Here is a 113,949-nt window from a genome sequence, read left to right as displayed (position 1 = left end):
CAGGCGCGGATCGAGCGGCGAGCCGCCGAGCGCATCATGATTGGCGGAGACCGGCGCGGTCGCGGTCGAACGCAGCTCCGGCGCAGGCGAGCGGCGCGTTTCGACCGGCGCGGGCGCTTCCTTCTGCTGCATCACGGGGCGCACGGCCGTGCGAACGGTGAGATCGATGCGATGCACTTCGGGCATCTCGGCCTGCCAGCACGACAGCACGCGCTCGGCATAATGGGCCTGGATCCAGCTCTTCAGGAAGCGGGTCGGCACCGACAGACGCACGCTCTCGTCCTGGACGCCTTCCAGATCCATGCGCGCAAACCAGCTCGTATAGACGTCCTCGCCAACGTTCGAGCGCAGCCGACTCTTCACGCGTGACCAGCGATCCTGTTCCGGGGTTGTCATCATTTGAGAACTTTTCTTGAGAGATAAGGTTGCGTGGTGAGCGCCATGCAGAGTTCCTGCCAGGGATACCTGCCGGGATATTTGCAATGGCGGGACCTCAAGCGATTTCACCTGCAGGCATGGCTCGACCGTTCGGCGGAAACGCCGCATCCGATCAGCAATGTCTAGAGATGGAGGGGTCGCGAGGTCAGCGCGTACTCGGCGCTCCGTGACACGCGGGAGGCTTGGTGTCCGACGAATCTAAAACGGCGTCGCTGGAAGTCGAAATGCTGGAAGTCGAAATGTGTTTCAATACCGCGTTGAGTTCGTAAGACATGATACCTCCCCATCCTGCCGTGATTGCTCGCGACAAGGTCCTGCGTGTCCAAACGACACCCGCGTCTTCATCGGATGCCCGCCCGTGTACTCGTCGTCCGCTCGGCCTCGCCATCATGCCTGTCGGGGCAGCTTTCAAGATGTCTCTTAAGCGCGAGAGAAAGATCCCGCTTGGAGACATTCAGACAAAGAGCTACCGTTCCCACATTGCTGTGGGTTTTGATCCGACAATCGCTTGTTGAAGCGCCGCCTACGTGCACATCGCCGCCGATTTGCACGCTCGCCCCGTTTCCGATACCGCGCTGGTCTCAAGATCGTGGGCGCCGCTGACGCCTTAAGGAATACACTATGCGGAAAGACTCGCAACGGAATTGATTCAGACTTGAGGCATCAAAAATCTTGATCTGCGTTAACGCCACGCGGACTTGTGCACAGGCTTCAGAGCAAGTTTTTGGATTCGTGCACAGAATCGAAGATGCCGCGTTTGATGTGACAATTCTCCGTCACCGCCAAAAATTTTTTACAAAAGCGTCACGCGCGCGACGCGCGGGCGAGTTTTCCAAATGCTTGGCGTCACTATGTCGATAAGTTGTTAGCGAGACATCGTTTTTTGAGTCTCGTTTCACAGGGTAACTCCATTGCGTCTCGCGATCCGGGGAAACTACGGTGTGCAGAACTCGCAGGCGCGCGAATTCAACTTGTGCCCACCTCGCAAGGACTTTTTGCACCGCGGTGGAAGTTTCCGCTGTTGCAAAACCATTCGCAGGTAAAACTACGGGCGCATCATGGTGCAAACGTCGCAATCCTCCGATCGAAGGTCGCTCGCAGCGTGACTACTTGCGTGAATATGACAGGCAACAAAAAAGCCCGGCGCGATGCCGGGCTGTTTGACGTGTGCGATGTGCGGCCGGATCGTCCGATCGAACGACGCGATCGGACGGCGTGCCAGAACGCTCGCGAGCTTACTTGGCGAGCTTGGCGATCTGCGCGGTAAGCCGCGAGACTTTGCGGCTGGCATTGTTCTTATGAATGATGTTTCGCTGCGCGGCGCGCATCAAGGCGGGCTCGGCATTCGCCAGCGCCGTCACGGCAGCGGCGCGGTCGCCGGTCTTGATGGCTTCTTCGACGTTACGCACGGCACCGCGCATCTGGGTGCGGCGCGACTTGTTGACGGCGGTGCGGCGGGCGATCTTGCGCGTCGCTTTCTTGGCGGAAGTGGTATTGGCCATGGTCTCAATGTCCTTTGCGGGTACCGGTCGCGTCTTGGTCGGGTAGCGCCGGCTTGCTTGACCGCGTAATCGACGCTCGGAATTAGGGTGTTCGGTTGCTAGGCTGTTCCCGGAACGTGAGCGACAGCCTTGCGGGCCGTCTCTGAGGCCCAGGGAGCCTCTCAGCCCAAGGAGCCTGCATCTGCTCAAAGAACAGCGGCGGCAGGATTGCGCCCGCCGCCAGTTGGCGCCCTTATAGAGAGGGTCTTTGGCACCGTCAACGCTTTCCCGGGCTGGACAAGCAGCCCCTCAGGCCAGGGATGAGTGCCGTAACGCCCTGAAGAGGTTGAATTTCTGCCGTCTCCCTTGTATTGGCTGGCGGCGTTCCGAGGGTCGTCCGATCGGACGACTATAGAGGGTGAGGCATGATCCGCGGCTTTTTCCGACTGATTGGGCTGTTGCTGCTCGCCGGCGGGTTCATCTTCATGGTCTATGACGGCGCCCGCTGGGTGGCCGACCAGACCCTGCGGTTCACCCGCTTCGGCCAGTTCTGGAACGACATCAATCAGGCCAGCCAGACGGCGTTCCGGACCTGGGTCGAGGCCAAGGCGCCCTGGATCTGGACCTCGGTGATCCGCCTGGTGCTGGATCAGCCGGTTTTCGCCGTCCTCGGCATTCTCGGTATCCTCCTGATGATCCTGTTCCGCCCGCGCAAGCCGTTGATCGGCTATTCCCGGGATTGAGCTTTCAATTCCCGGGATTGAGCTTTCAATTCGCGCGACTGAAGCGGCCGCGCGCGGCGTAACAGGGCTGCCCCTTTGCGCGTAAAGACCTATATTCCCACCTGATCGCGAGCACGTCGCCTGAGCGCTTGGTTCATCGCCTTGGCTCAATAGCTTGTCCTCGGCGACGGACAGCTCGTTCCCGGAGATCCGTCCATGCTGTTCATGCGCAAGACCACCGCATTGCCGAGCGCCAATGAAGCGCTGCCGGGCCGTGCGCAAGCCATTCCGACCGCGACCACCCATTTCGTCAACGGCACGAAGTTGCAGCCGCCTTATCCCGCCGGCCTCGAGCAGGCGGTGTTCGGGCTCGGCTGCTTCTGGGGCGCCGAGCGCAAGTTCTGGGAGCTTGGCGACGGCGTTTACACCACCGCCGTCGGCTATGCCGGCGGCCACACGCCGAACCCGACCTATGAAGAGACCTGCTCGGGCCGCACCGGTCACACCGAAGTGGTGCTGGTCGTGTTCGATCCGACCAAGGTGTCCTACGAGAAGCTGTTGAAGACGTTCTGGGAGAGCCACAACCCGACGCAGGGCATGCGTCAGGGCAACGACGTCGGCACGCAGTACCGAAGCGCGATCTACACCTATTCAGACGCGCAGAAAAAAGCGGCCGATCAATCGAAGGCGCTCTATCAGAAAGCGCTTGCTGCAAAAGGTCTCGGCACCATCACCACCGAGATCGCACCCGCCGGCCAATTCTACTTTGCCGAGGACTATCATCAGCAATATCTGGCCAAGAATCCCGCCGGTTATTGCGGCCTTGGCGGCACCGGCGTGTCCTGCCCGATCGGCGTCGGTGTGAGCGCGTAAGCCAGCCGCGAAGGTGGTGCACCTCTCCCGCTTGCGGGAGAGGTCGGCGCATTTGAGAGCAGTTTCCTGTGGCCCATCCTTCGAGATGCCCGCTTTAGGCGGGCTCCTCAGGATGAGGACGGCGTCTGCGGCAATAGTGCCAGCAGGCACCGATGCCGATTAGCCTCATCCTGAGGAGACCGCGGAGCGGTCGTCTCGAAGGACGAGGCGCTTGTTCAGCTTGGCCCAAAAGGCCATATGCGCTAGCCGCGCCCGCAAGCGAGAGGGAGCGCACTGCGCCGCAGCCGCATCGTCGCGCCGCCCGCCCCTCAACGCTTTATTAACCATAACCGGTGCATCACTGGATCTGTCTCGTTTCGAGGGATAAGTCCGGTGCCGGTTGCACGCGCGTTTCGATGGTCGATCTTGGCAGCGTCCCTGGCAGCGTCCGCCGCGCTTGGCCTTGGCGGCTGCATGCAGACCGCCGGCCCCGTCGCGGTGATGCAGCCGCGCGCCGATCTCGACTCCATGGCCTATGGCCAGCCCTATTACGCGCCTCAGCCGGTCGTCGTCGGCGACGGTGGCGGCGCCATCGGGGCGTTGCGCAATTCCTTTGCCTCTTCGCCCGCGCCCATGCCGGTCGGTTATGCCGCGCCGATGGCGGCGCCGGTCCGCTACGATTCCTCCTACCATCTCGACGCCGGCGACAGGCTGCGCGTCGTGGTCTACGGCCAGGAAGGTCTCACCAACAGCTACGCGATCGACGCCGGCGGTTCCATCACGATGCCGCTGATCGGCGGCGTGCCGGCACGCGGCCGCACGCCGGCGGGTCTGGCCGGCGAGATCGCCGCACGGCTGCGCAACGGCTACATCCGCGAGCCCTCGGTCGCCGTCGAGATCGAGGCCTATCGCCCGTTCTTCATTCTCGGCGAAGTCTCCGCGCCCGGCCAGTATCCGTACGTGCCGAACATGACGGTCGAAAGCGCCGTGGCAATCGCGGGCGGCTTCTCGCCACGCGCCAAGCGCGATGTGGTCACCGTCACGCATACCGAAGCCGGCGGCGCCATGCGCGCCGTGGTGCCGCTCGGCACCCCACTGGCGCCGGGCGACACCGTATTTGTCGGCGAGCGCTGGTTCTAGAGCGTTTTCGAGCGAAGTGGATACCGGTTCGCGTGAAGAAAACGCGTCAAAAAAGAATCTAGAGCCTCGGTTCTGATGCAATCAGAACCGAAGCTCTAGCTCACCTTCTGAAATCCAGCCGCCCGTTCGGAAAACATCCATCGATGCGCGCGGCATCGACCACGCGCCCGATCCATGGCCGCGTGATCGCTGGATTGGTTAGGTTGATGTATTTCCCGACCAGGCGCGCGCCCTCGCGCGCAGCATCGATCAGCCCGTGCCGTCGGCCGTGATCCCAATCGAAGCGCAGATAGATGCGTCCGCCTGCGACCCGCACCTCCGCGCGCCCGTCTTTCCACGTCTCCGGCGTATCGCCGGCGATGGTCGGATCGGCGCCGCCATTCCAGCGGCTGGCCCACGGGCCTTCCAGAGGATCGGACGGCGCCTGAATGTCTGCCCAATGCGCCGCGTTGACGTCGGCCGCATCGCCCGAAAGTAAGGCGGTTGCGGCATAGTCCATGACCTCGCGATCGTCAGGACCGGGAACGTCCATGGTGCCGAACGGATTGCGGATGACGATGTTCGTATTGGCCTGCTGCATCACGATCTCCCGGCGTGAGTTGGCTTGATCAGCCAGCTCTATCGCCGCCCGGCAGGATGCAGCCACCCGATTCCTGCTCTCCGCCCTCGTCATTCCGGAGCGCGAGCCCGGAATGACGGTGGAGAGATCAGCCGCGCTATCGCAAATGCTTCGCGAAAAATTCCATGCTGCGCGGCCAGGCGATGTCGGCGCTGGCCTTGTCGTAGCTCGCCCGCTCGTCGCAATGGAAGCCGTGCTGCGCGCCCGGATAGACGAAGATTTCCACGTCCGGCCGCTTCGTCTTGATGGTCTCGACGTCGGTCAGGGGAATGCCGGCATCCTTTTCGCCAAAATGCAGCTGTGTCGGAACTTTTGGTGTTTCGTCGGCAAAGCGCACGACGGCGCCGCCGTAATAGCCGATCGCGGCCTTCAGGCCCGACAGCCGCGTCGCCGCGACGAAGGCGACGCTGCCGCCCAGGCAAAAGCCGATGATGCCGACCGGGCCGACGCTCTTCACCGCATCGATCGCGGCTTGCGTGTCGCGCAGCATCGCGTCCCAGTCGGGATTGGCGACGAATTTGCGCGCTTCGGCGATCTCGTCAGGCGTGTAGCCCGACTGGAAGCCCGGCGAGGTCCGGTCGAAGATCGACGGCGCGATCGCGACATAGCCTTCCCCGGCGAGGCGATCGCAGACCGAGCGGATGTGATGGTTGACCCCAAAAATCTCCTGGATCACCACCACCGCGCCCTTCGGGGGGCCTGCGGGATCAGCGCGATAGGCGCCGAGCTGGAAATTATCGGAGGCGGTCAGTCTGATGTCTTGTCCCACGCGGGTTGTCCTTCTTGTTGATCGTCGATCACGAACTCCGCTCTCTCTCCTCATCCTGAGGAGCGCGCTCTTCGCGCGCGTCTCGAAGGATAGAGGCCGAGATGCAGCAGCGGGGCCTTCATCCTTCGAGACGCTTGCTTTGCAAGCTCCTCAGGATGAGGGGAGGCGGTTGCGCGCCCACCTCACTCCCACATCCAGTTCTCGCCGTAATCCTCCTTCCATCCCGCCAGCCGGCCATGACGGAACTGCAGGAACAGGCGGTGACGGTTGGAGATCAGTCCGCTGCCGCCGATGTTGCGAAGCGCGAGATAGATCTCGTTGCCGGGGCGTCCGCGCACATATTGCAGAGGCTGGCCGAGGGCGCGCGCGGTTTGCCCTGCATCCATGCCGAAGGCGAGCGGCGTGTTGTTCGACAACGTCGCGACGAAGGGCAGGCGGGGCGGTGTCCCGCCGAATTGCTCGGCCTGCGCGGATACCGACAGCAACACCGCGCCCGCAGCCAACATCGCTCGCTTCATTGCCGTGTTCCCGTCCGATCGTCCTATTCCGGCAAGTTCTTCAGGAAAGGCAGCACCGCGTCAATAAAAGCCTTGGGCTGGTCGATGTTGACGGCGTGTCCGGCGGCGGGGATCACGACCTTTTGTGCGCCGGGAATTTTCGCGGCCATGTAGTCCGACGCGGCGAGGAACGGTGTGTCGTCGGCGCCGACCACGACCAGACTGGGCACCTTGATCTCCGGCAGCAGCTCGATCACCTTCGCATCGCGCTGGGTCAGCATGCCGCGTGCGGCGAGCGCCAATCCCTTGGCATTGCGATGGCTCGCGGTGGCGCGCTCGCGCGTTGCGGCCTTCAGCACGTCGAGCCCTTCGCGATCGAGCTTGTCGGCAGTGGCGAGCGCCCGCGCGTTCCAGGCCTCGCGTGCATCGTCCTTCTTGAATCCCGGTCCGGTGTCGATGATCAGCAGCGCGCGAACGCGCATTGGATGCGCGCGAGCGAAGGCAAGCGACATATAGCCGCCGAGCGACAGCCCGCCGATGATGGCGCGCTCAGTGCCGACCGCATCCAGGATCGCCGCGATGTCGCCGACCGTGAGCGCTTCGCTATAAGCGGCGGGATCGTCGGGATAATCGGACTGGCCGTGACCGCGCATGTCCCACAAGATCAGCTTGTGGTCCCTGGCAAGCGCCTCGACCTGCCAATGCCACATCGCCGAGGTCGATGAGTAACCGTGAGTCAGCAGCAGCGGCGGGCCTTCGCCATGGATCTCGTAATAGATTCCGACGCCGTCTCGATCGATCCTCGGCATTGTTTCCACCCTTTTTGTTTTCTTATTCTCTCTCACGACGCCGAAGCCGTGAAGGGCGTGATGAAGACGTAAGGCTAGCGTGCTGAACAAGATGATCCGCCGGAGGTCAACCTCCGGCGGATTAGTTTGCATTTTCAGGCGGCCATGACGGAGAAATTCCCCTTTGTCATCAATGGCCCGCCTACTGTGCATGGGGTTGTTTTCGCCCTTTTTGCGCCATTCCTGCCATGGAACCCGAGATCCCTAAAATTGCACTCAATTCCGGAAGGCTCCATTGAGCACGCCTCTTAAGGGCCGGAGAACCTGATCCGGCTTAGGCTTCTGCCCGAAACACGCCCGTGCTCTTGGGGAAGCCATGAACGCCTCAGCCAAACCCGCCGCCAAACGCCGGCTCCTGCTCGCCTCCGACCGGAGCGACGAGAGCAGCGAACTCGCCAGCATCCTCAAGGCCGTCGGCGACGTTGCGACAGTGACGACGCAGGAACTCCCCGAGCAGCCCTCGCGCGATCTCTCCGGCCTCGTGGTCGACATCAATCTGCGCTCGCCCGAGAGCGTGCAACGGGTGCGCAACAAGCTGCGCGGCGATGCCTATCGTTCGATGCCTCGTCTGTTCGTGCTTGCGGACGCCCTGCATCACGGCACCATGCAGGCCTGGGCGCTGGGCGCCACCGACACCATCTCGCGGCCGCTTCAGCCCGAGGACATCCTGCAGCGCATCCGCGCAGCCTTCCCCGACACCGCCGTCTATGACGCCACCGATCGCGGCAAGACGCTCAACCGCGGCGTCGAGGCCGCGCATGCGGTGCTGAAGAAGATGTTCGAGAAGCTGCCGCTCGGCGTGCCCCTGACCTTCGACGACGTCATCGCCGCCGAGAGCAAGATCCTGAAGGCGATCAAGCACTCCTCGCTGCGCGAGTGGCTCACCACGGTGGGCTGCCACCATGTCGGCAGCTATCGGCACTGCCTGTTCGTGACCGGATTTGCGGTCTCCTTTGCCCAGCATCTCGGCATGCGCGAGGACGACCAGCGCCGGCTGACTCGTGCCGCGCTGCTGCACGACGTCGGCAAGGCCTTCGTTCCCTCCGCGCTGCTCGACAAGCCCGGCAAGCTCACCGACGAGGAGATGGCCGAAGTCCGCCAGCATCCGCGCCGCGGCTATGACGCGCTCGCAGCTCAAGGCGGCTTCCCGCCGGAGATGCTGGACGTTGTGCTGCATCACCACGAATTCCTCGACGGCTCCGGCTATCCCAACAATCTCTCGTCGAACCAGATCAGCGATATCGTGCGGGTCACGACCATCGTCGACATCTACGCGGCACTCGTGGAGAAGCGCGCCTATCGCATGCCCTTCACCCACTCGCGCGCGTTCACGATGATGGAAGGCATGAGCGGCAAGCTGGACCAGCAGCTATTGCAGGCGTTCCGCCCGGTGGCGCTGGGGTCGTTCTGAGCTCCCGTGTCGTAGCCGTAGGGTGGGTTAGCGTAGCGTAACCCACCATGCTTCCACATTTGCCGGACGAAGTTGGTGGGTTACGCCTTCGGCTAACCCACCCTACTTTACGCCTCACCCCACCATCTTCCTCAGCTCCGCCTTCGCCACCTTCTCCAGCGTCGAGCGCGGCATGTCGTCGACAAAGCGGATCTCGCGCGGCACCTTGAAGTCGGCGAGGCTCTTGCGGCAGGCAGCCATCACGTTGTCATGCAGATCGGGCCGCGCAGCGGTGACGCCGCCCTGCGGGATGATGAAGACGACCGGCACCTCGTCCAGCATCGGATGCGTCTTCGCCACCACGGCGGCCTCGCGCACGCCGGGGACCATTGCGATCACCTGCTCGATCTCGGACGCCGCGACGTTCTCGCCGCCGACCTTGAGCATGTCCTTGCTGCGATCCCCGAAGCGAATATAGCCGTTCTCCAGCCGCACCACGCGATCACCGGTGAGGAAGAAGCCGTGCTCGTCAAAGCACTCGCGCGTCGCCTTCTCGTTGTGCAGATATTCGGCGAACAACGACAGGCCGACAATGCCCTTGATCGAGAGGTTGCCGGTGTCGCCGACCTCGGTCGCCCGTCCGTCATCGTCGGTGATGCGGATCTGGTATTCGCTCGCGGCGCGGCCGATCGACATCGGGATGTTGGGCTGGTCGATCTCGCCGACGATGCCGTGGGTGATGGTCTCTGTCATGCCCCACCAGCCGATGATCTTGACGCCGAAGGCGGCGAAGGCCGGCGGTTCGTTGATCGCGGTGCCCCACAGGCGGAATTTGTGATCCCTCGGGATCTCCTGCTCGAGCAGCGCCTTCATGCAGAACGGAATCGTCGAGGTCCAGGTCGACCCGTGCTCGCGCGCGGCGCCCCAGAACCGGCTGGCGGAAAAGCGCGGCTGGATCACGCAGGTGGCACCGACCCATAGCGTCGCCAACATCGAATAGGCCAGCGCGTTGGTGTGGAACAGCGGCAGATAGGCCTGGTGCACGTCGCCGGCGTGCAGGTCCTCATGCGCGGCGTTGATCTTGGCGCCCCACAGCGCGTTGGCGTGGGTCCACAGCACCGCCTTGGGGCGCGATGTCGTGCCCGAGGTGTATTGCACGCTGCACGGCGCGAGCGGATCGGTCGCACGCCTGGGACGGTCGGCGCTGTCGGCGAACAGCGATTCGAAACTATCGCCGCGCGAGACCGGTTTTGCGGGCGCCGTGCCGGAATCATGCGAGGTCACCGCCATCCAGCGGATGTTGCGGCAGTTCTGCGCGACGATCTCGGCATAGGCCGGCTGCGTGATCGCGGCGACCGCGCCGCAATGATCGGCAAAATAGTCGAGCTCGGCCGGTGCCGAGCGCGTGTTGGTGGTCACCGCGATCGCGCCCAACTCGACACAGGCGAACCAGGCCAGCAGCGCCTCGATGCAATTGTCGAGATGGATGAGCACATATTCGCCCGGCTTCACGCCGCGCTTCGCCAGTCCCGCCGCGAGCGCGCCGACCCGCTCGTGAAACTCGCCATAGCTCCAGCGCCGCGCGGGCGCGTCGAACGGCGCCCAGATCAGGAACGGATGTGAGCTGCGCACCTCGGCCCGCATCTTCAGCAGCCAGGGCACGTCGAGCCCGTCGAATGGGCCGACGATTCCGGCGGCGGCTTGCGAATTCGGCATATGTCCTCCCGTGCAGCCTGCATCTTGCTCGCGGCTGCGTTTTGATGATTGCGTCTTCCTGCTCTTTCGGCCGTCTTGCGAGCGTAGCGAAGCAATCCAGAATCCCTCCCCGGAGAGAGTCTGGATTGCTTCGTCGCAGGGCTCCTTGCAATGACGGTGCGTGGGGCAGGCGGCTTGGCCTTACCGGCCGCCGTCCTCGTATGACGAAATTTCGATCAGGCTGCCATCCGGATCCCTGCAATAGACCGAGCGCAGCGTGCCGCGGGCGCCCTGCTTGAGAACCGGGCCTTGTTCGATCGCGACGCCATGTGCCTTCAAATGCGCCACCACCTCGTCGGGGCTTGCTGAGGTGAGGAAGCACAGATCCTCGCTGCCGGCGGTCTGGTGGTCCGCGGTGAACCACTCCACCTTGTCGGCATCGCGCGGCCGGACGTTGATCTTCTGGTTACCGAATTGAAGAGAAGTCCGCGGCGCTTTGCCGCCGCCGGGGTCGAACACCTTGACTTCCATGCCGAGAATCTTGCCGTACCACTCGGCGGTCACTGCGACGTCCGCGACATTGATCACGAGATGATCGAGGGCTTCGACCTTGATCGCCATGCCTTATCCTTTCGTCGTGATGCGCCCCGTGCACTTTCCGCCTGCGGCAAGCTTTGTTACAACCGCGCCGACGCCATTTTCAAGCTGTCTGGCTTCAAGAACAACACGTTGGGAGAACCCTTGAAATGATCACTCGCCGTACCGCGCTGAGCCTGCTCGCCGCCAGTCCGCTTGCAGCCAGCCCGCTGTCGAAGGCCCTTGCCGCCGATTACCCGACCCACCCGGTGAAATGGGTGGTCGGCTATCCGCCGGGCGGGGCGACCGACATCCTGGCGCGGCTGATCGGTCAGCGGCTGTCGGAGAAGTTCGGCCAGCAATTCGTGATCGAGAACAAGCCGGGTGCCGGCAACAATATCGCCACCGAATCGGTCGTCAACGCCGAGCCCGACGGCTACACGTTGCAACTGGTCAATCCGGCCAATTACATCAACGCCTCGCTCTACACCAACCTGAAGTTCAACTTCGTGCGCGACATCGCGCCGGTCGCCTCGTTCCAGCGCGTGCCGAACGTGATGACCGTCAACAAGGACGTGCCGGCCAAGACCGTCGCCGAGTTCATCGACTACGTGAAGGCCAATCCCGGCAAGGTCAACATGGCCTCCTCGGGCAACGGCACCTCGGTGCATCTGTCCGGCGAGATGTTCATGGCGCTGACGGGCTGCAAGATGCAGCACGTGCCCTATCGCGGCGCCGCGCCCGCGATCACCGACATGCTCGGCGGCCAGGTGCAGGTGATCTTCGACAACATGCCCTCGATCATCCAGCACATCCGGTCCGGCTCGCTCCGTGCCATCGGCGTCACCACGGCGGAGCGCTCGCCGCAGCTGCCCGACGTGCCGGCGATCGGCGAGACCGTGAAGGATTACGAGGCGAGCGCGCTGTTCGGCATGGGGGCACCGAAGAACACGCCCAAGGAGATCATTGCCAAGCTCAACAGCGAGATCAACACGCTGATAAAGGAGCCGGACATGGCCAAACGCCTGGTCGAGCTCGGCGGCGAGCCGCGGGCACAGACGCCCGAGGCGTTCGGCGAGGAGATCAAGGCCGAGACCGAGAAATGGAAGAAGGTCGTCGAGTTCGCCGGCCTGAAGGTCGAGTAGCGATCTTGTGATGTCCGTGATTGGAGCCCTGCCCGTTCGGCAGGGCTTTTTTCTTGCGTATCAAGGTTTCTTGCGTGTCAGCGCCAGTCGATCTGGAATAAAACGGCGTGGCGAAACCTGATGTTATATGGCGCGTATCTCGCGCTGTGAGGATAGGAGTTGGGATCATGCGCAAGACGCAATTGGCACTGCTGGGCCTCGGCGCGACACTCCTTGCCGGCTTCTCCGCCGTCACGCCGGCAGCGGCGCACGACTATCCCTGGTGTGCCCAGGGCGGCGGGTACGAGTATCCCGGCGATTGCACCTACAGCACCTATGGACAATGTCAGGCCAGTGTGTCGGGCCGGCTCATGGCCTGCGGGCCCAACCCGCTCGTCGCCTACGGTCAATCGTCCCTGCCGCAACCGCGGCAGTCGCGGCGCACGCGGCCCGTGGCGCCGTATTAAGGAACCCTCGGTTTGACTGGTAGCCCGGATCGCGTTCGCGCCATCCGCGGCCGCGCAGACGCCGCCTGCCTTGCCGCTACCGCTTCGCCTCAGCCTGCTCCGTGCCGTTGCACGAGATCAGCATCGTATAGGGCCGCGCATTGCCGGCGATGTCGGTGGTCTTGATCTCGCCCTTCGGTTCGGCAGTCTGGTAGGGCACCACGGAGTTGTCGAGGAAGTCGCGCAGCGCGCCGGTCTTGATCGCGAAGTTGATGTTCTCGGGGATGTTGCCGGTCGCAGCGGCGACCCGTAACCCGTCCAGCTTTCCTGTAACGACGCCGACGATCTGCCCGGCGGTGTCGAACAGCGGGCCGCCGCTATTGCCGGGCTGCACCGGCGCACTGATTTGCAGGAAACGCGAATCGTTGCGCATGCCGCTGAGCGAGCTGACGATGCCAGTCGTCACGGTGAAATCCGAAGTCAGCAGCCCATGGAACGGAAAGCCGATCGCGACGACGGAATCGCCGGAGCGGATCGAGCGGTCGCGGATTCGAGCGAACTCCTTGAACGTGGTCGTCGACGGCGCCTGCAACAGAGCGAGATCGTTGTTGGCATCGCTCGACACGACGCGCAGCACCATCGAGGCGTCGCCGGTGAGATTGCCCTTGATGTCGCCGACGCAGCCATCGATGACATGGTTGTTGGTGACGATGTGTCCGCCGGCGCTCACGACAAAGCCGGTGCCGCTCTTGGCTCTGGCAGGTTTGCTGCCGTTGGCTGGCGGTGCCTGCTTGTCCGGCGTGGCCTGCGGCTTGGCGGCAACCTTTGTGAAATCGCCGGCCTTGCTCAGCCCGTCGGCTTTGACCTTGGTGACGCAATTGGCCAATGCCGCAATCACGGGCCCGGCCGAGGTCAGGTCGAAATTCAGCACGGTGCGGCCGCTCGTCGCGACCATCAGGCTCGCCTTCTGAAACGTTCGGACCACGTTCGCAGGCATGACGGAGCTGAGCATGTTCGTCTGGTTGGCCGTGGCGAACAGTCTGGCCTGCTCCTGTCCGTCAAAGATGACGTCGATCGCGGTGTTCTCGCCCTTGGTGAAGCGGTAGCTGGGACTCGCAAAGCTCAATATCCACGAGCCCCCAGAATTCTGGCCGACGACGAGAATGACTCCGTTGGCATAAGGCGCCGTCGCGGCACAATGCGAGAAGGCTCCCGTTTCGTCGTTGCTGAACGCACCGCCGACCCAGTTGCCGATTTTGACGCTGCCGAACGGCCCGGCCGCATGCGCTGCGATGACGACGCTCAGCTGCAATAAAGACGCAACGATGAATGACTTAAGCCACATACTTTTCCCCCCAGAACGCATTCGCGCGCATCTTATCTGCGGGAGGAGGTGTCGCGCAACCGGCAGTTGTCTGGCGAGGACAGGTCTTCTCGGGCGACGTTCGGGGCTTGCCTTTACTTTGCGATTCGATATACTTTGCGGTACAAAGTAACCGGACCGATAGTCCCGGCAAGCATGGGCGGAACGAGGTTTTGGCGTTGCCAATGCGCGATCTCGACAAGGCACTGGCCGACATCGTGGCGATCCGCAGCCAGATTGCGGCCGGCACGGCGTTCCGCGGCTACGGCCCGGCGACGATGGCTGCGACCGGCGCGGTCGCGCTTCTCACCGCGATCCTGCAATTCTGGCTGCTCGGCGATCCCACCGGCGAGCCGCTCGGTTTCTTCTTCGGCTGGTTCATTGCCGCCGCGCTCTCCGGCCTGATCATCGGTATCGAGATGCGCGCACGTTCGCGCCGCCATCATTCGGGCCTCGCCGATGCGATGATCCACCAGGCCGTCGAGCAGTTCCTGCCTGCAGGCGTTGCCGGTGTGCTGCTTGCGGTGGTGATGTGGAAGTTTGCGGGCGAAACGCTGTGGCTGCTGCCAGGCTTGTGGCAGATCCTGGTGTCGCTCGGCATTTTCGCCTCCGTCCGTTCGCTGCCACGCACCGTGGCGCTCGCCGGCGCATGGTATTTCATGTCCGGTTTTGCGGTGGTGGTGCTCGCGAGCCAAACCCACACGCTGTCGCCCTGGACCATGGGCGTGCCCTTCGTAATCGGGCAGTCGGTGATGGCGGGCATTCTGCATTTCGCATCCGGAGACCATGATGTCGAAGACTGACAGCGCACCCTTCTCTTATGAAGGACTGGACCGCGTGATCCACGAGAAGGCGAGGCTCGGACTTCTGACCTCGCTGATGGCGCATCCGAAGGGTCTGGCGTTCGCCGATCTCAAGCAGCTCTGCGGCCTCACCGACGGCAATCTCAGCCGGCATCTCGCCGTGCTCCAGGAAGCCGGCCTCGTCGAGGTGACCAAGGGCTATGAGGGCAATCGCCCGCACACGACCTGCCGCCTGACCAAGGCCGGCCGCCGCCGCTTCCTCGACTATCTCGCCGTGCTCGAACGCCTGGTGCGCGACGCCGCCAAGGCTGCCGGCCGCGAAGCGGCGCCGCTCGGCCGCCTCGGTATCGTCTCGACCTGATCCTCCCCCTTTTTTGACCGGAGACTTTGCAATGCAAAGTGACCTTGTGTCCCGCAACGAGAAGCTTCACGTCGGCATCATCATGGACGGCAACGGCAGATGGGCGACGCGGCGCGGCCTGTCGCGTGTGCGCGGCCATGAGGCCGGTGTCGAGACGATCCGCCGCATCGTCGAAGCCGCGCCCAAGCAGGGCATCGGCACGCTGACGCTCTACGCCTTCTCCACCGACAATTGGCGAAGGCCGAAGGCCGAGGTCGCCGCGCTGATGACGCTTCTGCGCTTCTATCTCGCCAACGAGGTGCAGAGCCTGGTCAAGAACGGCGTTCGCCTCACCGTGATCGGCCGTCGCGACCGCTTGCCCGACGGCATTGCCAATGCGATTTCGCGTGCGGAAGATGCCACCGCGCACGGAAGCTCGCTTCATTTGCGCATCGCCGTCGACTATTCCGCGCGCGATGCCATCCTCAACGCGGCGGCAAAGGCGGCGGCGCTGACCAGTCTCACCCGCGAGGCGTTTTCGCAGCTCGTCACGGGCGAGGCCGGTTTGCGCGATGTCGATCTCATCATCCGCACCTCGGGTGAGAAGCGGCTGTCGGACTTCCTGCTCTGGGAAGGTGCCTATGCCGAGCTGCACTTCACCGAGCGGATGTGGCCCGAATTCGACGCGGGCGATCTCGCCGCGGCCCTGGCCTCCTTCCACGGCCGCGAGCGTCGCTTCGGCGGCCTGCAGGCGATCGTGCCGGAGGAGGTGCCTTCACTCTCTCGCGTGTGACGCTCGGCACCGAGGAACGAACTGTTCGTTTTCGGCCGCAAGATTGGCAGCACCGTCCAAGCGGTCAGCGCGTGGTCTCGGCTAGGTCTGCATTCGATGCAACCTGCCGAGAGCCTCGCGCATGTTACGCTTATTGCTGGATGCCATTGTCGAGTCCGCCGAAGCGAACGCCACGGTCCGTATCAGGCCGGCCAGCGCGTTCGATGTCGAGGGCCTCTCGATCTATTTCACGAGCCTCTCCACGACATCGCGCAACAAGCGCTTCATGGGCGCGCGGGCGGACTTTGCAATGGTCGCGGCCGAATGCGTCGCCAGGATCAGCCATCCCGGTCACTTCACCCTGCTCGCCGAGATCAGGCACGAAGGGCAAGGCACGATCATCGGCGAAACCAGATACGCCTACGATGCGGCTGCACGGCATGGTGATTTCGCCATCTCCGTTGCCGATGTCTTTCAGCGCAAGGGCGTCGGCCTCCGCATGATGACAGCCATGGAGAAGCACGCGAGCGATCTCGGTCACGAGATGATTGCAGCCGAGACCGCGCGCGTGAACGCCGAGATGCGCGGCCTTGCAAAGAAGGCGGGGTTCGAGGATACCGGTCTAGGAGACTGGCAGTCGGTCCATCTCGCGAAGCGTCTGCGGCGGGTGCGGGGCTTGCCACAAATTTGAGCAAGCGCACGACGCCGATCGTGCCCTAGTATCTCCCTGCGACGGGAGCTTTGGTCGGATGCGCGCAGTTCTGGATTATTGCACCGGTGGGACTGAGCGGCAGGTTGCGGCCGGCACGCTTATCGTCGCCGAGGGCGGCACCACCGGTCATCTCTATGTGCTGATGCAGGGCAAGCTCGAAGTGCTCAAGGGCGAGATGGTGGTCGCCACGGTGGCCGAGCCCGGCGCCGTGCTGGGCGAAATGTCGGTGCTGCTGGGGCAGCCGCACACTGCGACCGTACGGGCCTGCTCTGATTCCGTCGTCTACGAATTCGAGGATGCCGCCTCGTTCCTCAAGCAGGAGGCGGGCGTGGCGCTTCTGATCGCCAAGATGCTGGCGCAGCGGCTCAATGTCGCCAACACCTATCTCGCCGATCTGAAGCAGCAATATGCCGGCCACGGCACGCATCTGGCCATGGTCGGCGAGGTGCTCCAGAGCATGATCAACCTGCCGCCGCTCGAGGTCTCGCCAGGCTCGGATCGGCAATCCGATCCAAGAATGTGAGCCAGTCGGGCGGCGTCTCGATCGGAGCGGCGGGCCGCTGCAGCGGCGCGCCAAGATCGATCCATTGCGCCTCGCCGGCCGCAAGCCAGAACGCCCTGTCCGCATCGAGGTCCAGCACGATATACGTTGGCGGTCGGCCCGGCTGCAGGCCCGCGTTGAACACCCAGGTCTGGCCGAGCCGGTCGAACCACGAACCATCGGTAATGAACGGCGATTGATGCACATGCCCCGAGATCACCATCGAGGGCTGATACTGCATGATCCATTGCACCAGCTCGACGTCGCCGAAGAAGCGTTTGCCGCCCCAGCTCGTCGGTGAATCCGCCGGCGGCGCATGATGGATCCAGATCCAGCGCCGTGGCCGGCCGGCCGCGGCCGCGCCGAGCTGCGCGACGAGGCGTTGCTTGACTAGAGGCCCATCCCACCATGGGCACACCGTGAACAGCGTGTCGCCGACGGTGAGGCCGTCGCCGTCGCAGGCAATGCCCAACTCGCGCACCTCCGAAATCCAGCGCGAGATCTTTTCGCCTTCCGCATTGCGCTCGTCGAGATCGTGATTGCCGGAGCAGAGGATCACGCGGGTCTTCGCTGCGAGCAGCGCGAGGTACTTCTTCACCACCACGATCTGCGCGCGAAAATCCACCATCGAGCCGATGTCGAGCGCATCGCCGGCGAAGATCACGAGGTCGAATTGCGGAGCGGCGCTGACGAGCCAGTCGAGCTGAGGCAGCGAATAGTGCAGGTCGGCCACGACCAGACAGCGCATTGGAAATCCAGGGGCGAGACGTCAAGAATGCTCGGAATTGCAAAATATCTGAACGCAAGAAGCAGACCAGCCGCGTCTCTCGCCAATTCAACGCGGGCAGTATGCTGCGGCGCATCCGCGGCTGCAAGTATCGAAGCGTCGCCGGGCTGGACCGGATCATCGAATTCTGATGTCGTGGCGTATCCTCAACAGCTCGTGTCCCCAACAGCTCGTCTCCCCATGACCTCCTTCAAGACCATTCGTGCGCGCGCCGAAAAACGCAAGGGCGGGGCCAAGGCGCTGGAAAAGCTGATGCCCGAAAAGCCCGACCTGAAGGGCCTCGCCAAACGCGGTGACGATCGCATCCTCGCCGAGATGACGAAGCGTGTGTTTTGCGCGGGCTTTGCCTGGAGCGTGATCGAGACGAAATGGGACGGGTTTGAAGAGGCCTTCCTGCGTTTCCAGCCGGCCAAGCTCACCTTCCAGCCGGAGGATTATTGGGAGGGCCTGCTGCGCGACGCGCGCATCGTGCGCAACGGTGCCAAGATCATGTCGGTGCGCGACAACGCGGCCTTCGTCCAGGAGATCGCAAGAGAGCACGGCAGCTTCGGCAGGTTTCTGGCGAAGTGGCCGCCATCCGACCAGATCGGCCTGCTCGATCTCCTGAGCAAGCGCGGCAGCCGGTTGGGTGGCAATACCGGCCAGATGCTGCTGCGGTTCGTCGGCTGGGACGGCTTTGTGACGTCCAGGGACGTCGTGGCCTGCCTGCGCGATGCCGGTCTCGACATCGCCGAAGTGGTCAAGTCGAAAGGCGATCTGGCAAAAGTGCAGGCGCAGTTCAATGCCTGGGCCGAGGAGACCGGGCTCCCCTACACATATCTGTCACGCATCTGCGCGCTGTCCGTCGGCGAGAACAGAAGCGAGTAGCGAATTCGGCTCTTGGAATTTGGCTCTTGGATTCGGCTCTGGGGATGCCGAATCATGTGCGTCCTGTGGCGATCTCGTGCCGCAAGCGCGGCAGGGCGCAACCCGTGATCACGAAATGTATTTTTCGGGAACATTTGTGCGGAGCACCTGTTCGGGAGATAGGCCAGGCGAACATCGGCGCAGGGAACGCCCGGTCTGGCTCAGCTCAATGAAACCGACGTGACAGAAACGGAGCAGCTCATGAAGCTCACATCCGAACAGGTGAAGCAGACCGTCAACCAGCTCGGCGCTCAGGTGCTGCCCGACGAGCATCCCGCCATGCCGCAGCTCAACAGCATGTTCGGCGAACACACTTTCTTCGTCGATGAGACAGGGCTGAAGGTCGTCGAGCCCACGGCGCCCCCCGGCACCGAGCGCCAGAGCGGCGAAGTCGTCAGCCTCGCCGATTGGGGCGATTCCGAGCTGACACGCCTGATGGCGCACGAGCCCGAGCCGACCGGCGTGATCGTCGTGTTCGAGCACGTGAGGCATTGATCGGGCCCAGGGGATCGACCTTCGGTGGCGAGTCTGAAAACCCGCCACCGTAGATTCGCGTGGCGAGCGCGCTCTACGTGGCTGTCTGCGTCCGCGGAAAGCCCGTCAGTTTGGTTCAGATGCCGAGAGTCAGTTGCGGCGGCTCCGCATCGTCCCCGGCCTGGAGGGAAGACAGCGAGACTCCTAGGAGCCTGACGCTCTTCGGCAGCGGCATCTCGCCTTCGAGCAGACCGCAAGCCAGCCGCTCAAGATCGTCCCGGCCTGCAACCGGCGAAAGAGCGGACCTGCTGCGCGTGATGATCTCGAAATCGGCAAACTTGATCTTCAAGGTGACGGTGCGGCCGCGGCTGCCCGTCGCCTCGCAATGGCGCCACACCTTGTCGACGAGCGGCTTGAGCTCGGCGACCAGCGTGTCGAATTCGGTGAGATCGCTTGAGAACGTGGTCTCCGCGCCGATGGACTTGCGGACCCGGTTGGCCCGGACCGGCCGTTCGTCGACACCGCGCGAGATCCAGTAGTAATAGGCGCCCGACTTGCCGAAATTCGCATTCATGAACTCCAGCGTCTGACGACGAATATCGAGACCGGTGAACATGCCGAGCGCGTTCATCTTCGCGCCCGTGGCCGGGCCTATCCCATGGAATTTGCCGACGGGCAGCGTCTCGACGAAGGCGGGTCCCATCTCCGGTGAGATCACGAACTGACCGTTGGGCTTGCGATGATCGGAGGCGAGCTTGGCCAGGAACTTGTTGTAGGAGATGCCGGCCGACGCGTTGAGACCCGTCTCGGCCTTGATCCTCTCGCGGATCTTGAGTGCAATGTCGCGTGCCAGCGGAATGCCTTGCAGGTTTTCGGTCACGTCGAGATAGGCCTCGTCGAGCGACAACGGCTCGATGATGGCGGTATGCTCCGCGAAGATGTCGCGGATCTGCCTGGAGATCGCCTTGTAGACCTCGAAGCGCGGCTTGACGAAGATCAGATCGGGACATTGTCGCTTCGCCGTCACGGACGGCATGGCGGAGCGAACGCCGAACTCGCGGGCCTCATAGCTGGCGGCGGCGACGACGCCACGTTCCGCGGAGCCTCCGACCGCGACCGGCTTTCCGCGCAGCTCCGGATGATCGCGTTGTTCCACGGACGCGTAGAAGGCATCCATGTCGATATGGATGATCTTGCGGACGGGCGAGGTCTCGCCGGTCACCGTGTCGGATTCGCTCATGGCAAGATGATACAATTGAGCGATGAGAAGCGCGAGGTGATGTGATTCAGCGGTCGACACAGGCTGGCCGCCGCTGCGGGATGTACCAGTCCATCAAAAAGCAATCTCAGGCTTGTGAGTGGCAAGCATGGGCATGCGCTCTAATATGAGCCGCCGGAGGACAGTCCATGCAATACAGCTCCGAACTCATTCGAACCATGCGTCAGGCGCTGGAGGCCGTGATGGCGAGCGTGCCGCCCGATCAGTCGGTCTTCGGTCTGAAAGCGGCCGTAGCCGAATGCATCCTGAAGGCGGCCGCACACGGCCAGACGTCGTACGACGGACTGGTCACGTCGGCTTCCGACCAGGTCCAGGCGATCATCTCGATGCTGAATTGAGCTTGCGCTGAGCCGGCGATGACTTGAGCGCGGGCGGTAACAAGGCCACTCGGGTGGGGGCTCCAGCGCGGACTGGAAGAGACTGGCGCACCCGACACGATTCGAACGTGTGACCTTTGCCTTCGGAGGGCAACGCTCTATCCAGCTGAGCTACGGGTGCTAGTCGAGGTTCATTTAGCCGATTGGCGGGGGCCGGGCAACCGCTTCCGCCGTCTCCTGCCAGGCTGATTCGGGCTAGGCTGATTTTCTGGCGACGCGGCCCGGAACCGGCACGCCGTCCCGCCCGAGCTTGGCGAACTCGGCGAGCAGCCGTTCGGCGCAGATGATCCGGTTGCGGCCGAGCCGTTTGGCCGCATAGAGCGCCTCGTCGGCCGCGGCCAGCAGACGGTCGGGGCTGCCGTCGGTTTCGCCGGGAATGTGGCTGGCGACGCCGACGCTGAGGGTGACGTGGTCACCGGCCCCGGTGGCGCCATGGGTGATCCGCAAGGCCATCACAGCGCAGCGGATTTCGTCGGCGATGGCGCAGGCGGCGTCGCAATCCATGTCCGGGAGGATCAGCGCGAATTCCTCGCCGCCATAACGGCTGGCGAGATCGAGCGGGCGCACGGCATGCCGGCTGACGACGGACGCGACCGCGCGCAGGCACTCGTCGCCGCTCTGGTGGCCGTGGCGATCGTTGAACAGCTTGAAATGATCGACATCGACGAACAGCAGCGCCACCGGCTTCTGCGTCCGCTGGGCGCGGGCCCATTCGCTCATCAGCATCTGGTCGAACGCGCGGCGGTTCGACAGGCCGGTCAGCCCGTCCTTGCTGGCAAGCTCCTTCAGGGCCATCTCGGCGCGCTTCTGGTCGGTAAGGTCGCGCAAAGTCTCCACCACCGCGATCAGATGGCCGGCCTCGTCGTGGATGGGGCCGGCGTCGATGGCGAGATAGAGCTGGCTGCCGAGCTTCGGCATCACGCACCAGTTCTCGGCGCTGAAGCCGAGCCCGTTATGGCCGCGCGCGGCATATTCCGAATAGAACTCCGGCAGCTGTTCCGGGCGGTCGAGCGCGACGAGGTCGGCGAGGCAAGGGCGCCTGGTCTCGTAGAAGGCCTGCCAGTGTTTATTGGTGCCGATCACCTCGGAGGCGGCAACGCCGGTCAGCCGCTCGCAGGCTCTGTTCCAGATCACGACGCGGCGTTTCGGGTCGACCACGAAGGTCGGCACCACCAGATGCTGCATCAGCCGCACGGCGTAGGAATCCGCAACGTCGACCGTCTTGGCTGACGTTTTCCCCGGCTTCGCCATGTCAGGCCACCGCCGCCACCGGCAAGGCATGGTTTGGGCCGAACAGCTTTCGCACTTCGCTGGCCGGCTTCGGTCTGCTGAAGAGATAGCCCTGCATCTCCGTGCAGCCGAGCGCGCGCAGCATCTCGCGCTGCGCCTCGGTTTCGACGCCCTCCGCGACCGTGGTCATGTTGCTGGCGGCGGCGATGTTCACCACCGCCTGCACGATCACGGGCGCGCCGCTCGTCTCGGCGATATCAGCGACGAAGCAGCGGTCGATCTTGATCTTGTCGAACGGGAAGCGCTTGAGATAGCTGAGCGAGGAGTAGCCGGTGCCGAAATCGTCGAGCGCGATGCGCACCCCGATGGCGCGGAGCTGGTGCAGGATCGAGAGCGCCGCCTCGTCGTCGCGGATCAGCACGGCCTCGGTGATCTCGAGCTCGAGCCGGCACGGGGCAAGTCCGGAATCCGCGAGCGCGCCGGCGATCCGCAGTGCCAGCGTCTCGCATTTGAGCTGCACCGGCGAGACGTTGACCGCGACACGCACATGCGCCGGCCAGGTCGCGGCCTCGTTGCAGGCCATGCGCAGCACCCAGTCGCCGAGCTCGTTGATCAAGCCGGTGTCCTCGGCAATCGGGATGAACTCCGCCGGCGACACCATGCCGCGCTCGGGATGCCGCCAGCGCAGCAGCGCCTCGCATCCCGAGACTTCGTTGGTGCGCAGGTCGACCAGCGGCTGATAGTGGATCTCGAAACCGCCGTTCACCAGGGCTTGGCGCAGATCCTGCTCCAGGCTCAGGCGCGCCTTGGCGCTCGCATCCATCTCCGGCTCGAAGAAACGGTGAGTGCGGCGTCCTTCGGCCTTGGCGCCGTACATCGCGAGATCGGCATTCTTGATGAGCTGGTCGAGATCGGTGCCGTCCTGCGGTGCCATGGCGATGCCGATGCTGGCGTCGGTGGAGAGCTGATGGCCGAAGCAATGATAGGGCCGGCGGATCGCCTCGAAGATCCGCGTCACGAATGACACCACGTCGGCGGATGATTTGATCCCGGTCTGGATCACCGCGAATTCGTCGCCGCCGAGCCGCGCGATCAGGTCGCCCGGTCCGAGGCAGCTGCGGATGCGGGCCGCGATTCCCTTCAACAGCTCGTCGCCGACGTGATGACCGAGCGAATCGTTGATGCCCTTGAACTCGTCGACGTCGATATAGAGCAGCGCAAACTGGCTGCCGCCGCCGACCTTCTCCAGTTCGCGCTCGATCTGCTCGCGGAACAGCGCCCGGTTGGGCAGGTCGGTCAGCGCATCGTAATGCGCCATATGCGCGATCTTCTCGTCGGCGCGCCGCCGTTCGGTGACATCTTCGACGACGTTGATGAGGTAACGCGGCTCGCCGGATTCGTCGCGGATTCCGATCCGGGTCGAGGTGATGTAGCGCATCCCCTTGGCCTGGCTCTGCCAGGCATGCTCGTCCTTGAACAATCTCTCGCCCGACTTCAGCGCCTTGCTGTCATCGTCGGTGACGACTCGGGCGGAGGCATCCGGGTATATGTCGAAGGGAGTCTTGCCAACGATGTTTTCACTCGATTGGCCGAATTGCTCTTCGGCGGTCCGGTTGACCAGCAGATATTGCCGCGTTTGAGCATCCTTCACGGTGATCTGCGACGGGATGTGGTCGATGATCTCGCGCAGGAACATGTAGTTGCGGTCGCGTTCCTGCTCCAGCTTGCGCCGCTCGGTGATGTCTTCGATCGTGGCCACCCATCCGCCCTGCGCGAGCGGAGTGTTGATGACCTGGAAAGCTCGGCCACTCGGCAAGTGATGGCTTCTCGTGGAGACCGTGCCCTCCGCGACGATCCTCATGACGTCGGCGCAAAATGCCTCGACATCGCCTTCGAACGCGCCGCGCTCCTTGCGATGATACATCGCCTCGCGGATGTGACAGCCGGGCTTGATGACATCGTGAGAGAGGCCGAACATATCGGCGTAGCGGCGGTTGCAGGTGACGATGTATCCGGCGGCATCGTACAGGATCAACCCTTGCGACATGTTGTTCAAGGCGGTGTCGAGCCGCCCGCGCTCCGCTTCCAGCCGTTGCTGCGCCTCACGGTTCTGCCGGTTGATCTGGCGAACGATCAGGAACAGGATCAGCGCAATCACGGTGGCCGAAAGCGCAGCGGTGGTGACCATGAAACCGGTCTGCTGCCGCCAGTCGGCCAGCGCGGCTCTCGTGGTGTTGGTCGCGACGATGACCAGCGGGAAGTGCGACAGCGAGGCCCCGGAGCCGAGGCGCTCGTCGCCGTCGATCGGGCCCCTGACGCGCAGGGTGTGCCGGCCACCTTCGGCCAGCATCTTGCGCATCAGCGGTGCGTCCTTGAAGTCCCTGCCGATCAGCTCTTCGACATGCGGGTAACGCGACAGCATCTTGCCATTGCGGTCGAACAGCGAGATCGCCGTGCCCTCCGCAAGCGCAACGGACGCGAAATAGTTCTGGTAGCTGTCCGGATCGATCCGGCGGACCATCGTGCCGAAGAAGCTGCCGTCCGCGCCGCTCAGCCGACGCGCGACAATCGTGGTCCATTTTCCGATGATGAAGCTGCGGACCGACTCCAGCGCCACCGGTTCGGCCATCGGATTCGATTTGAAGGTCTGAAAATAGGCGCGTGAGGAGATGTTGATCTTGGGCAGCGGCTGGGGCCGCGACCAGTTGATCAGTTCGCCGTCGGCATCGTAGATCGCGATGTCGCCGAGGTAGGACACCGGGCCGATCTTGCTCCGCAGCATCTGGTTCGTCGCGGGTCCGGACATGCGCTCGCGGAACATCGCGGCCGAACTGATCTCCGGCAGATTCATCTGCCCGATCACATCGGCGGCGACGATGTCGGAATCTTCAAATTGCTGATCGAAGTGCCGCGCGATCAGCTGCACCGTATTTTCCAGCTCGCGTTCGCGGTTGGTCAGGGTACGTTCGCGAAATTCGCCGACGGCCATGGCGGTCACCGCGAAGATCCCCGCGACCAGCAACACGCCGCACAAAGTGAGCCACAGCACCGGTCCGCGCCGAATGGCTGCCTCCCAGCCGTGCTTCGCGGCTAGGAACATTCCGGCTGCAATTCCTGCAAAGACCTGGCGCATTCCCCCTCCCTGGAGGGACAGGAATACAGCACACAAATGGCGTAAAGCTTAGGAAAGCCAGTTACCTGAGCGTTAATCTCGTTGCGTGATCGCAGTCGTGTCCAGCGAGCCGCCGCGCTGCATCATGAATCGCGCGTTAATGCGAGCTGCCCGCGCTCTTGTCGCTGCCGAGATTACGCAGCCGCCCGACCACGCCCGTCGGAAAGAAGTAGACGCTGGCGATGAAGAGCAGCCCGAGCCACAGCAGCCATCGGTCGGGATGCAACAGTCCGGGCAGCAGCGGCAGGCCGGCTTCCGACGCCGCCTTGGAGGCGACGCCCATCAGCGACTGCAGATAGTTCTGGGCGAGGATGAAGATGGTGGCGCCGATGATCGCGCCGTAGATCGTGCCCATGCCGCCGATCACGACCATCAGCAGGATGTCCAGCATGATCGAGAAGCTGAGCGAGGTATCGGGGCCGGCATAGCGCAGCCACAGTGCATTAAGAATGCCGGCGCCGGCGGCGACCAGTGCGGCGATGCAGTTGGCGTAGCTCAGGTGGAAGACGGTGCGGAAGCCGAGCGCCTCGGCGCGGAAGCGATTTTCGCGGATCGCCTGCAGCACGCGCCCGAACGGCGAGTTCACCACCCGCAGCAAAGCGAGGATCATCAGGGCCGAGACGGCGAACACCAGATAGTACGTCAGGATGCGGCCGTTGAACTCGAATCCGAGCACGTTCTTGGAGATCAGCACCGTGCCGGGCCTGAGCAGCTCGGGCAGCTGAAAGCTGCGTCCGTCCTCGCCGCCTGTCAGCCAGGACAGCTGCGAGGCCAGCACCTGGAAGGCGGATGCGACCGCGAGCGTGATCATGGCAAAGAAGATCGCAGCCACCCGCAGCGAGAACAGCCCGATCGCAAGCGCAAGCAGCGCGGCAAGCGGCAGGCCGACCACGATGCCGGTTGCAACCGCACCCCAATTCGGGCCCATCCCGTACAGCGCGATCGCGATCGCGTAGCTGCCGATCCCGTAGAACATGGTGTGTGCGAACGACACCGAGCCGGTATAGCCGAGCAGCAAATCGTAGGAGGCGACCAGCGCGGCGAAGACGCAGATCTTGGCCGCGACGTTCAGCGCCTTCGCCCCGGGAAACAGGAACGGCATCGCCACCAGCGCCAGGATGATGACGAGGAGAACGAGCGTGAGCACGCGGCTGCGCGGCGGATCGCCTGACAGGATCATCATCGGCTGGTCACCGCATAGAGGCCGCGCGGCCGCCACATCAGAATGGCGACCATCAGCAGGATGTTGGAGACGAGGGCGAGCTTCGGCACCAGGAAGCCGCCGTAATTGGCAATCATCGCCACCAGGATCGCGCCGATGAAGCAGCCGCCGATCGAGCCGAGGCCGCCGATGATGACGACGATGAAGATCAAGACGGTGAGGTCGTCGCTCATGGAGGCGTGGACCTGCTCGCGATACAGCGCCCACATCACGCCGCCGAGGCCGGCCAACGCTGATCCCGTCATGAACACGCCGAGGAACAGGCGGCGAATGCGATAGCCGAGCGCCTCGACCATCTCGCGGTTCTCGACGCCGGCGCGGATCAGAAGCCCGAGCTTGGTTCGGTTGAGCACGAGCTGAATCGCGATGAAGACGGCAAGGCCGATCAGCGTCGCCAGCACGCGGTATTTCGCGATCGCGACGTCGCCGAGGATGAAGGAACCGCGCAGCGACGTCGGCAGCGGCGTCGGGATGATCTGCGGCCCCCACACCGCATAGAGCGTCTGCTCGGCGACGATCAGGCCGCCCGTCGTCATCAGGATCTGCTTCAGATGCTGGCCGTAGACGGGCAGGATCAGCACCCGCTCGACGATCAGGCCGAGCGCGCCGGACACCGCCATCGACAGCAATGCCGCCGGCGCCAGCACCGCGAGATTCATCCACAGCGAATCCGCCTGAAGGGAGGCCGCGAACGGCGCCAGCACCAGGGTCGCGACATAGGCCCCGACCGCGATGAAGGCGCCATGCCCGAAATTGAGCACGTCCATCAGGCCGAACACGAGCGTGAGGCCGGAGGCCATGATGAAGATCATCATGCCCATCGCGAGGCTCGCGGCCGTCAGCGTCAGCCAGGTGCTGGGCGAGCCGATCAGCGGAATCATCACCAGGGCGACCGCGATCGGCAGCAGGATCGGCGCGATGTCACGCTTGGGCTTCGGCAGCGGATCGGTTGCGGCGAGCTCGGTCATTGATGCGTCTCCAGGCTCAGGCCGAGCAGTCGCTCCTGCAGCGGCACGTCGGCCGCCAAGGCCGCCATCTCGCCGCGATGGACGATGGTGCCGTTGTCCATCACCAGCACGTCGTCGCCGAGCTCGCGGGCCGCAAAGAAATTCTGCTCGACCATCAGGATGGTAGCGCCCTTGCGCTTGATCTCCTTCAGACACTCGATCAGCGCCATCACGATCGCGGGCGCCAGCCCCTTGGTCGGCTCGTCGATCAGCAGGAGCTTGCGCGGTTCGATGATGGCGCGGGCAATCGACAACATCTGCTTCTGTCCGCCCGAGAGACTTCCCGCGCGCGACAGCCAGAACCGGCGCAGCGCGGGGAAGAAGCCGAAGATCCAGTCGAGCTGGGTGTCCTCGAGCGGCCCGTCGCGCGCCGCCAGCACCAGATTTTCCTTCACCGTGAGATCCGAAAACACCGCCATGCTCTCCGGCACGTAGCCGACGCCGAGCCGCGCGATGTCGGGCGTCGCGCGGCTCTCGATGCGCTCGCCGGCGAGTCTGATCTCGCCGGAGGAGGCCTGCCAGAGGCCCATGATGGTGCGCAACGTCGTGGTCTTGCCGGCGCCGTTGCGGCCGAGCAGCATCGTTGTCTGCCCCTGCGCGACAGCGAGATCGATGCCCTGGAGGATGTGATAGCGGCCGATATGAGTGTGCACACCGGAGAGCTTCAACAGATCGGTCATGCTGCGCTCCCTCCAACTTTATTGGGCGCGACGCCGAGATAGGCTTCCTGCACGATCGGTGATGCGATCACCTCGGCCGGAGGGCCGTCCGCAACAAGCTGCCCGTTATGCAGCACGATGATGCGGTCGGCGAGCGATCGCACCACGTCCATCTTGTGCTCGACGAGGAGGATGATCCTGCTCTTGTCCTGCTTGAGCTGCGCGATCAGGTTCAGCACGACCGGCACCTCGTCGATGCTCATGCCTGCGGTCGGCTCGTCGAACATGAACACCTTTGGTTCGAGCGCCATCATCAGCGCGACCTCGAGCTTGCGTTGGTCGCCATGCGACAGTGCGGTGGCGGCGACGCCGCGGCGGCCGCCGAGCGCGACCTGATCCAGGATCGTATCGGCGCGCGCAATCAGATCACGGCGGACCATCCAGGGCCGCAGCATGTCGTAGTGAGTGCCGTCAGCGGCCTGCACGGCGAGGCGGACGTTTTCCTCCACCGATAGATTCGGAAAGAGGTTGGTGAGCTGGAAGGCGCGCCCCAGGCCCGCGCGCGTCCGCATCGGCGCGGAATGCTGGGTGATGTCGGTGCCGTCGAATAGAATGCTGCCGCTCGATGCGCGGAGCTGGCCAGAGATCAGGTTGAAATAAGTGGTCTTGCCGGCGCCGTTCGGGCCGACGATGGCGGTGAGCTCGCCCGGCCGGAAGCTGCAGGTGACGTTGTTGACCGCGACATGGCCGCCGAAGCGGATGGTGAGGTCGCGGGTTTCGAGGGAGAGCGTCATCGAAACTTTCGATCGGGTTTGGTTGGAAGTGTATCCGCGATCACGCTGCGCCCCCTCCCTCGCTTGCGGGGGAGGGCTGGGGAGAGGGTGCCTCCTCAGGCGAGAACCCCCAAGAGGACAGCGCCCTCTCCCGGCCTCCCCCGCAAGCGGGGGAGGTGAAGGAAGAAAGATCAGCGCTTGTTCTTGATCGGAACGTCCATGTCCTCGATCTTCAGCTCGCGCACCGGCTCGAGCACGGCCCAGGCGACATTCGGATCGACCCTGACCTTGAAGTGATACATGCTCTGGAGCGCCTGATGGTCTTCCTTGCGGAACATCATCTTGCCCTTCGGCGTGTCGAACTCCAGGCCTTCCATGGCCGTGATCAGCTTCTCGGTGTCGGTCGACTTCGCCTTGGTGACGGCGGCCACGACAGACATCGCGGCGGCGAAACCGCCCGCGGTGAAGAAGTCCGGCGGCGCGTTGAAGCGCTTCTGGTGTTCGGCGACCAGCCAGTCGTTCACCGGGTTCTTCGGGATCGAATAGAAATAATAGGTCGCGCCTTCCATGCCGGGCAGGCCCTTATAGGCGGCGAGCGCCGGCAGGATGTTGCCGCCGGTGGACAGCTCGATGCCGTAGCGCTTCGGATCCATGTCCTGGAGTTTCGCCAGCGGATTGCCGGCGCCGGCCCAGATCACCCAGATCACCTTGCGGCCCGGCTTGTCCTTTAGCGCGTCGAACAGGCGCTGGCCGACCGCGGTGAAGTCGGTGGTCGAGGTCGGGGCATATTCTTCGGCGGCGAGCGTCGCGCCGGTCTTGCCGAGCGCCTCCTTGAAGGCGGCGACGCCGTCGCGGCCGAAGGCGTAGTCCTGCGCCAGCGTTGCGACGGTGACGCCCTGCTTGCCGATCGCGACCGCGTTCGAGATCGCGTCTTGCGACGAGTTGCGCGCCGTGCGGAAGATGTAGCGATTCCACTTCTCGCCGGTAATCTGATCCGCGACCGCGGGCTCCACGATCAGGATCTTCTTGTTCTCCTCGGCGACCGGCAGGATCGCGAGTGCCGCGGCCGACGAGGTCGTGCCGATCGCGATGTCGGCCTTGTCGTCCTGATAGGCTTCCGCGAGCGCGGCCTTGGAGAGATCGGGCTTGCCCTGGTCGTCCTTGGTGATGATGACGATCTTGCGCCCGTCGAGCGTCATGGTGCCCTTGGTGGCGTATTCAAAACCCATCTGCAGGCCGGTCTCGGTCTGCTTGGCATAGGCTTCGAGCGGGCCGGTCTTGCCATAGATCAGCGCGACCTTGAGATCGTCGGCCTGTGCGGAGGTGCCCGCGGCGAGGGCGAGGATGGTGGTTGCCATGACGAGTGATCGACGCACGGTGGTCCCTCCTGATGAAATGCTTTGGTCATAGCGATTTGCACAACCGTGCGGACATTGCAATTCCACCTTCCGGCGGACCACGCGACCGGCATGTGTGACATTGTCCCGGCCCGGCCGCGCCGGATCGCTTCCGCCGAAGAAATCGGCAGATGCAATTGTTGACCTCACCCCCGGAACGGGCTGCTCAGGCTTTGCAAAGTAACCAAAGGCGCGGGGTTACCGCCGGTATCCGTTCGCCCGGGAATAGCCCTGCCGGTTCTGTTGCGTCGAGCGGTTTGTGACACTGGCGCGTGCTTCGCTGGAGATCGGCGTTGCGAGCTTCAGCTCCTCCAGGAAGATCGGCCGGGAGAAATAATAGCCCTGCGCGTAGCGGATCTTGGTCGCAGCCTGCAGGTAGGCGAGCTCCTCGTAGGATTCGATGCCTTCGGCGATCACGGTCATGCCGAGCGCTTCGCTCAGGGATTCGATCGCGCGCAGGATTCCCTGGTTGCGTGGGCGCTTATGGATATCGGTAATGAAGGAGCGGTCGATCTTGATCTCGTCCGCGGTGATGTCGGCCAGCGCCGACAGTGAGGAATAGCCGGTGCCGAAATCGTCGATCGAGATGGCGACGCCGAGCTTGCGGAACATCGGCAGGATCTCGGCCTGGAAATGATTCTTGGCGACGAAGGCGTCTTCCGTAACCTCGATCATGAAGCGCTGCGGAAAGCTGGTGTCGTCGAGCGCCTGGGCAAAGCTGCGCATGAATTCGGGGTTGCCGGCCTGCTTGGCCGCGACGTTGATGCTGATGGTCGCTTCCGCACCGAACGTCTCGTTGATCAGGTCGATTGACTTGACGATCTCGGCGAGCACGAGATGGGTCAGCTCGTCGATCAGCCCGAGTTCGGTGGCAAGATTGATGAACGAGCCCGGCGCCTGGATCACGCCCTCGTCGTCGCGCAGCCGAACCAGGGCCTCGATGCCCTTCACCTCCTGCGTGCGGATGTCGACCTTGGACTGGAAGGCGCAGCAGAAGCGCTTCTCCAGGATGGCCTGCCGCAGCGACTGCTCGATTTTCATCCGCGCCAGCGCCTCGCGCTCCATGCTGGAGTCGAAGAAGGCCGCCGATCCCTTGCCGTCGTTCTTGATGCGGTACATCGCGATGTCGGCGTTCTGGCGCAGTGTCTCGAAGCTGCTTCCGTGATCGGGGTACAGGCTGATGCCGACGGAGGTTGAGGCGAACACTTCCGAATTGTCGATGAAGAACGGCGCCGTCAGCCGCTCCAGCGTCGATTGCATGAATTCGGCGACTTCCTCCTGATTCTTGATCGGCGACAGCAGCAGCAGAAATTCGTCGCCGGAGATGCGCGACAGCATGTCCGAATCGCGCAGGCCGCGTCCAAGCCGCTTCGACAGTTCGACCAGCAGGGCATCGCCCACGGTGTGACCGTAATAGTCGTTGATGTGCTTGAAATTGTCGACGTCGAGAAAGGCGAGCGCAAAGCGCTCGCCGGCGCGACCCTGCGCGAGCAGGCTGGTGGCGCGATGTTCGATCACCCGCCGCGAGGGCAGGCCGGTCAGCTCGTCGAAATAGGCCGAGCGGAACAGCTGGTCCTCGAAATTCTTCTGCTCGGTGATGTCGGAGGAGGCCGAGATCAGCAGCTCACGTCCGTCAAGGCGGATCGGACGATGGGTGGTCAGCAGCACCTGGCGTGCGGCTCCGTCGTGGAGCGCTTCCTCGGCGACCACCGCCTGACCGGAGCTCAGGGCCTGCCGGCAGGCTTTCTGGCGCGGCGCGAGATCGCGCGAGGGGCGGCTGCCGTCCATGCCGAGCTGGGCGGCCGCGACATCGTTGACCAGGAGAAGTTCGCCTTGCGCATCCTGCACGGTCAGGCCGGCAGGCAGCATTCTAACGATTTCCTTGAGGAATCCGAGTTCGGCTTCGCTCGCGCCGGAATATTTGTTGTCGTTCATAGAAGTCATGAATCTTGTTGTTTCAGCGCGCCTTTGCAATGGGCGCGATCTTGCGCGGTTCCCTCTTAAGTTTGGTTAAGGGGCCCGGAGAATTACGGTGGTGTTTTGCGGCGATGCGACGCGCGCAGCCCATCGTCATTAACGGGGCGTCAACGCGTCCGGCGAAACCGCGAACGACGCACGCGAACGGATTTCGTTTGCGCCGTGTCTAACCGTCCTTGGGGATACGGCATTGCATGGTGCAATGAAGTCCGGTCCTGAGATAGGAGACCTCCGTCTTGCCGTCGAAGGCCGACAGCGCCGACTTCAACAGCTTGGTGCCGAAACCCGGCTCGGAGATCTTGTCGACACTCGGGCCCTCGGTTTCATCCCAGGTCACGGTCAGACGGTCGTCGCTGACGGTCCATGACACCTGCAACAACCCGCGCGGCGCGGAGAACGCGCCATATTTCCCCGCGTTGGTGGCGAGCTCGTGAAACATCAGGGACAGCGTGACCGCAAGCTTCGGCGGCAGGAACAGCCGGTCGCCGTTGAGCGTGAAGCGGACATGGCCGTAAGGGCCGAGCTCGGAGATCAGCAGGTCGCGGATGTCGCAGCCGGCCTTGTCGATCCGCGAAATCAAATCGTCGGTCGCTGCAAGCGACCGCAGCCGCGGATCGATCCGGGCCCAGATTTGCGGCTGATCGTGCAGCACCTGATGCAGCACGGCATGCACTGTCGACAGCTTGTTCTTCAGCCGGTGCTGGAGTTCGTCGACCAGCAGCTTGCGGTAGTCTTCTTCCTCGATCAGGCGCCTGGAAATCCGGCGCTGCTCGACGAGTAGCGAGCGATAGTGCTCGACGCCCCAGATGGTGAGCGCGCAGACCGCCCAATAGAGTGCCAGCAGGGCGAATCGCGCGTTATCGGCAAGCGCATCGCCAAAGTTCACGACGACGCCGAGCACACCGCCGACCAGCGCCGTGATGATGCCGATGCGGAAGCCGCCGAACGCGGCCGCAAAGAACACGGCCGGGAAATACGGCGTGAAATAGACGTCGGGCCGCACATGGGCGAGAGCCCAGCGCGCCAGCGTCGCAACCAGCAGGCAGGCGACCGCAAACGCAAGGCTGAGGCCGAGCGATGGCGGTGCCACGCCCTGCCAGCCCTTGCGGAATTCGTCGATCAGCTTCGCCATGCGCAGTCCGGTCGCGATATGCGTTCGACAATCGAGCGGTCGCCAGGAATGTTACGCATGTCGCCGGCCCCAAGCAAAGCTTGCCTTGTCGGAAGCCGGCAGGAATAGTGCCTGCTGCGGCGCCGACCGTCGCGGCGCCGTCGTCGATCGGTGTCCGCCATTTGGCGTCAAGGGGTTCGAAAACAGGGACATTCCATGGGCAGGCTGGATGGCAAGGTCGCGGTGATCACGGGCGCGACGAGCGGGATCGGGTTGCGGACTGCAGAAGTCTTCGTTGCCGAAGGTGCCAAAATTGTGATCGCGGGGCGGCGTGTACCGGAAGGCGAGGCGCTGGCGAAGCAGCTCGGGTCGAATTGCGTCTTCCGCCAGACGGATGTGACGGCGGAAGCGCAGATGCAGGCGCTGATCGCGCTCGCGATCGAAAAATTCGGCCGCATCGACTGCCTGTTCAACAATGCCGGCGGCCCGGCGCAGACCGGCGGCATCGAAGGCCTCGAGGTCGAGCGCTTCGATGCGGCGATGGCGACCCTGCTGCGCAGCGTCATGCTCGGCATGAAACACGCCGCACCCCACATGAAGAAGCAGGGATTTGGCAGCATCATCAACAATGGCAGCATCGCCGGCCGTCTCGCCGGCTTCTCGTCCTCGATGGTCTATGGTGCGGCCAAGGCGGCGGTGATCCATCTCACCAAATGCGTGGCGATGGAGCTCGGCGAATCCAATGTCCGCGTCAACTCGATCTCGCCCGGCGCCATCGCGACCGGCATTTTCGGCAAGGCGCTCGGGCTTTCGACCGAGGCGGCGGAGAAGACGCAGGCGGTGATGCGCGAGATCTACAAGACCGCGCAGCCAATCCCGCGCGCCGGGCTTCCCGATGACATCGCCCATGCAGCGGTGTTCCTGGCCAGCGACGAATCCAGCTTCATCAACGGCCATGACCTCGTCATCGACGGCGCGATGACCGGCGGCCGCAACTGGAGCCAGCAGCAGCAGGGCTACGTGGCTTTGCGCAAGGCGTTCGATGAGGGGGCCGGATAGTTTCGTCATTGCGAGGAGCGAAGCGACGAAGCAATCCAGGCTGCTTCCGCGGACGCAGTCTGGATTGCTTCGCTTCGCTCGCAATGACGACTGCAATGCTCACACCGCCTTCACCCGCACCCGCAATCCGTCGCGCGGCTTCGGGATCGGCCACATCTGCCAGTCCGGCTTGTAGCCGGGCTCCAGCGATACCTCGATGTTCTGCAAGAAGTGCCGCGCGAAGCATTTGGCCTGCATGTAGGCGAAGTGCAGGCCGAGGCACATATGCGCGCCGCCGCCGAACGGCACCCAGGCGAAGCGGTGGCGGTTGCGCTGGGCCTCCTCGGTGAAACGCAGCGGATCGAAGCGGTCCGGCTCCGGCCAGATGTCCTTCATGTGGTGCGTGTAGAGCGGATTGACGCCGATCGCGGTGCCGGCGGGAATCGAAAAACCCTTGAAGGTGAAATCGCGCATGGCGCGGCGCGGCATCGAGGGCACCGGCGGCTTGATCCGCAGCGCTTCCTTGAACGCCATCTCTGACAGCGGCATCTTTTCGAGATCGTCGAAACTGCTCGGCGCGTCAGGGGCGAGCCCCAGTGCCATGACTTCCGCGCGAAGCTTGTCCTGCCAGCCGGGATTTGCCGCGAGCTCGCCGATGAACGACGTCAGCGACGAGGTCAGCGTGTCGTGCGCCGCCATCATCAGAAAGCTCATGTGGTCGATGATGTCCTGTTCCGAGAGCAGGGCGCCGTCCTCGTGGGTTGCGCGGCAGAGCTGCGAGAACAGGTCATCGCCGCCGTGATTGCCGCGTCGCAGCGGAATCTGCTCGCGGAAATAAGCGACGATGCGCTTGCGCCCCCTGACGCCGGCCGCCATCTGCGTGCCGGGCAGCGGTCGGCGGATCGGGGCGACGGCCGCGGCGACCATATCGATGAAGGCGCGGTTGATCTCGTCGACCTCCGGCCCGATATCGGCGCCGAGAAAGGATGCGGCGGCGAGATCGAGCGTGAGCTGCTTCATCGCCGGATAAAGCTGCATCTCGCCGGGTTTCGCCTTCCACTGCGTGACGCGGGCGGCGATGCCGCGGTCGAGATCGCTCAGATACGACTTCATCGGGCCGGACTTGAACGCGACCGACAGCGCCTTGCGATGCAGCCGGTGCTCCTCGAAATCCAGCAGCATCAATCCGCGCGGGAACAACAGGCCGAGCACCTTGTTCCAGCCATGGGTCGAGGAGAACAGCTTTTGCTGGTCGAACAGCACGAGCTCGTTGGCCTCGGGGCCGAGCAGCACGACATTGGTCTCGCCGAAGAAATGCGTGCGATAGACCAGGCCGTATTTGGCGCCGTTCGACTCGATGTGCCCCTTGGGGTCGGCGAGGACCTGAAAGGTCTTGCCGATGATCGGCCAGCCTTCGTCGCCGGGGATATGTGTCAGCTCGTTGCGCCTGGGCGGAGTGAAGCCGAGCGCAGGGGCGGCCACATTCTGCATCGACATGACGATTGCTCCGGTTGGCTGGACCCGGCCAACATAGCACAATTCGGTGACGATGATTCCGCGCTTACCGCTTCGCCGCTTCCTTCTGCAAATCCGGGGCATTGACGGCCGGAATCGCAACGCGGCCCGCGCCGGTCACCTTCAAAGCCTCGGCGGCCTTCTCGTTTTCCATGATCTTGGCCATCACGGCCTGTCCCGCACGCTCGAAGATCGCGCGGTTCTCGATCACGAATTTTTGCGACTTGCGCAAGCCGTCGATGTAGCCGTTGATCTCGGGCACGACATAGCGCGCGACAAGGTCCCAGCTCCGACGCGTGTTCTCCGGGTTAGCCCAGTCGTGCACGAAGCCGATGACGGCGCCGACGCCGCCGGAGACCTGCATCACGTTCTTGATCATCTTGACGAGGTCGTCGGGCGTGCCGATGACGGAGGCCGCGCCGTCGACGAACGCGGTCTTGTCCACGGCCTCGTCGGGTGAGGCGAACGCGGTGAGGCCCGGCCGCTGCAACGTGCCGACATTATATTCGTTGTGCCAGCGCATCAGCCCGGCGCCGGCCTCGCGACGCGCCTGCTCGCGGGTCTCGGCGATGTGCCAGGTCAGCAGCACGCGCCAATTCGCACGATCGACTTTGGTGCCGTGCTTTTTCGCCGCGTCCTCGGCGAACTGCCATTGCTGCTGCAGCGACATCAGCCCCTGCGTCGTCATCGAACCAAGCGAGATGATGCCAATGCCATATTTGCCGGCGAGCGTCATGCCAGAGGGCGAGATCTGCGAGGCCACCACAAACGGCATCTCTTCCTGCAGCGGCAGGAGCTGCAGCGCGGCGTCGTTCATGGTGAACCAGTCGCTCTTCGCCGTGACGCGCTCGCCATTGAAGAGGCGGCGGATCACGCCGATCGCCTCGTCCTGGCGGTCGCGCTGCGTCATCGGATCGATGCCGAGCGTATGCGCATCGGAGGCGAGCGCGCCGGGACCGGAGCCGAAGATGGCGCGGCCGCCGGTCATGTGGTCGAGCTGCACCATGCGCTGCGCGACGTTGTAGGGATGGTGATAGGGCAGCGACACCACGCCGGTGCCGAGTTTGATCCGCTTGGTGCGCTCGCCGGCCGCAGCCAGGAACATCTCCGGCGAGGCGATCATTTCCCAGCCGGAGGAATGATGCTCGCCGCACCAGAACTCGTCATAGCCGAGTGCATCGAGCTGCTCGACCAGATCGAGATCGCGCCGGAACTGGAGCATCGGATGCTCCCCGATCGGATGATGCGGGGCAAGGAAGGCTCCGAACTTCAGGCGCGCCATGGCGTTCTCTCCAGCTTACATTTTTTGTTTGTTTGTGGCGCGAAGCTACGTGCTGGAGGCAGCGAACGCAATCGCGCGATGTCCCGCACGGCGGAATGCAGCCATGCATGTGTCGTCTCCCTCTCGCGGGCACGCGGAGAGAGGCGGAGCGCGCGAGGATCCTACCTTCGAGGTAATCGCAGCGCCGCATTGGGCCTGCGATGATCGGCAAGGACATCCGAAGGGTCGCGCGCCGATGCACCAAACCGTCACAAAGCAGGTCGATACGTCCCGTCGCTGGTGGGTGCTGGCGATCGTCGTGGCCGCCCAGTTCATGTTCGGCGTCGATGCCTTCGTGGTCAACGTCGCCATTCCGACCATCGCGGTCGAGTTGAAGGCGTCGCCGGCGCAGATCGAATCCGTCATCGCGATCTACCTGATCGCCTATGCCACGCTGGTCGTCACCGGCGGCCGGCTTGGCGACATTCACGGCACCAGGAACGTATTCCTGGCTGGCCTGCTCGGCTTCACCCTGACGTCGCTGTGGTGCGGACTAGCGCGATCCGGTGCGGAGTTGATCGTGGCGCGGTTGACGCAGGGTGCCTCCGCCGCGCTGATGGTGCCGCAGGTGCTGGCGACGCTGCATCTCCTGTTCACCGATGAACAGCGCAGCCGCGCCTTCGCCATCTACGGCATCGTGCTGGGGCTCGCGGGTGCCGCGGGCTTTCTGCTCGGCGGTCTCCTGGTCACGATTGATCTCGCCGGCACCGGCTGGCGCTCGGTGTTCTTCGTCAATGTGCCGTGCGGTCTCGTCATCGCGGTGGCGGCTTGGCGCATCATGCCCTCAGTGCCGCACCGCGCCGGCACGCGGCTGGATATCACGGGCAGCATCGTCCTGTTTGCCGGATTGCTGTGCATGATCGGTCCGCTGCTGCTCGGTCACGATGTCGGCTGGGCACCGTGGTTGTGGCTGGTGATGGCGATCGGCGCCGTGATCCTCCTGGCGTTCCCGAAACTGGAGCATGCGGTGGCACGCGCCGGCGGCATGCCGCTGATTGATCTCTCCCTGCTGGCGGACGCCGCTTTCCTGCGCGGTCTCGGCGCCGCGTTCTTTTTCTTCTTCGCCAATCTCTCGTTCTATCTGGTCATGACGCTGTTCATGCAGCGAGGGCTGAAAATCCCGCCGCTCGCGGCCGGCATGGCCTTCATTCCGCTCGCGCTCGCTTTCGTCGTGGCCTCGCGCCATAGCGGCGCACGGGCGCGCCATCGCGGCACCAGGGTCTTGATCGAAGGTTGCGCGCTTCAGATCGCGGGCCTCGCGGCGCTTGCGCTTGTCGCGTTCTCTGTCGATGCGCCGTCCGCGCTCCTGCTCGCGCTCACCATGATCGTGTTCGGCTACGGTCAGGGGCTGGTGATGGCGCCGCTCTCCGGCGCGGTGCTCTCGACGGTGAAGCCCGTGGCCGCAGGTTCTGCCTCCGGCATTTACGGCACCACGGCGCAGATTGGAAATGCGGCCGGAGTGGCCGCAATCGGCGCGGTGTTCTTCGCCGTCGAAGCCGTGCAATCAGCGCGCGCAGGATTTCTCGTCTCGCTCGCGCTGTTTGTGACGTTAATCATGATCTGCGCCGCATTCCTGGCGTGGATGCGCCGTGTATCTGCACGAAGTTGAGGCATTGCGGTTAATACGTGCGGATTTCTGCAGGTTTTCCCGCGATTTACTCGTCATTGACAGCACACGGTCTTTTTATTTTGCGCTGCAGCAACTATTTGGTTTGGGTGGACGTTGGGACGTCGCCTGCCAGGAGCTGCCGTGTCGTTAACCAGAAATGTCGACCTCTTGAGACGTCTGCCAAAGCTGGACGGATTGCGCTTCGCCGACTTTGGCCGGAGCGCCGATGCCTCCAGTCCGTTGCAGGAGGTTACGGGCTTCGGCGACAATCCCGGCAATCTGCGCCTGTTCGCGTTCGTGCCGCCGCAACTGCAGAAGCCGCGCGCGCTCGTCGTCGTGCTGCACGGCTGCGGCCAGACGGCGGCAAGCTACGATCTCGGTGCCGGATGGTCGACGCTCGCCGAGCACTACGGCTTCGCGCTGTTGATGCCCGAGCAGCAGCGCGTCAACAACAGCAACACCTGCTTCAACTGGTTCAATCCGGAAGACACGGCACGGGACAGCGGCGAGGCGTGCTCGATTCGCGAGATGATCGCGCACATGATCGAAACGCATCGCGTCGATCCCAAGCGCATCTTCATCACGGGCCTGTCGGCCGGCGGCGGCATGACATCGGTGATGCTCGCGACCTACCCTGAAGTCTTCGCGGCCGGGGCGGTCATCGCGGGACTTCCCTACGGCATTGCGACGAATCTGCGCGAGGCGCTCGACGGCATGTTTCATTCCCCGGAGCGGCCGGCCCGCGAACTTGGCGATCTGGTGCGGCGGGCCTCGAATCATCGCGGGCCCTGGCCCAGGATCTCGGTGTGGCACGGCAGCGCCGATCGCACCGTCAATCCCGGCAATGCCAACGAGATCGTCAAGCAATGGCTCGACCTGCACGATCTGCCTGACGCGCCGATGGCAGAAACCAACATCGACGGCTATCCGCGCCAGGCCTGGTGGAACAAGGACGGCGAGACTCTCGTCGAATCCTACGCCATCACCGACATGGCCCACGGCACGCCGCTCGGCCTTGCCGACAACGACCAGCGCTATGGCGTGGAAGGCGCGTTCCTGATCGAGGCCGGCATCTCCTCGTCCTATCACATCGCCAAATTCTTCGGCCTCACCGGCTGGATTCCCGACGCGGCGAAGAAGGCCGAACCAAAGCCGACGCCGGCCCGCTCGCCCGCGCCGCATCTGGCACGCTCGATCCGCGCCGCGGTCGCCGAAGAGACGGCCGAGTCGAAGCGCGAGGAGGCCCGCGGCTTCGATCTCGGCCAGATCATCACGCGCGCGCTCACGGCCGCGGGATTGATGAAGTAACTCAGGCCGTCGCGCCGATAAGGCAAGAGTTTTGTGCCCGTCGTCGCTGCGATCCGCGAATGGGGCGACCGCAACCTGAACCAGCCCGCGGCGTTCGCAGACGCCGCGGAATAGAGCATGATCCGGAAAAGTGTGAAGCGGTTTTCCGAACAGATCATGCTCAAACAAAAGCTACATCTCGCCGGTGATGAACGGATTGGTCATCCGCTCCTGGCCGATGCTCGAGCCGGCGCCGTGGCCGCAGATGAAGCCGACATCGTCGCCAAGCGGCAGCAGCTTGGTCTTGATCGAGTCGATCAGGGTCGCGTGACTGCCGCCGGGCAGATCGGTGCGACCGACCGAGCCCGCGAACAGGACGTCGCCGACATGGGCGAAGCGCAGATCCTTGTTGAAGAACACCACGCTGCCGGGCGAGTGGCCGGGGCAATGATAGATCTCGAACTGGAGATCGCCGATCGCCACGCTGTCGCCTTCGTCGAGCCAGCGGTCCGGTTCGAAATTGCGCACCCCCGTCATGCCGAACCGCGCGCCGCTCTCGACCACGTTGTCGAGCAGGAATTTGTCCGCGACATGCGGGCCCTCGATCGGCACCTTCAGCGCGTCGCGCAGTTCAGCCGCGCCGCCGACATGGTCGATATGGCCGTGAGTCAGCCAGATCTTCTCCACGGTGACGCCGGTCTGTTTGATGGCGTCGAGGATCTTCGGCACGTCGCCGCCGGGATCGATCACCACGGCCTTCTTGGAAGGCTCGTCCCAGATGATAGTGCAATTCTGCTCGAACAGCGTCACGGGGACGATGATCGCGCCCGCTTTCGCGCCTGCCTCGGCTTGTGTCTCGTTTTGCTCTGTCATGGTGTCACAATGCCGATTTTTGCCATGCCGCCAAGCAAAAGATTTGTCCCCGGGGCACGGGAACGGCCGCGGACATCGTCACACGGCGGTCTCAATTCGCCTGCTGTTTTGAACCGGGGCGCTCCTTCCGCGTTCTCCCGCGCGAGAAGCAGTTTTTGGATGGATTTCCCGCATGACTCAGGGCGGCAGCAATTGGTGGCGCGACGGCATCTTCTATCAGGTCTACCCGCGCTCCTTTCAGGATTCAAACAGTGACGGTGTCGGCGATCTCGCCGGCATTTTGCAGCGGCTGCCCTATGTGAAATCGCTCGGCGTCGACGCGATCTGGCTGTCGCCGATCTTCCCCTCGCCAATGGCCGATTTCGGCTACGACATCTCCGACTACACCGGCATCGAGCCGCTGTTCGGCACGATGGCGGATTTCGATGCGCTTCTCGCCGCCGCGCATGACAACGGCCTCAAGCTGATCCTCGACCTCGTGCCGAACCACACCTCGGACCAGCATCCCTGGTTCGTCGAGAGCCGCTCCTCGCGCGACAATCCCAAACGCGACTGGTACATCTGGCGCGACCCGGGCGAGGGTGGCGGCGTGCCGAACAATTGGCTGTCCGAGTTCGGCGGCAGTGCGTGGCAGTTCGACGAGACCACCGGTCAATACTACTATCACGCCTTCCTCGCTCAACAGCCGGATCTCAACTGGCGCAATCCCGATGTCCGCGCCGCGATCTATGACGTGATGCGGTTCTGGCTGGAAAAGGGCGTCGACGGCTTTCGCGTCGACGTGATCTGGCACCTGATCAAGGACGCCGAGTTCCGCGACAATCCGCCGAACCCGCATTATGTCGAGAGCCGGCCGCCGAACGAAAAGATCCTCACGCAATATTCCACCGACCAGCCCGAGGTGCACGACGTCATCGCCGAGATGCGCCGCGTCACGGATGCTTATGATGCCCGCGTCCTGATCGGCGAGATCTATCTGCCGCTGCATCGCCTGATGGCCTATTACGGCAACGACCTCACCGGCGCGCAGATGCCGTTCAATTTCGCGCTGCTCTCGACCTTCTGGAGCGCGCGCTCGATCGAGAAAATCGTCGAGGACTACGAGAAGGCGCTGCCGAAAGGCGCCTGGCCGAACTGGGTGCTCGGCAACCACGATCGCCCGCGCGTCGCAAGCCGCGTCGGGCCGGAGCAGGCCCGCATCGCCGCCATGCTTCTGCTGACGCTGCGCGGCACGCCGACGCTGTATTACGGCGACGAGATCGGCATGCATCAGCTCGCGATCGCGCCTGAGGACGTGCGTGACCCCTTCGAGAAGAACGTGCCCGGCATCGGTGTCGGCCGCGACGGCTGCCGCACGCCGATGCAGTGGGATTCGTCCAACTTCGCCGATTTCTCGGAGGTCAGGCCATGGCTGCCGCTGCCGGAGGATCACATCCGCAACAATGTCGTCGATCTCGAGGCCGATTCACGTTCGATCCTGACGCTCTACAGGCGCCTGATCGCGTTGCGGAAGGGGTGTCCGCCGCTGGTCGCAGGCGACTATCATCCGATCGCGGCGCAAGGCGATCTCCTGATCTATCGCCGCGAGGCCGAGGGCAGGGCGGTGATCGTGGTGCTCAATCTCGGCCCCGAGCCGATCGCGGTCACCACCAGCGCGATCAAGTTCGGCAGCGAGATTCTGCTGTCGACATTCCTGGATCGCGAGGGGGAGCGGATCGAAGGCGTGCTGGATTTGCGCGGCAATGAGGGCGTGATCATCACGCCGCCCTGACCGTCGTCCTGGACAAGCGAAGCGCAGATCCAGGACCCATTACCCCAAGGAGTAGTTTGGCGAAGATCGTGGTTATCACTTCGTACGACAATCACCTATTGGGGCAATGGGTCCTGGCTTTCGCCAGGACGACAACGGAGTGTGTGGTCGCACCTCCTATCCCGGATGCTTGTTACGCCGCAACGTCTTGTCGATATCACTCCTCTTCAACAGATAATCCAATCCACCGACGCGATACCAGCGATACCCATAAGGCTCCAGCACGACCCGATGCTGGCCGCGCTTGTCGGCGTGGCTGTGGTCCTCCGCGAGCAGATTGATGAGGTGCGCGCCGGCCTCGCCCGGCAGCCCCACCGAGAACGCAGTCTCGCGCGGCTTCTCGTCGAGATTGTGCACGAACAGCACGGAATTGTTGCGCCAGTCGTAGCGCATGATGAACACGGCGGGATCGCGCGTCGCGATGATCGAAAAATCGCCCCAGCCGATCTCCGGCACCTCCTTGCGCATCCGGACGATGCGCTCGGTCCAGTTCAGCATCGAGTTGGGATCGCGCCGCTGCTTGGCGACGTTGACGTGCGGATAGCCGTACGGTCCTTCGTCGATGACGGGCAAGGCCGGCTTGTCGCTGGTGGTGAAGCCGCCATGCGGCTCGGTCGACCATTGCATCGGCGTGCGCGCGCAATTGCGTTCCGGCAGCGACAGATCATCGCCCATCGCGATCTCGTCGCCGTAGCGGATCACGGGCGTCCCCGGCAGCGTGCACATCAGGCTGTAGGCGAGCTCGAGCCGCCGGCGGTCGCCACCCAGCATCGGTGCCAGGCGACGGCGAATGCCGCGGTCGTAGAGCTGCATGTCCTTGTCAGAACCGAAGCTTTTGAACACGGTGTCGCGCTGCGCCTTGGTCAATCGCCCGAGATCGAGCTCGTCATGATTGCGCAGGAACAGGCCCCATTGCGCCGAGGCGGGCCGCGGCCTGGTCGCCTTCAGCGCTTTCCCCAGCGGGCGGGAATCGGACGAGGCCAGCGCATAGAACAGATGCTGGTTGACCTGGAAATTGAACATCATATGCATGCGGTCGGCATCGCGGCCGAAATATTCCATGTCCGTCTTTGGCAGCACGTTAGCCTCGGCGAGGATGATGGCATCGCCCTGCCGCCATTGCAGGAATTCACGAAACGTCCGCAGCATGTCGTACTGCTCGGCCGGCTTCTTCACCTTGGCGCCTTTGGTCGCGATGACGAAAGGCACGGCATCCATGCGAAAACCCGAGACCCCGAGCTGGATCCAGAAGCCCATGATCTTCAAGATCTCGGTCTGCACACGCGGGTTCGAGGTGTTGAGATCGGGCTGGAAATCGTAGAAGCGGTGGAAGTACCAGGCGCCGGTTTCCTTGTCGCGCGTCCATGTCGATTTCTGAACGCCGGGAAACACCATGCCCTGATTGGCGTTGGCCGGCTTCTTGTCGGACCAGACATACCAGTCGCGGTAGGGCGAATTCCTGTCGCTCCGCGCCGCCTTGAACCAGGGATGCTGGTCGGAGGTGTGGTTGACGACGAGATCGATGATGACGCGAATGCCGCGCTGCTTGCAGCCATGGGTGAACTCGACGAAATCGCCGAGCGTGCCGTAGCGGGCATCGACACTGTAGTAGTCGGCGACATCGTAGCCATCGTCGCGGCCGGGCGAGGTCTGGAACGGCATCAGCCAGATCGTGGTGATGCCGAGGCCGTGCAGATAATCGAGCCGGCGCAACAGGCCCTTGAAATCGCCGATGCCATCGCCGTTGGCGTCCATATAGGTGCCGACGGACAGGCAATAGATGATGGCGTTCTTGTACCAGAGATCGTCGATCATGCGCGCGCAGCCTCGGTGGTTCCGCCGAGGTGCGGCGGCTGCGTGATAAGTGCGTAGGGGAGGGGAGGTTCCGCGCCACTGTCGTCCTGGACAAGCGAAGCGCAGATCCAGGACCCATTGCCACAGGCCAAAATTTGACGAGGACTGGTGGTTATTAGCTCGTGCACCAACGAACTCTTGGGGTAATGGGTCCTGGCTTTCGCCAGGACGACGACGGAGGAATCGGTTATCCTCTCCCCATGGACAATCCCGCCCGCATTGCCCTCGTGCCACCACCCGACCGCCGTCAATCCGAGACGGCGCTGGCGATCGCGCGCGGCACGGCGCGGTTGCTGCGCTCGCTCGGCTTCACCTGCATCAGCGAATTGCCGCTGCCCTCGGGGCGGCGCGCCGATCTCGTCGCGTTGAATGAGCGCGGCGAGATCTGGATCGTCGAGATCAAATCGTCGGTGGAGGATTTGCGCGCCGATCAGAAATGGCACGAATACCGGGCGCATTGCGACCGGCTGTTCTTCGCCTTCACGCAGGACCTGCCTTGCGAGATCTTTCCGCAAGACACGGGTCTGATCATCGCGGATGCCTATGGCGCGCACCTGCACTGCGAGGCGCCCGAGCACAAGCTCGCTGCGGCCACGCGCAAGCAGATGACGTTGCGATTTGGCATGGCTGCGGCGTTGCGGATCAACCGGCTGGTCGATCCGCAGGGGCATGCGGAGTTTTGGGAGTAGCGGCGCCGCGCGCGGGATGTCGTAGGGTGGGCAAAGCGTAGCGTGCCCACCATCCACGTCAAAGATTGAAGCAGGCACGGTGGGCACGGCGCATTGCGCCTTTGCCCACCCTACGACACCGTTATCGCGGCGCGCGCTTGGCCAAAATCCGCTGCAACGTGCGCCGGTGCATGTTGAGCCTGCGTGCCGTCTCGGAGACGTTGCGGTTGCACATCTCGTAGATGCGCTGGATGTGTTCCCAGCGCACGCGGTCGGCCGACATCGGGTTCGCCGGCAATTCGGACTTGTCCGAGCCGGTCGACAGCAGCGCCGCGACGACGTCGTCGGCGTCCGCGGGCTTCGAGAGATAATCGACCGCGCCCATCTTCACCGCGGTGACGGCGGTGGCGATGTTGCCATAGCCGGTCAGCACGATTGCGCGGGCGTCGGGGCGCTTCTTCTTCAGCGCCGAGACCACGTCGAGACCGTTGCCGTCACCGAGCCGGAGATCGACCACGGCAAATGCCGGCGCCGCCTTGCCGATCTGCGCCAGGCCGTCCGAGACGGTGTCGCATGACGTCACCGCAAAACCGCGCGTTTCCATGGCGCGCGACAGCCGCTCCAGGAACGGCTTGTCGTCCTCCACGATCAGAAGCGAGCGGTCGGTCTGTTCGTTCAGTTCGGCGATGGCGTTCAAGGTTTTGTCCTCTCTCCAGCGCGTCTACATATGGCGGCGCAATCGGGCGGTGCCAAGGGCGCCAATAGTCGATCGACCCCGTCGTGCGACGCAAGGTCGCGGTCTATCCTATTGTTTCTTCAAAGGTCTCGATAGCCTCAAAACGCTCTCTCGGCCACGTGATCTGGACCACTGCGCCGTGGTCGGGAAAGGTCCGGTTGGTAAACGAGACCTTGGCGCCGGTGCGCTCCAGCAAGGTGCGCGCGATGAACACGCCGAGCCCGAGGCCGCCGCCTTCGTCCTGGTTGCGCCGCCGCGACAAATAGGGCTCGCCGATCCGGTTCAGGATGTCAGGCGGAATGCCGGGACCGTCATCGGAGATCACGAGCTCGATCGTATCCTTGTTCCACCACGCATTCACTTCAACAGTGGTGCGGGCGAAATCGACCGCGTTCTCGACGATATTGCCGACGCCGTAGAGGATCGCCGGATTGCGCGAGCCGACCGGCTCGGCCACGATGGCGACGGCGATGCGCACCTTGATGTCGACGCCGAAATCGCGATGCGGCGCCACCACCTCCTCGATCAGCTCCGACAGTTTCATGCGGTCGAACGGCGCGCCGGTGGAGGAGAGCTGGGTGATCTTGCTCAATATGTCGCGGCAACGCTGCGTCTGCTCGCGCAGGGTCTTCAGGTCGGCGGCAAAGTTCGGTTCCTTCACCGTCTTCTCGAGCTCGCGCGAGATCAGGAAGATCGTCGCGAGCGGCGTGCCGAGCTCGTGCGCCGCGGCCGCCGCCAGGCCGTCGAGCTGGGTCAGATGCTGCTCGCGCGTCAGCACTAGCTCGGTCGCGGCCAGTGCGTCGGCGAGTTTGCGCGCCTCCTCGGTGACCTGGAACGAGTAGAGGCTGGTGACGCCGATCGCGAGCGCGATCGAGAGCCAGACGCCGACGAGATAGATCGGCGGCAGCACCAGCGGATCGTCGGAATCCCAGGGCAGCGGCAGATGGAAGAAGAACAGGATCGAGGCGCAGGCGACAGCCAGCACGCCGAGGCCGAAGGTGAAGCGGGCCGGCAGCGCGGTCGCCGAGATCAGCACGGGCGCGAGGAACAGGAACGAGAACGGGTTCTGGAGTCCGCCGGTGAAGAACAGGAGACCCGCCAGCTCCACGATGTTGAGCGCGAGCAGTCCGGCCGCCTGCATGGGCTCCAGCCGCTGCAGCGGATTTGACACGGTCTGGAGCGCCAGATTGAGCGCCGCCGACAGGGCGATGATGCTGACGCAGGGGACGATCTCGACGTTGAATTCCAGCCCCTGCGCCACGATGAAGATCGCGGCGAGCTGGCCCAGTACCGCGAGCCAGCGCAGCCGCAGGATCGTATCCAGGCGGATATGCCGCTGCGCGGGGCGAAAGTCGGAAGCGGCAAGTTCGGTCATTTCGGCCAAGGGGGCGGTGCCTTCTCGATCACAAGCGCGCGGCTCACGGAACCACCGGATTACAAGCCTTGCGCTCTCCGCTGCAATAGCAGAAGAACGCCCAGCATGACCGAGAATGACCAGGGTTCAAGCTGGCCGACTGTCGCGGATCGCAGCCTCTCCGCGGCCATCGCGGTCGATCACCTCGTCAAGGTGTACAAGCAGACCCGCGCTGTCGACGACATCTCCTTTTCGCTGCCGCGCGGCAGCATCACCGGACTGCTGGGCGGCAACGGCGCAGGCAAGACCACGACCATCGCGACGATCATGGGCCTCGTGCTGCCGACCTCCGGCCGCGTGCAGGTGCTCGGGCATCGGATGCCGGAGGACAGCGCTTCCGTGCTGGGGCGGATGAATTTCGAGAGCCCCTATGTCGACATGCCGATGCGGCTCACGGTGCGTCAGAACCTCACCGTGTTCGGCAAGCTCTATGCGGTGAAGAACCTCTCCGACCGCATCGCTGAGCTGGCCTGCGATCTCGATCTCACCGAGTTCATCGACCGCGCCAACGGCAAGCTCTCCGCAGGACAAAAGACGCGCGTTGCGCTTGCCAAGGCGCTGATCAACCAGCCCGAGCTGCTGCTGCTGGACGAGCCGACCGCCTCGCTCGATCCCGACACCGCCGACTGGGTCCGGGGTCATCTGGAGCGTTATCGCAAGGCGAACAACGCCACCATCCTGCTGGCCTCGCACAACATGCTCGAGGTCGAGCGGCTCTGCGACCGGGTCATCATCATGAAGCGCGGCCGTATCGAGGACGACGATACGCCCGAAGCCATCATGGCCCGCTACAACCGCACCACGCTGGAAGAGGTGTTTCTGGACGTCGCGCGCGGAAGGGTGAACGGCGCGCAGGAGGCGGCGCGATGAGAAGGCCGTATGTTGCGAACGTAGCCCGGGTGAGCGAAGCGATACCCGGGAACGCCGCCAGCAAGGTCCCGGATGTCGCTTCGCTCATCCGGGCTACGGGAGTGCGCGATGAGTGAGGCCTCCCTCCACCGCGGCATCTCCCTCCATCGCATCGGCGCGATGATCCTGCGCTATTGGTACCTCCTGCTGTCGTCCTGGCCGCGGCTGCTCGAGCTGCTCTACTGGCCGGCGCTGCAGGTCATCACCTGGGGCTTTCTTCAGCTTTATATCGCGCAGAATGCAAACTTCTTCGCACGTGCCGGCGGCACCCTGATCGGCGCCGTCATCCTCTGGGACATCCTGTTTCGCGGGCAGCTTGGCTTTTCGATCTCGTTTCTGGAAGAGATGTGGGCGCGCAACCTCGGCAATCTCATGATGAGCCCGTTGAAGCCGATCGAATTTCTGCTGTCGCTGATGATCATGAGCCTGATCAGGCTTGCGATCGGGGTCATCCCGATGACGCTGCTTGCGCTGTTCCTGTTTCACTTCAACGTTTATGCGCTCGGCGTGCCGCTGATCGCGTTCTTCTGCAATCTAATCTTCACGAGCTGGTCGGTCGGCATCTTCGTCTCCGGCCTGGTGCTGCGAAACGGCCTCGGCGCCGAGAGCATCGTCTGGACCTTGATGTTCGGAATCATGCCGCTCGCCTGCGTCTACTATCCCGTCAGCGTGCTGCCGGTCTGGCTGCAATATGTTGCCTGGACGCTGCCGCCGACCTACGTGTTCGAAGGGATGCGCGCGCTGCTGATCGAAAACACCTTCAGGACCGATCTGATGCTGAGCGCGTTGGCCATCAACGCGGTGCTTTTGATTGCATCTTTTGGAGCATTCCTTGCCCTTTTGCGCAGCGCCAGGATGCAGGGCTCGCTGCTGTCAGGCGGCGAATAACGTAACTTTCTCGTGGATTCAGCCCGGTTTGGGCGACTGGGCCACGTAAATGTACGGAACCATGCATTGACGCAATATTACGCATTCGGCAGTATGCTGCGATGCGAAGAGGAATATAGCGATGCCGATTGGCGAGTTTGGCGGCGCGCCGCCCCTGGTGGCCGAAGGCAGTCCGGTCCTGACGACGCCGATGTACTGGATGTACGAGATGGGGCAAGCCTCTCTCAATCCGGCGCGTGCGATCACGGACGCGACCAAGCTGCTGTTTCAGAATCCCCTCAATCCATGGGCACGCACCGAGGTCGGCAAGTCGGTTGCCGCGGCCTGCGAATTGTTCGAACGCACCACGCGCCGTTACGGCAAGCCGGAATGGGGCCTCAACGACACCGAGGTCAACGGCATCCGCGTCCCCGTCGAGGTTCGCTCGGTCTGGGAAAAGCCGTTCTGCCGCCTGCTCTACTTCGATCGCAAGTTCACCCGTCCGCTGCGCAGCCCGCAGCCGCGCGTGCTGATCGTAGCGCCGATGTCCGGCCATTACGCGACGCTGCTCCGCGGTACCGTCGAGGCTTTCCTGCCGGGGCATGAGGTCTACATCACCGATTGGGCCGATGCCCGCATGGTGCCGCTCAGCGACGGCCGTTTCGATCTCGACGATTACATCGACTACGTCATCGAAATGCTGCATGTCCTCGGCGGTAACACGCATGTGCTGGCGGTTTGCCAGCCCTCGGTTCCCGTCGTCGCTGCCGTTTCCATCATGGAAGCGCTGCGTGATCCCTTCGTGCCGACTTCGATGACGCTGATGGGCGGCCCGATCGACACCCGCCGCAATCCGACCGCGGTGAACAACCTCGCCCAGGAGCGCGGTATCGACTGGTTCCGCAACCACGTCATCACCAAGGTGCCGTTCCCGCATCCGGGCATGATGCGCGACGTCTATCCGGGATTCCTGCAGCTCAACGGCTTCATCAGCATGAATCTCGACCGGCATATGGATGCCCACAAGCAGCTGTTCGCCAATCTGGTGAAGGGCGACGGCGACCTCGTCGACAAGCATCGCGACTTCTACGACGAATATCTCGCGGTGATGGATCTCTCCGCCGAGTATTACCTGCAGACCGTCGACACCGTGTTCGTGAAGCATTCGCTGCCGAAGGGCGAGATGACCCATCGTGGAACACGCGTCGATCCCTCCAAGGTCACGCGCGTCGCGTTGATGACGGTCGAAGGCGAGAACGACGACATCTCCGGCATCGGTCAGACCGAAGCAACGCACACATTGTGCAGCTCGATTCCCGATCATCGCCGCGTTCATTACGTCCAGAAGGGCGTCGGACATTACGGCGTGTTCAACGGCTCGCGTTTCAAATCGGAAATCGTGCCGCGCATCCATGACTTCATGGTCTCGGCGGCGAATCCGAGCTCATTGCAGGCACTCGCGGCCGAATAATCGCGTATTTCGGCTTTCCCGCTGAAAATTGACGCCCTGTCGGAGGCTCCGACAGGGGCGAGTCCCCGCCAGATTCGCGGTATTTAGGTAGCTTTGTAGGAGTGAGTCCAACCTCACCCCTTGGGGGTGCCGCATGCGCCGAACGGGGGCGAAAAAAGCCGGTTCCAACCCCAGTCTGTAGGGTCTCCCGGACGCCAGACCCCTGTATATTGGGCAAATGATTTGTTTTTGCGCCGAGCGCTTTCCCTGGCGGCGGTTATGGCAGAATCCGGGCGCTCTCCTGCCCCCCGGACTGACAGACATGGCCACTCGCGCACTCCTCTATCGGCGGCCCCACGAGCCGAAGACCCTCCTGATCACCCATGGATCGCAATATTTTGCGATTCGACTGCGCCGGCATCGCCGCGCGCGCCGTTACACGCTCAGAATTCATCCGAGTGATCGCGAAGCCATCCTCACCATGCCGCCGCGCGGCACGCTCGCCGAAGCAAAAGACTTCGCGCAGCGCCACGGCGCATGGATCGCGGCACGTCTCGGCCGTTTGCCGAAGGCCGCACCGTTTCAGCCTGGCACAGTGATACCGCTTCGCGGCGTTTCTCATCGCATCGTTCATCGCGCTGGCACGCGCGGTACGGTGTGGACGGAAGTGCGCGATAGCGGTGAACGCATTCTCTGCGTCGCCGGCGGCGTCGAGCATGCGGATCGTCGCGTCAGCGACTTCCTCAAGCGCGAGGCTCGCCGCGACCTTCAGCGTGCGGCGGAATCCTATGCCGGCGAGCTCGGCGTCAAGGTCAAGCGGCTCTCGATCCGCGATCAATCGAGCCGCTGGGGCTCCTGCACCTCGGCCGGCTCGCTGTCGTTCTCCTGGCGCCTGATCCTCGCGCCGCCCTACGTGCTCGACTATCTCGCCGCGCACGAGGTCGCCCATCTCGTCGAGATGAACCACTCGGCGCGGTTCTGGCGCGTCTGCGGCAGGGTCTGCCCGTCGATGGAGCGCGCCAAGAAGTGGCTCGATACGTACGGCAACGATTTGCACCGGTACGGGGTCGAGGATTAGGTCCTCGCTGCCAGCCTCCATCTGCCGCTGTCATCGCCCGGCTCGACCGGGCGATCCAGTATTCCGAGGCGGTTGTTGTTGAACCGAGAGGCCACGGCGTACTGGATTCCCGCGTTCGCGGGAATGACAGTTGAGAATGCGGCGAGGTCCGCGCGAACTCAATTCATCCCTCTGCTCAGGCGCTGACATCCGCGCTTGTCCCCGGCTGCGTGCGCGAGGCGAGATAGGATGACTGCAATTGCGCGGCCGCCTTCTGGCCCTCGGCCAGCATCGCCTGGAAGGCCGCATCGAGTTGATCGCGGCTATAGGTTGCGGAGCTGCTTTCACGCGGGGTCCATTGCGATTGCGTGATCGCGGTGGAAGCTTTTTCAACGGTGCCACCGAGCCGCTCGGCATAGCTATCGGCCCGCCACTGCGCCAGATCCGGTCCACTCAGACCGGGTGGATCCTCCAGCTTGCCGATCTTTGCAGCCGCCTCGTTGGTCATCGTCGAGGACCCGCCATTGTACAGGGTGGCGACCACCTTGCCGTCGACCTTCACCTGAGCATAGGTATTCTCCGGTGCACCGTCCGAGACGGCCGATTGAGTCGCGCTCGTATCATGGGTCATCAGCCAGTTCGTTGCCATGAGGTCGCGCAGGTGAGGATTGTCCGCCGCGGATATCGACTTGGCGCCTGTCAGGGGCTTGACCTGCGAGACGTCGATCCGAAAGCCGTCGGTCGCAGCATCAGTCGCATCCGGTCCCGCCGGCTGAAGACTCGATGTCCTATTCGAAGCGGACGTTGATGCGGGCCGCAGATGAGGCAACGCCGCGCTGGATACACCTGACATGATGGAACGCTCTCCGATACTTGCTCAACCTATGAGAGCAAATCCCGGGCCGCCGCCCCGAGCTTGAAGAGACTGGTTTTTTTGCGTTCCGGGAGCTGCGGGGATCGGTCGATTTCGCCATGGTAGGCAGGACTTGCCGAAGACGAGACCGGTGGCGAACAGGGATAGCCGAGATAGTTGCCCCGTTCGGGATGATGGCGGGACGGTTCTGTTTTGCCCGACGTGTCAAATGGCCTTGCTGCCAGAATCAGCCGTCTTGCGACTCGCGTAAGCCGTTGATTCCGCTATCACTGGCTACTGTGCATGGGGTTGTTTTCGCGATTTTGTTTTGAGGCCACAAGGACCCACGCAGAACCTAGCGATTTCCGCCAAACAGCCGGTCCATCAGCCAGCCATCGAGTCCTGCGGCTGCTTCCGGTCGCGCATTGGCGCGCGTCGGCGGCGGCCGATAGCCGCCGTTGCTGGCCGGTGCCGGTACGGGCGCTGCCGCTGTTGGCGGGGACACCTGCGACGTCGCCTGCGCGAGGTTCGACAGGCCCCAGCTGCCTTGCGAGCTCGGCAAGGCTGCCACCGGCACGCCCTCGTGCGCCGTCTTCATGAAGCGGGACCAGACTTCGACCGGCAAGCCGCCGCCGGTCGCCTTCTTGGTCGGCGAGTTGTCGTCATTGCCGAGCCACACGCCGGTGACGAGGTTGGCGGTGTAGCCGATGAACCAGGCGTCGCGGTAGTCCTGGCTGGTGCCGGTCTTGCCGGCCGCCGGCCAGCCCGGGATCTCCGCCTTCTTGGCCGTGCCGCTGATCAGCGTTTCCCGCATCATCGCGTTCATCATGCCGACATAGCGCGGATCGACCACCTGGTTGTGCTCGTCCGCCTGGCGCATGTAGAGCAGCTTGCCACTGAGCGTCCTGATCCGCGTGACGACATGCGGCGTCGCCATGAAGCCGCCATTGGCGAAAGGTGCGTAGGCGCCGACCAGCTCGACCATCGAGACTTCGGAGGTGCCGAGCGCGATCGAGGCGTTGGGCTCGAGTTTCGACGAGATGCCGAGCCGGTGCGCGGTGCGCACCACGTTCTTCGGACCGACCTCGAGGCCGAGGCGGATGGCGACCGTGTTGAGCGACATCGCGAGCGCCTGGGTCAGCGTCACCGCGCCGAAATATTCGTGGGTGTAGTTCTCAGGTTTCCAGCCCTTGACCTCGATCGGCGCATCCTGGCGGAGCGTGTCGGGCGTCAGCCCCTGCTCGAGCGCGGTCAGGTACACGAATGGCTTGAACGAGGAGCCCGGCTGGCGCCTGGCGGTGACGGCGCGGTTGTACTGGCTCTCGGAATAATTCCGCCCGCCGACCATGGCGCGAACCGCGCCGTCCGGCGTCATCGCCACCAGCGCGCCCTGGCTGACATTGAATTTCACGCTCTTGGCCGCGAGCTCGTCGATGATGGCGGCTTCCGCCACGCTCTGAAGCTTCGGATCGATCGTGGTCTCGACCTTGATGCTCTCGTCGATCTGGCCGACCAGATCGTCCAGCACCTCGCCGATCCAGTCGGCGACGTAGTTGACCGTGCCGGCGCCGACCGGCTTCACATTGTAGGAGGGTTGGCCGATCGAGGCCTGCGCCTGCGCTTCGGTGATGAATTTGGCATCGGCCATCGCATTGAGCACGATTTTCGCGCGCGCTTCTGCGCCCTCGGGGTTGCGGTTCGGCGCGAGCCGCGAAGGCGATTTGACGAGGCCGGCCAGCATCGCGGCCTCCGCGATGGTGACGTTCTTGGCCGACTTGCCGAAATAGCGCTGCGCGGCGGCTTCGACGCCATAGGCGCCGGAGCCGAAATAGACGCGGTTGAGATAGAGCTCCAAGATCTCGTTCTTGGAATGCTTGCGCTCCAGCCAGATCGCGAGCTCCGCTTCCTGCAGCTTGCGCGCCATGGTGCGCTCCTGGGTCAGGAACAGGTTCTTCGCCAATTGCTGCGTCAGCGTCGAGCCACCCTGCGACACGCCACGATGGAGCACGTTGGTGACGAGCGCGCGCAGGATGCCTACGGGATCGATGCCGAAATGCGAATAGAAGCGGCGATCCTCGATGGCGATGAACGCCTTGGGCAGATATTGCGGCAGATCCTTCAGCGAGACGTTGGCGCCGGCCATCTCGCCGCGTTGCGCCAGCATGCTGCCGTCGATGCCGACGATCTGGATCGTCGGCGGCCGCTTGGGGATCTCGAGCGACTGGATCGGCGGCAGATGAGCGCCGACCCAGATCACGACGCCGATCACGGCGATCGCGCCCCACAGACCCAGCACCGCGCCCCAATAGACCAGGCGGCCAAGGTTCGCGCCGATGCGTGACTTGGATCGCCGCTTGGCACTGCCGCGACCGGCCGGCGCCTTCCGCTCGCGCGGCGGCTCGTCGCCGGCATCCTCGCTCTTGCGTTTGGCGGATGATTTCGTCGATTTCTTCGGCTTGTCATCGCCGCCGGGAATGCGGTCGGCCGCGGTCAGGCGCAGATCGGCGAGTGCCGCAGGCAAGCCGAACAACGGCTCCTTCCGCCCACCCTTTTTCTTTCCCAACCCCATACGCAAACGCCCGGTCAGCCCGCCCCGCCGCACGCTAGCGGTCGCTGTTTAAGGCCCGGTTACCCAGAGCTTAACGCGCGATTAGGAGGTGCGGCATTCGCTGGCCGCAGTTCCGCTGGTTTGCCGGCGGAGCTAGGATCGCCGGCATAAACAAGAGGGAGCACGCATGGGCCACATCGATCCGACCAAGGAGATTTTTTCGCAGTTCCGGGAGAACGACCGCCCCGGCCCGATCCACATGCTCAACCTGGTGCGCTTGCGCAAGGAGGCGGCCTATCCGGACGGCCGCAAGACGAGCGGCGCGGAAGCCTATGCGGCCTATGGCCGCGAGAGCGGCCCGGTGTTCGAACGCCTCGGCGGCCGCATCGTCTGGCAGGGCAAATTCGAGCTGATGCTGATCGGCCCGGAGACTGAGCGCTGGGACCATTGCTTCATCGCCGAATACCCAAGCGTCGCCGCCTTCGTCGAGATGATCCGCGACCCCGTCTATCGCGAAGCGGTGAAGCACCGGCAGGCCGCGGTGGAGGACTCACGGCTCATTCGGCACGCGGTGCTGCCGGTGGGAAAGAACTTTGGCGAGGTGCCGGATTGATTTTCCGTCATGGCCGGGCTGGCCCGGCCATGACGGCGTTGAGGCAGTTGCTTCCGAGAACTAACCCGCCGGACTCGCATCCTCAATGATCGGGCCGAACAGCTCCCAACGTTCGCCGTTGAACTTCATCATCTGAAGCTGCTTGTTGACGCGGTAGTCGGTCGGTGAGGTATTGGCCTTGATGCCGGGCAGCGCGGTGTCGCTGGTCACGTCCTTCAGCGAGGCGGCCTGCTTCATGACGTTCTCGCGCGTCAGGTCGTCGCCGCACTGCTTCAGCACATGGACCAGCAGCTGCGCCGTGCTGTAGCCGTAGGTGTTGAAGTTCGAGTCCTTGTCGCCATCAGGATAATACTTGGCCATGAAGTCGAAATACCTCTTAAGGCCGGCATCGTCCTTCCAGGTCGGATCGAGTGGTTCCTTGCCGTAATTGACGCTGATCAGGCCCTTGGCGGCGTCGAGGCCGGCTGGCTTCAGCACCGCGCCGACCGAGGTGGCGTTGATGTCAACGATCTGCACCGGATGCCAGCCCATCTCGGCGATCTTCTTGATCGCCTGCGCCGCCTGCTTCGGCGTGGTGGCGCTGAAGAACAGATCGGCGCCGGCGTCCTTGATCTTGAGGATCTGCGAATCGACAGTCGGATCGGAGACTTCGTAGGAAGCTTCAGTCACGATCATCTTGGCAGCTTTGTCGCCGAGACCGGCCTTGATGCCGTTCAGATAGTCCTTGCCGAGGTCGTCGTTCTGATAGAGCACGCCGATCTTGGCGTTCGGATGCTCCTTCAGGATGTACTGTCCGTAGATGCGGCCTTCGACGAAGTAGTTGGGGTTGAAGCCCATCGTCCACGGAAAGTTCTTCGGATCCGTGAACCTCGAGGCTCCGGTCGCCGCGAACAGTTGCGGCACCTTCTTCGAGTTGAGATATTTCTGCACGGCTGCGTTCACCGGCGTGCCGATGATCTGGAAGGTCAGCAGGACCTCGTCGCTCTCGACCAGCTTGCGAATCTGCTCCACGGCCTTCGGCGGCGAGTAGGCGTCGTCATACTGGATCAGATTGATCTTGCGGCCGTTGACGCCGCCCTGGTCGTTAATCATCTTGAAATAGGCGGCTTGGGTCTTGCCGATCGACGAATAGGCCGACGCCGGTCCAGAAAACGGCATCGTCTGGCCGACCTTGATCTCGGTATCGCTGGCACCCGGATCATATTTCTTCTGGGCATTGGCCGCCGGCATCGACAGCGCCAGGGTCAGCGCCGTTGCAGTGGCCAGATGCAGAATTCCATTCCTCATTCGCATTTCCTCATTGTTTATTGCCGGTGATCAATCGGGTGCGCTCATGCGCACCTGATGTCACCGCTGAGGGCGAGTGTGGATGAGGCGTTGTTGCAACGCAAGTTGGGCGTGCGCCCGCAGTTCGTAGGATACGCAACGTCTCAGTTCGTAGGGTGGGTTAGCCTTGCGGCTGCGCAAAGCGCAGTCCGCTGGGCGTAACCCACCACTTCTGTTTCCGCGGAAATCAAAAAGGTCGGTTACGCTGCGCTAACCCACCCTACCCAGTAACTAACCCGCTGGACCCGCATCCTCCATGATCGGGCCGAACAGCTCCCAGCGTTCGCCGTTGAACTTCATCATCTGCATCTGCTTGTTGACGCGGTAGTCGTTCGGCCCGGTGTTGATCTTGATGCCGGGCAGCGCGAAGCTCGGGGTGAAGTCCTTGATGTTGGCGACCTGCTTCATCACGTTCTCACGTGACAGGTCGTCGCCGCACTGTTTCAGCACTTGCGTCAGCAATTCGGCGACGGAATAAGCATAGGTGTTGACGGTATTGAGCTTGTCGCCTTCGGGGAAATACTTGTCCATGAAGGCGAAGAAGGCTTTCACGCCCGGATCGTCCTTCCACTGGGGATCGCCGGGCTCCTTGCCGTATTGGGTCGAGATGATGCCCTTGGAGATATCGAGGCCGGCCGGCTTCAGCGTCGCCGAGATCGGGCTCGCATTGATGTCGAGAATGTGCACCGGCGTCCAGCCGAGCTCGGCGACTTTCTTGATCGCCTGCGCCGCGAACTTGGGTGTCGAGGCATCATAGAAAAGATCGGCGCCCAACGACTTCAGCTTGACCACCTGCGAGTCCACCGTCGGATCGGTGACTTCGTAGGAGACTTCGCCGACGATCATGCCGGCGGCCTTGTCACCGAGACCGCTCTTGAGGCCGGCGAGATAGTCGCGGCCCATATCGTCGTTCTGGTAGAGCACGCCGATCTTGGCGTTCGGATGCTCCTTGAGGATGTACTTGGCGTAGATGCGTCCCTCGGACACGTAGTTGGGATTATAGGCGATGGTCCAGGGATAGTTCTGCGGATCGTTGAAGCGCGCGGCGCCGGTCGAGGCCAGCAGCTGCGGGATCTTCTTGCCGTTGAGATATTTTTGCACGGCGGCGTTCGCGGCGGTGCCGATGATCTGGAAGGTGAACAGCACCTCGTCGCCTTCGACGAGCTTGCGCACCTGCTCGACCGTCTTCGGCGGCGAATAGGCATCGTCATACTGGATCAGACCTGATCGTTGATCATCTTGAAGTAGGCGGCCTGGGTCTTGCCGATATTGGCGTAGACGGAATAGGGCCCGGAGAACGGCACGGTCTGGCCGATCTTGATCTCGGTGTCGCTCGCGCCGGTGTCGTATTTCTTCTGGGCGAGAGCTTGGTTGGCGGAGAACGCGAAGGCGAGCGCCGCCGTGGCAGTGATGAAGGCTCTGCGATTGCTCATGTGGGGTTGTTCCTCCTGACGGAATTTCCGACCGACGGTCTTGTCCCGTTGATTGCCAACGGTCGCCATCGCTGTCGCAGATTGTGGAGGAACGGCAGGCGACGCGCAAGGATCGCGGCGCCGCGCTATGGCGTCTCAGGTCAGGAACAAGACTGACAGTGCGAGCGCCGCCGGCAGCGCCTGCACCATCAGGATGCGCGTGCTAACGGTCGCTGCGCCATAAGCGCCGGCCACGATCACGCAAAGCAGGAAAAACGCCTTGATCTGGAACGCGAAGGCCGGATTGCCGTGCACCAGCCCCCATACCAGGCCTGCGGCCAGGAAGCCGTTATAGAGCCCCTGGTTGGCGGCCAGCACCTTTGTGATCGCTGCCTTCTCCGGCGTGTTGCGGAAGACCTTCAAGCCCTGCGGCTTGTCCCAGAGAAACATCTCCAGGATCAGGAAGTAAGCGTGCAGTGCGGCGACCAGCGCCACCAAAATATTCGCGATCCAGATCAAGTTGAGCTCCCCCAGCGTCAGCTTTCGGGTGGACGTTAGCACGGTGGGCGTGGCAAGTGCGATGGCGTGTTTCGATGCCATGGTGCTGCAATGCCCGCGCGACCGACCAACCCACCTGTAACCTTCGGCCTCGATCGGCTGGCGACGCCGATCGGGATTGCGCTGCTGGTCACCGACGCCGCGGGCGCCTTGCGCGCGCTCGACTGGGAGGATTACGAGCACCGCATGCGCGAGCTCTTGCGCCTGCATTACGGTGTGGTGGATCTGAGTGACCAACCCGCGCCCGCGGCCATGCGGACCGCGCTGTCGGGCTATTTCGACGGCGACCTCGGCCAGCTCTCAGGCATCGCCTGGCGCATCGCCGGCACGTCGTTCCAGCAGAAGGTCTGGAATGCGTTGACGCAAATCCCTGCCGGCACCACGATGAGTTACGGCGCGCTCGCTGCCAGGATCGACATGCCCAAAGCCATTCGCGCCGTCGGCCATGCCAACGGCTCCAACCCGATCAGCGTGGTGCTGCCGTGCCACCGTCTGATCGGCGCCGATGGTTCTCTGGTGAAGTATGGCGGCGGCCTCGCGCGCAAGCGTTGGTTGCTCCGGCATGAAGGCGTGGCGGTTTAGATATCCGCCTGTGGTCATTCCGGGGCGTGCGTAGCGCGAACCCGGAATCCATTTCTCCGCGTCACCAGTGGCACGATGGATTCCGGGTTCGCCGCTGCGCGACGCCCCGGAACGACGCGAGGAGAGAGGTGCGCAGCCGCCCTCACGCCGCCGGCTGAACCGCCTTGTCGCCGGCCATCACATGGGTCAGCGCGCTCTTGATCGCGGCCTGGCGTGTTGGCGCGCTGATCTGCGCGCCCAGGAGATCGGTGACATAGAACACGTCGCGGGCGCGCTCGCCGAAGGTCGCGACATGGGCCGAGGCGATGTTGAGGTTGAGCTTCGAGATCGCGGTGGTCAGCTCATAGAGCAGGCCGGGCCGGTCGAGGCCGGACATTTCGATCACTGTGTAGCGGTCGGACCATTGGTTGTTGATCGTCACTTCCGGCTCGATCACGAACGGCCGCGCCTTGCCGCGCACGGTGCGCCGCGCCACCACCTCGGGCAGACGCAGCTTGCCTTCCAGCACGTCCTCGATCATCTCGCCGATGCGCGTGGCGCGCCGTCCCTCGTCCTCGTCACGGTCGTATTCCCTGGAGATCGAGATGGTGTCGAGCGCGCGACCGTCGGTCGTGGTGTAGATCTGGGCATCGACGATGTTGGCGCCGGCCGAGGCACAGGCACCCGCGATGATCGACAGCAGCCAGGGATGGTCGGCGGCGAAGATGGTCAGCTCGGTGACGCCACGCACCTCGTCGAAGCCGACATTGATCGCAAGCTTGTGGCCGGCCTGCTCGCTGGCACGGACGAAGCGCGCATGGCGGATCTTGCGCGGCAGCTCGACCTTGAGCCAATAGGCCGGATAGTGCCGGCCGATATAGGCGTCGAGCTCTTCCGCCGGCCATTCCGCGAAGGCGTTACGGAATTCGGCGTATGCGGCCGTGAGGCGCTTGCCGCGGTCAACCTCCGAGAAGCCGCCCGTCAGCACCGGTTCGGTCTCGTAGTAGAGGGAGCGCAAGAGCTGCGCCTTCCAGCCGTTCCACACGCCCGGGCCGACGCCGCGGATGTCCGCGGTGGTCAGGATCGTCAAGAGCTTCATCTGCTCGACCGACTGCACCACGGCGGCGAAATTCTCGATGGTCTTGCGGTCGGAGAGATCGCGCGATTGTGCGACCGTGGACATCGTCAGATGCTCCTCGATCAGCCAGGCCACGAGCTCGGTGTCGGCCGGGCTGAAGCCGAGCCGCGGGCAGAGCCGTCGCGCCACCTTGGCGCCGGCGATCGAGTGGTCCTCGGGCCGGCCCTTGGCGACGTCGTGCAGCAGCGTCGCGATGTAGATCACGGAGCGATGCTCCGGCCGGATCTTGCGCATCAGGTCGCTCGCCACCGCGAATTCCTCGATGCCGCCGCGTTCGATGTCCTGAAGGAAGCCGACGCAGCGGATCAAATGCTCGTCGACGGTGTAGTGATGATACATGTTGAACTGCATCATCGAGACGATCTTGCCAAAGGCGCGGATGAAATGGCCGAGCACGCCGGTCTCGTTCATCCGCCGCAGCACGATCTCCGCGTTGTCGGACGTCAGGATCTCCATGAACAGCCGGTTGGCCTCGGGATTCTCGCGCATCTGCGCGTTGATCAGGCCAAGCGAACGCGTCACGTCGCGCATCGCGTCCGGATGGAAGGCGAGATTGTTCTTCTGCGCCAGGCGGAAGATCCGGATCAAATTGACCGGATCGTGCTTGAACACGTCGGGCGCCGCAACGTTGATGCGGTTGTTGTCGACGATGAAATCGTCGCTGTCGGGCACCCGCCGCTTCGCCGCGGTGGGGCGCAGCCGCGCCATCATCCGGCTCAGCACCGGCGCGGGCTTGGCCTGCTGGTCCTCGAGCTTGGCGCAGAGGATGGCAGTGAGGTTGCCGACTTCCTTGGCGACCAGGAAGTAGTGCTTCATGAAGCGCTCGACGTCCTGCATGCCGGGGTGCGAGGTGTAGCCGAGCCGGACCGCGATCTCGCGCTGAAGGTCGAAGGAGAGGCGCTCTTCGGCGCGGCCGGAGTAAAAGTGAAGATTGCAGCGTACCGACCAGAGGAAGTCGGCGCAGCGGCGGAAGGTGCGGTATTCCTGCGCGTCGAACACGCCGCGGTCGACCAGCTCGTCGGTGTCGCTCACGCGGTAGACGTATTTTGCGATCCAGAACAGCGTGTGCAGGTCGCGGAGCGCACCCTTGCCGTCCTTGACGTTGGGTTCGACCAGATAACGCGATTGACCGCCGCGGCGATGCCGCTCCTCACGCTCGGCGAGTTTGGCGGTGACGAACTCCGACGCAGTGCCTTGCACGACCTCCTTGTCGAAGCGGGCGACCAGCTCGTCATAGAGCGGCCGGTCGCCGGTAAGAAAGCGCGTCTCCAGGATCGCGGTGCGGATGGTCATGTCGCCTCGCGCCTGCCGGATCGACTCGTCGACCGAGCGGGTGGCGTGACCGACCTTCAGCCCCATGTCCCAAAGACAATAGAGGATGGCCTCGGCGACCTGCTCGCCCCAGGCGGTCTGCTTGTAGGGCAGGATGAAGAGCAGATCGATGTCGGACTCGGGAGCCATCAGGCCGCGGCCATAGCCGCCGGTCGCCACCACCGCCATGCGCTCGGCACCGCTCGGGATCGGCGAGCGGTAGAGATGGCGGGTCGCGGCCGAATACAGGATGCGGATGATCTCGTCCTGCACGTGGCACAGCCGCTCGGCGCAGCGCCGGCCGTGACGGTCCTTCAGCAGGATCGTCTGTGCCGCGGCGCGCGACGCAATCAGCTCGGCCTTGAGCAGTTGCGCCATGGCGGTGCGGAACGCGTCCTCGCGTCCCTGGTGCTTCTCGGCAAGCGCATCGACCGCGGCGGTGATCCGCGCGGTGTCGAAGCGATCGTCCACCTCGGCCTTGTGCTCAGTCGCGACGCTGTCCATGTCTCACCGGATATAAGAGGCGGCAGGCGCTGTCACCCGCCATTCTCTCGCAATAGTCGTTCCATGCTGGAAAGGTGCGGCTTTGGGTAAAGCTGTTCTCGGCCGGCGCGCTTTCGAGGGGCGGATTTTCTCGTTGACCTCTAGATGTAACTCATTGAAAAACAATGAAGTTTCGAGGAGGCCGGGCATGACCAGGATTACACGACGCATACTGCTGGCGGGAGCGGTCGCTCTTGCCGTGTCCCCCGCGGCGCGGGCGGCGGATCCACTCAAGGAAATCCGTATCGACTGGGCGACCTATAATCCGGTGTCGATGGTCCTGAAACAGAAGGGGCTCCTGGAAAAGGAGTTCGCCAAGGACGGCATCACCGTCACCTGGGTGCAGTCGGCCGGCTCCAACAAGGCGCTCGAATTCCTCAATGCGGGCTCGATCGATTTCGGCTCGACCGCGGGCTCGGCGGCGCTGGTCGCACGTATCAACGGCAACCCGATCAAGTCGATCTACGTCTATTCGCGTCCCGAATGGACGGCGTTGGTGACATCAAAGGATTCCAAGATCGCCGATGTGGCCGGCCTCAAGGGCAAGCGCGTCGCGGTGACGCGCGGCACCGATCCGCATATTTTCCTGGTGCGCGCGCTGCTTGGCGCAGGTCTCACCGAAAAGGACATCACGCCGGTGCTGCTCCAGCACGCCGACGGCAAGACCGCGCTGATCCGCGGCGACGTCGATGCGTGGGCCGGGCTGGATCCGATGATGGCGCAGGCCGAGGTCGAGGATGGCGCGAAACTGTTCTACCGCAAGGCCGAGGCCAACACTTGGGGCATCCTCAATGTGCGCGAGCAGTTTTTGAAGGACTATCCGGACGCCGCCCGCCGCGTGCTCGCCGTTTACGAAGAGGCGCGCAAATATTCGCTGGCGAATTACGACGAGCTCAAGAAGACCTTCATCGCCGTGACCAAGCTGCCGGAGCCTGTCGTCGACAAGCAGCTCAAGGAGCGCACCGAGCTCACTCACAGCCGCATCGGCGCGCCCCAGCGTGAATCGATCCTCGCCGCTGGCCTCGCACTGCAACAGGCCGGCGTCGTCGACGCCAAGGTCGATGTGAAGGCGACGCTGGATGCGTTGATCGACGACCAGGTGCCGTTGCCAACGAATTGAGGGGCTCTTTCCCTCTCCCCTTGTGGGGGAGGGTGCCTCGCGAAGCGAGGCGGGTGAGGGGTTCTTTCCTCACGATCAGTATTGCGAGCCGAGAGAACCCCTCATCCGGCGCTTCGCGCCACCTTCTCCCGCAAGGGGAGCAGGGAAAAGCAGCGGAGGGCGTGGCAAGAGTAGTGTTGCAATCTTGCACAAGACGCGCTTCCTACCGGCCATGATCTCCGACGCGCCAGTGCTGCAACAAACCGCGGAACCGGCTGAAGGCGCCGCCGCGCCTTCGCGGGTCTCGCGCTATGCACGGCCGATACTGGGTGTGTTGTTGCCGCTCACCCTCGCGCTCGGTTGGGAGTTCCTGGTCTGGCGCGGCTGGTCCAACGGCCGGCTGGTGCCGCCGCCCTCGCGCGTGTTCGCCACCATCACTGATCTTGCCCGCTCCGGTGAGTTGGTCCGTCACATCGCCGCGACACTGTGGCGCGTCGGTCTTGGTTTTGCGTTCGGCGTGGTCGCGGGCACCTTGCTCGGCGCCATCTCCGGCTATTGGTCGCTGGCGCGGCGGCTGCTCGATCCGACCGTGCAGGCGCTGCGCGCAATTCCATCGCTGGCCTGGGTGCCGCTGTTCATCCTCTGGCTCGGCATCTTCGAGACCTCCAAGATTGCGCTGATCGCGGTCGGCGTGTTCTTCCCTGTGTATCTCGGCGTGATGGGCGCGATCCTCATGGTCGATCGCAAGATCGTCGAGGTCGGTCGCACCTTCCGTCTCTCCGGACCTGCCATGATCCGCCGTATCCTGCTGCCTGCGGTGCTGCCGGCCTATGTCGTGTCCTTGCGCGTCGGTCTTGGTCTGGGCTGGATGTTCGTGGTGGCGGCCGAGTTGATCGGCGCGTCCGAAGGGCTCGGCTATCTCCTGCTCGACGGCCAGCAGCTCGGCAAGCCCGCGCAGATCCTCGCCGCGATCGTGATCTTCGCGATCCTCGGCAAGCTCACGGATTGGTTGATCGAGATCGCGGCTGCGCCCTTCCTGCGCTGGCAGGACGCCTTCGGGCGTACGACGGGAGCATAGGGCGATGCTGGCGCTCGATCGGGTCAGCAAGACCTATCCCAACGGCGTGCAGGCGCTGGCGCGTTTTTCCGCCGAGATCAGGCAAGGCGAGATCGTCGCCATCATCGGCGGCTCGGGCTGCGGCAAGTCCACGCTGCTGCGCGCCATTGCGGGCCTCGACCGCGCAAGCTCGGGCACGGTGACGCTGGACAACGAGGCGATCGCCGCGCCGCATGCCAAGATCGGCATCATCTTCCAGGAGCCGCGGCTGCTGCCCTGGCTCAGCGTCGCTGACAATATCGGCTTTGGTCTTGCCGATGGGCCCGCGACCGAGCGGCGTGAAAAGGTGGCGCGTGCGCTGGAGCGTGTCGGGCTCGCCGAGAAAGCGCAGGCCTGGCCGCGCGAACTCTCGGGCGGGCAGGCACAGCGCGTCGCGATCGCCCGCGCCCTGGTGCCGCAGCCCGAGGTGCTCTTGCTCGACGAGCCGTTCTCGGCGCTCGATGCCTTCACCCGCAGGGACCTCCAGGATCATCTGCTCGATCTCTGGGCCGACACGCGGCCGACGCTCATCCTCGTCACGCATGACGTCGACGAGGCCGTGGTGCTGGCCGACCGCGTGCTGGTGATGCGACCGCGGCCGGGCCGGCTGTTTGATCAGATCGAGATCAATCTCGGCCGGCCACGCGACCGCAATGCGCCGCTGCTCGAGAATTTCAAGCGAAGTGTGCTGACGTCACTCGACCGCTCGCTCGACCGCAACGTGCCCGACCGTGACGCAACCCAGGGTCCCGGTCAGGCCATGTGGTGGTGACAATTTCTCTCTGAGCCGGTACATCGCAAGCCGGTACTTCGTAGAGACGATTTTTCCGGGAGAGAACAAGATGGACGCCGCAGAACTGCGCCAGATGCAGGCCCCGATCAAGGAGCGCTACAAGACCGATCCCAAGACCGCGATGATCACGCTGAAGGCCAAGGGCTCGACCGACAGCGAAGGCATCGCCTGCAAGGTCGAGACCGGCCGCGCCATCGCAATGGCCGGCCTGCATCCCGCAACCGGCGGCTCCGGCCTCGAGCTCTGCTCCGGCGACATGCTGCTCGAGGCGCTGGTCGCCTGCGCCGGCGTCACGCTGAAATCGGTCGCGACCGCGATCGAGGTGCCCTTGAAGACCGGCAACGTCTACGCCGAGGGCGATCTCGATTTCCGCGGCACGCTCGGCGTCGACAAGGAGACCCCGGTCGGCTTCGCCGAGATCCGTCTGCGCTTCGAGGTCGACACTGATGCGCCGCAAGACAAGCTCGACCTGCTGCTCAAGCTGACCGAACGCTATTGCGTGGTCTACCAGACCATCAAGAACGGCCCGAAGGTTTCGGTCTCGATGCAGCGGATGTAGCGAGCGAAGGCCGCTCGCCCCACAATTAGTGTCGTCTCGGCGAAGCCCGGGACGACAAAGAAAAAAATGTCCCCCGAGCTCCACTTCATCCTCATCCTCGTTCTGCGCATGATGGTCGCGGCGGCGTTCGTCGTGACGGCGTCGATCATCACCGAGCGCTCAGGGCCGGTGATCGGAGCGCTGGTCGCGACCTTGCCGGTCTCGGCCGGACCATCCTACGTCTTCCTCGCGTTCGACCACGATGCCGCCTTCATCGTGCAGGGCGCACTGTCGAGCTTGCCGGTCAATGCAGCGACGATCTTCATGTGCGTTACCTATGTGGTGCTGGCACAGCGGCGTAGCCTTCTGGTGAGTTGCGGAAGCGCGGTCGCAGTCTGGATCGTGTTCGCATCGATCATCAAGCAGTTCGATTGGCCGCTCACCGCCGGGCTCGCCGCCAATCTGATCGCGTTCGGCATCTGCATTCCGTTGCTCGCGGGCTATCGCCACGCGAAGATGCCGCTGGTGACGCGGCGCTGGTATGACGTGCCGATGCGGGCTGCGCTGGTCGCGACCCTGGTCGCGATCGTCGTCTCGACCTCGGGCTGGGTCGGTCCCCGGATCAGCGGCATCATCGCGCTGTACCCGGTGGTGTTCTCCAGCATCATGGTGATCCTGCATCCCCGCATCGGCGGCCCTCCGACTGCTGCCGTGCTCGCCAACTCCGCCTGGGGCCTGCTCGGATTCGGCATGGCGATCGCCACAATGCACGTGGCGGTGGAATGGTTCGGTTCAGCCATCGGTCTTGGGATTGCACTCGCCACATGCATCGTTTGGAACCTTACTCTATGGGGGATCGGGCGCAGTACGTTGCACAAGGCGCGGCAAGCACCGTGACACTACGGACATGCGGCACGGCGTCGCCGGATTCTTCCGTAGCAAACTCGCCATGACCGATCACGAGACGCTTTCCTTCAAACCCCTGAAGGACCAAGGCCATTTCAATTCAGCGCGGACCGAGCAGCGTGTAAGGCGTGCCGTCGTACAGCTTTAGGCTGCTTTGTCGGCCATCGCCTTTCCCAGAATTCGTTAGCACTTTATTCGAGTCTTATAGGTATTGAATCATCTTGCGTACCCGCCTCGGTCTTCGCAACGCGAGTTTACCGGCGGAATTTTCGATTGGAATTCGGTGCGTGTGCCGCGCCGTCACGTCCCCTGATCCCGTCACGCAATTTCATGATTTTGGAGATTCACTGATGTTTGGTCGCAAGTCCCGCAACGACGCGGACGCTCAGCTCGCAGCCATCGGGCGCTCGCAGGCCATGATCGAGTTTGCCATGGACGGCACGATCCTTCACGCCAACGAAAATTTCTTGAATGCCCTCGGCTATTCCCTCGACGAAATCAAGGGGAAGAAGCACGCCATGTTCATGCCGGCCGATCAGCGCGATAGCGCCGAGTACAAGGCGTTCTGGGCCGCATTGAACCGCGGCGAGTATCAGGCAAGCGAGTTCAAGCGGATCGCGAAGGGCGGCCGCGAGATCTGGATCGAAGCATCCTACAATCCGGTGCTCGACGGCGACGGCAAGACGGTGATGGTCGCCAAGATTGCGACCGAAATCACCGAGAAGAAGATCCGGAGCATGACGGACGCTTCGAAGATCGCTGCTGTGGGCCGCGCCCAGGCCGTGATCGAGTTCAAGCTCGACGGCACCATCGTCACCGCGAACGAGAATTTCTGCAAGGCGCTCGGCTATTCGCTTGCCGAGATCCAGGGCAAGCATCACAGCCTGTTCGTGCCCCAGGCCGAGCGCGACGGCGCGGCCTATCGCGAGTTCTGGGCCAAGCTAAACCGCGGCGAATACCAGGCTGGCGAGTTCAAGCGCATCGGCAAGGGCGGCCGCGAGGTTTGGATTCTAGCCTCCTACAATCCGCTACTCGATGAGAACGGCAAGCCCTTTGGCGTCGCCAAGTTCGCCACCGACGTCACCGCCGAGAAGATGAAGACCGCCGATCTCGCCGGCCAGATCGCGGCGATCGAGAAGGCGCAGGCGGTGATCGAGTTCAACATGGACGGCACGATCATCACCGCCAATGCCAATTTCCTCGGTGCCCTCGGCTATTCGCTGGCGGAGATCAAAGGCAAGCACCACAGCATGTTCGTCGAGCCCTCGGAGCGCGATGGCAATGGCTATCGCGAGTTCTGGGCCGCGCTCAACCGCGGCCAGTACCAGGCGGCCGAATACAAGCGCATCGGCAAGGGCGGCAAGGAGGTCTATATCCAGGCCTCCTACAACCCGATCATGGATCTCAACGGCAAGCCGTTCAAGGTCGTGAAATATGCGACCGACGTCACGAAGCAGGTGCTGGTCCGCATGGGCAACGAGCGCGTCCGCAGCATGATGGAATCGGTCGCCGCGGGTTCGGAGGAACTGAACGCCTCAGTGCGGGAGATTTCCGAGGCCATGACCAAATCGCGCGAGACCGCGATGAGCGCGGTGGAGCAGGTCGCTTCCGCTGATGCCCAGGCCCAGCGCCTCACTGAAGCGGCGCTGGCGATGAGCGGGATCGTCGAGCTCATCAACAACATCACCGGGCAGATCAACCTCCTGGCACTTAACGCCACCATCGAATCCGCCCGCGCCGGCGAAGCCGGTCGGGGCTTTGCGGTGGTGGCCTCGGAGGTCAAGAGCCTCGCCAACCAGGCCAAGCAGGCCACCGACAAGATCGGCGCTGAGATCGGTAGCCTCAACGGTATCTCCGGAGACGTCGTCACCGCCCTGGCTTCGATCAAGACGGCCATCAGCAACGTCAGCGAATATGTGACGTCGACGGCGGCGGCAATCGAAGAGCAAAGCACGGTGACCAACGAGATGTCGACCAGCATGCAGCGCGCCGCAGCGGAAGCAGCGGCGATCTCGGCGAGGGCGTAGCCAGCGCTCGGAACGGTAGGGTGGGTTAGCGGAGCGTAACCCACCTCTTTAGTTTCTGCGGTGACGGAAGTGGTGGGTTACGCCTTCGGCTAACCCACCCCACGGCACCTCATGCCTTCGGCAGCTTGGCCTTCAAAGCATACAGCGCGTCCAGTGCTTCGCGCGGCGACATCTCGTCCGGATGCAGCGCCTTCACCGCGTCCATCAGCAGTTCGGCTTCGCTCGGCGGGGCGGCTTCTGCGGCGGCGCGCGAGGGCACCGCGAACAGCGGCAGATCGTCGGCCAGCGCGCGCGCCGTCTGACCGCGGTCCTGGGCTTCCAGCTTCGCCAGCACCGATTTCGCGCGCGTGATCACGGCCGGTGGCAGGCCGGCGAGCTTGGCGACCTGAATGCCGTAAGAGCGATCGGCCGAACCCGGCAACACCTCGTGCAGGAACACGACGTTGCCCTGCCATTCCTTCACCCGCACGGTCGCGTTGAACATCCGCGGCAGTCTTGCGGAGAGCGCCGTCAGCTCGTGATAATGCGTCGCGAACAGCGTGCGGCAACGATTGCTCTCGTGCAGATGCTCGATCGCGGCCCAGGCGATCGAGAGGCCGTCGAAGGTCGCAGTGCCGCGGCCGATTTCATCGAGGATCACGAGCGCGCGCTCGCCGGCCTGGTTCAGGATCGCGGCGGTCTCGACCATCTCGACCATGAAGGTGGAACGGCCGCGGGCGAGATCGTCGGCAGCGCCGACACGCGAGAACAGGCGATCGATGATGCCGATCCGCGCGCGTGTCGCCGGCACGAAGCTGCCGATCTGGGCAAGCAGCGCAATCAGCGCGTTCTGGCGCAGGAAGGTCGATTTGCCCGCCATGTTCGGACCGGTCAGCAACCAGAGCTGGCCGGACTTTTGCGCAGGGCCCGGCGAGAGATCGCAGGCATTGGCGATGAACGGCTCGCCATTGCGCTTCAAGGCCTGCTCGACCACCGGATGGCGACCCGCCTCGATGGCAAAGCCGAGAGACGCGTCCACCTCGGGCCGCACATAGTTCTCGTCGATCGCCAGCTTGGCCAGCGACGTCGCGACGTCGAGCAGCGCAAAGGCGTGGGCGGCGGCGCGCAGCTCCTCGCTGATTGCCAGAGCCTTGGCGCAGAGCCGCTCGAAAATTTCGAGCTCGAGTCCGAGTGCGCGGTCGCCGGCATTGGCGATCTTGGCTTCGATCTCTCCCAGTTCCGAGGTGGTAAAGCGGACCTGGCCGGCCAGCGTCTGGCGGTGGATGAAGGTTGCGTTCAGCGGCGCCGACATCAGCTTGTCGCCGTGCTGCGCGGTGACCTCGACGAAATAGCCGAGCACGTTGTTGTGCCGGATTTTGAGACCCTTCACACCCGTGTTGTCGGCGTAGCGCGCCTGCATCGAGGCCACCACCAGGCGTGAGGCGTCGCGGAGGTTTCGCGTTTCGTCCAGCGCAGGCTCATAGCCTTGGCGAACGAACCCGCCGTCGCGCTTGATCAGCGGCAGTTGATCGTCGAGCGCCCTGGCGAATTCCGCCGCGAGCTCGCGCGATGGCCTTTGCAGCGCCGCCATCACCACGGCGATCTCCTGCGGCGGCTGGTCGAGTTCGTCAAGCCGCGTCAGCACCTGGTCGGCGGCGATGATGCCGTCGCGCAGGCCGGCGAGGTCGCGCGGCCCGCCGCGGCCGACGGATATACGGGCCAGCGCTCGCGACATGTCGGGGGCGCCGCGCAGGATGCTGCGAATGTCCTCGCGCGCGGCCGAGTCAGCAACGAAGCTGCCGACGGCATCGAGCCGCCGCGCAATCGCCGCCGCATCGGTCAGCGGCGCGGCAAGCCGCTGCGCCAGCAGGCGCGAGCCGGCCGAGGTCACCGTGCAGTCGATCGCATCGAGCAGCGAGCCGCGGCGTTCTCCGGCCAAGGTCCGCGTCAGTTCGAGATTGGCACGGGTGGCGGGATCGATCGCCATGGTCGCGCCCGAGGCTTCGCGCGCGGGCGGCGACAGCGGCGGATGTTTGCCGACCTGGGTGCGGTCGACATAGGTGACGGCGGCGGCGGCGGCAGTGGCTTCCAGCCGCGTCAGCTGGGACAGTCCGTCCATGGTCGCGACGGCAAAATAGTCGCATAGCCGCTTCTCGGCGGTGGCGCCGTCGAAGACGTCGCGGGTCAGCGGCGTCACCGCCGGCAGCTCGCGCAGAGTCTGTCCGAGCTCGCGATCGTTATAGAGCGCGTCGGTGACGATCACCTCGTTCGGATTGATGCGTGCCAGCGTCGCGGCAAGTTCGCCGCCCGAACATTCCGTCACCGTGAATTCGGCGGTCGAGATGTCGATCCAGGCGAGGCCAAAGCGGTCACCGCCCGCAGACGAGCGCGCGCGCGCGAGCGCCAGCAGGTAATTGTTGGCGCGCGCGTCGAGCAGCGTGTCCTCGGTCAGCGTGCCCGGCGTGACCAGGCGCACCACGCCGCGGCGCACGACACTCTTGTTGCCGCGCGCCTTGGCGGCGGCGGGATCCTCGGTCTGCTCGCACACCGCGACCCGGTGCCCGGCGACGATCAGCCGGTGCAGATAATCCTCGGAGCGCTCGACTGGCACGCCGCACATCGGGATATCGGCGCCTTGATGCTTGCCGCGCTTGGTCAGGACGATGCCGAGTGTCCTGGAGGCGATCTCTGCGTCCTCGAAGAACAGCTCGTAAAAGTCGCCCATCCGGTAAAACAGCAAGAGGCCCTGATGCGCCGCCTTGATTTCAAGGTACTGTTCCATCATCGGCGTCACGCGCGCGGCAGCTTCCGCCTGCGGCGCGGGCGTATCGTCGGGGGGCGGTACAGGGATCGGTTGTTGCATTGTCATGGGCGGCGCAACCTACAAAATTTCGCCCCGCGCTCCTATCGCTTTGGCCGGGGAGGGGAGGTTTTCCACGTTGTCCGCACCGCGGCATGCGCAACTCGCGTGCGCACCCCCAGGAACACGCGCGTATCGGTCAATTGACCTCCCGCGGGCACCCTCCTAAAACTCCGCCGACATTGAAGAATTTAGGCCGGATCGCGGCATTCAGGGAGAACAACGATGCGTGACGTCTTTATCTGCGATGCCGTGCGGACCCCGATCGGCCGTTTTGGCGGCTCGCTCGCCAAGGTGCGTGCCGACGACCTTGCGGCGGCCCCGATCAAGGCTCTGATGGCCAAGCACCCCAATCTCGACTGGGCACAGGTTGACGAGGTCTTCTTCGGCTGTGCCAACCAGGCCGGCGAGGACAACCGCAACGTTGCACGCATGGCGCTCCTGCTTGCGGGCCTGCCGGATTCGGTTCCAGGCCAGACCCTGAACCGGCTCTGTGCCTCCGGTCTCGATGCGGTCGGTGCCGCCGGCCGCGCCATCCGCTCCGGCGAGATCGAGCTTGCGATTGCCGGCGGCGTCGAATCCATGACGCGCGCGCCCTTCGTGATGGGCAAGGCGCAGGAAGCGTTCTCGCGCTCGGCTGAGATCTTCGACACCACGATCGGCTGGCGCTTCATCAATCCGCTGCTGAAGGCGCAGTATGGCGTCGACGCGATGCCCGAGACCGGCGAGAACGTCGCCGAGGAATTCCAGGTCTCGCGCGCCGATCAGGACGCCTTCGCGATCCGCTCGCAGCAGCGCGCGGGCGCCGCGATCGCGGCCGGCTATTTCGCCGAGGAGATCATCCCGATCACCATTCCCGGCGGCAAGGCCGGCCCTGTTACAGTCGACAAGGACGAGCATCCGCGTCCCGAGACCACGCTGGAAGCCCTGACCAAGCTCAGGCCGATCGTGCGCAATCCCGGCACGGTGACCGCCGGCAACGCCTCCGGCGTCAATGACGGCGCCGCCGCGATGATCCTGGCGTCCGAGGCTGCCGTGAAGAAGCACGGCCTGACACCCCGCGCGCGCATCCTCGGCCTCGCCTCGGCCGGCGTGCCGCCGCGCATCATGGGCATCGGCCCGGTGCCGGCCACCCGCAAGCTGATGGAGCGTCTCGGCAAGAAGATCAGCGATTTCGACCTGATCGAGCTCAACGAAGCCTTCGCCTCGCAGGGTATCGCCTGCATGCGCCAGCTCGGCGTTGCCGACGATGCCGATTTCGTCAATCCGCATGGCGGCGCGATCGCACTCGGTCATCCCCTCGGCATGAGCGGCGCGCGCCTCGCGCTCACCGCCGTGCACGGCATGGAGAAGCGCGGCGGCAAGCTGGCGCTCGCCACCATGTGCGTCGGCGTCGGCCAGGGCGTGGCTGTCGCGATCGAGAAGCTGAATTGACGAGACGCGCAGCGTGCCGTCATCCCGGGGCGGGGCATTTGCACCGAACCCGGGATCTCGAGATTCCGGGTTCAGCCCTCGGGCTGCCCCGGAACGACAGGGAGAAAACCGTGCCATGATCATCGCGAGCGAGCAGGACGTCACGGCCGCGGCATTGGCGGTGATGGAGCGGACGTCAGATCCGCGGCTGCGCCAGATCATGGTCTCTCTGGTCAAGCACCTGCATGCCTTCGTCCGCGACGTTCGCCTGACGGAGAAAGAGTTTCGCGACGCCACGGCTGTCATCGCCGAGCTCGGCAAGCTCTCGACCGACACGCATAACGAGGTCGTGCTGATGGCAGGCTCGCTCGGCGTCTCGCCGCTGGTGTGCCTGCTGAACAACGGCGACCAGGGCAACACGGAAACCGACCAGTCGCTGCTCGGACCGTTCTGGCGATTGAACTCGCCGCGGGTGGAAAATGGGGGATCGATCGTCCGCTCCGAGACGCCGGGCGCGCCGCTGTTCGTCAACGGCCGCGTCGTGGACAAGGACGGCCGTCCCGTCGCCGGCGCCGAGGTCGATGTCTGGCACGCATCGCCCGTGGGTCTCTATGAAAACCAAGACCCCGAGCAGGCCGACATGAACCTGCGCGGCAAGTTTACGACCGACCACGACGGAGCCTTCTCTTTCCGCTCCGTGATGATGGTCGGCTATCCCATTCCGACCGACGGCGTGGTCGGCCGCCTTCTGGAGGCGCAAGGCCGGCATCCCTATCGTCCCGCGCACCTGCATGCGTTGATCTTCAAGCCCGGATTCAAGGTGCTGATCTCGCAGGTCTACGACCCCGCCGATCCGCATATCGACAGCGACGTGCAGTTCGGCGTGACCAAGGCGCTGATCGGCAAGTTCCTGCGCCATGACACGCCACATCCGAGCGAGCGCGACGTCGCGACGCCATGGTATTCGCTCGACCATGTCTACCGGCTCGAAGCCGGCGAGGCCGTCCTGCCGCGTCCGCCGATCAAATAGGGCTCAAAGCCGCTTCCCCCAATTAGTTATATCCTATAATGATTGGCGGAAGCGTTGACCGGTCGGAAAAAGGCCGGGGAGGAGTTCGCCAATGACATTGATCTATCCCGTCGACAGCAACACGGCGCATCCGCTGCCGCTGTCGCCCGAGTACAAGAGCTCGATCAAGCGCGCGCCGAACAAGCCCTTGATCCCGATGCGCCATACGCTGTCGGAGCTGACCGGCCCGGTCTACGGCCATGAGACCGTGCGCGAGGGCGACAGCGACCTCACCACCCAACACACCGGCGAGCCGCTCGGCGAACGCATCATCGTGCACGGCCATGTGCGCGACGAGGACGGCCGCGGCGTGCCGAACTCGCTGGTCGAGATCTGGCAGGCCAATTCCTGCGGCCGTTACGTTCACGTCCGCGACCAGCATCCGGCGCCGCTCGATCCGAACTTTACGGGCGCGGGCCGCACTGTCAGCGATGCTGCGGGCTATTACCGCTTCGTCACCATCAAGCCCGGCGCCTATCCGTGGGGCAACCATCATAACGCCTGGCGTCCCGCCCACATCCACCTCTCGGTGTTCGGCCATTCCTTTGTCACGCGTCTCGTGACGCAGATGTACTTCCCGGCCGATCCGCTATTCCCGTTCGATCCGATCTTCAATTCGGTGCCGGACGAAAAGGCGCGGGCGCGGATGGTGTCATCGTTCGATCTCGAGAACACCCAGCCCGAATGGGCGCTGTGCTACCGCTTTGATGTCGTGCTGCGCGGCAAGAACGCCACCCCTATGGAGAACCATTAAGTGCAGGACAATGGGATCACGCCGTCGCAGACCGTCGGCCCGTTCTTCAAATACGGCCTGACGCCGACCGGCGAGTACGCCTGGAATGACGCGTTTACCAACTCGACGCTAACGCCCGACGTCACCGGCGAGCGTGTCCGCATCGAGGGCCGCGTGTTCGACGGCGATGGCGTCGCCGTGCCCGATGCCATGCTGGAGATCTGGCAGGCCGATGCGCAGGGGCGCTTCGCCGATCCGCAGGACAAACGCGCGCTGCCGAATGCGAGCTTCCGTGGCTTTGCCCGCTGCGGCACCGACAAGGACGGCAATTATTCCTTTGAAACCATCAAGCCGGGCGCGGTGCCCGATCCCGACGGCAAGCCGCAGGCACCGCATATCCTGCTTGCGGTGTTCGGCCGCGGCATGCTGCGGCATCTCTATACCCGCATCTATTTCAGCGACGAGGCCGGCAATGCTGCCGATCCCGTGCTGGCGGTGGTGCCGGCCGACCGCCGCGCCACGCTGACGGCCGTGCGCGAGGCCGGCAAGCCGGTGTACCGGCTCGACCTGCGGCTCCAGGGCGACAACGAGACGGTGTTTTTCGACGTGTGACCCCAGCGTCGTCCCGGTCAGGCGGAGCGCCGATCCGGGACGACAGCGGAGGACGGGCCTGATTTCGCTGCCCGAAACCGTTCACCTGACGCCGTTTCCCGTATTTTTTCGGAGCTCGCGCGATGCAATTTCTGCGCGAAGCAATCCCGTGTTTACCGTAATCCTCTAGGGTCCGTGGGATTCGGCGCGGCCCCATTGGATTATTCCATGAAAATTCGCCTTTCGCTTTCTTCCGCAATCATTGCTTTCGGCGTCGTTCTGGCGATCGGTTTCACCGCCGTGGTCTCCACCAGCCTTTACGCCTTGAAAGAGCTCAAGGTCGGCGGTCCGCTCTATTCCGACATCAAGCTGGGCAATGACCTCATCGCCGACATTCTGCCGCCGCCGGAATATGTGATCGAGGCCTATCTCGAGGCCACGCTCGCCATGCGCGAGCCCGACCAGCTTGCGGCCCATGGCGAACGCCTGGTCCAGCTCCGCAAGGACTACGACGAGCGCAAGGCATTCTGGGTCACCTCCAGCCTCTCGGCCGACCTGAAGACGGCCCTGGTGTCGAAATCCGACGCCGAGGTGCAGAAGTTCTGGAAGCTGTTGTCCGACCAGCTCCTCCCCGCCCTCAAGTCCAAGGACACGGCCGGCTCCGAGCGCGCCTACGCGCAGCTCAAGGATGCCTACACCGCGCACCGCGCCGTCATCGACAGCATCGTCGAGAGCGCCAACAAGCAGAATGCCGACATGGAGAAGCTGGCCGCGGACCGCGACAGCTCCATGCTTTATATCCTCCTCGGCGTCTCCGCCGCCGTCCTCGCCTTCATTGCGGCGGGCCTGCTCGGCGTCGCTCTCGGCGTGATGCGCCCGATCGTGCGCATGACCAGCACGATGCAAAAGCTCGCGACCGGCGATCTCGCCGCCGACATTCCTTTCGCGCATCGGCAGGACGAGGTCGGCTCGATGGCGGGCGCGCTCCTGGTGTTCAAGCAGGCGGCGGTCGAGAATTCCCGGCTGCGCGAGGAGCAGTTGCAGAAGGAGCATGAGGCGGCGCTCGCCAAGCGCGGGGCCCTGCACCAGATGGCCGAAACCGTCGAGCGCGAGACCGGCCGCTCGGTCGACACCGCGAGCGCGGCGACGCAAGGCGTGGAGCGTGCCGCCTCCAGTCTGTCCGAGATCGCAAGGTCGCTCTCGACACAGTCGCAGGCGGTCGCAGCCGCCTCGACCCAGGCCCTCGGCAGCTCGCAGACCGTCTCGGCCGCAGCGGAAGAACTCAGTGCTTCGATCCGCGAGATCGCAACCCAGGTCGCGCGGACCAGCACGGTTACAAAATCGGCGGTCGCCGGTCGGGAACAGGCGCGCTCGACCATCCAGACGCTGGCTGGATCGGTGAAGAAGATCGCCGAGGTCTCCGACCTCATCGGCGGCATCGCCGGCCAGACCAATCTGCTGGCACTCAACGCCACGATCGAGGCGGCGCGGGCCGGGGAGGCAGGCCGTGGCTTCGCGGTGGTCGCCGCCGAAGTGAAATCCCTGTCCGACCAGACCGCCAAATCCACCGAGGAGATCGCGCGGCTGATTGCCGAGATCCAGGCCTCGACGCAGGCCGCAGTCGATGCCGTCGAAACCATGGGAGGCCACATCGTCGAGATCGACGGCGTCGCCACCTCGGTTGCCGCCGCGATGGAAGAGCAGGACGCCGCGACGCGAGAGATCACGCGGTCGATCTCCGAATCGGCTTCCGCGGCCAAGGAGGTCTCGGCCAAGATCGGTGATGTCAGCCGCGACGCCGCCTCCGTGAACGAGCGCGCCGCGGAGGTCAGGCAGGCGATCGCCGGCATGGCGGCCAATCTCGAACAGCTCCGGTCGGTCGTGGTCCGGACGGTGCGCGACTCGACAGCGGCGGCCTGAGCCGGGCGCGACGTCGTTCGCTGGCGCCTGCGGCCGTGATCGTGCAGTATGACGCGGGACAGGGGCATCGTGGTTCATGACACCTCCACAATTGCCGGCGGTCGTTGAGCCCGCCCAACTGACAGCTGCGCTGCGTAGGAGTGGCGTACTGGACGCCGGCGCAGTGCGCGAAGTGAAGGTGCTGCATCAGCACCCGGCCATGGTGTCACAGGTCATCCGCCTTGGGCTGCGTTATGTCGGGGAATCCGCCGGGGCACCGCCCTCCGTGATCCTCAAGATGCCGCATCCGACCTACGCCAAGACGTTGGCCAATTCCGGTCGGCAGGAAGTGGCCTTCTACACTCATCTTGCACCGAATATGCCGTCGCAGATCGTACCGCGCTGCTACGATGGCCATTTCGACGAGGAGAGCCAGGACTGGCATCTGCTGCTCGAAGATCTCACCGGCAGCCATGAGATCGCGGCAGCTTGGCCGCTGCCGCCTTCGCGCGATCGGGCAACGGCGATCGTCACCGCACTCGCGCGCTGGCACGGTGCGTGGTGGGATCATGCCAGCCTTGGTGAGGCTGTCGGCTCCTGGTCAAGCGTCGACGAAAGCGTGAGGCAGATGGAGACCTTCGCCGGCCATTACGACCGCTTCGCCGATCTGCTCGGCGACCGCCTCAGCGAAGAGCGCCGAATCCTCTACCGGCGCTTCATCGACCAGTCGGGCCACCTGCTCCAGCGCTACCATTCGCACCGCAACGTGACCGTCGTCCACGGCGACGCGCATTGCTGGAATTTCCTGGTGCCGCGCGCCGGCGTCGCCGATAGCGTACGCATTTTTGATTTCGACCGGTGGCGCATCGGTGTGCCTACGAGCGATCTCGCCTACATGATGGCGACCCAATGGTATCCGGAACGCCGGCAGGCACTCGAACGGGCGCTGCTCAACCGCTACTATGAGACGCTGATCGCGTACGGTGTCGCCGGCTACACACGCGGCGCGCTGGACCAAGACTATCGCTGGTCGGTGCTCTGGCACATCACGAAGCCGGTTTGGCAATGGAGCGTCAACACCCCAGAGGTCGTCTGGTGGAATAATCTGGAGCGCGTGATGATGGCGGTCGAGGATTTGGGTTGCGAGGAATTGTTGTAACTGCTCACGCGATAAACCGGTGTCATCCTGGCGAAAGCCAGGACCCATTACCCCAGGGAAAGGTTGTGGCGCGAGGCTGGTAACCACGACTTACCACCAAACTCCTCCCTGGGGTAATGGGTCCTGGATCTGCGCTGCGCTTGTCCAGGACGACGGCGGAAGTTGTGACCCACGTTACTCCATCACCGCATGTTCCGGCCCGGCCGCCTGCTTGCGCAGGGTGGCCTTGGTCGAGCCGATCAGCAGGGCGAGCGGGATGGTGCAGAGGATGAAGAACATCACCAGCTGGTAGTCGTGCGCAAAGGCGATGATCTGCGCCTGCACGCTGACCATGCGATCGGCCATGGCGCGGCCGGCGTCGGTGGAGAGATTGATCATGCCGCTGACGCTGGGCATCTGGAGCGCGTGGTTGAATGGATTGATATGCTCGGACAGGATCGCGTAGGTCCGCCGCGTGCCCTGCGTCAGCTGGGCGATGACGACGGAAATGCCCACCGAGCTCGCGACGTTGCGCATCAGGGTCAGCATCGCGGTGCCGTCGGTGCGTAGCTCATTCGACAAGGTCAGGAACGCCACCGTCGATAACGGCACGAAGACAAGGCCGAAGCCGAAGCCCTGGATGACGCTGACGGTCACGATCTCCGGCACCTGGGTCAAATCGGTCCAGCCGGTCATCTGGAACAGCGAGCCGGCGGTCAGCGTCAGGCCCGTGATGATCAGCGTACGGGCCTCGACATAACGCATCATGCGGCCGACCAGCATCATGGCGAAGAAGGTGCCGAAGCCGCGGCTCGCCAGCAGCAGGCCCGCGGTGATGATGGGATAGCCGATCACGTTCTGCATATAGGGCGAGGCCAGCGCCATGGTCGAGAACAGCACGAGCCCCATCACGACCATGAACATGCAGCCGGTGACGAAGTTGCGATCCCTGAAGAGCGCGAAGCGGATGAACGGCGTCGAGGTGGTGAAGGAGTGGGCGATGAAGAAGTAGAAGGCGACGGCCGAGACGATGAACTCCGCAAGGATCTCACCCGATTCGAGCCAGCCCAATTGCTCGCCGCGGTCGAGCGCGAGCTGAAGCGAGCCGATCGCGACCGCCAGCGCCGCGAAGCCGAACCAGTCGAACTTGAGACTGAGATCTTTCCGCGTCTCGTCCATGAAGATGATCAGCCCGATCACGGTGATCGCGCCGAACGGCAGATTGACGAAGAACACCCAGTGCCAGGAATAACTCTCGGTCAGCCAGGCGCCGAGCGAGGGGCCCATGATCGGCCCCATCATCACGCCCATGCCCCAGATCGACATCGCCTTGGCGCGTTCCTGGAGCGTGTAATAGTCGAGCATCACCGATTGCGACAATGGCACTAGCGCCGCGCCGAACACGCCTTGCAGCAGGCGGAACAGCACCATCTGGTTGATGTCCTGCGCAAGCCCGCACAGCACCGATGCCATGGTGAAGCCGGCCGAGCAGATGATGAAGATGCGCTTGCGGCCGAAGCGGTTGGCGATCCAGCCCACCGGTGCCGTCATGATCGCGGCGGCGACGATGTAGGAGGTCAGCACCCAGTTGATCTGGTCCTGCGAAGCCGACAGCGTACCCTGCATATAGGGCAGGGCGACGTTGGCGATGGTGGTGTCCAGCGCCTGCATGATGGTTGCCGTCATGGCGCAGATCGTCACCATGTTCCGGCGCAGGCCGGGAACCATCAAATGGGCATTGGGGCCGGACATCGGATCAGTCCTTGTCTCAGTCTTTGTCCGAATCTTTGTCTTGGCTCGCGGTCGCCGACAGGCCGAGCAGGCCGGCGAGCGAGCGCCGGTGGCCGGTGTCGATGGTGGCGTAGACGCTCATGCCGGCCTTCAGCTTGCGCACGTATTTGTCGCTCTCATCGAAATAGATGCGGATCGGCACGCGCTGCACCACCTTGACGAAATTGCCGCTGGCGTTCTGCGGCGGCAGGATCGCGAATTGCGCGCCGGTGCCGGGCGAGAGCGAGCCGATCTTGCCCTTGAAGAGATGGTTCGGGAACGCGTCGACCTCGAGCGTGACCGGCTGTCCTTCGGTGACATAGGTGAGGTCGCTCTCCTTCGGATTGGCGTCGACCCAGGGATGGGCGACGTCGATGATGGAGAACACCGGCGTGCCGGCGGCGACGTAGCGGCCGAGCTGAATCTGTTCGACCTGGGTTGCCACGCCATCCATCGGCGCGCGCAGCACGGTGTGGTCGAGGTTGCGCTGGGCATCGTCCAGCTTGGCTTTGGCTTGCGCGTAGGCGGGGAATTGCTCCAGCGGCAACTCGGGATTGCCGAGCAATTGGGTCTTGGCATTGGAGAGTTGCTGCTTGATGTATTGCGCCTGCGCGCCGGCGGTCACCAGCGCATTCGACGCGTTATCGAGATCGAGCTGCGAGCCGTAATTGTTCTTTACCAGCGCCTGCTTGCGCTCGACGTCGCGCTGCTTCAGGTCGACGCCCTGCTGGGCGAGGTTGAGCATGTCGCCGTAGATCTTGATGTTGGCAACGAGATTGTCATAGGTGATGCGGGCCTGGGCGAGTTGCGCTTTGGCTTCTTCCAGCGCATGACGGAACGGAGCGGGGTCGATCTCGAACAGCTCGTCGCCGTGCTTGACGATCTGGCCCTCCTTGACGACAACCTTCTGGATTTTGCCGGAGATATCGGGCGTCACCAGCACCTTCTGCGCGCCGACATAGGCGTCGTCGGTGCCGACGTAACGGCCGCCGTTGAGATAGAAAGTGAAGCCGGCAACTGCGACGACGATCGGCAGCACGACCAGAAGCAGGACGCGGCGATAACGGCGCAGGCCCGCCACCAGGCGGCGGCGCGGATTGGTGCCGGCTTTCTTGGTGGGCTTGCCGCCGTCGATTTTCTGCTCGGGCTGGAATTTGAGAACCTGATCAGCCATAGCGCTGCTCCTTACGCGCTTGTTCCGCTCCGCTGGTCTGGATCGCGGACCGCACGTTTTCCTTGATTGTTTCGAGTTGGGTGAGGAGGCGGTGGGCGTCCGCCGGAGTGATGCCGTCGAGCGCGTTGGCCGTGAGCTCGGATTTCAGCCCGCTCATCCGCCCGAGCAATTGCCGCCCGGCCTTCTTCAGGTACAGCCGCTTGACGCGGCGGTCCGAAGGATCGTTGCGTCGCTCGATCCAGTCGCTGTCACAGAGCTTGTCGATCAGGCGTGTCAGCGTGATCGGCTGCACCTCGAGAAGCTCGGCGAGTTCCGACTGCTTCATGCCTTCGCTACGCTCGACCTTGGCCAGCACCGCCCATTGCGCGCGGGTGATGCCGAAGCGCGAAGCTTCCTTGTCGGCATAGACCCGGAGCAGGCGATAGAGCTCGGCGAGCGTAAACAGGAAGTTCTGGTCCACGGGCCCTGGGCTCATGAGCTTGGTCTCCAATAAGCTTGGAATATAATAAGCAAGCTTATGATTATTTCATGGCGGGTTTGCGGGACGCTGTCCCGCAGGCCGAGCATGGCTGATGGCCGCATCGCCGGTCCTGCTTTGGGTTCCCCTTTCGAAATGGTAGAACGCCGGTCGCATGACCCTCGCAAAACCGGCATTTCCCGCGCCCGATCACGATCACGGCCGCTGTACCGCGGATGCGCTGGCGCATGCCGAGGCCGTTTGCGGAGAGCGCGCGCAGAAATTCACGCCGATACGCCGCCATGTATTGGGGGCGCTGCTCTCGAGTCACCGGCCGCTCGGCGCCTATGAGGTGATCGACGAGCTGGCGAAATCGATGCCGCGGCCGGCGCCGATCACGGTCTATCGTGCTCTCGATTTCCTGATGGCCAACGGCCTCGTGCACCGCATCGAAAGCCGCAACGCCTATCTCGCCTGCGCCGCTCACGACCACGACGCGACCTCGGCGGTGACGTTCCTGATCTGCGAGCGCTGTGGCCTGGTCGGCGAGATTCCGTCGGCATCCTTCGCCAAGGACCTCAACGCCGCCGCGCGCAGCTCAGGCTTCGCTCCCAAATTGTCCGTGGTGGAAATCACGGGCGTCTGCGCGCATTGTCAGAAAGCTGCTTAGAGCAACAACGGCGCAAAGCCGGTTTTTCAGGAAGAAATGTCCTCACCTCAAGCCATACCGTCCGCCGGTCGTCCCCTCAGTGCCGGCGCCATCGCCCTGATGCTCATGCTGTGCCTGACCTGGGGATTCAACCAGATCGCGGTGAAACTGGTGCTGCCGGACATCCCGCCGATGCTTCAGGCCACGTTCCGTTCGATGGGCGCGCTGCCGGTGCTGTTCATCATCGGCAGCTTGCGCGGCGTTAAATTCTTCGAACGCGACGGCACCTGGAAGCCCGGCGTGATCGCGGGACTGATGTTCGGCATCGAGTTCGTGCTGATCTTCCAGGGCCTGCGCTTCACACCGGCATCGCGGGCAGTCGTGTTCCTCTACACCGCGCCGTTCTTCGTCGCGCTCGGCTCCTACCAGGTGCTCGACGAGCGGCTTGGGGGGACGCAATGGCTGGGGCTCGCCATCAGCTTTGCCGGTGTCGCACTCGCGATCGGGGTGCCGCAGCCCAACGTCGATTCGCATGTCCTGCTCGGCGACCTCATGATCGTCGGCGGCGCCGCGCTGTGGGCGGCGACCACGCTGGTTGCCAAGGGCACCCGGCTGCGCTTCGCGGCGCCCGAGAAGGCGCTGGGCTACCAGGTCGCGACCTCGATCCCGATCCTGGGGCTGGCCGCCTGGCTGTTCGGGGAAACCATCCCGCACACCCCGTCGCCGCTGTCGCTGGGCCTGATGGCCTTCCAGGCGATCTGGGTCGTGGGAACCACGTTCACGCTTTGGTTCGCGCTGGTGAAGACCTATTCGGCCAGCAAATTGTCGGCTTTTACCTTCATCACCCCTTTGTTTGGCGTGGTGGGTAGTTATTTCATCATGCACGACACGCTGAACCTGACATTCGGGGCTGCCGCCGTCCTTGTCATTGCTGGGCTTTTTCTGGTTAACCGTCCCAGTCAATCCGCTGCGGCGCCGCGCGATGCATTGCTGAACGTCACCAAAACCTGATATTTGGACGCCATGAACAAGCTCGAAAACACCATCGATTCCGACGTTGCGGGCCCTGCGCCCCGGCATAAGACCACCCAGGTCAAGGTCGGCGACGTCGCCGTCGGCGGCGGCGCGCCGATCGTCGTGCAGTCGATGACCAACACCGACACCGCCGATATCGACGGCACCATCGCCCAGGTCGCAGCGCTCGCCCGCGCCGGCTCCGAAATGGTCCGCATCACCGTGGACCGTGAGGAGGCCGCCGCCGCCGTCCCGCACATCCGCGACGGCCTGCTCAAGCGCGGCATCACCACGCCGCTGATCGGCGACTTCCACTATATCGGCCACAAGCTGCTCGCGGCCTATCCGGCCTGCGCCGAGGCGCTCGCCAAATATCGCATCAATCCCGGCAATGTCGGCTTCAAGGACAAGCGCGACACCCAGTTCGCCGACATCATCGAGATCGCCAACAAGAACAACAAGCCGGTACGCATCGGCGCCAATTGGGGCTCGCTCGACCAGGAGCTGCTGACCAAGCTGATGGACGAGAACGCCGCGTCCGCCGATCCGCGCGATGTGCGCGCGGTGACGCGCGAAGCCATGGTGCAGTCCGCGCTGCTCTCGGCCGCGCGCGCCGAAGAGCTCGGCATGCCGAAGAATCGCATCATCCTCTCGGCCAAAGTCTCGGCCGTGCAGGATCTGATCGCGGTCTACCAGGATCTCGCCAGCCGTTCCGACTACGCGATCCACCTCGGCCTGACCGAGGCCGGCATGGGCACCAAGGGCATCGTGGCGTCCTCGGCCGCGCTCGGCATCCTGTTGCAGCAGGGCATCGGCGACACCATCCGTATCTCGCTGACGCCGGAGCCCGGCGGCGACCGCACCCGTGAGGTGCAGGTCGGTCAGGAGCTCTTGCAGACCATGGGCTTCCGCACCTTCGTGCCGCTGGTTGCGGCATGCCCCGGCTGCGGCCGCACCACTTCAACTACGTTCCAGGAACTGGCCAGCTCGATCCAGGGTTTCATCCGCGACGAGATGCCGACCTGGAAGACGAAATATCCCGGCGTGGAAGAGCTCAACGTCGCGGTGATGGGCTGCATCGTCAACGGCCCTGGCGAATCCAAGCACGCCAATATCGGCATCTCGCTGCCGGGCACGGGCGAGGCGCCGGCTGCCCCGGTGTTCGTCGACGGCAAGAAATTCCGCACCCTGCGCGGCCCGACCATCTCCGCCGACTTCAAGGCCCTCGTGATCGACTACATCGAGCAACGCTACGGCCAAGGCGCCAAGGTGCCGGTGACCGCGGCGGAGTAGGCCTTTTGCGGCGTGTAGCCCGGATGGAGCGCAGCGAAATCCGGGTTCTCGCAAGCTGACGAACTCAACCCGGATTGCGCTTCGCTCCATCCGGGCTACGATGTCCCCAATCAAGAGCGATCGGGAGACACGCCATGAGCTCACTCGCCGGCAAGCAGGGCCCGCGCTATCGCCACGCTACGGACGACGGCGTGCCTTACGAGACGCTTCGGGTCGAAAAGCTCACGCCCATCATCGGCGCGGAAATCTCCGGCGTCGACATCGGCAAGCTCGTTTCCGACGATGCGCGCTCCAACCGGCAGATCGACGAGGTCCACCGCGCGCTTGCCGAAAACCTCGTCATCTTCTTCCGCGACCAGACCATCACGCCACAACAGCATCTCGCCTTCGGCCGCAAGTTCGGCGAGCTGCATTTTCATCCCGCCGCGCCGCATGAGGATGAAGACCCGGCGCTGATGAAGATCTATGCGGATGCGAATTCGCCGCGCGCCAACGGCGAGGGCTGGCATTCCGACGTGTCCTGCGATCTCGAGCCGCCGATGGGCTCGATCCTCTACATCAAGCAGTGCCCGCCGCGTGGCGGCGACACGCTGTTCGCCAACATGTACGCCGCCTACGAGGCGCTGTCGGACCGGATGAAGGCCTATCTCGACGGGCTGACTGCGTTGCATGACGGCGAGCCGATCTATCGCGGGCTCTACGCCAATTACGGCGTCGTCGACCGTCCCTCCTATCCGAGTGCCGAGCATCCCGTGGTGCGCACACATCCGGTCACGGGCAGGAAGGCGCTCTACGTCAACCGCGGCTTCACCCGCCACATCAACGGAATCCCGCGCGACGAGAGCGATGCGATGCTGGCCTATCTCTACCAGCACGCCGAGAACCCGCTGTTCCAGTGCCGCTTCCGCTGGACCCAGAATGCCATCGCCTTCTGGGACAACCGCTGCACCCAGCACCGTGCGATGTGGGACTACTGGCCGCATACGCGCTCAGGCACACGGGTGACGGTGAAGGGGGAGCGGCCGGTTTAATCCGCCTGCGCACCGCTTCCGCGTTGACGTCTTCCCGCGTCCGCGCCAATCTTGCCGAAAACAAAGACCGTCGGGAGGATTTTCCATGCTCCGCGCCGAGGACAACAAATTCCTGACCGAGTCGGGCCCGGGAACGGGCATGGGCGAATTGTTGCGCCGGTTCTGGATTCCCGTTCTTCTGTCCGAAGAACTTCCCGAACTGGACGGCGAGCCGAAGAAGATCATCGTTCTCGGCGAGGAGCTGCTCGCCTTCCGCGATACGCGCGGCGTTGTCGGATTAATCGATCAGTACTGCCCGCATCGCGGCGCCAATCTCTGGCTCGGGCGCAACGAGGAATGCGGCATCCGCTGCGTCTATCACGGCTGGAAGTTCGACACCGACGGGAGGTGCGTCGACATGCCGACCTCCTATCCCGATCTCAACGCCAAGGATCTCATCCGCATCAAATCCTATCCGGCGCGCGAATGGGGCGAGATGATCTGGGCCTATATGGGTCCCGCGGATGCGATGCCCGAGCTGCCGGATCTCGAAATGGCGCTGCTGCCGGCCTCGCACCGCTACGTCAGCAAGAAATGGCAGGACTGCAACTGGGTGCAGGCGCTGGAAGGCTCGATCGACACCGCACATTTCACCTTCGCCCATCTCTCCTTCGACAAGGAGGAGAACGAGATTTTGGATATCAAGAAGCATTTCGTGAATCCGATCGCGCGGATGTCGAGCGATCACATGCGCTGGATCGCGGAGGATCCGCGCCCTGTGATCAAGATCGCTCCGCACGCGGCGGGCCTCACCATCGCCGGCGGGCGGCTCACGGGCCGCGATGACATCTACTGGCGCATTGCGCAGTTTCTGATGCCGTTCCACGCCTATGCCCCGAGCGCGATGCCGGGCGAGAACATCTTTGGCCAGACCTTCGTGCCCGTCACCGACACCAATTGCTGGATCTACACCTATGCCTGGAATCCGGAGCGGCCGCTGACGCAAGCCGAGCGTGACGCCTTTGACCGCGGCAATGGCGTGATCGCGGAGGTCGGCGACGATTACGTGCCGCTGCGCCACAACGGCAATGACTATCTGATTGATCGCAAGCTGCAGAAAACCAGGAGCTACACCGGCATCAAGGGTGTATCCGAACAGGACGCGGCCGTACAGGATAGCCAGGGTCCCATCGCCGATCGCACCCGCGAGCATCTCGGTCCGACCGATCTCGGTATCATGCATTTCCGGAAAGTCGTGATGGAACTGGCGCGAGCGCTTCAGCAGGGCGAGCCGCCGCCGCAGGTCGCGCATCAGGATCGCTACGCCGTGCGCTCGGGCGCCTGCGTCACCAGCAAGGCCAAGGACCTTTCCGCGGTGATGCTGGAGCGTTTCGGCGACGTCACAGGCTTTGTCGGCCGGCCGCGAACAGCGGCAGCGGAGTAGCACTTGGGGCAGCCGCGCAGCATCCTTGCAAGTCTCGTCTCCACGCTCGTCGCGTCGATCTTGCTATGGTCGCTGGCGCCTGCAGGTGAGGGCCATGCTGCGATCGCGCGGAAAATCGCGAAATCCAAGCCGCCGCACGCGCCGGTCAAGTGTGAGATGTCGAAATTCCGGATCGTCGTGGATGTCGGGCACACCCCGGACTCCTACGGCGCGTTGAGCGCACGCAACGACACCGAGTTCGGCTTCAACTTCCGGCTTGCAAGTCTGATCACGGCGAAGCTCAAGGCCGAAGGCTTTGCCGCGACCCGGCTGCTCGTCACGGACGGCAAGGCCCGGCCGAGCCTGCTCAAACGCGTCAGCACCGCGAATGGTGCCCGGGCCGATCTCTTCCTGTCGATCCATCACGATTCGGTGCCGGACAAGCTGATCGAGACCTGGGAGTTCGACGGCGCGAACAGCTATTTCAGTGACCGCTTTTCGGGCCACTCTCTGTTTGTGTCGGAGCGGAATCCGCACTTCGCCGCAAGCTTGATGCTGGCCCGGATGATCGGCAGGCAGTTGAAAGAGCAGGACCTGCATTATGCCAGCCAATACAGCCTGCCGGTGATGGGCCGCTACCGGCGCCAATTGCTCGACAAGGATGTCGGCGTCTACCGCTATGACGGGCTCGTCGTGCTCTCGCAAACCCGTAGCGCCGCAGTGCTGCTCGAAGCGGGCTCCATCATCAACCGCGACGAGGAAATGGCGATGAACTCGCCGGAGCGTCAGGAGATCATTGCGGGCGCCGTGGCGGTGGCGATGAGGGAATTTTGCGAGAGGCGGTAGTTTGCACCGCCAGCAATGACGGGAATCTACAGCGGCCCTCCCCGGTACTCCCGGTTTGCCAAACTCGCCTCCTCCAGGTCCAGATCCCGCTCGATCCTCCGGCGCGTCTCGTCGGTGATCTGGCCGTCGCGCAGCAGGTCATGGATGAATTTGCGCTCGGCGGCGATCAGGTCGCGGGTCAGCGCGGTACCTGCGGCGGAGACGTCGTGGTGGGTGGGATCGAGCGAATCGGGCAGCTGGTTGACCCGGATCTCGTGGCGGGCGCGCAGGAGCCGCATCACCTCGTCCGACACGTCCTTCTCCTCGGTCAGCGCATCGAGCGACGTCAGGGCGGCATCGAGGGCCTGGCGCCGTGCCGCGATCTCGGACTCGTGCTCGGCGGCATGCTCGCTGCGGCCGGCGTCCGCGACACCGAGCCAACGCACCACCGGGGGCAGTGTGAGGCCGACGCCGATCAGCGTGATGAAGATGACACCGAAGGCAACGAACAGGATCAGGTCGCGAAACGGAAAGGCCTCGCCGCCCGGCAGCGTGAACGGCAGCGCCAGTGCCGCCGCCAGCGACACCGCGCCGCGCACGCCGGTGAACGCAAGCACGAACGGCCATTGCCATGGCGGTGACGGATCGCGCGCACGCAGCGACTTGCTGAGCATTCGTGGCAGATAGGTCGCGGGATAGAGCCAGGCGAAGCGTGCGATCACGACGACCGCCAGCACCACGGCGGTCGCAATCATGATGTCGTCGAGCGGGAACGCTTTCGACTTCTCGTAGAGCGCGCGCATCTGGAATCCGGTGAGCAGGAACAGCAAGCCCTCAATCAGATAGATCACGAGGTCCCAGAAGAAGATTCCTTGCAGGCGCGTCGATGCCGAGATCAGCAGCGGGCCGTTCCAGCTCACATAGAGGCCACAGGCAACGGTGGCGATCACGCCGGAGCCTCCGAGATGTTCGGGCAGCCAATAGGACACGTAGGGCGTGATCAGCGACAGCGTCAGCTCGACCTGCGGATCCCCCGACCATTTGCGGAAACGCAGGGAGAGCCAGCCGACACCAATGCCGAAGGCGATCTCCCCGGCGACGATGAGCAGGAACTCGCCGCCTGCCAGAGGCAGCGAGAAATGCCCGACCATGATTGCGGCGAGCGCGAACCGATAGAGGATCAGCGCGGTGGCGTCATTCGCGAGCCCTTCGCCTTCGAGAATGACCATGAGCCTGCGCGGCAGATGCAGCCGGCGCGCGATCGCGAGCGGCGCCACCACGTCGGGCGGCGCGACGATGGCGCCGAGCAGGAAGCCGATCGTCCAGGGCAGGCCGATCAAATAGTGGGTGGCGGTTGCGACCAGTGCTGTGGTGAAGATCACCGCGCCGACCGCGAGCATCACAATGGGGCGAAGATTCTTTTTGAATTCGCGCCAGCTCATCGCCACGCTCGCCGAATAGATCAGCGGCGGCAGCACCATCAGTAGCACCAGTTCCGGCGGTAGTTCGACCGGTGGCATGCCCGGCACGAAGGCGAGGCCGACGCCGGAGAGCATCAGCAGAATGGCAGGCGCGATGTTGAAGCGGCGGGCGACAAGCGCGGTGCCCGCCAGCACGGCGAGTAGGATGAGAAAGGTCTGAAATTTCGCTTCCATGATGATCTGTCTTCACCCGGAAGCGGCCGCAAGGTCAATGCGTGCGGCTTACGCCAGCCGCTCGGCCACGATGTGCCCGATGCGTGCGAACACGGCTTCGATCTGTGCCGCGCTCGGCGTGCCGCCCTGGGTATAGGCCGCGATCAGGATCGGGGCATCGGGTTTCGTATCGGGCTTGGGCCAGGCCACCGCGATGTCGCCCGAGGCGTCCTTGCCGTTGTTGCCGGTCTTGTCGCCGATCTTCCAGCTTGCGGGAAGCCCGCCGCGCAGCCGGTTCGCGCCGGTCTTGCAACCCACCAGCCAGTCCGTGAGCTGCGCACGCGAGGTCGCCGACAGCGCCTCGCCCGTCACAAGCCGGCGCAGATTGCCTGCCATCGCCGCCGGCGTCGTGGTGTCGCGGGGATCGCCGGGCGGTGAGCGGTTGAGCTCGGGCTCGTTGTGGTCGAGCCGTGAGGTGGTGTCGCCGAGCGACCGCCAGAACGCGGTGAGTGCGGCGGGACCGCCGATCCGCGCCAGCAGCAAATTGGCGCAGGTGTTGTCGCTGAGCTCGACGATCGCCTTGCACATCTCGGTGACCGACATTGCGCCGGCGGCAATGTTTTGCTTGGCGACCGGTGCGTACTCCAGCAGGTCGGCCTTGCCGTACGGGATCATGGCCGCAAGCTGATCCTCGCCACGATCGACCCGCGCCAGTACGCAGGCCGCGAGCGAAGCCTTGAATGTCGAGCACATGACGAACCGTTCGTCGGCGCGCCATGCGAGCTTCGCGCCGGTCGCGAGGTTCTCGGCATAGACCCCGATCCGGCCGCCGCTCTCGCGCTCATAGGCTTCGAGTTCAGGTAGCGCGTCCGCGGCGAGCGCGGGAGAGGCGGCAATCCAGCACAGCGAGGCAAGCAGCGAACGGCGGTCGAGAAGCATGGGGAACCTTTTGAGCGAGGCGGGCGGGGTGGAGATGCGGCATGCACTCCATCCGCATCATCATTGCGAGCGCAGCGAAGCAATCCAGTCTGCCTCCGCGGAAAGACTCTGGATTGCTTCGCTGCGCTCGCAACGACGGAGGATGTGGGACGAGTGCGCCCGATTTCGGGCAGCGGAAGATTAGGCCCCCCTCACTCCCGCAGATCATACCGATAAGACTTCGATACGATCTGCCAGCCGTCGGCGAGCTTCATCGCCACCAGATAGTCCGTGAAAAAACGCGGCGGCAGTTGGCATCGGACCTTGATGAAGGCGGTCTTGTCGTCGGAACGGTCGATCGTGACGATGAAATCCTCGCGCGGCTTGCCTTCGGCCTTGCCGGAGGGACGCTTGCGCACGCGGTCGAGCCAGTCCGGCACGGTCAGCACCTGCAGCTCACCCTTCTCGACCCAGCGCAAATCGGCGGAGGGATGGAAGATGGCGCCGAGCTTTTCGGCATCGCCCTCATAAAGTCCGTCGAAATAGGATTGCACGACGGCTTCGACACTCGAACGGTTCTGGCTCATGGGTCATCCCTTTGAATGATGGCTCGGGGCGAACTTAGTCGTACACGTCAAAATGCGCTATGGGAGTGCGTACCATTTGCGCGAGGACACTGTGATGACCGGATCAGAGAATTCGAACGCTCGTATCCTGGTCGGCGAATGCTACTGCCGCGCCGTGCGCTACGAGGTGGCGGACGCGTTCTCTTATGCGATGAACTGCCACTGCTCGGATTGCCGCCGCACCACCGGCGCCGCCTTCAAGCCGTTCGCCGGTATCGAGCAGGGCAAGCTCCGCATCGTCAGCGGCGAGAACCAGCGCACCATCTACGGCGACGACACCACCCATGACGCCCACTGCGCCCGCTGCGGCTCGCTGCTTTATTCCCGGGTGCGCGAGGGAAAATGGGTCCATGTCGCCATGGGAACCCTGGTCGATGCCCCCTCGATCCGACCGAGCGCCCACATTTTCGTGGGCTCGAAGGCGCCTTGGCACGAGATTACGGATAATCTGCCGCAATATCGGGGCCACGTGGGAGATGCCTGAGGGAATCTGCTGTGCACTCGTTTCTCGGCGAACCGCGGCCGGACTGGCGCGACAAACAAAAGGGGCCTTTCGGCCTGCCGCTGGCACCACCTTCGTGACCTCCGTCACAAGCGTCCGCGACGGACCCTGCTAAAGCCGTCCCAAAGGGGCTCGAACGGCCCTGAACCCGGAAGTCGTGTCATGCGCAAATTGCTCAGACTTTGCCCCCTTCTCCTCGCCGTCGCGCTGCTATTCGGCACCGGGCCCGCTTTCGCCGGAAAGCGCGTCGCGCTGGTGATCGCCAACTCCGCCTACCAGCATGCGCCGTCGCTGACGAACCCCGTCAATGACGGTTCGGTGATGGCCCGGACGCTGAAGGAGGCCGGGTTCGACATCGTCGATTCCCGGCACGACCTGACGGCGCAGGAAACCCGACGCGTGCTGCGCGAATTTGCCGACGGGACCCGCGATGCCGATATCGCCGTGGTCTATTATGCCGGCCACGGCATCGAGGTCGAAGGCTCGAACTATCTGATCCCTGTCGACGCCAAGCTGGAGCGTGACACCGACGTCTTTGACGAGGCGCTCTCCCTCGACCGCGTCCTGGTCGCGGTCGAACCGGCCAAGCAGCTTCGCCTGGTGATCCTGGACGCCTGCCGTGACAATCCGTTCGGCAAGACCATGAAGCGCACGGTCGCGTCGCGCGGCATCGGCCGCGGCCTCGCCCAGGTCGAGCCGACCAGCCCCAACACGCTGATCGCCTATTCGGCCAAGGCCGGCTTCACGGCGCAGGATGGCGACGGTGCGAACAGCCCCTTCACCGTGGCGCTGTCCAAGCATCTGACGACGCCGGGCCTCGACGTCCGCCGCGCCTTCGGCTTCGTGCGCGACGACGTGCTCAAGTCGACAGGTAACAAGCAGGAGCCGTTCGTCTATGGCTCGCTCGGCGGCGAGGACGTGCCGCTGGTGCCGGTCAAGGTGACGGCTGCGGCTCCCGCCGCGCCCGCGCCGAACCCGCAAGCCGACATCCGCCGCGATTACGAACTCGCGCTCCAGGTCGGCAACAGGCCGGCATGGGAGGCGTTCCTTGCCCAGCATTCCGACGGCTTCTATGCGAGCCTTGCCAAGCTTCAGCTCGAAAAAATCGGCGCCGAGCAGGCTCATGCGGCGGCCACCGAGAAGGCGAAGCAGGCCGAGGCCGAGCGCGATCGTCTTGCCGCACTTGGCGCGCAGAAGGATACGCAGGCCAAGGCAGTCGCCGATGCGAAGGCCGCCGAGCAGGTACAGCTTGCGGCGCAAAGGGCCAAGGAGCAGGCGCAGCAGCAGGCGGCCGCCGCCGAGCAGCAGCGCGTCAATCTCGCCGCCGCGGCGCCGAGTGCGGCGCCAGCCACCACGGCGAGCCCCGCCGGCACAAACGTCGCGTCGCTGACGCCGGCCACCGCGCCGGCCGATCTCAGCCGCTCGGTGCAGACCGAACTCGGCCGCGTCGGCTGCTTCTCCGGCGCCGCCGACGGCAACTGGACCGCGTCCGCGCAGCGCTCGTTGTCGCAGTTCAACCGTTATGCCGGCACCAAGCTCGACGTGAAGGTGGCGAGCACCGATGCGCTCGACACGGTCAAGTCGAAGCAGTCGCGCGTCTGTCCGCTGGTTTGCGAGCACGGCTTCAAGACCGACGGCGACAAATGCACCAAGATCGTCTGCCGTGATGGTTATGCGGTCAACGACGACAACGAGTGCGAGAAGCAGCGTGCCGCCAAGCCTGCGACCGCCAAGCCTGCGACCGCAAAGCGTGACGATGGCGACGAGCGTCCCGCGCGGCAGCGTCGTCAAGCCGGCGGTGAGGCTGCCGGAGCGGCCGGCGGCTTTGGTGGCGCTGCGGGCATCGCTGCTGCCGCTGGCGCCAGCCGCCGCTCGAGCGGCGGACAGCTATTCTGCAATAGCGCCGGCTGCCGTCCGGTCAACCGCGGCTGCCATCTCGAATATCGCGGCGGCGGCGGCCCCGGCAACGATGCCAATGCCGAGGTGTGTAATTAACTCCCAATGTCGTCCTGGCGAAAGCCAGGACCCATTACCCCAGGGAGAAGTTGCGGCGCCGAGGAGCCAACCACCAGTCTTCGCAAAACCACGGCCGGTGGCAATGGGTCCTGGCTTTCGCCAGGACGACGACTACGTCGAGATCGCGCTCGCCGCGATGTTGACCGTCAGCGCCAGCAAGGCCGTATTGTAGATGAATGAGACGATGCCGTGCGCGGTCGCGGTGCGGCGGATGGTCTTGTCGGAGATGCCGACGTCGGAGACCTGCGCGGTCATGCCGATCACGAACGAGAAATAGACGAAGTCCCAATAATCCGCGTGGTCTTCCTTGTCGCCGCTGGGAAACTGAAGGCCGCCCGGCGTGGCGTGCCGGTAATAATCATGCGCGTAATGCAGGGCGAAGATCGTGTGCACGGCGGCCCACGACAACACGATGGTGGTGATTGCGATGCTCAGCTCCAGGACGCCGCGATGCGGCGTTCCAAGCTCGGAGACGATCGCGGCGATGCTGGCGAAGGCGCCGATCGCCGTCACCAGCAGGATCACGAAGCGGCCATCGTCCTGCATCGCTGCGGCGCGGCGGATGTGCTGGTGGTCGTTGCATAGCATCATCGCGTAGACCAGCACCAGATAAACGGCGATCAACGCATCCCAGCCGAACAGAAGCCGCGTGACCAGCCGGTGCGAACCCGGGATGAGCAGGCAGACGAGAATACCAACAGCAAGCGACATGAACGTCCGCGGACGCGCATAAATCAGCCGCATCGGCCGCGACATCTTGCGAAAGCGGGCGAGGGCGGGGTCTTCCTTGCTGCCGCCCGCCATCGCGCTATCAGCTCTTCCGTTCGGCCACGAACCGCGCAGCCGCTTGCAGCACGGCGGCCCGTTCGCCGAAGATCGACACGGCGCTGTCGGCGCGCGCGAGCAGGTCGCGCACGCGCTGCTTGGCGCCTTCGATGCCGAGCTGGGTGACGAAGGTGGTCTTGCCGAGCGCTGCATCAGCGCCGGCAGGCTTGCCGAGCGCGGCGGCATCGCCTTCGACGTCGAGCAGGTCGTCGGCGATCTGGAAGGCTTCGCCGAGCGCGCGGCCGTAATCGTCGAGCGCCTGATATTCCTTTTGTGAGGCCTGGCCGAGGATCGCGCCGGCGACGCAGCCGTAGCGCAGCAGCGCGCCGGTCTTCATCTGCTGAATGCGGGCGACGTCGATCGGCTCGTTGCCGCCAAAGCGGCCTTCGCCGGCGAGGTCGAGAATCTGGCCGCCGACCATGCCGCCGATGCCGGCGCAGCGCGCCAGTGCGCGCGTCAGCAGGAGCCGCACATTGGCGTCGCGATGGATCTCGTCGCGGGTGATGATGTCGAAGGCGAGCGTCAACAGGCCGTCGCCCGCGAGGATCGCGGTCGCGTCGTCGGTCTTCTTGTGCAGGGTCGGGCGCCCGCGGCGCAGGTCCGAATTGTCCATCGCCGGCAGATCGTCGTGGATCAGCGAATAGCAGTGGATGCATTCGAGCGCCGCACCGGCGAGCAGTGCGGCTTCGCGCGACACGCCGAACACGGCCGCGCTTTCGACCACCAGGAACGGCCGCAAGCGCTTGCCGCCATTGAGGCTCGAATAGCGCATTGCGTCCATCAGTCGCTTGGGACGGGCGATCTCATCGTGCAGGATGTCGTCCGACAGCAGGCGCCCGAGCAGGGCCTCGGTGTCATCAGCGGTCTTGTCCAGACGTTTGGCGAAATCGGACGGGGACGTGCCGGTCATCAAGAAGGGCTCCAGAACTAAAATTCGGCGGGACAATCCTTTATGCGCCCGCCTCAGTCAATCGTTTGGAAGGCCTAAAAAGTGCTGGAAAAGGCCCGAATTATCACAGACTTAATGCCGGGCCCGTGGCCGCGTTTCGTTCTGCGCCGGAAAGGTTGATTTGCGCGTCGTCAAAACCCTTCTCCTGGTGCTCGCGGTCGCGGCTCTCGCGCCCTATGTCATCGCGCCGTTCTACCGTGCCGGCCATCCCGTTTCGGCGCTGATGGTCTGGCGCTCGCTTCGGGGTGCGCCGATGCAGCGGGCATGGATCGATCTGGCGGCGATGTCGCCCTCGCTGCCACGCTCGGTGGTGGCAGCCGAGGACGCCCATTTCTGCAAGCATCACGGCATCGACTGGGGTGCGCTGCGTGAGGCGATCGACGATGCGAAGGAGGACGGCACCCCGTTCCGGGGCGCTTCCACCATCACCCAGCAGGTGGCGAAAAACTTGTTCCTCTGGCAGGGGCGGGACTTCGTCCGCAAGGCGCTGGAATTCCCGTTGGCGCTGTGGATCGATCTCGTCCTGCCGAAGGCACGGATCCTGGAGATTTACCTCAACATCGCCGAACTGGGACCACAGGGCCAGTTTGGGGCCGAGGCGGCCAGCGCCTATGCTTTCGGCAAGTCGGCGGCGAACCTCTCCCCCCGGGATGCGGCGCTTCTGGCCTCGATCCTGCCGAATCCGGTCAAACGCAGCGCCAGGACGCCGGGACCGGGTGTCCGGCGGCTGGCCGGGACCTATGTGGCGAGGGCGCAGGCCAGCTCGCTTTCGACCTGCTGGCGGGAGAATCGCTGATTTCGGGTCCTTTTCGGGCGCATTTTCCGGCCCCAGAGCCCTAGATTTAAGGCAGGCCTTCCTCTATAAGCCCGGCCTTGACCGGCATTCAGCTCGCCTCGGTTTGCGGGTGCTGAGCCGTCCCTCCGCGGACGATGCCCTGATGACACCAATCCCTAGAGGATACTGAAATGGCCGTTCCGAGAAGAAAAACCTCGCCGTCGCGCCGTGGCATGCGCCGCTCGGCTGACGCCATCAAGAAGCCGACCTATGTGGAAGACAAGGATTCCGGCGAGCTCCGTCGTCCGCACCATCTCGACCTCAAGACCGGCATGTACAAGGGCCGTCAGGTCCTGAAGAAGAAAGAGTCCTGAGTTCGGACCTTTCTTTGGGCAGGACGATCGGGCCTGCCTGATTTCGGCCAACCCATGAGATATGACAGTGACGGCGGCGGAGCTAATGCTTCGCCGCCGCATTGTCCTGTCTGGATATCTTGATCGAGAAGGCATTTCGCCGATGGTCGGTTTCCCGCTGCTCCTGATCCCGCTCGCGGTCTACAACATCATCGCTTTCCTGATGCCGAGCGTGTCCTTTACGGACGTGCTGTTCAAGGTGCCGATGATCACGGGCGAGGCCTGGCCGGTCACGCTCGCCGACGTGATGCTCGCGCTAGGTGTCGTGCTGCTGCTGCTCGAAGTGGTCAAGGGCGCGCGGCCCGGTTCGAAATTCCTGATGGATCATTTGCTGTCACTGATCGTGTTCGGCGCGGCTGCGGCCGAATTCGTGATGTGGCCGAAATTCGGCAACTCCACCTATTTCCTTCTGGTGCTGCTCGCGATGGCCGATTTCCTCGGCGGCATCGCCCAGCGTACCCGCCGCCGCGTGGCTTATGTCGCCGAGACCGCACCAGCGCCGCGCAAGGCCAGGCGTCAGGCCGAGACGCCGGCAGATGAAGGGACGTTCGAGCCCAAGTTCGAGCCAGTGCCCGCTCCGCAACCAGCTCCGGCGGAGCCGCCCGCGCCTACGGCACAATCGGTCGCCGAATCCGTGCTGATGGATCACCCGGCGCCGAAGCCTGTGAGTACGCCTTCACCGGAAATTCCCTCGCCGCATTTGCAGCCGGGCAACGGCACCCAGCCGTCTCCCGACGCGCCGCGCTGATTCAAGCCACCTGCCGCGTGCGCGCGGTGACGCTCGGAAGCGGGCGCTTGCTGCCATAGGCGACCTGCGCATCCCCGGAAGACGCGCGGCGGAGCCGGGTCGCCTGGGGCAGGTGCTCGGCATTGGCGATGAGCTGGGTGACGAAGCTGGGATCGGGGCGCGGCAGCGGTGCCTTGTGGACCCACTGCAGAATCGGCATCAGCGGCACCAGAGCCGAGCCCGTGCTGTTGTCCGAGGCGTTCGATCGATCGGTACTCAACATCGCAATCACCGTTGACCCGGCGAAGATCGTCTCGTTTCGAGACGCTGGCGCCGGTGCGTGTCATGTACTCGCAAGGCCTATGCCGGGCGGGCCGGTTTGGTTCCTGCGCGTGAGGAAACGTGGTTTCCAAATTGTTTATCAACTTTGCCTAGGGTCAATGGCGAATCTGGCTTTATCCTGTGCCGACTCAGGACTCCCCGCTGTCCCGAAACGAGGCGATTTTGACCCCCGCATTGCCGCAAGCCTCCGACATCCTGGCCGCCCTCGGCCAGGCCGTGTTCGCCTGGGACATCGCTAGCGATGCCATCGTTTGGGGTGAGCAGGTCGGCGCCATCTTTCCTGGCATTCCCCCTGAACGGCTGGCCACCGGCGCCGAATTCGCCAGGCTGATCGAGCCCGCGCAATCGCTGCGGACCGCCGCGCTGGCGCAGACCTCAGCCGTGCATGGCGCCGACGGCACGGCCTACCGGATCGAGTACGGCGTGCGCATGAGCGCCACCGATCCCGTGGTCTGGATCGAGGAGACCGGCCGCTGGTTCGCCGGTCCCGATGGCCGCCCGGTGCGTGCGATCGGGTCGGTCCGCATCAACAATGAACGCCATGCCCGCGACGAGGAACTGACGAAGCTGGCCCGGCTCGATCCGCTGACCGGCGAGCTCAATCGCTCGCATCTGATCGCCGCGCTGGCCGAGGCTATCGAGGAGGCGACCCGTTTCCGCTCGACCGCGGCCTTCATGCTGGTCGGCATCGATCATCTCGCGCGTGTGAACGAGGCCTTCGGCTTCGACGTTGCCGACGCCGTGATCCTCGACGTCGCCACGCGCATTCGCGCGCGCTTGCGCGGTGGTGACGTGCTCGGCCGCTTCTCCGGCAACAAGTTCGGCCTGATCCTGAAGAATTGCACCGTCGACGACATGAACGTCGCCGCCGAGCGCTTCCTCGCCGGCATCCGCGACGAGGTGGTGCCGACCAAATCCGGGCCGGTGTCGGTCACCGCCTCGATCGGTGCGGTCAGCGTGCCGCGCTATGCCCGCAACACCGATGAAGCCGTCAATCGCGCCCACGAGACCCTGGACACGGCGAAACAACGCCGCGTTGGCTCGTTCGCAACCTGGCGCCCGGATGCCGCGCGCGACGCACAGCGCCGCGTCAACATCCGCGTCACCGACGAGATTGTCACCGCACTGAATGAGCGCCGCATCAAGCTCGCTTATGAGCCGGTGGTCGCTGCCCTCTCGCGCGAGTGCGCCTTTCACGAATGCCTGGTGCGAATGGACCAGGGCGACGGCCAGGTGCTGCTTGCGCCCGACATCGTGCCGGTCGCGGAACGGCTCGGCCTGATCCGCCTGGTCGATCACCGCGTGCTCGAGCTGGTGGTCGCCGAGCTCGCCGCCGCGCCCGACATCTGCCTCAGCCTCAACATCTCCCCGGACACCACCATGGACCCGGATTGGTGGGCCGGAATCGAATCGCTCATGCGCGCCCATCCCGGCGTCGCCGAGCGGCTGATCGTCGAGATCACCGAAACCGTCGCGATCCAGGACATCGACGACGTGCGCGGCTTCGTCACCCGGCTGAAGAATTTCGGCAGTCGCATCGCCATCGATGATTTCGGCGCCGGCTACACCTCGTTCCGCAATCTGCGCAAGCTCGGCGTCGACATCGTGAAGATCGACGGCGCGTTCGTGCAGAACATCACTCGCTCGGCCGACGACCGCGCCTTCGTGCAGACCCTGATCGACCTCGCCCGCCGCCTCGACATCAAGACGGTGGCCGAATGGGTGCAGGACGAAGAAGCTGCGAACATGCTGCGCGACTGGGGCTGCGACTACATCCAGGGCCGCCTGATCGGGCTCGCCTCAGCCGACCGCCCCTGGGGCGCGCCGCCGGACAGCGTGCTGCCCGCGGCAGGATAGGAGTCTGAGCCCGATCCCTACGCCACGCGCCGAACGGTGTTCAGGCGCTCGATGACTCGCACGACCTCCGCGGCCGGGGAGGGCTTGCCGAAATAATATCCCTGAACGGCGGTGCAGCCGCATTCGCGGACGAAGTCGAGTTGTTCAATCGTCTCGACACCCTCCGCCGTGGTCTCGACGTTGAGCACCGAGCCGAGGCTGGCGATGGTGCGGACGATCGCCATACTCTCGGGGCTTTCGCTGAGCGTGCCGACGAAGGAGCGGTCGATCTTGATGCGATCGAACGGAAACTTGCGCAAATAGCTCAGCGAAGAATAGCCGATGCCGAAATCGTCCAGGCTGACGCGCACGCCCAACGCGCGCAGCTGGTGCAGGATCTCGATCGTCGCCTCGCTGTCGTCGAGCAGCGCCGTCTCGGTGACCTCGAGCTCGAGCCGATGCGGCGGCAGGCCGGCCTCCGCAAGCGCGCTCGTGACCATTGCCACCAGCCCGCGCGAGCGGAACTGAACCGGCGACAGGTTCACCGCGACGGTGAGATCGGGCCAGGTCGCTGCGGTCGCGCAGGCCGTGCGCAGCACCCATTCGCCGATCGGAACGATCAGCCCGTTCTCTTCCGCGATCGGAATGAATTCGGCCGGCGAGACGAGGCCGCGCGAAGGATGTTTCCAGCGCAGCAGCGCCTCGAAGCCGGTAAGTTCGGTGGTGTCGAGCCGCACCTGCGGCTGGAATGCGAGGTGGAATTCACGGGCCTCCAGCGCGCCGCGCAGATCGTGCTCGAGCGCGTGCCGGCTGCGAGCCTCTTTCTCCATTTCGGGCTCGAACAGCTGATAGGCGCCGCGCCCTTTGGCCTTGGCCTGGTACAGCGCGAGGTCGGCGCATTTCATCAGCTCGTCGGCGTCGAGCCCATGATCGGGCGCGATTGCGATGCCGACCGAGACGCCGACATGCATCGACTGGTGCTCCAGCGGCGGCGGGTGACCGATGATCTCCACCAGGCGGCGTGCGAGCCTTTCCGCCGATTGCGGCTGCGGTCCGCGCTGGAGAACCGCGAACTCGTCGCCACCGAGCCGCGCGACGGTGTCGTGCTCGCCGACATTCTCCTGCAGCTGCGCCGCGACCCACCGCAACAGCCGGTCGCCGGCCGCGTGGCCGAGGCGGTCGTTGACGGTCTTGAAATTGTCGAGGTCGAAGCACAGCACGGCCATCGCGCCGCCGGCGATCGCGACCTGGTTCAGCCCCTCGCCCATCTTCTCGCGGAACAGCGTGCGATTGGGCAGGTCGGTGAGCGAATCGTGCCGCGCCATGTGCGCCACGCGGGCCTGGGCCTTGTGGCGTTCGGTGACGTCCTCATAGGTGACGACCCAGCCGCCATGCTCCATTCGCTTGTGATTGAGCTTGATGATGCGGCCGTCGCCCAAATAGCGGTGCAGCGTGTGCTCGCCCTCGCGCAGCCTCTCGACATAGTCGGCATAGAGCCGCGCGGCGGTGGTCTTTGGATGGATGCCGAGCTCGCAGCTGTGCTCCATGATCTCGCGCATGGACACACCCGGCTTCACCAATTCGGGGGACAGTCCATACATCTCGATGTAGCGCCGGTTGCAGACGATGACGCGCAAGCTCGAATCGAGCATGCACAGGCCCTGGCTCATGTTGTTCAGGGCCGCGTCGAAGCGTCGATACTGTTCGCTCAACTCCTCGACTGCGTGCTCGCGTTCGGTGATGTCCTCGTAGGTGGACACAAAACCACCTTCGGCCAGGGCGCAATAGCGCACCGAGATCGTAGTGTCGTTCGACATCCGCCGGCGTATCGGCGAGGAGTTGCGGTCTGCAATCCTTGCGCTGGCGGCTTCCAGGAGTTGTTGCGGACTATACTCGGACGAGAACGCGCCGTTTGCCATCGAGCGTTCGATCAGTTCGCCGAGATGCGTGCCTGGCTTGGCTTCCTCCGGCGACAGCCGATAGATCTTTCGGTAGGTGGTGTTGCAGACGCGCAGGCGCATGTCGCTGTCGTAGAAGGCGAGTCCGTGCGCCATGTTCTCCAGCGCCGCATCGAGCATGAAGTTCTGCTGCCTCAGCATCTCCTCGTATTGCAGCCGCTCGGTGACGTCTTCGTGCACCGTCACCCAGCCGCCGTCGGGCAGAAAACGGGAAACCACCTGCACCATCCGTCCGTCATAGCGCATCACCAGCAGGGTTTTCGTCGTCCTGGTGCGCACGTCCTCCAGCCTGGTGTCGTGGAATTCGTCGGCCGACATCCCCGGCAGGTTGCCGCGCGAAAGCCAATGATCGATGGTCGCGCCGTGCGTGACGCCCGGCTTCACGATGTCCGCGTCGAGATTGTAGAGCTTCAGGAAACGTTCGTTGCAGACGACGACACGGCTGTCGGCGTCGTACATGATCAGCCCGTGCGACATGTTGGCGAGCGCGTGCTGGCTGCGCTCAGTCTGCACGCGCAGCTCCGCCTCGACCCGGGCGAGGCGGCTGACGTCGTCGCATATCGTCATCCAGCCGCCGCCGGGAAACGGCTTCAGCTCGAGCGCCATGACGAGGCCGCTTGCAAGCGTCTGTTCAGTCCGGAACGGCTGGCCGGTTGCGATCCGCGCCATGCGCGCGGCATAAAGTGTGTCGACTTCGTCTGCGGGGATATTGCCAAGGGCCACGCTGTGGGCGAGCACGTCGCGGTAGGTCGTGCCGACCCGCACGATGTCGGCCGACATGTTGAACAGCGCAAGGTAGCGCTGATTGACCAGCACGATCCGGTTGCCGGCATCGTAGACGCAGACGCCTTGCTCCATGTGGTCGAGCGCAAGCTGGCTCAGCCCGACCAGGGCCTTCGGGCCTTGCTCGCGGCGTGCATCAAGCTCGTTGTTGCGCATCGACGTCATGGGGCGGCGGGGTCTCGGCGGGCAATAGACCTAACGCAAGGTAATTCGGTCGCCGAGGCTAGCGAAGAGGCGGGAAAATTCCCTTAAGCGCCGTAGTTTACGGAGGGTGACCAGCATCGCAGTGATGCGTGCGAATGTGGAGGGGCGTGCAGGCACGCGTCGCGCCGGTCGACCTGCGCAATTGCGCGTTAGGCCCTAATGACATCGAATGTCTGGCCCAAACGGCGCCTACGGCCCGTACAGCACGAGTTCCGTATCCGTGAGGTCGGCGAGCTGCGGCCGGTGTGGGCCTTTGAAATATTTGCGGCCGCGACGCTCGGTATAGATGCCGACGAGGCCGGGAACCGGGCCGTTGGAATCGACGGCGACCGCGATCTTGCCGAGCCGCAGCAGCAGCCGACCGATGCGGCCCGCGCATTCGGTGTATTCGGCCGCGTTGCGGCAGTAGATCAGCTTCATCGCGGGTGGCGCAATGATGCCACGGCGGATGCGCACCGGTTGCAGGATGAAGGGGAACGCTCCTTTCGGCGTGCGGCAGACGAGGCTGAGGCAATTGTAGCGCGCATGCCGCGTCAAGAGATCGGTCTCGGCATCGGAAAGCCCGTCGATCGTCTTGGCGTGCTGCGAGATGACCTCGATCTTGCTCCAGCGTGGGACGCGCGCCAGCGCAGGGACGGAAAAGAATATGCCGCGGCAATAGGCGCGAAAGCCCTGCGTCTCGATGATCGGCCAGGTCCAGGGCGCCGGGCTGATGTTGAGATAGGTGACGTCCTTGTGACGTTGCGCGATCTTGGTCAGGAGCGGGGCGTAATTGCGGTAGGCCGGGTCGACGTACCAGCTCGACAAATTGCACTGGATGGCGGTCTCGTCGCCGTCCCTTCGCGCCGTATAGATCAGCAACAGCACGCCGACCGGCGTACCATCATTGTCGAGCATGTAGCCGAAGCGCGGGTAGCCGTCCGGTACGGGTCGGAAGGCTTGCCGGCGCAGGCCCTGGATCCAGTAGCTGCGCGAGCGGCCGACGAAGCCGCGCGTCAGCAAGTCCGCGACCGCATCGACGTCGGCCTCGGTGATCTCGCGGCATCGGACCTTGGTATGGATCACGCTCGTCTTTCCCGTGGAAATGACCGGCCTCGTTCCGTTAGCGCCAGCCTTCGCCGTGGGCATCGGCCGCGATCTGCGGCTGCAGGCCCATGATCTCCCGCACCTTGGCGGGCCAGGCGGAAGGGTCGGTGCCGTGCGTGTGGAACATGGCGACAGCCAGGCGGTCCATGCCGAAAGCGACGCAGCCGGTGTGGGCCGGCTCGCCATTGGCGTCCTGGATGTCCCAGGTCGTGCCGAAATGCTCACGGTGATAATTGAAGCTCATGCAGGCGGTCGGCTGCTCTTCCGAGCGCAGCGGGATCAGCAGTTCGAACTTGAGCTGCTGCTGCTTCTGGCTCACCGCCTTCATCTGACCGACGCGGCCGAAGAACGGATCGCTCGCGTAATCGACGCGGAAGGTGAGACCGAGATCGGTCGCAATCGCCTGCGCCCGCACCATCCAGCGCTCGCGGAAATCGGCGACGTCATCGGGGCTGCCGATGCAGACATATTCCCGCATCCGGAACGATTGCAGCCGGTCGAGATGTTTTGACGGTTCACGGCGGAAGCAGTCGGCGGCGACGTCGAAGCGCAGGCCACCCTTCGGCAACTGGCCGCGGCTCGCCGCGATCGGATAGACGGGATAGCAGGCCGCCGGCGACAGCACGAGGTCTGCCGGCGAGAGCGAGCTGGTCCAGTCGCCGCCGGCATCGAAGCGGCTGACCGCGGCGTTGATCTCGCGCTCGGTGCCGTGCAGGCCGCAGACGCAACCGAGCAGGTTCGGAAAGCTCTTGAGGTAGCCGGATCTTTCCAGCTGAGACCGGCTCATCACCGGCGGGAAGCGCATCACCTCAGTGCCGGCCTCGCGATGGCTCGTGATCAGCGCGGCGAGCTTTTCGACGATGCCTTCATAAAGCGCGGTCCGGGCATAGACGCCGTCAGAGCCCATGGGGTGGAACAGCTTCTCGGCGAGATGGTCCAGCGGATCCGCGATCTGCGGCGCGGTCTCAGGCGAGTTGGGGAGAACAGCAATGTTCATGTTCGGCTTCCTGCTATCTGAAATTATTCTTATTGAACGAAGGCACGTCGGTCTCGAAAGCTCGTCAGTCCCGAAGGCCTGTCGGCACGCCGCTCATCAGGGTCGACGTCGCGGCATTGGCCAGAATGCGGTCGTTGTTGATCATGATCGGCGACGACAGCACGTCGCGCAGGTGGCGGCCCATGGTGAACTCACCGTCGTTGCGGTAGCCGGATAGTCCTGCGGTGCGCATCGCATGCATCACGGTCTCGACCGCGAGCTCGGAGGCCTGCACCTTCAGAAGCGTGATCGAAGACTGGAAGTCGAGCGAGCCGAGCGCGCGTTCGTCGTGCTCGGCGCGAGCAAAGGAGTCGATATTGGCCGATATCAGCGCCCGCAGTTTGGCCAGCGACATCTTGGCGGCGGTGAAATGCGCGGCTGCCGGGGGCATCTGTCCGCCCGAGGTGCGGGCCGCCTTGCGGACGAAGGCCTGCGCACGGGTAACGGCGGCTGCAGCGATACCAGCCCAGGCCGAGGACCAGCACAGATGTGCGAACGGCGTCATGGTCTGGGCGTGGATCTTGTCGTAGGATTCCGGGAAGACGCGGTCGGTCGGGCAGTCGACCTTCAGCTCGAAGCCGGTCGAGCAGGTGCCGCGCATGCCGAGCGTTTCCCAGCCCAGCGTCCGCTTCAGCGAATAATCGTCCCTGGCGAGCGCCAGCAGCACCTGGTCGGATGCAGAAGCGTCGGTGGCGCGGCGGGCGATGGTCACGAGGCCGTCGGCCTCGGCGCCGTAGGAGATCACGGTGGCGTCGCGCAGCAGCGAGACAGTGTCGCCGGCGACGTCGACGGCGGCGGCGCTAGCGCGGATGTTGCCGCCGTTCTGGCCTTCGGTGGTGGAGGAGGCGAGCAGCCACTGGTCGCGCGCGACCCGGCGCATCATGGTTTCCATCCAGGGAATGCCGTGACCGTGCCTGACGACGCAGGCGACCTTTGTCGTGTGCATCGCGTAGATCATCGCCGTGGAGGCGCAGGCGCGTCCGAGCGTGTAGCAGACGTCGGTGAGGTCGTGGATCGAGGCACCGAAGCCGCCGAACTCGACCGGGATCATGACGCCGAGCAGCTTCTGCTCACGCGCAACCTCGAAAGCCTTGTGGGGGAAGCGGGCATCGCGATCGACCCCGTCTGCGTCGGCAGCCGCCACGGTGGCGGTCCGGGCGGCGCGCTCAATGAGGGAGGGACCCTGCTCGAGAAAGCTCGTCTGCGTCTCGTCGACAGTGAGGACTGCTTCACGCACGTTCATACTCGTCCGCCTCCGGTTTGCCGTTCAGGATCGCCGGCATCATTCGCGATGCCGCAAGCGATCCTCCGACCATCTTTGCTTATGAGATGAGGCTACGGATTTAATTCAAATTCGTCGATGAAATAGAGGGTAAACAAAGGCCAATTCCGAACGAACAGTTAAGTTCGGGTTGTTTGCATCGCCCGGATTTCCGCGGTCGCGTTAGGGATCTGTAAGAAGCCGGAATTCCAGACAATCTGAGTCATCGTTTACTAAGAAACGCGAAGTAATGGTGGCGTCCATTGCGGGATCGGCCCGCCGTGCCCATCGTAGCCGGCAACCGGTCCGACCTTTGTCGACAGATGGGAATTTACCGATGCAGGCTTTCGATACCGAGTTGCGCAATCGCATCATCAAGCTGGTGAAGGGCATCCTCGCCCAGAACTCGCTCTCCGCTGAGGTCGCGCCGCAGGCCAAGCTCGTCGACGTCGGCCTGACCTCGATGGACATGGTCAATCTGATGCTCGGCGTCGAAGCCGAGTTCGACTTCACGATTCCGCAGTCCGAGATCACACCGGAGAACTTCCAGTCCGTCGAGACGCTGGAGCGCATGGTCGCGACCCAGCTGCAGTCGGCGGCCGCGGCATAATCAGGAGTGCTGGCGCGCATCCTCCTGACGGCACTTCCTGATCCCATCCCCCGTTCCAAAACCGATGTAAAACTGGCATAGCTTCCTCTCGGGATTGCGATGGCGCAAACGGGGTGGAGCAGGCATGGCGCAGGCGGTATTGGGCATCATCGGCGGCTCCGGCATCTACGATCTGCCGGGGCTGGAGGACGCTCGCGAAGAGGTGATCAGGAGCCCCTGGGGCGAGCCGTCGGCGCCCCTGCGGCGCGGCTCCATTGCCGGCCTGCCGATCGTGTTCCTGCCGCGCCACGACAAGGGCCACCGGCTGTCGCCGTCCGATATCAATTATCGCGCCAATATCGACATCCTCAAGCGCGCCGGCGTCACCGACCTGATCTCGCTGTCGGCCTGCGGCTCGTTCAGGGAGGAGCTGCCGCCGGGAACCTTCGTTCTCGTCGACCAGTTCGTCGATCGTACCCACAAGCGCGAGAGCTCGTTCTTCGGGAGGGGATGCGTCGCGCATGTGTCGATGGCGCACCCGGTCTCGCCGCGGCTGCGCATCCATCTTGCCACGGCGGCCGAAGCCGAGGGCATCGCGTTTGCGCGAGGCGGCACCTATGTCTGCATGGAGGGGCCGCAATTCTCGACCTATGCGGAAAGCATGACCTACAAGACGCTGGGCTATTCCGTGATCGGCATGACCAACATGCCCGAGGCGAAACTCGCGCGTGAGGCCGAGCTTTGCTACGCCACCGTTGCGATGGTGACGGATTTCGATTGCTGGCATCCCGATCACGACGCCGTCACCGTGCAGGACATCATCCGCGTTCTGAGCTCGAACGCCGACAAGGCAAAAGCGCTGGTGGCGCGGCTGGCGAAAGACTTCCCGCGCGAGCATGAGCCGTGCCCGATCGGCTCGGACCGCGCGCTCGATACCGCGCTGATCACCGCGCCCGAGGCGCGCGATCCCGAGCTCTTGAAGAAGCTCGATGCGGTGGCCGGGCGCATCCTGCGGACGTGATACGAAAGGCAGAATGCCATGAAAGTCGACGGCAAGCATTTCCGCAGCATCTGGCGTGAGCGCGACGGCTGGTCGGTCGGCGCGATCGACCAGCGCCGGCTGCCGCATGAGTTCATCGTTGCGAAGCTGACCTCATGCGAGGACGCGGCCCTCGCCATCCGCGACATGCTGGTGCGCGGTGCGCCACTGATCGGCGCGACCGCAGCTTACGGCATGGCGCTGGCGATGCGCGAGGATGCTTCCGACGCCGGGCTGAAGCGCGCCTACGACACGCTCGTGGTGGCGCGGCCGACGGCGATCAATCTTAAATGGGCCCTGGACGAGATGCGCGCGAGCCTCGCGCCGATCGATCCGCTGGAGCGCGCCGAAGCTGCCTATGCGCGCGCCGACGAGATCGCCGAGCAGGACGTCGAGATCAACCGCGGCATCGCCGGCAACGGCCTGAAACTCATCGAGGCGATCGTCGCAAGGAAGAAGCCGGGCGAGACCGTCAATGTGCTGACCCATTGCAACGCCGGCTGGCTTGCGACGGTCGATTGGGGCACGGCGACGGCGCCGATCTATCTGGCGCATGAGCGCGGCATCAAGGTCCATGTCTGGGTCGACGAGACGCGTCCGCGCAACCAGGGCGCCTCGCTCACGGCCTGGGAGCTCGGCCATCACGGCGTGGCGCATACGGTGATTCCCGACAACACCGGCGGGCATCTGATGCAGCACGGCATGGTCGATCTCGCCATCGTCGGCACCGATCGCGTTGCCGCCAATGGCGACGTCTGCAACAAGATCGGCACATATTTGAAGGCGCTCGCCGCGCACGACAACAACGTGCCGTTCTATGTCGCGCTGCCGTCGCCGACGATCGACTTCGCCGTCGATGACGGCATCCGCGACATCCCGATCGAGCAGCGCAGCGGCACGGAAGTCACCGACATGACCGGCCGCACTGCGGACGGAAGACTTGAGACCGTGCGCATCGTGCCGGAGGGCTCGCCGGTCGCGAATTATGCCTTCGACGTCACCCCGGCGCGGCTCGTCACCGGCCTCATCACCGAGCGCGGCGTGCTGAAAGCCGATCGCGCGTCACTTGCCGCGGCGTTTCCGGAGCGGATCGCAGCCGCGGCGGAGTAGCGTTCGTAGGGTGGGGCAAAGGCGCATCGCGCCGTGCCCACCATATTCATTCCGGGCCGCGCGAGCTTTGGTGGGCACGCTTCGCTTTGCCCACCCTACGGTTCACCGCCTAGCTCAGCTTCAATCCCGTCGCGGCCTCGAGCTCAGCGATCGCCTGGGCGCCGCTGGTGACCTTGATCGTCGTCATGCCCATCTCGCGGGCCGGCTTCAGATTGACGCCGAGATCGTCGAGATAGACGCAATTCTTCGGATCGACCTTCAGCGCCTCGACCATCAGCTGATAAATGCGCGGGTCGGGCTTGCGCAGGCCGATCTTGGCGGACTCGATCACATGATCAAACAGCACCATCACCTCGGCGACATAGAGTGAGCGCCCGGTCATGCTGCCGATCGCATTGGCCGGCAGATTGTTGGTAATGCAGCCGGTCTTGAATTGCGCCTTGATGCGCTTCAGCGCTTCGACCATCTCGGGGCGCAGATCCCCCTGAAGCAGCGGGAGCACATCGCGGCCGCGCACCTCTGCGCCGAGCGCCAGCGATTCCGTCGCGAACAAATGATCGAACGTGTCGATGTCGACCTCGGCGCGCTCGAACTTGGCCCATGCATTTTCCAGATGATTGGCGGCGTTGGTGCGCCGGATGATGTCGATGGGCAGGCCACGCTCTGTCTCGAACCGCGTGAACGCCTCAAACGGCGAACTCGTCAGCACGCCGCCAAAATCAAAGATCACAGCCTCGATCGTCAAGATCCCGCCCTCGTCAATTCCTTTCCAAGAGCGCTAGCATGCGCTATCGGCAAGGGCCAGTCCGAAGCCATCCCACCGCCGTCAGCGATGCCGATACCAAAGCGTGTTCCCATGAAAAAGCTTGTAACCATCATCGCAACCGCGCTGCTGCTCGCCACGCCCGCTTATGCCATCGTTGGCGGCGGTACGCCGCAGGCCGATGGCGTCGCGCGCGCCGTCGTCACGATCGTCGGCTCGCGCGGTAATTTCTGTACCGGCACCCTGGTTGCGCCAAAGCTGGTGCTCACCGTTGCCCACTGCGTGCAGCCCGGCGCGGACTACAAGATCGTCGATCGCGGCACCGACGGGCAGCCGCAGCTGCTGAATGTCCGCACCGTCGCGATCCATCCGAATTTCAACATGCAGGCGATGCAAGCGCATCGCGCTACCGCCGACCTGGCGCTTCTGCAATTGGAAATTCCACTCAAGGGAAAATCGACGGTGCCGGTCGGTGCGCCGAATATTCCGATCCAGGTCGGCAGCCGCTTCGTCATCGCCGGTATTGGCGTCACCGTGCGTGGCGACGGCAAGAGTGGCGGCGCGACGCGTGTTGCCGGCCTCGTCGCGACGGGGCAGCCCGGCACGCTCCAGATCAGGCTGGTCGACCCCGTAACCAACGGTGTTCGCGACGGAATTGGGGCTTGCACCGGTGATTCCGGCGGTCCCGTGTTCGAGGACAAGCCGACCGGAGCCGTGCTCGTCGGCGTCATCAGTTGGTCCACGGGGCCGAACGGAGCCGCCGGCTGCGGCGGGCTGACCGGCGTCACGCCGCTCACGCTCTATCGCGACTGGATCTTGCAGACCGCGCGGATCTGGGGTGCGGCGCTGTGATTTGACCGCGCCCTGATCTATGTCATCTTGAAGCGGAAGCGCGATGGGCAACCACGTCCGTCGCGGAGGAAACGCGCCGCCCAATCAAGGGCGGGCACAAAAACAAGCAAGGCATAGAAGCAACAATGAATGTCGCTGTTCGCAGTCACGCCACGGCCAAACAAGCTTCTGAACATTTCGACGTGCTGATCGTCGGTGCCGGTATCTCGGGTATCGGTAGCGCCTATCACATGACCAAGCAGCTTCCGGGTGCGAGCTTCGTCATCCTGGAAACGCAGGCGACGTTCGGCGGCACATGGACCACGCACCGCTATCCCGGAATTCGTTCGGACAGCGACCTCCACACCTTCGGTTATAGCTTCAAGCCCTGGGTCGGGCCGCCGATCGCGACCGCCGACGAAATCCTCGCCTACATGAAGGAGGTGATCGACGAAAACGATATCGCGCGGCATATCCGCTACAAGCACAAGATCAATTCGGCGAGCTGGTCGAGCGAACAGAACCTCTGGACCATCGCGGCGGTGACGATCGACACCGGCGAGCCGAAAACTTTCACGGCGAACTTCCTCTGGATGTGCCAAGGCTATTACCGCCATTCGGAAGGCTATACGCCGGAATGGAAGGGCACGGATCGCTTCAAGGGCCGAATCGTTCATCCGCAGACCTGGCCCGATGATATCGACCTCGCGAACAAGAAGGTCGTCGTGATCGGCTCCGGCGCGACGGCGGCGACGCTGGTGCCGAATATCGTCGACAAATGCGCGCATGTCACAATGCTGCAGCGGTCGCCCACCTATTTCCGTCTCGGGCGCAACGCCATCGAGATCGCGGAGGAGCTGCGCCGGCTTCAGATCGACGAGGCCTGGATCCACGAGATCGTCCGCCGCAAGATCCTGTTCGAGCAGGACGCGTTCACCAAGCTTTGCTTGTCAAAACCCGAGCAGGTGAAGCAAGAGCTGATCGGGCAGATCAGCGCGGTGCTCGGTCCGGAGTACGATGTCGACACACATTTCACGCCGAGCTACCGGCCCTGGCGGCAGCGCATCGCCTTCGTGCCCGATGCCGATCTGTTCAAGGGCATCGCCAGCGGCAAGGCGTCTGTCGTCACCGACGAGATCGAATGTTTCGTCGAGAACGGTATCCAGCTCAAATCCGGCAAGCTGCTGGAAGCTGACATCATCGTCACCGCGACCGGCTTCAATCTCGCGGCGCTCGGCGACATCGCCTTCGAGATCGACGGCAAGCCGCTCGCTTTCGGCGACACCGTCACCTATCGCGGCATGATGTTCACGGGCGTGCCGAACATGGTCTGGGTGTTCGGCTATTTCCGCGCCAGCTGGACGCTGCGCGTCGACCTCGTCGCCGACTTCGTCTGCCGCCTGCTCGGTCACATGAAGTCCAAAGGCAAGAAGAAGGTCGAGGTCAAGTTGCGCGCCGAAGACCACAACATGCCGATCCTGCCCTGGATCGATCCGGAAAACTTCAACCCCGGCTACATGATGCGCAACATGGACCTGCTGCCCAAGCGCGGCGACAAACCGGAATGGCAGCACAGCCAGGATTACTGGACCGAAAAGGACGAGATCCCGAAGACGGATCTGGATGGCGGGGAGTTCGTGTACGGGTGAGGCGCGGCAGGCGACGCTACAAACTTCTCCGTCGTCCTGGCGAAAGCCAGGACCATCACCCCAGGGAGAAGTTGCGGCGCGAGCTTGTCATCAAGAGTCTTCGCCATACGACGTACCGTGGTAATGGGTCCTGGATCGGCGCTCCGCTTCGCTGCGCTTGTCCAGGACGACGGCGGTGGGGGGGGTCAGGAATTCCTTCTTGTTGCATTCGTTGCAATCGCCGCAGCCGCAGTCCGGTTCTCGACCCCAAGCTTGGAGTAGATCTGCTCGAGATGCTTGTCGACCGTGCGCGGGCTCAAGCCCAAGATCTGCGCGATGTCGCGGTTGGTCTTGCCCTTGCTGAGCCAGGCCAGCACCTCGCCTTCGCGGGTGGTGAGGCCAAGCTCGCTGGTGAATTCGGGTGGCGGCGCGGTGCCGGACTCCCTGGACAGCCGCAGCAGGAACTCGTTCGGCGCGGTCTCGCCCATGTAGTACAACCGGAGTTGAGGATTGTCGGGCAGGGACGCGGCCTGAGACTTCGAGCTGCCCTTGCCCTTGGCCTGCTCCAGCCATTGCAGCAATGATACCGGCAGGACGAAATCGTCGTCGGCCTGCGCGCCGTGGTGGTCCGCCAGCAGCTTCTGCGCCTGCGGGGTCGCCCACAATAATTTGCCCTGGCGGTTGACCGCGAACAGGAATCGGCCCGAGACGTCGAGCGCAGCGCGTGCGCTTTGCGTCAGCCGCGCATTGCCGAGATGAACGCGGATGCGCGCCAGCATCTCCTCGATCACGATCGGCTTCGTCACGTAGTCGACGCCGCCGGCCTCCAGCCCGCGCACGATGTGCTCGGTCTCGGCGAGCCCCGTCATGAAGATCACCGGGACATTGGCAAGGCCCGCATCACGCTTGAGGCGGCGGCAGGTCTCGAACCCGTCCATGCCCGGCATCACCGCGTCGAGCAGCACGATGTCAGGCGTGATCTGGTCGACGATGCGCATCGCGGCCGCGCCGTCGAGCGCCACCATCACCGTCATCCCGGCGCTGTCGAGCGCGTCGGTGAGCAGCCGCAGCGTCTCCGGGGAGTCGTCGACAACGAGCGCGACGTCGCGCTTTTTCGACTCAGTGCTCATACGCATGCAACGTCTTCAATGTGGCCATGTACTGGTCGAGATCGAAGCGGTCGATCAGCGACCGCATTTCCGCGACGAAGTCGGCATGTTCAGGGTGCTCGCTGCCGATCTCGTCCAGCTTCAACTGGATAGCCTTGACGTAGCCGATCTGACCAAGCCCGATCAGCGCCTCGATGTGTTGGACAGGCGGCCGCGAGCCGCTTTCGGGCCGCCACAGCGGCACGGCGATCTCCTCCGAGCCGTATTGCCATTCGATCTTCAGAAGCTGGCGGATGCTTTCCAAAAGCTTGGGAATGTCGATCGGCTTCATCAGATAACCGTCGTGGAAAGGCTGTGCCAGCGGTGTGCCGTGGGCCTCGAGCGCGCTGGCCGACACCATCAGGATCCGCGCCTGATGGTGGCCGCTGGCGCGTAGCGTCTCCGCGACCGTCCAGCCATCCAT

102 protein-coding genes, 1 tRNA gene and 1 pseudogene (2 of these 104 running past the window's edge) are annotated in these 113,949 nt (G+C 64.1%); 54 read left to right on the top strand and 50 right to left on the bottom strand.

Going from position 1 to position 113,949, the window contains the following annotated elements; all coding sequences use genetic code 11:
- Positions 1–396, bottom strand: the 5' end (the start) of a protein-coding gene (gene dnaA, locus ABIB80_RS03515; protein ID WP_035995355.1) for a chromosomal replication initiator protein DnaA. 1,017 nt of this gene lie to the left of the window's left edge; only the first 396 of its 1,413 coding nucleotides appear in the window; it begins with the start codon at positions 394–396; the stop codon falls past the left edge of the window.
- 1,277 nt (positions 397–1,673) lie between these two features.
- Positions 1,674–1,940, bottom strand: a complete 267-nt coding sequence (gene rpsT / locus ABIB80_RS03510; RefSeq protein ID WP_007598259.1) for a 30S ribosomal protein S20 — start codon at positions 1,938–1,940, stop codon at positions 1,674–1,676.
- Positions 1,941–2,344: 404 nt separating this feature from the next.
- On the opposite strand from rpsT, the gene ABIB80_RS03505 reads away from it, so the two are divergent.
- The 3 genes from ABIB80_RS03505 (at position 2,345) to ABIB80_RS03495 (ending at position 4,633) form a co-directional block, all read left to right on the top strand.
- Entirely contained in the window at positions 2,345–2,662 is a 318-nt protein-coding gene (locus ABIB80_RS03505) for a hypothetical protein (RefSeq protein ID WP_007598257.1), read from the top strand.
- 195 nt (positions 2,663–2,857) lie between these two features.
- Positions 2,858–3,514, top strand: a complete 657-nt coding sequence (msrA, locus tag ABIB80_RS03500; RefSeq protein WP_007598255.1) for a peptide-methionine (S)-S-oxide reductase MsrA — start codon at positions 2,858–2,860, stop codon at positions 3,512–3,514.
- Between the two features lie 372 nt (positions 3,515–3,886).
- A complete protein-coding gene (locus ABIB80_RS03495) occupies positions 3,887–4,633 on the top strand; it encodes a polysaccharide biosynthesis/export family protein (protein WP_035993830.1) in 747 nt (248 codons plus the stop codon).
- 100 nt (positions 4,634–4,733) lie between these two features.
- Here the strand turns inward: ABIB80_RS03495 and ABIB80_RS03490 are convergent, their stop codons facing one another.
- From ABIB80_RS03490 to ABIB80_RS03475, 4 genes are all read right to left on the bottom strand, one after another.
- The gene (locus ABIB80_RS03490; RefSeq protein ID WP_007598251.1) at positions 4,734–5,213 is read right to left on the bottom strand and encodes a hypothetical protein; all 480 of its coding nucleotides are present in this window, start codon (positions 5,211–5,213) and stop codon (positions 4,734–4,736) included.
- A gap of 136 nt (positions 5,214–5,349) precedes the next feature.
- Positions 5,350–6,021, bottom strand: coding sequence for a dienelactone hydrolase family protein (locus ABIB80_RS03485; RefSeq protein ID WP_007598249.1), 672 nt, complete (start codon positions 6,019–6,021; stop codon positions 5,350–5,352).
- Between the two features lie 182 nt (positions 6,022–6,203).
- A complete protein-coding gene (locus ABIB80_RS03480; RefSeq protein WP_007598242.1) occupies positions 6,204–6,539 on the bottom strand; it encodes a hypothetical protein in 336 nt (111 codons plus the stop codon).
- A gap of 23 nt (positions 6,540–6,562) precedes the next feature.
- Complete coding sequence (locus ABIB80_RS03475; protein WP_007598240.1) at positions 6,563–7,327, bottom strand: alpha/beta fold hydrolase; 765 nt, start codon at positions 7,325–7,327, stop codon at positions 6,563–6,565.
- A 355-nt stretch (positions 7,328–7,682) separates the two neighbouring features.
- Between ABIB80_RS03475 and ABIB80_RS03470 the strand changes: the two genes are divergently transcribed.
- Entirely contained in the window at positions 7,683–8,777 is a 1,095-nt protein-coding gene (locus tag ABIB80_RS03470) for an HD-GYP domain-containing protein (RefSeq protein ID WP_007598238.1), read from the top strand.
- 114 nt (positions 8,778–8,891) lie between these two features.
- Here the strand turns inward: ABIB80_RS03470 and ABIB80_RS03465 are convergent, their stop codons facing one another.
- Together ABIB80_RS03465 and ABIB80_RS03460 are read right to left on the bottom strand one after the other, a co-directional pair.
- Positions 8,892–10,472: an ATP-dependent acyl-CoA ligase gene (locus tag ABIB80_RS03465; protein ID WP_007598237.1), complete on the bottom strand. Its 1,581-nt coding sequence runs from the start codon at positions 10,470–10,472 to the stop codon at positions 8,892–8,894.
- Positions 10,473–10,652: 180 nt separating this feature from the next.
- Positions 10,653–11,072, bottom strand: coding sequence for a VOC family protein (locus ABIB80_RS03460; protein WP_007598236.1), 420 nt, complete (start codon positions 11,070–11,072; stop codon positions 10,653–10,655).
- A gap of 125 nt (positions 11,073–11,197) precedes the next feature.
- Between ABIB80_RS03460 and ABIB80_RS03455 the strand changes: the two genes are divergently transcribed.
- On the top strand, positions 11,198–12,172 hold the full coding sequence (locus ABIB80_RS03455) for a Bug family tripartite tricarboxylate transporter substrate binding protein (RefSeq protein WP_007598234.1): 975 nt from the start codon (positions 11,198–11,200) through the stop codon (positions 12,170–12,172).
- Between the two features lie 167 nt (positions 12,173–12,339).
- Positions 12,340–12,618, top strand: a complete 279-nt coding sequence (locus ABIB80_RS03450) for a DUF3551 domain-containing protein (protein WP_007598233.1) — start codon at positions 12,340–12,342, stop codon at positions 12,616–12,618.
- Between the two features lie 76 nt (positions 12,619–12,694).
- Here ABIB80_RS03450 and ABIB80_RS03445 read toward each other — a convergent pair whose 3' ends face one another.
- Complete coding sequence (locus tag ABIB80_RS03445; RefSeq protein ID WP_007598231.1) at positions 12,695–13,942, bottom strand: S1C family serine protease; 1,248 nt, start codon at positions 13,940–13,942, stop codon at positions 12,695–12,697.
- 203 nt (positions 13,943–14,145) lie between these two features.
- Between ABIB80_RS03445 and ABIB80_RS03440 the strand changes: the two genes are divergently transcribed.
- The 5 genes from ABIB80_RS03440 to ABIB80_RS03420 all read left to right on the top strand — a co-directional run bounded on the left by ABIB80_RS03440 (position 14,146) and on the right by ABIB80_RS03420 (position 17,110).
- Positions 14,146–14,763, top strand: a complete 618-nt coding sequence (locus tag ABIB80_RS03440; RefSeq protein WP_007598230.1) for a hypothetical protein — start codon at positions 14,146–14,148, stop codon at positions 14,761–14,763.
- Positions 14,750–15,124 (top strand): winged helix-turn-helix domain-containing protein, encoded by a 375-nt coding sequence (locus tag ABIB80_RS03435; protein ID WP_007598229.1) that lies wholly within the window; start codon positions 14,750–14,752, stop codon positions 15,122–15,124. Before ABIB80_RS03440 ends, ABIB80_RS03435 begins: the two co-directional genes overlap by 14 nt.
- Positions 15,125–15,155: 31 nt before the next feature.
- Entirely contained in the window at positions 15,156–15,896 is a 741-nt protein-coding gene (locus tag ABIB80_RS03430) for a di-trans,poly-cis-decaprenylcistransferase (RefSeq protein ID WP_007598228.1), read from the top strand.
- A gap of 121 nt (positions 15,897–16,017) precedes the next feature.
- On the top strand, positions 16,018–16,566 hold the full coding sequence (locus ABIB80_RS03425; RefSeq protein ID WP_007598227.1) for a GNAT family N-acetyltransferase: 549 nt from the start codon (positions 16,018–16,020) through the stop codon (positions 16,564–16,566).
- Positions 16,567–16,624: 58 nt separating this feature from the next.
- Positions 16,625–17,110, top strand: coding sequence for a Crp/Fnr family transcriptional regulator (locus ABIB80_RS03420; protein WP_007598226.1), 486 nt, complete (start codon positions 16,625–16,627; stop codon positions 17,108–17,110).
- On the opposite strand, the gene ABIB80_RS03415 is transcribed toward ABIB80_RS03420, so the two are convergent.
- Positions 17,049–17,876 carry a metallophosphoesterase family protein gene (locus tag ABIB80_RS03415; RefSeq protein WP_007598225.1) on the bottom strand — a complete coding sequence of 276 codons (828 nt, stop codon included), beginning with the start codon at positions 17,874–17,876 and terminating at the stop codon, positions 17,049–17,051. The two genes, ABIB80_RS03420 and ABIB80_RS03415, sit on opposite strands and share 62 nt — an antisense overlap.
- Positions 17,877–18,095: 219 nt before the next feature.
- Here ABIB80_RS03415 and ABIB80_RS03410 point away from each other — a divergent pair, with 219 nt between their 5' ends.
- Together ABIB80_RS03410 and ABIB80_RS03405 are read left to right on the top strand one after the other, a co-directional pair.
- Positions 18,096–18,782, top strand: a complete 687-nt coding sequence (locus ABIB80_RS03410) for a DNA-3-methyladenine glycosylase I (protein WP_007598224.1) — start codon at positions 18,096–18,098, stop codon at positions 18,780–18,782.
- A gap of 240 nt (positions 18,783–19,022) precedes the next feature.
- A complete protein-coding gene (locus ABIB80_RS03405; RefSeq protein ID WP_007598221.1) occupies positions 19,023–19,316 on the top strand; it encodes a hypothetical protein in 294 nt (97 codons plus the stop codon).
- Positions 19,317–19,431: 115 nt separating this feature from the next.
- Here ABIB80_RS03405 and dinB read toward each other — a convergent pair whose 3' ends face one another.
- Positions 19,432–20,535 carry a DNA polymerase IV gene (gene dinB / locus ABIB80_RS03400; protein ID WP_007598220.1) on the bottom strand — a complete coding sequence of 368 codons (1,104 nt, stop codon included), beginning with the start codon at positions 20,533–20,535 and terminating at the stop codon, positions 19,432–19,434.
- Between the two features lie 167 nt (positions 20,536–20,702).
- Between dinB and ABIB80_RS03395 the strand changes: the two genes are divergently transcribed.
- A complete protein-coding gene (locus ABIB80_RS03395; protein ID WP_007598219.1) occupies positions 20,703–20,912 on the top strand; it encodes a hypothetical protein in 210 nt (69 codons plus the stop codon).
- An 83-nt stretch (positions 20,913–20,995) separates the two neighbouring features.
- Here ABIB80_RS03395 and ABIB80_RS03390 read toward each other — a convergent pair.
- The 10 genes from ABIB80_RS03390 to ABIB80_RS03345 all read right to left on the bottom strand — a co-directional run bounded on the left by ABIB80_RS03390 (position 20,996) and on the right by ABIB80_RS03345 (position 33,520).
- Positions 20,996–21,072 (bottom strand) — tRNA-Arg (locus tag ABIB80_RS03390).
- A 74-nt stretch (positions 21,073–21,146) separates the two neighbouring features.
- Positions 21,147–22,202: a sensor domain-containing diguanylate cyclase gene (locus tag ABIB80_RS03385; RefSeq protein ID WP_007598218.1), complete on the bottom strand. Its 1,056-nt coding sequence runs from the start codon at positions 22,200–22,202 to the stop codon at positions 21,147–21,149.
- Position 22,203: 1 nt separating this feature from the next.
- Positions 22,204–25,314, bottom strand: a complete 3,111-nt coding sequence (locus ABIB80_RS03380; protein ID WP_354127078.1) for a bifunctional diguanylate cyclase/phosphodiesterase — start codon at positions 25,312–25,314, stop codon at positions 22,204–22,206.
- Between the two features lie 136 nt (positions 25,315–25,450).
- Positions 25,451–26,536 carry a branched-chain amino acid ABC transporter permease gene (locus ABIB80_RS03375; protein WP_007598213.1) on the bottom strand — a complete coding sequence of 362 codons (1,086 nt, stop codon included), beginning with the start codon at positions 26,534–26,536 and terminating at the stop codon, positions 25,451–25,453.
- The gene (locus tag ABIB80_RS03370) at positions 26,533–27,543 is read right to left on the bottom strand and encodes a branched-chain amino acid ABC transporter permease (protein WP_007598211.1); all 1,011 of its coding nucleotides are present in this window, start codon (positions 27,541–27,543) and stop codon (positions 26,533–26,535) included. Before ABIB80_RS03370 ends, ABIB80_RS03375 begins: the two co-directional genes overlap by 4 nt.
- Positions 27,540–28,262 (bottom strand): ABC transporter ATP-binding protein, encoded by a 723-nt coding sequence (locus ABIB80_RS03365; protein WP_007598210.1) that lies wholly within the window; start codon positions 28,260–28,262, stop codon positions 27,540–27,542. The genes ABIB80_RS03370 and ABIB80_RS03365 overlap by 4 nt, the downstream gene beginning before the upstream one ends.
- Complete coding sequence (locus ABIB80_RS03360; protein ID WP_007598207.1) at positions 28,259–29,035, bottom strand: ABC transporter ATP-binding protein; 777 nt, start codon at positions 29,033–29,035, stop codon at positions 28,259–28,261. The genes ABIB80_RS03365 and ABIB80_RS03360 overlap by 4 nt, the downstream gene beginning before the upstream one ends.
- 170 nt (positions 29,036–29,205) lie before the next feature.
- Positions 29,206–30,372: a substrate-binding domain-containing protein gene (locus tag ABIB80_RS03355; RefSeq protein ID WP_246648586.1), complete on the bottom strand. Its 1,167-nt coding sequence runs from the start codon at positions 30,370–30,372 to the stop codon at positions 29,206–29,208.
- A 237-nt stretch (positions 30,373–30,609) separates the two neighbouring features.
- Positions 30,610–32,346, bottom strand: a complete 1,737-nt coding sequence (locus ABIB80_RS03350; RefSeq protein ID WP_035993821.1) for a putative bifunctional diguanylate cyclase/phosphodiesterase — start codon at positions 32,344–32,346, stop codon at positions 30,610–30,612.
- Between the two features lie 208 nt (positions 32,347–32,554).
- Positions 32,555–33,520: a sensor histidine kinase gene (locus ABIB80_RS03345; RefSeq protein WP_007598200.1), complete on the bottom strand. Its 966-nt coding sequence runs from the start codon at positions 33,518–33,520 to the stop codon at positions 32,555–32,557.
- Between the two features lie 195 nt (positions 33,521–33,715).
- Here ABIB80_RS03345 and ABIB80_RS03340 point away from each other — a divergent pair, with 195 nt between their 5' ends.
- A complete protein-coding gene (locus ABIB80_RS03340; protein ID WP_007598198.1) occupies positions 33,716–34,558 on the top strand; it encodes an SDR family NAD(P)-dependent oxidoreductase in 843 nt (280 codons plus the stop codon).
- Positions 34,559–34,657: 99 nt separating this feature from the next.
- Here the strand turns inward: ABIB80_RS03340 and ABIB80_RS03335 are convergent, their stop codons facing one another.
- Together ABIB80_RS03335 and ABIB80_RS03330 are read right to left on the bottom strand one after the other, a co-directional pair.
- Positions 34,658–36,034, bottom strand: a complete 1,377-nt coding sequence (locus ABIB80_RS03335) for a cytochrome P450 (RefSeq protein WP_007598194.1) — start codon at positions 36,032–36,034, stop codon at positions 34,658–34,660.
- Between the two features lie 64 nt (positions 36,035–36,098).
- A complete protein-coding gene (locus ABIB80_RS03330) occupies positions 36,099–37,334 on the bottom strand; it encodes an LLM class flavin-dependent oxidoreductase (RefSeq protein ID WP_007598192.1) in 1,236 nt (411 codons plus the stop codon).
- 235 nt (positions 37,335–37,569) lie between these two features.
- Between ABIB80_RS03330 and ABIB80_RS03325 the strand changes: the two genes are divergently transcribed.
- Both ABIB80_RS03325 and ABIB80_RS03320 read left to right on the top strand, forming a co-directional pair.
- Positions 37,570–38,982 (top strand): MFS transporter, encoded by a 1,413-nt coding sequence (locus ABIB80_RS03325; protein WP_007598190.1) that lies wholly within the window; start codon positions 37,570–37,572, stop codon positions 38,980–38,982.
- 141 nt (positions 38,983–39,123) lie between these two features.
- Complete coding sequence (locus ABIB80_RS03320) at positions 39,124–40,290, top strand: extracellular catalytic domain type 1 short-chain-length polyhydroxyalkanoate depolymerase (RefSeq protein ID WP_007598188.1); 1,167 nt, start codon at positions 39,124–39,126, stop codon at positions 40,288–40,290.
- 171 nt (positions 40,291–40,461) lie between these two features.
- Here the strand turns inward: ABIB80_RS03320 and ABIB80_RS03315 are convergent, their stop codons facing one another.
- Entirely contained in the window at positions 40,462–41,142 is a 681-nt protein-coding gene (locus tag ABIB80_RS03315; RefSeq protein WP_007598186.1) for an MBL fold metallo-hydrolase, read from the bottom strand.
- A 172-nt stretch (positions 41,143–41,314) separates the two neighbouring features.
- Here ABIB80_RS03315 and ABIB80_RS03310 point away from each other — a divergent pair, with 172 nt between their 5' ends.
- Complete coding sequence (locus ABIB80_RS03310; RefSeq protein ID WP_007598184.1) at positions 41,315–42,913, top strand: alpha-amylase family glycosyl hydrolase; 1,599 nt, start codon at positions 41,315–41,317, stop codon at positions 42,911–42,913.
- Positions 42,914–43,069: 156 nt separating this feature from the next.
- Here ABIB80_RS03310 and ABIB80_RS03305 read toward each other — a convergent pair whose 3' ends face one another.
- Positions 43,070–44,767, bottom strand: a complete 1,698-nt coding sequence (locus tag ABIB80_RS03305) for an alpha-amylase family protein (RefSeq protein WP_007598182.1) — start codon at positions 44,765–44,767, stop codon at positions 43,070–43,072.
- A 239-nt stretch (positions 44,768–45,006) separates the two neighbouring features.
- Here ABIB80_RS03305 and ABIB80_RS03300 point away from each other — a divergent pair, with 239 nt between their 5' ends.
- The gene (locus ABIB80_RS03300; protein ID WP_035993816.1) at positions 45,007–45,495 is read left to right on the top strand and encodes an MmcB family DNA repair protein; all 489 of its coding nucleotides are present in this window, start codon (positions 45,007–45,009) and stop codon (positions 45,493–45,495) included.
- A 121-nt stretch (positions 45,496–45,616) separates the two neighbouring features.
- On the opposite strand, the gene ABIB80_RS03295 is transcribed toward ABIB80_RS03300, so the two are convergent.
- Together ABIB80_RS03295 and ABIB80_RS03290 are read right to left on the bottom strand one after the other, a co-directional pair.
- Positions 45,617–46,171: an ActR/PrrA/RegA family redox response regulator transcription factor gene (locus ABIB80_RS03295; protein ID WP_007598178.1), complete on the bottom strand. Its 555-nt coding sequence runs from the start codon at positions 46,169–46,171 to the stop codon at positions 45,617–45,619.
- A 103-nt stretch (positions 46,172–46,274) separates the two neighbouring features.
- The gene (locus ABIB80_RS03290; protein WP_007598177.1) at positions 46,275–47,585 is read right to left on the bottom strand and encodes an ActS/PrrB/RegB family redox-sensitive histidine kinase; all 1,311 of its coding nucleotides are present in this window, start codon (positions 47,583–47,585) and stop codon (positions 46,275–46,277) included.
- A 105-nt stretch (positions 47,586–47,690) separates the two neighbouring features.
- On the opposite strand from ABIB80_RS03290, the gene ABIB80_RS03285 reads away from it, so the two are divergent.
- The 4 genes from ABIB80_RS03285 (at position 47,691) to ABIB80_RS03270 (ending at position 51,928) form a co-directional block, all read left to right on the top strand.
- Entirely contained in the window at positions 47,691–48,494 is an 804-nt protein-coding gene (locus ABIB80_RS03285) for an ABC transporter ATP-binding protein (protein WP_007598176.1), read from the top strand.
- Between the two features lie 108 nt (positions 48,495–48,602).
- Positions 48,603–49,421, top strand: a complete 819-nt coding sequence (locus ABIB80_RS03280; protein ID WP_007598174.1) for an ABC transporter permease — start codon at positions 48,603–48,605, stop codon at positions 49,419–49,421.
- Positions 49,422–49,542: 121 nt separating this feature from the next.
- A complete protein-coding gene (locus ABIB80_RS03275; RefSeq protein ID WP_007598173.1) occupies positions 49,543–50,871 on the top strand; it encodes a polyhydroxyalkanoate depolymerase in 1,329 nt (442 codons plus the stop codon).
- A gap of 217 nt (positions 50,872–51,088) precedes the next feature.
- On the top strand, positions 51,089–51,928 hold the full coding sequence (locus ABIB80_RS03270) for a M48 family metallopeptidase (RefSeq protein ID WP_007598172.1): 840 nt from the start codon (positions 51,089–51,091) through the stop codon (positions 51,926–51,928).
- A gap of 175 nt (positions 51,929–52,103) precedes the next feature.
- Here the strand turns inward: ABIB80_RS03270 and ABIB80_RS03265 are convergent, their stop codons facing one another.
- Together ABIB80_RS03265 and ABIB80_RS03260 are read right to left on the bottom strand one after the other, a co-directional pair.
- Complete coding sequence (locus tag ABIB80_RS03265; RefSeq protein ID WP_035993812.1) at positions 52,104–52,763, bottom strand: hypothetical protein; 660 nt, start codon at positions 52,761–52,763, stop codon at positions 52,104–52,106.
- A 352-nt stretch (positions 52,764–53,115) separates the two neighbouring features.
- Complete coding sequence (locus ABIB80_RS03260) at positions 53,116–55,329, bottom strand: transglycosylase domain-containing protein (protein WP_007598169.1); 2,214 nt, start codon at positions 55,327–55,329, stop codon at positions 53,116–53,118.
- Positions 55,330–55,495: 166 nt separating this feature from the next.
- Here ABIB80_RS03260 and ABIB80_RS03255 point away from each other — a divergent pair, with 166 nt between their 5' ends.
- Positions 55,496–55,921 (top strand): DUF1330 domain-containing protein, encoded by a 426-nt coding sequence (locus ABIB80_RS03255; RefSeq protein WP_007598167.1) that lies wholly within the window; start codon positions 55,496–55,498, stop codon positions 55,919–55,921.
- A 60-nt stretch (positions 55,922–55,981) separates the two neighbouring features.
- Here the strand turns inward: ABIB80_RS03255 and ABIB80_RS03250 are convergent, their stop codons facing one another.
- The 3 genes and pseudogenes from ABIB80_RS03250 to ABIB80_RS03240 all read right to left on the bottom strand — a co-directional run bounded on the left by ABIB80_RS03250 (position 55,982) and on the right by ABIB80_RS03240 (position 59,259).
- Complete coding sequence (locus ABIB80_RS03250) at positions 55,982–57,208, bottom strand: ABC transporter substrate-binding protein (RefSeq protein ID WP_007598165.1); 1,227 nt, start codon at positions 57,206–57,208, stop codon at positions 55,982–55,984.
- A gap of 270 nt (positions 57,209–57,478) precedes the next feature.
- Positions 57,479–58,680, bottom strand: a pseudogene (locus ABIB80_RS03245) (ABC transporter substrate-binding protein).
- A gap of 135 nt (positions 58,681–58,815) precedes the next feature.
- On the bottom strand, positions 58,816–59,259 hold the full coding sequence (locus ABIB80_RS03240) for a DUF1304 domain-containing protein (protein ID WP_007598162.1): 444 nt from the start codon (positions 59,257–59,259) through the stop codon (positions 58,816–58,818).
- Positions 59,260–59,268: 9 nt separating this feature from the next.
- Between ABIB80_RS03240 and ABIB80_RS03235 the strand changes: the two genes are divergently transcribed.
- A complete protein-coding gene (locus ABIB80_RS03235; protein ID WP_007598160.1) occupies positions 59,269–59,799 on the top strand; it encodes a methylated-DNA--[protein]-cysteine S-methyltransferase in 531 nt (176 codons plus the stop codon).
- Positions 59,800–59,941: 142 nt separating this feature from the next.
- Here the strand turns inward: ABIB80_RS03235 and ABIB80_RS03230 are convergent, their stop codons facing one another.
- Positions 59,942–62,731: a [protein-PII] uridylyltransferase gene (locus ABIB80_RS03230; RefSeq protein ID WP_007598158.1), complete on the bottom strand. Its 2,790-nt coding sequence runs from the start codon at positions 62,729–62,731 to the stop codon at positions 59,942–59,944.
- Between the two features lie 187 nt (positions 62,732–62,918).
- Between ABIB80_RS03230 and ABIB80_RS03225 the strand changes: the two genes are divergently transcribed.
- From ABIB80_RS03225 to ABIB80_RS03200, 6 genes are all read left to right on the top strand, one after another.
- The gene (locus ABIB80_RS03225; RefSeq protein ID WP_007598156.1) at positions 62,919–63,890 is read left to right on the top strand and encodes an aliphatic sulfonate ABC transporter substrate-binding protein; all 972 of its coding nucleotides are present in this window, start codon (positions 62,919–62,921) and stop codon (positions 63,888–63,890) included.
- 211 nt (positions 63,891–64,101) lie between these two features.
- The gene (locus ABIB80_RS03220) at positions 64,102–64,947 is read left to right on the top strand and encodes an ABC transporter permease (RefSeq protein ID WP_007598155.1); all 846 of its coding nucleotides are present in this window, start codon (positions 64,102–64,104) and stop codon (positions 64,945–64,947) included.
- A gap of 4 nt (positions 64,948–64,951) precedes the next feature.
- On the top strand, positions 64,952–65,737 hold the full coding sequence (locus ABIB80_RS03215) for an ABC transporter ATP-binding protein (RefSeq protein WP_007598153.1): 786 nt from the start codon (positions 64,952–64,954) through the stop codon (positions 65,735–65,737).
- A 70-nt stretch (positions 65,738–65,807) separates the two neighbouring features.
- Entirely contained in the window at positions 65,808–66,317 is a 510-nt protein-coding gene (locus tag ABIB80_RS03210; protein WP_212303282.1) for an OsmC family protein, read from the top strand.
- 66 nt (positions 66,318–66,383) lie between these two features.
- On the top strand, positions 66,384–67,193 hold the full coding sequence (locus ABIB80_RS03205) for a hypothetical protein (protein ID WP_007598151.1): 810 nt from the start codon (positions 66,384–66,386) through the stop codon (positions 67,191–67,193).
- 359 nt (positions 67,194–67,552) lie between these two features.
- Positions 67,553–69,229 (top strand): methyl-accepting chemotaxis protein, encoded by a 1,677-nt coding sequence (locus ABIB80_RS03200; protein WP_007598150.1) that lies wholly within the window; start codon positions 67,553–67,555, stop codon positions 69,227–69,229.
- 109 nt (positions 69,230–69,338) lie between these two features.
- On the opposite strand, the gene mutS is transcribed toward ABIB80_RS03200, so the two are convergent.
- Positions 69,339–72,077, bottom strand: a complete 2,739-nt coding sequence (gene mutS / locus ABIB80_RS03195) for a DNA mismatch repair protein MutS (RefSeq protein WP_007598149.1) — start codon at positions 72,075–72,077, stop codon at positions 69,339–69,341.
- A gap of 216 nt (positions 72,078–72,293) precedes the next feature.
- On the opposite strand from mutS, the gene pcaF reads away from it, so the two are divergent.
- From pcaF to ABIB80_RS03165, 6 genes are all read left to right on the top strand, one after another.
- On the top strand, positions 72,294–73,502 hold the full coding sequence (gene pcaF / locus ABIB80_RS03190) for a 3-oxoadipyl-CoA thiolase (protein WP_007598148.1): 1,209 nt from the start codon (positions 72,294–72,296) through the stop codon (positions 73,500–73,502).
- Between the two features lie 115 nt (positions 73,503–73,617).
- Positions 73,618–74,511, top strand: coding sequence for a dioxygenase family protein (locus tag ABIB80_RS03185; protein WP_007598146.1), 894 nt, complete (start codon positions 73,618–73,620; stop codon positions 74,509–74,511).
- A gap of 91 nt (positions 74,512–74,602) precedes the next feature.
- Positions 74,603–75,304, top strand: coding sequence for a protocatechuate 3,4-dioxygenase subunit beta (gene pcaH / locus ABIB80_RS03180; RefSeq protein ID WP_007598144.1), 702 nt, complete (start codon positions 74,603–74,605; stop codon positions 75,302–75,304).
- A complete protein-coding gene (pcaG, locus tag ABIB80_RS03175; protein WP_007598143.1) occupies positions 75,305–75,895 on the top strand; it encodes a protocatechuate 3,4-dioxygenase subunit alpha in 591 nt (196 codons plus the stop codon).
- A 207-nt stretch (positions 75,896–76,102) separates the two neighbouring features.
- The gene (locus ABIB80_RS03170) at positions 76,103–77,794 is read left to right on the top strand and encodes a methyl-accepting chemotaxis protein (RefSeq protein WP_007598141.1); all 1,692 of its coding nucleotides are present in this window, start codon (positions 76,103–76,105) and stop codon (positions 77,792–77,794) included.
- Positions 77,795–77,957: 163 nt separating this feature from the next.
- On the top strand, positions 77,958–78,932 hold the full coding sequence (locus ABIB80_RS03165) for a phosphotransferase (RefSeq protein ID WP_245285954.1): 975 nt from the start codon (positions 77,958–77,960) through the stop codon (positions 78,930–78,932).
- 174 nt (positions 78,933–79,106) lie between these two features.
- Here ABIB80_RS03165 and ABIB80_RS03160 read toward each other — a convergent pair whose 3' ends face one another.
- The 3 genes from ABIB80_RS03160 to ABIB80_RS03150 are packed head-to-tail and all read right to left on the bottom strand — an operon-like array spanning position 79,107 to position 82,330.
- Complete coding sequence (locus ABIB80_RS03160) at positions 79,107–80,663, bottom strand: MDR family MFS transporter (protein ID WP_354127077.1); 1,557 nt, start codon at positions 80,661–80,663, stop codon at positions 79,107–79,109.
- A 16-nt stretch (positions 80,664–80,679) separates the two neighbouring features.
- Entirely contained in the window at positions 80,680–81,855 is a 1,176-nt protein-coding gene (locus ABIB80_RS03155) for an HlyD family secretion protein (protein WP_007598136.1), read from the bottom strand.
- Complete coding sequence (locus ABIB80_RS03150) at positions 81,848–82,330, bottom strand: MarR family winged helix-turn-helix transcriptional regulator (protein WP_007598134.1); 483 nt, start codon at positions 82,328–82,330, stop codon at positions 81,848–81,850. The genes ABIB80_RS03155 and ABIB80_RS03150 overlap by 8 nt, the downstream gene beginning before the upstream one ends.
- A gap of 157 nt (positions 82,331–82,487) precedes the next feature.
- Between ABIB80_RS03150 and ABIB80_RS03145 the strand changes: the two genes are divergently transcribed.
- The 6 genes from ABIB80_RS03145 (at position 82,488) to ABIB80_RS03120 (ending at position 88,547) form a co-directional block, all read left to right on the top strand.
- Positions 82,488–82,982, top strand: coding sequence for a Fur family transcriptional regulator (locus ABIB80_RS03145; protein WP_007598132.1), 495 nt, complete (start codon positions 82,488–82,490; stop codon positions 82,980–82,982).
- Between the two features lie 36 nt (positions 82,983–83,018).
- The gene (locus ABIB80_RS03140) at positions 83,019–83,972 is read left to right on the top strand and encodes a DMT family transporter (protein ID WP_219679767.1); all 954 of its coding nucleotides are present in this window, start codon (positions 83,019–83,021) and stop codon (positions 83,970–83,972) included.
- A 12-nt stretch (positions 83,973–83,984) separates the two neighbouring features.
- Positions 83,985–85,268, top strand: a complete 1,284-nt coding sequence (ispG, locus tag ABIB80_RS03135; RefSeq protein ID WP_007598128.1) for a flavodoxin-dependent (E)-4-hydroxy-3-methylbut-2-enyl-diphosphate synthase — start codon at positions 83,985–83,987, stop codon at positions 85,266–85,268.
- Positions 85,269–85,402: 134 nt separating this feature from the next.
- On the top strand, positions 85,403–86,299 hold the full coding sequence (locus tag ABIB80_RS03130; protein WP_007598126.1) for a TauD/TfdA dioxygenase family protein: 897 nt from the start codon (positions 85,403–85,405) through the stop codon (positions 86,297–86,299).
- Positions 86,300–86,384: 85 nt separating this feature from the next.
- Positions 86,385–87,722, top strand: a complete 1,338-nt coding sequence (locus ABIB80_RS03125) for a Rieske 2Fe-2S domain-containing protein (RefSeq protein WP_007598124.1) — start codon at positions 86,385–86,387, stop codon at positions 87,720–87,722.
- A 3-nt stretch (positions 87,723–87,725) separates the two neighbouring features.
- The gene (locus ABIB80_RS03120) at positions 87,726–88,547 is read left to right on the top strand and encodes an N-acetylmuramoyl-L-alanine amidase (protein WP_354127076.1); all 822 of its coding nucleotides are present in this window, start codon (positions 87,726–87,728) and stop codon (positions 88,545–88,547) included.
- A 26-nt stretch (positions 88,548–88,573) separates the two neighbouring features.
- On the opposite strand, the gene ABIB80_RS03115 is transcribed toward ABIB80_RS03120, so the two are convergent.
- From ABIB80_RS03115 to ABIB80_RS03105, 3 genes are all read right to left on the bottom strand, one after another.
- Positions 88,574–90,181, bottom strand: coding sequence for a Na+/H+ antiporter (locus tag ABIB80_RS03115; protein WP_007598122.1), 1,608 nt, complete (start codon positions 90,179–90,181; stop codon positions 88,574–88,576).
- A gap of 48 nt (positions 90,182–90,229) precedes the next feature.
- On the bottom strand, positions 90,230–91,099 hold the full coding sequence (bla, locus tag ABIB80_RS03110) for a class A beta-lactamase (protein ID WP_007598118.1): 870 nt from the start codon (positions 91,097–91,099) through the stop codon (positions 90,230–90,232).
- Positions 91,100–91,290: 191 nt separating this feature from the next.
- Positions 91,291–91,665 carry a nuclear transport factor 2 family protein gene (locus ABIB80_RS03105; protein ID WP_007598116.1) on the bottom strand — a complete coding sequence of 125 codons (375 nt, stop codon included), beginning with the start codon at positions 91,663–91,665 and terminating at the stop codon, positions 91,291–91,293.
- A 94-nt stretch (positions 91,666–91,759) separates the two neighbouring features.
- Here ABIB80_RS03105 and ABIB80_RS03100 point away from each other — a divergent pair, with 94 nt between their 5' ends.
- Positions 91,760–92,188: a GFA family protein gene (locus ABIB80_RS03100; protein ID WP_007598114.1), complete on the top strand. Its 429-nt coding sequence runs from the start codon at positions 91,760–91,762 to the stop codon at positions 92,186–92,188.
- A 180-nt stretch (positions 92,189–92,368) separates the two neighbouring features.
- On the top strand, positions 92,369–94,201 hold the full coding sequence (locus tag ABIB80_RS03095) for a caspase family protein (protein WP_007598113.1): 1,833 nt from the start codon (positions 92,369–92,371) through the stop codon (positions 94,199–94,201).
- 132 nt (positions 94,202–94,333) lie between these two features.
- Here the strand turns inward: ABIB80_RS03095 and ABIB80_RS03090 are convergent, their stop codons facing one another.
- Both ABIB80_RS03090 and ABIB80_RS03085 read right to left on the bottom strand, forming a co-directional pair.
- Positions 94,334–95,026, bottom strand: a complete 693-nt coding sequence (locus ABIB80_RS03090) for a DUF1345 domain-containing protein (RefSeq protein WP_007598111.1) — start codon at positions 95,024–95,026, stop codon at positions 94,334–94,336.
- A 7-nt stretch (positions 95,027–95,033) separates the two neighbouring features.
- Positions 95,034–95,957 (bottom strand): polyprenyl synthetase family protein, encoded by a 924-nt coding sequence (locus tag ABIB80_RS03085; RefSeq protein ID WP_007598109.1) that lies wholly within the window; start codon positions 95,955–95,957, stop codon positions 95,034–95,036.
- 160 nt (positions 95,958–96,117) lie between these two features.
- On the opposite strand from ABIB80_RS03085, the gene mtgA reads away from it, so the two are divergent.
- The 3 genes from mtgA to ABIB80_RS03070 all read left to right on the top strand — a co-directional run bounded on the left by mtgA (position 96,118) and on the right by ABIB80_RS03070 (position 97,932).
- On the top strand, positions 96,118–96,792 hold the full coding sequence (mtgA, locus tag ABIB80_RS03080; protein WP_007598107.1) for a monofunctional biosynthetic peptidoglycan transglycosylase: 675 nt from the start codon (positions 96,118–96,120) through the stop codon (positions 96,790–96,792).
- Between the two features lie 170 nt (positions 96,793–96,962).
- Positions 96,963–97,145, top strand: coding sequence for a 50S ribosomal protein L32 (gene rpmF, locus ABIB80_RS03075; RefSeq protein ID WP_007598106.1), 183 nt, complete (start codon positions 96,963–96,965; stop codon positions 97,143–97,145).
- Positions 97,146–97,287: 142 nt separating this feature from the next.
- On the top strand, positions 97,288–97,932 hold the full coding sequence (locus ABIB80_RS03070; RefSeq protein WP_007598105.1) for a hypothetical protein: 645 nt from the start codon (positions 97,288–97,290) through the stop codon (positions 97,930–97,932).
- A gap of 1 nt (position 97,933) precedes the next feature.
- Here the strand turns inward: ABIB80_RS03070 and ABIB80_RS03065 are convergent, their stop codons facing one another.
- Entirely contained in the window at positions 97,934–98,194 is a 261-nt protein-coding gene (locus ABIB80_RS03065) for a hypothetical protein (RefSeq protein ID WP_007598104.1), read from the bottom strand.
- A gap of 221 nt (positions 98,195–98,415) precedes the next feature.
- On the opposite strand from ABIB80_RS03065, the gene ABIB80_RS03060 reads away from it, so the two are divergent.
- Positions 98,416–100,110, top strand: coding sequence for an EAL domain-containing protein (locus ABIB80_RS03060; protein ID WP_354127075.1), 1,695 nt, complete (start codon positions 98,416–98,418; stop codon positions 100,108–100,110).
- Between the two features lie 17 nt (positions 100,111–100,127).
- Here the strand turns inward: ABIB80_RS03060 and ABIB80_RS03055 are convergent, their stop codons facing one another.
- The 4 genes from ABIB80_RS03055 to ABIB80_RS03040 form a co-directional block, all read right to left on the bottom strand.
- Entirely contained in the window at positions 100,128–102,995 is a 2,868-nt protein-coding gene (locus tag ABIB80_RS03055; protein ID WP_007598099.1) for a PAS-domain containing protein, read from the bottom strand.
- A 228-nt stretch (positions 102,996–103,223) separates the two neighbouring features.
- Positions 103,224–104,099 (bottom strand): GNAT family N-acetyltransferase, encoded by an 876-nt coding sequence (locus tag ABIB80_RS03050; RefSeq protein ID WP_088941075.1) that lies wholly within the window; start codon positions 104,097–104,099, stop codon positions 103,224–103,226.
- Between the two features lie 37 nt (positions 104,100–104,136).
- The gene (locus tag ABIB80_RS03045) at positions 104,137–105,117 is read right to left on the bottom strand and encodes an amino acid--[acyl-carrier-protein] ligase (RefSeq protein WP_007598089.1); all 981 of its coding nucleotides are present in this window, start codon (positions 105,115–105,117) and stop codon (positions 104,137–104,139) included.
- A 64-nt stretch (positions 105,118–105,181) separates the two neighbouring features.
- Entirely contained in the window at positions 105,182–106,399 is a 1,218-nt protein-coding gene (locus ABIB80_RS03040) for an acyl-CoA dehydrogenase family protein (protein WP_007598088.1), read from the bottom strand.
- A 355-nt stretch (positions 106,400–106,754) separates the two neighbouring features.
- Between ABIB80_RS03040 and ABIB80_RS03035 the strand changes: the two genes are divergently transcribed.
- From ABIB80_RS03035 to mtnA, 3 genes are all read left to right on the top strand, one after another.
- Entirely contained in the window at positions 106,755–107,027 is a 273-nt protein-coding gene (locus ABIB80_RS03035) for a phosphopantetheine-binding protein (protein WP_007598087.1), read from the top strand.
- Positions 107,028–107,151: 124 nt separating this feature from the next.
- Positions 107,152–108,027, top strand: a complete 876-nt coding sequence (locus ABIB80_RS03030; RefSeq protein WP_007598086.1) for an S-methyl-5'-thioadenosine phosphorylase — start codon at positions 107,152–107,154, stop codon at positions 108,025–108,027.
- A gap of 18 nt (positions 108,028–108,045) precedes the next feature.
- Positions 108,046–109,155: an S-methyl-5-thioribose-1-phosphate isomerase gene (gene mtnA, locus ABIB80_RS03025; RefSeq protein WP_007598085.1), complete on the top strand. Its 1,110-nt coding sequence runs from the start codon at positions 108,046–108,048 to the stop codon at positions 109,153–109,155.
- 109 nt (positions 109,156–109,264) lie between these two features.
- Here mtnA and ABIB80_RS03020 read toward each other — a convergent pair whose 3' ends face one another.
- A complete protein-coding gene (locus ABIB80_RS03020) occupies positions 109,265–109,900 on the bottom strand; it encodes an HAD-IA family hydrolase (RefSeq protein ID WP_007598084.1) in 636 nt (211 codons plus the stop codon).
- A 111-nt stretch (positions 109,901–110,011) separates the two neighbouring features.
- Here ABIB80_RS03020 and ABIB80_RS03015 point away from each other — a divergent pair, with 111 nt between their 5' ends.
- Both ABIB80_RS03015 and ABIB80_RS03010 read left to right on the top strand, forming a co-directional pair.
- A complete protein-coding gene (locus ABIB80_RS03015) occupies positions 110,012–110,770 on the top strand; it encodes a S1 family peptidase (RefSeq protein WP_007598083.1) in 759 nt (252 codons plus the stop codon).
- Between the two features lie 125 nt (positions 110,771–110,895).
- The gene (locus ABIB80_RS03010; RefSeq protein ID WP_007598082.1) at positions 110,896–112,398 is read left to right on the top strand and encodes a flavin-containing monooxygenase; all 1,503 of its coding nucleotides are present in this window, start codon (positions 110,896–110,898) and stop codon (positions 112,396–112,398) included.
- A gap of 185 nt (positions 112,399–112,583) precedes the next feature.
- On the opposite strand, the gene ABIB80_RS03005 is transcribed toward ABIB80_RS03010, so the two are convergent.
- Together ABIB80_RS03005 and ABIB80_RS03000 are read right to left on the bottom strand one after the other, a co-directional pair.
- Positions 112,584–113,513: a response regulator gene (locus ABIB80_RS03005; protein ID WP_007598081.1), complete on the bottom strand. Its 930-nt coding sequence runs from the start codon at positions 113,511–113,513 to the stop codon at positions 112,584–112,586.
- Positions 113,497–113,949: the final stretch of a hybrid sensor histidine kinase/response regulator gene (locus tag ABIB80_RS03000; protein WP_007598080.1), read on the bottom strand. The gene runs 2,919 nt beyond the window's last position; the window shows 453 of its 3,372 coding nt (coding positions 2,920–3,372); its start codon lies beyond the right edge, outside the window; its stop codon occupies positions 113,497–113,499. The genes ABIB80_RS03005 and ABIB80_RS03000 overlap by 17 nt, the downstream gene beginning before the upstream one ends.

Source organism: Bradyrhizobium sp. i1.15.2 (assembly GCF_040548425.1).
GTDB classification, from domain to species: Bacteria; Pseudomonadota; Alphaproteobacteria; order Rhizobiales; family Xanthobacteraceae; genus Bradyrhizobium; species Bradyrhizobium canariense.
The sequence above is the reverse complement of the archived record's forward strand: the minus strand, read 5'-3'. Positions and strand labels throughout refer to the sequence as shown.

Coding starts and splice junctions, on each gene's coding strand:
- rpsT (WP_007598259.1), bottom strand. CDS start 1,940: ATGGCCAATACCACTTCCGCCAAGAAAGCGACGCGCAAGATCGCCCGC.
- ABIB80_RS03505 (WP_007598257.1), top strand. CDS start 2,345: ATGATCCGCGGCTTTTTCCGACTGATTGGGCTGTTGCTGCTCGCCGGC.
- msrA (WP_007598255.1), top strand. CDS start 2,858: ATGCTGTTCATGCGCAAGACCACCGCATTGCCGAGCGCCAATGAAGCG.
- ABIB80_RS03490 (WP_007598251.1), bottom strand. CDS start 5,213: ATGCAGCAGGCCAATACGAACATCGTCATCCGCAATCCGTTCGGCACC.
- ABIB80_RS03480 (WP_007598242.1), bottom strand. CDS start 6,539: ATGAAGCGAGCGATGTTGGCTGCGGGCGCGGTGTTGCTGTCGGTATCC.
- ABIB80_RS03475 (WP_007598240.1), bottom strand. CDS start 7,327: ATGCCGAGGATCGATCGAGACGGCGTCGGAATCTATTACGAGATCCAT.
- ABIB80_RS03470 (WP_007598238.1), top strand. CDS start 7,683: ATGAACGCCTCAGCCAAACCCGCCGCCAAACGCCGGCTCCTGCTCGCC.
- ABIB80_RS03465 (WP_007598237.1), bottom strand. CDS start 10,472: ATGCCGAATTCGCAAGCCGCCGCCGGAATCGTCGGCCCATTCGACGGG.
- ABIB80_RS03460 (WP_007598236.1), bottom strand. CDS start 11,072: ATGGCGATCAAGGTCGAAGCCCTCGATCATCTCGTGATCAATGTCGCG.
- ABIB80_RS03455 (WP_007598234.1), top strand. CDS start 11,198: ATGATCACTCGCCGTACCGCGCTGAGCCTGCTCGCCGCCAGTCCGCTT.
- ABIB80_RS03450 (WP_007598233.1), top strand. CDS start 12,340: ATGCGCAAGACGCAATTGGCACTGCTGGGCCTCGGCGCGACACTCCTT.
- ABIB80_RS03445 (WP_007598231.1), bottom strand. CDS start 13,942: ATGTGGCTTAAGTCATTCATCGTTGCGTCTTTATTGCAGCTGAGCGTC.
- ABIB80_RS03440 (WP_007598230.1), top strand. CDS start 14,146: ATGCGCGATCTCGACAAGGCACTGGCCGACATCGTGGCGATCCGCAGC.
- ABIB80_RS03435 (WP_007598229.1), top strand. CDS start 14,750: ATGTCGAAGACTGACAGCGCACCCTTCTCTTATGAAGGACTGGACCGC.
- ABIB80_RS03430 (WP_007598228.1), top strand. CDS start 15,156: ATGCAAAGTGACCTTGTGTCCCGCAACGAGAAGCTTCACGTCGGCATC.
- ABIB80_RS03425 (WP_007598227.1), top strand. CDS start 16,018: ATGTTACGCTTATTGCTGGATGCCATTGTCGAGTCCGCCGAAGCGAAC.
- ABIB80_RS03420 (WP_007598226.1), top strand. CDS start 16,625: ATGCGCGCAGTTCTGGATTATTGCACCGGTGGGACTGAGCGGCAGGTT.
- ABIB80_RS03415 (WP_007598225.1), bottom strand. CDS start 17,876: ATGCGCTGTCTGGTCGTGGCCGACCTGCACTATTCGCTGCCTCAGCTC.
- ABIB80_RS03410 (WP_007598224.1), top strand. CDS start 18,096: ATGACCTCCTTCAAGACCATTCGTGCGCGCGCCGAAAAACGCAAGGGC.
- ABIB80_RS03405 (WP_007598221.1), top strand. CDS start 19,023: ATGAAGCTCACATCCGAACAGGTGAAGCAGACCGTCAACCAGCTCGGC.
- dinB (WP_007598220.1), bottom strand. CDS start 20,535: ATGAGCGAATCCGACACGGTGACCGGCGAGACCTCGCCCGTCCGCAAG.
- ABIB80_RS03395 (WP_007598219.1), top strand. CDS start 20,703: ATGCAATACAGCTCCGAACTCATTCGAACCATGCGTCAGGCGCTGGAG.
- ABIB80_RS03385 (WP_007598218.1), bottom strand. CDS start 22,202: ATGGCGAAGCCGGGGAAAACGTCAGCCAAGACGGTCGACGTTGCGGAT.
- ABIB80_RS03380 (WP_354127078.1), bottom strand. CDS start 25,314: ATGCGCCAGGTCTTTGCAGGAATTGCAGCCGGAATGTTCCTAGCCGCG.
- ABIB80_RS03375 (WP_007598213.1), bottom strand. CDS start 26,536: ATGATGATCCTGTCAGGCGATCCGCCGCGCAGCCGCGTGCTCACGCTC.
- ABIB80_RS03370 (WP_007598211.1), bottom strand. CDS start 27,543: ATGACCGAGCTCGCCGCAACCGATCCGCTGCCGAAGCCCAAGCGTGAC.
- ABIB80_RS03365 (WP_007598210.1), bottom strand. CDS start 28,262: ATGACCGATCTGTTGAAGCTCTCCGGTGTGCACACTCATATCGGCCGC.
- ABIB80_RS03360 (WP_007598207.1), bottom strand. CDS start 29,035: ATGACGCTCTCCCTCGAAACCCGCGACCTCACCATCCGCTTCGGCGGC.
- ABIB80_RS03355 (WP_246648586.1), bottom strand. CDS start 30,372: ATGGCAACCACCATCCTCGCCCTCGCCGCGGGCACCTCCGCACAGGCC.
- ABIB80_RS03350 (WP_035993821.1), bottom strand. CDS start 32,346: ATGAACGACAACAAATATTCCGGCGCGAGCGAAGCCGAACTCGGATTC.
- ABIB80_RS03345 (WP_007598200.1), bottom strand. CDS start 33,520: ATGGCGAAGCTGATCGACGAATTCCGCAAGGGCTGGCAGGGCGTGGCA.
- ABIB80_RS03340 (WP_007598198.1), top strand. CDS start 33,716: ATGGGCAGGCTGGATGGCAAGGTCGCGGTGATCACGGGCGCGACGAGC.
- ABIB80_RS03335 (WP_007598194.1), bottom strand. CDS start 36,034: ATGTCGATGCAGAATGTGGCCGCCCCTGCGCTCGGCTTCACTCCGCCC.
- ABIB80_RS03330 (WP_007598192.1), bottom strand. CDS start 37,334: ATGGCGCGCCTGAAGTTCGGAGCCTTCCTTGCCCCGCATCATCCGATC.
- ABIB80_RS03325 (WP_007598190.1), top strand. CDS start 37,570: ATGCACCAAACCGTCACAAAGCAGGTCGATACGTCCCGTCGCTGGTGG.
- ABIB80_RS03315 (WP_007598186.1), bottom strand. CDS start 41,142: ATGACAGAGCAAAACGAGACACAAGCCGAGGCAGGCGCGAAAGCGGGC.
- ABIB80_RS03310 (WP_007598184.1), top strand. CDS start 41,315: ATGACTCAGGGCGGCAGCAATTGGTGGCGCGACGGCATCTTCTATCAG.
- ABIB80_RS03305 (WP_007598182.1), bottom strand. CDS start 44,767: ATGATCGACGATCTCTGGTACAAGAACGCCATCATCTATTGCCTGTCC.
- ABIB80_RS03300 (WP_035993816.1), top strand. CDS start 45,007: ATGGACAATCCCGCCCGCATTGCCCTCGTGCCACCACCCGACCGCCGT.
- ABIB80_RS03290 (WP_007598177.1), bottom strand. CDS start 47,585: ATGACCGAACTTGCCGCTTCCGACTTTCGCCCCGCGCAGCGGCATATC.
- ABIB80_RS03285 (WP_007598176.1), top strand. CDS start 47,691: ATGACCGAGAATGACCAGGGTTCAAGCTGGCCGACTGTCGCGGATCGC.
- ABIB80_RS03280 (WP_007598174.1), top strand. CDS start 48,603: ATGAGTGAGGCCTCCCTCCACCGCGGCATCTCCCTCCATCGCATCGGC.
- ABIB80_RS03275 (WP_007598173.1), top strand. CDS start 49,543: ATGCCGATTGGCGAGTTTGGCGGCGCGCCGCCCCTGGTGGCCGAAGGC.
- ABIB80_RS03270 (WP_007598172.1), top strand. CDS start 51,089: ATGATTTGTTTTTGCGCCGAGCGCTTTCCCTGGCGGCGGTTATGGCAG.
- ABIB80_RS03260 (WP_007598169.1), bottom strand. CDS start 55,329: ATGGGGTTGGGAAAGAAAAAGGGTGGGCGGAAGGAGCCGTTGTTCGGC.
- ABIB80_RS03255 (WP_007598167.1), top strand. CDS start 55,496: ATGGGCCACATCGATCCGACCAAGGAGATTTTTTCGCAGTTCCGGGAG.
- ABIB80_RS03250 (WP_007598165.1), bottom strand. CDS start 57,208: ATGAGGAATGGAATTCTGCATCTGGCCACTGCAACGGCGCTGACCCTG.
- ABIB80_RS03240 (WP_007598162.1), bottom strand. CDS start 59,259: ATGGCATCGAAACACGCCATCGCACTTGCCACGCCCACCGTGCTAACG.
- ABIB80_RS03235 (WP_007598160.1), top strand. CDS start 59,269: ATGCCCGCGCGACCGACCAACCCACCTGTAACCTTCGGCCTCGATCGG.
- ABIB80_RS03230 (WP_007598158.1), bottom strand. CDS start 62,731: ATGGACAGCGTCGCGACTGAGCACAAGGCCGAGGTGGACGATCGCTTC.
- ABIB80_RS03225 (WP_007598156.1), top strand. CDS start 62,919: ATGACCAGGATTACACGACGCATACTGCTGGCGGGAGCGGTCGCTCTT.
- ABIB80_RS03220 (WP_007598155.1), top strand. CDS start 64,102: ATGATCTCCGACGCGCCAGTGCTGCAACAAACCGCGGAACCGGCTGAA.
- ABIB80_RS03215 (WP_007598153.1), top strand. CDS start 64,952: ATGCTGGCGCTCGATCGGGTCAGCAAGACCTATCCCAACGGCGTGCAG.
- ABIB80_RS03210 (WP_212303282.1), top strand. CDS start 65,808: ATGGACGCCGCAGAACTGCGCCAGATGCAGGCCCCGATCAAGGAGCGC.
- ABIB80_RS03205 (WP_007598151.1), top strand. CDS start 66,384: ATGTCCCCCGAGCTCCACTTCATCCTCATCCTCGTTCTGCGCATGATG.
- ABIB80_RS03200 (WP_007598150.1), top strand. CDS start 67,553: ATGTTTGGTCGCAAGTCCCGCAACGACGCGGACGCTCAGCTCGCAGCC.
- mutS (WP_007598149.1), bottom strand. CDS start 72,077: ATGACAATGCAACAACCGATCCCTGTACCGCCCCCCGACGATACGCCC.
- pcaF (WP_007598148.1), top strand. CDS start 72,294: ATGCGTGACGTCTTTATCTGCGATGCCGTGCGGACCCCGATCGGCCGT.
- ABIB80_RS03185 (WP_007598146.1), top strand. CDS start 73,618: ATGATCATCGCGAGCGAGCAGGACGTCACGGCCGCGGCATTGGCGGTG.
- pcaH (WP_007598144.1), top strand. CDS start 74,603: ATGACATTGATCTATCCCGTCGACAGCAACACGGCGCATCCGCTGCCG.
- ABIB80_RS03170 (WP_007598141.1), top strand. CDS start 76,103: ATGAAAATTCGCCTTTCGCTTTCTTCCGCAATCATTGCTTTCGGCGTC.
- ABIB80_RS03160 (WP_354127077.1), bottom strand. CDS start 80,663: ATGTCCGGCCCCAATGCCCATTTGATGGTTCCCGGCCTGCGCCGGAAC.
- ABIB80_RS03155 (WP_007598136.1), bottom strand. CDS start 81,855: ATGGCTGATCAGGTTCTCAAATTCCAGCCCGAGCAGAAAATCGACGGC.
- ABIB80_RS03150 (WP_007598134.1), bottom strand. CDS start 82,330: ATGAGCCCAGGGCCCGTGGACCAGAACTTCCTGTTTACGCTCGCCGAG.
- ABIB80_RS03145 (WP_007598132.1), top strand. CDS start 82,488: ATGACCCTCGCAAAACCGGCATTTCCCGCGCCCGATCACGATCACGGC.
- ABIB80_RS03140 (WP_219679767.1), top strand. CDS start 83,019: ATGTCCTCACCTCAAGCCATACCGTCCGCCGGTCGTCCCCTCAGTGCC.
- ispG (WP_007598128.1), top strand. CDS start 83,985: ATGAACAAGCTCGAAAACACCATCGATTCCGACGTTGCGGGCCCTGCG.
- ABIB80_RS03130 (WP_007598126.1), top strand. CDS start 85,403: ATGAGCTCACTCGCCGGCAAGCAGGGCCCGCGCTATCGCCACGCTACG.
- ABIB80_RS03125 (WP_007598124.1), top strand. CDS start 86,385: ATGCTCCGCGCCGAGGACAACAAATTCCTGACCGAGTCGGGCCCGGGA.
- ABIB80_RS03115 (WP_007598122.1), bottom strand. CDS start 90,181: ATGGAAGCGAAATTTCAGACCTTTCTCATCCTACTCGCCGTGCTGGCG.
- bla (WP_007598118.1), bottom strand. CDS start 91,099: ATGCTTCTCGACCGCCGTTCGCTGCTTGCCTCGCTGTGCTGGATTGCC.
- ABIB80_RS03105 (WP_007598116.1), bottom strand. CDS start 91,665: ATGAGCCAGAACCGTTCGAGTGTCGAAGCCGTCGTGCAATCCTATTTC.
- ABIB80_RS03100 (WP_007598114.1), top strand. CDS start 91,760: ATGACCGGATCAGAGAATTCGAACGCTCGTATCCTGGTCGGCGAATGC.
- ABIB80_RS03095 (WP_007598113.1), top strand. CDS start 92,369: ATGCGCAAATTGCTCAGACTTTGCCCCCTTCTCCTCGCCGTCGCGCTG.
- ABIB80_RS03090 (WP_007598111.1), bottom strand. CDS start 95,026: ATGGCGGGCGGCAGCAAGGAAGACCCCGCCCTCGCCCGCTTTCGCAAG.
- ABIB80_RS03085 (WP_007598109.1), bottom strand. CDS start 95,957: ATGACCGGCACGTCCCCGTCCGATTTCGCCAAACGTCTGGACAAGACC.
- rpmF (WP_007598106.1), top strand. CDS start 96,963: ATGGCCGTTCCGAGAAGAAAAACCTCGCCGTCGCGCCGTGGCATGCGC.
- ABIB80_RS03070 (WP_007598105.1), top strand. CDS start 97,288: ATGGTCGGTTTCCCGCTGCTCCTGATCCCGCTCGCGGTCTACAACATC.
- ABIB80_RS03065 (WP_007598104.1), bottom strand. CDS start 98,194: ATGTTGAGTACCGATCGATCGAACGCCTCGGACAACAGCACGGGCTCG.
- ABIB80_RS03055 (WP_007598099.1), bottom strand. CDS start 102,995: ATGACGTCGATGCGCAACAACGAGCTTGATGCACGCCGCGAGCAAGGC.
- ABIB80_RS03045 (WP_007598089.1), bottom strand. CDS start 105,117: ATGAACATTGCTGTTCTCCCCAACTCGCCTGAGACCGCGCCGCAGATC.
- ABIB80_RS03040 (WP_007598088.1), bottom strand. CDS start 106,399: ATGAACGTGCGTGAAGCAGTCCTCACTGTCGACGAGACGCAGACGAGC.
- ABIB80_RS03035 (WP_007598087.1), top strand. CDS start 106,755: ATGCAGGCTTTCGATACCGAGTTGCGCAATCGCATCATCAAGCTGGTG.
- ABIB80_RS03030 (WP_007598086.1), top strand. CDS start 107,152: ATGGCGCAGGCGGTATTGGGCATCATCGGCGGCTCCGGCATCTACGAT.
- mtnA (WP_007598085.1), top strand. CDS start 108,046: ATGAAAGTCGACGGCAAGCATTTCCGCAGCATCTGGCGTGAGCGCGAC.
- ABIB80_RS03015 (WP_007598083.1), top strand. CDS start 110,012: ATGAAAAAGCTTGTAACCATCATCGCAACCGCGCTGCTGCTCGCCACG.
- ABIB80_RS03010 (WP_007598082.1), top strand. CDS start 110,896: ATGAATGTCGCTGTTCGCAGTCACGCCACGGCCAAACAAGCTTCTGAA.
- ABIB80_RS03005 (WP_007598081.1), bottom strand. CDS start 113,513: ATGCGTATGAGCACTGAGTCGAAAAAGCGCGACGTCGCGCTCGTTGTC.